This window comes from Pseudomonas sp. NFX15 (genome assembly GCF_049132105.1).
In the GTDB taxonomy this organism is placed as follows: Bacteria; Pseudomonadota; Gammaproteobacteria; order Pseudomonadales; family Pseudomonadaceae; genus Aquipseudomonas.
Window position 1 is genome coordinate 2,501 of sequence record NZ_JAFMPV010000005.1, and the last position, 115,343, is coordinate 117,843.

The 115,343-nt window shown below is 59.5% G+C and carries 108 protein-coding genes and 4 tRNA genes (2 of these 112 running past the window's edge); 49 read left to right on the plus strand and 63 right to left on the minus strand.

Annotated elements, in window-relative coordinates:
• The 9 genes from msrQ to mrcB all read right to left on the minus strand — a co-directional run.
• Positions 1-162, minus strand: partial view of a protein-methionine-sulfoxide reductase heme-binding subunit MsrQ gene (msrQ, locus tag J1D76_RS06970; protein WP_421137646.1) — the 5' portion only. Its footprint begins 459 nt before the window's first position; only the first 162 of its 621 coding nucleotides appear in the window; it begins with the start codon at positions 160-162; its stop codon lies beyond the left edge, outside the window.
• Complete coding sequence (gene msrP, locus J1D76_RS06975; RefSeq protein WP_421137647.1) at positions 162-1,175, minus strand: protein-methionine-sulfoxide reductase catalytic subunit MsrP; 1,014 nt, start codon at positions 1,173-1,175, stop codon at positions 162-164. Before msrP ends, msrQ begins: the two co-directional genes overlap by 1 nt.
• 58 nt (positions 1,176-1,233) lie before the next feature.
• Positions 1,234-2,088, minus strand: coding sequence for a CDP-diacylglycerol--serine O-phosphatidyltransferase (gene pssA / locus J1D76_RS06980; RefSeq protein WP_421137648.1), 855 nt, complete (start codon positions 2,086-2,088; stop codon positions 1,234-1,236).
• A gap of 145 nt (positions 2,089-2,233) precedes the next feature.
• The gene (gene ilvC, locus J1D76_RS06985; RefSeq protein WP_003228216.1) at positions 2,234-3,250 is read right to left on the minus strand and encodes a ketol-acid reductoisomerase; all 1,017 of its coding nucleotides are present in this window, start codon (positions 3,248-3,250) and stop codon (positions 2,234-2,236) included.
• Between the two features lie 45 nt (positions 3,251-3,295).
• Positions 3,296-3,787, minus strand: coding sequence for an acetolactate synthase small subunit (ilvN, locus tag J1D76_RS06990; protein WP_003176102.1), 492 nt, complete (start codon positions 3,785-3,787; stop codon positions 3,296-3,298).
• Between the two features lie 2 nt (positions 3,788-3,789).
• Entirely contained in the window at positions 3,790-5,514 is a 1,725-nt protein-coding gene (locus tag J1D76_RS06995; protein WP_421137649.1) for an acetolactate synthase 3 large subunit, read from the minus strand.
• Positions 5,515-5,997: 483 nt separating this feature from the next.
• A complete protein-coding gene (locus J1D76_RS07000) occupies positions 5,998-6,333 on the minus strand; it encodes a YqcC family protein (RefSeq protein ID WP_421137650.1) in 336 nt (111 codons plus the stop codon).
• On the minus strand, positions 6,333-7,055 hold the full coding sequence (locus tag J1D76_RS07005; protein ID WP_421137651.1) for a tetratricopeptide repeat protein: 723 nt from the start codon (positions 7,053-7,055) through the stop codon (positions 6,333-6,335). Before J1D76_RS07005 ends, J1D76_RS07000 begins: the two co-directional genes overlap by 1 nt.
• Before the next feature lie 16 nt (positions 7,056-7,071).
• On the minus strand, positions 7,072-9,396 hold the full coding sequence (mrcB, locus tag J1D76_RS07010) for a penicillin-binding protein 1B (RefSeq protein WP_421137652.1): 2,325 nt from the start codon (positions 9,394-9,396) through the stop codon (positions 7,072-7,074).
• Positions 9,397-9,511: 115 nt separating this feature from the next.
• Between mrcB and J1D76_RS07015 the strand changes: the two genes are divergently transcribed.
• The 3 genes from J1D76_RS07015 (at position 9,512) to J1D76_RS07025 (ending at position 12,011) form a co-directional block, all read left to right on the plus strand.
• The gene (locus J1D76_RS07015) at positions 9,512-11,068 is read left to right on the plus strand and encodes a bifunctional aminoglycoside phosphotransferase/ATP-binding protein (protein WP_421137653.1); all 1,557 of its coding nucleotides are present in this window, start codon (positions 9,512-9,514) and stop codon (positions 11,066-11,068) included.
• Positions 11,069-11,158: 90 nt separating this feature from the next.
• Positions 11,159-11,503 (plus strand): pentapeptide repeat-containing protein, encoded by a 345-nt coding sequence (locus J1D76_RS07020; protein ID WP_421137654.1) that lies wholly within the window; start codon positions 11,159-11,161, stop codon positions 11,501-11,503.
• 235 nt (positions 11,504-11,738) lie between these two features.
• Positions 11,739-12,011, plus strand: coding sequence for a TfoX/Sxy family protein (locus tag J1D76_RS07025; RefSeq protein ID WP_096515175.1), 273 nt, complete (start codon positions 11,739-11,741; stop codon positions 12,009-12,011).
• A 263-nt stretch (positions 12,012-12,274) separates the two neighbouring features.
• Here J1D76_RS07025 and J1D76_RS07030 read toward each other — a convergent pair whose 3' ends face one another.
• Positions 12,275-13,147 carry a heme/hemin ABC transporter substrate-binding protein gene (locus J1D76_RS07030; protein WP_421137655.1) on the minus strand — a complete coding sequence of 291 codons (873 nt, stop codon included), beginning with the start codon at positions 13,145-13,147 and terminating at the stop codon, positions 12,275-12,277.
• A gap of 165 nt (positions 13,148-13,312) precedes the next feature.
• Between J1D76_RS07030 and J1D76_RS07035 the strand changes: the two genes are divergently transcribed.
• Positions 13,313-13,630 (plus strand): Rieske (2Fe-2S) protein, encoded by a 318-nt coding sequence (locus J1D76_RS07035; RefSeq protein WP_421137656.1) that lies wholly within the window; start codon positions 13,313-13,315, stop codon positions 13,628-13,630.
• On the opposite strand, the gene sfsA is transcribed toward J1D76_RS07035, so the two are convergent.
• Positions 13,627-14,340 (minus strand): DNA/RNA nuclease SfsA, encoded by a 714-nt coding sequence (gene sfsA / locus J1D76_RS07040; RefSeq protein WP_421137657.1) that lies wholly within the window; start codon positions 14,338-14,340, stop codon positions 13,627-13,629. The two genes, J1D76_RS07035 and sfsA, sit on opposite strands and share 4 nt — an antisense overlap.
• Entirely contained in the window at positions 14,340-15,512 is a 1,173-nt protein-coding gene (locus tag J1D76_RS07045) for a pyridoxal phosphate-dependent aminotransferase (protein ID WP_421137658.1), read from the minus strand. The genes sfsA and J1D76_RS07045 overlap by 1 nt, the downstream gene beginning before the upstream one ends.
• 333 nt (positions 15,513-15,845) lie before the next feature.
• Between J1D76_RS07045 and dksA the strand changes: the two genes are divergently transcribed.
• The 15 genes from dksA (at position 15,846) to J1D76_RS07120 (ending at position 36,515) form a co-directional block, all read left to right on the plus strand.
• Positions 15,846-16,286 (plus strand): RNA polymerase-binding protein DksA, encoded by a 441-nt coding sequence (gene dksA, locus J1D76_RS07050; RefSeq protein WP_007995322.1) that lies wholly within the window; start codon positions 15,846-15,848, stop codon positions 16,284-16,286.
• A 198-nt stretch (positions 16,287-16,484) separates the two neighbouring features.
• A complete protein-coding gene (gluQRS, locus tag J1D76_RS07055) occupies positions 16,485-17,378 on the plus strand; it encodes a tRNA glutamyl-Q(34) synthetase GluQRS (RefSeq protein WP_421137659.1) in 894 nt (297 codons plus the stop codon).
• Between the two features lie 77 nt (positions 17,379-17,455).
• Positions 17,456-17,632 carry a hypothetical protein gene (locus tag J1D76_RS07060; RefSeq protein ID WP_003176118.1) on the plus strand — a complete coding sequence of 59 codons (177 nt, stop codon included), beginning with the start codon at positions 17,456-17,458 and terminating at the stop codon, positions 17,630-17,632.
• A complete protein-coding gene (locus J1D76_RS07065) occupies positions 17,616-20,570 on the plus strand; it encodes a sensor histidine kinase (protein ID WP_421137660.1) in 2,955 nt (984 codons plus the stop codon). The genes J1D76_RS07060 and J1D76_RS07065 overlap by 17 nt, the downstream gene beginning before the upstream one ends.
• A 22-nt stretch (positions 20,571-20,592) precedes the next feature.
• On the plus strand, positions 20,593-22,032 hold the full coding sequence (locus tag J1D76_RS07070; RefSeq protein ID WP_421137661.1) for a sigma-54-dependent transcriptional regulator: 1,440 nt from the start codon (positions 20,593-20,595) through the stop codon (positions 22,030-22,032).
• Between the two features lie 804 nt (positions 22,033-22,836).
• Complete coding sequence (locus J1D76_RS07075; RefSeq protein WP_421137662.1) at positions 22,837-24,237, plus strand: polynucleotide adenylyltransferase PcnB; 1,401 nt, start codon at positions 22,837-22,839, stop codon at positions 24,235-24,237.
• Between the two features lie 3 nt (positions 24,238-24,240).
• Complete coding sequence (folK, locus tag J1D76_RS07080; RefSeq protein ID WP_421137663.1) at positions 24,241-24,726, plus strand: 2-amino-4-hydroxy-6-hydroxymethyldihydropteridine diphosphokinase; 486 nt, start codon at positions 24,241-24,243, stop codon at positions 24,724-24,726.
• 365 nt (positions 24,727-25,091) lie between these two features.
• Positions 25,092-25,892 carry a 3-methyl-2-oxobutanoate hydroxymethyltransferase gene (gene panB, locus J1D76_RS07085; protein ID WP_421137664.1) on the plus strand — a complete coding sequence of 267 codons (801 nt, stop codon included), beginning with the start codon at positions 25,092-25,094 and terminating at the stop codon, positions 25,890-25,892.
• Positions 25,889-26,749: a pantoate--beta-alanine ligase gene (panC, locus tag J1D76_RS07090; protein ID WP_421137665.1), complete on the plus strand. Its 861-nt coding sequence runs from the start codon at positions 25,889-25,891 to the stop codon at positions 26,747-26,749. Before panB ends, panC begins: the two co-directional genes overlap by 4 nt.
• Before the next feature lie 163 nt (positions 26,750-26,912).
• Complete coding sequence (gene panD, locus J1D76_RS07095) at positions 26,913-27,293, plus strand: aspartate 1-decarboxylase (RefSeq protein WP_003228271.1); 381 nt, start codon at positions 26,913-26,915, stop codon at positions 27,291-27,293.
• Between the two features lie 229 nt (positions 27,294-27,522).
• The gene (gene pgi / locus J1D76_RS07100) at positions 27,523-29,187 is read left to right on the plus strand and encodes a glucose-6-phosphate isomerase (protein WP_421137666.1); all 1,665 of its coding nucleotides are present in this window, start codon (positions 27,523-27,525) and stop codon (positions 29,185-29,187) included.
• A gap of 207 nt (positions 29,188-29,394) precedes the next feature.
• Positions 29,395-31,332 carry an acetate--CoA ligase gene (gene acs, locus J1D76_RS07105; protein WP_421137667.1) on the plus strand — a complete coding sequence of 646 codons (1,938 nt, stop codon included), beginning with the start codon at positions 29,395-29,397 and terminating at the stop codon, positions 31,330-31,332.
• 125 nt (positions 31,333-31,457) lie between these two features.
• Positions 31,458-32,324 carry an oxygenase MpaB family protein gene (locus J1D76_RS07110; protein WP_421137668.1) on the plus strand — a complete coding sequence of 289 codons (867 nt, stop codon included), beginning with the start codon at positions 31,458-31,460 and terminating at the stop codon, positions 32,322-32,324.
• Positions 32,325-32,447: 123 nt separating this feature from the next.
• Positions 32,448-33,464: a class I SAM-dependent rRNA methyltransferase gene (locus tag J1D76_RS07115; RefSeq protein WP_421137669.1), complete on the plus strand. Its 1,017-nt coding sequence runs from the start codon at positions 32,448-32,450 to the stop codon at positions 33,462-33,464.
• A gap of 93 nt (positions 33,465-33,557) precedes the next feature.
• Complete coding sequence (locus J1D76_RS07120; RefSeq protein WP_421137670.1) at positions 33,558-36,515, plus strand: DUF748 domain-containing protein; 2,958 nt, start codon at positions 33,558-33,560, stop codon at positions 36,513-36,515.
• Positions 36,516-36,773: 258 nt separating this feature from the next.
• On the opposite strand, the gene J1D76_RS07125 is transcribed toward J1D76_RS07120, so the two are convergent.
• Positions 36,774-37,130, minus strand: a complete 357-nt coding sequence (locus J1D76_RS07125; RefSeq protein WP_093230174.1) for a BON domain-containing protein — start codon at positions 37,128-37,130, stop codon at positions 36,774-36,776.
• Between the two features lie 358 nt (positions 37,131-37,488).
• Positions 37,489-37,911 (minus strand): pilin, encoded by a 423-nt coding sequence (locus J1D76_RS07130; protein WP_421137671.1) that lies wholly within the window; start codon positions 37,909-37,911, stop codon positions 37,489-37,491.
• Between the two features lie 228 nt (positions 37,912-38,139).
• On the opposite strand from J1D76_RS07130, the gene J1D76_RS07135 reads away from it, so the two are divergent.
• From J1D76_RS07135 to yacG, 4 genes are read left to right on the plus strand one after another with little or no spacing between them, the layout of a single operon-like run.
• A complete protein-coding gene (locus J1D76_RS07135; protein ID WP_421137672.1) occupies positions 38,140-39,357 on the plus strand; it encodes a type II secretion system F family protein in 1,218 nt (405 codons plus the stop codon).
• A 1-nt stretch (position 39,358) separates the two neighbouring features.
• The gene (locus J1D76_RS07140) at positions 39,359-40,231 is read left to right on the plus strand and encodes a prepilin peptidase (protein ID WP_421137673.1); all 873 of its coding nucleotides are present in this window, start codon (positions 39,359-39,361) and stop codon (positions 40,229-40,231) included.
• Entirely contained in the window at positions 40,228-40,851 is a 624-nt protein-coding gene (coaE, locus tag J1D76_RS07145) for a dephospho-CoA kinase (protein WP_421137674.1), read from the plus strand. The genes J1D76_RS07140 and coaE overlap by 4 nt, the downstream gene beginning before the upstream one ends.
• Complete coding sequence (gene yacG, locus J1D76_RS07150; RefSeq protein ID WP_421137675.1) at positions 40,848-41,048, plus strand: DNA gyrase inhibitor YacG; 201 nt, start codon at positions 40,848-40,850, stop codon at positions 41,046-41,048. Before coaE ends, yacG begins: the two co-directional genes overlap by 4 nt.
• 18 nt (positions 41,049-41,066) lie before the next feature.
• Here the strand turns inward: yacG and J1D76_RS07155 are convergent, their stop codons facing one another.
• Entirely contained in the window at positions 41,067-41,756 is a 690-nt protein-coding gene (locus J1D76_RS07155; RefSeq protein ID WP_421137676.1) for an energy-coupling factor ABC transporter permease, read from the minus strand.
• Between the two features lie 137 nt (positions 41,757-41,893).
• On the opposite strand from J1D76_RS07155, the gene J1D76_RS07160 reads away from it, so the two are divergent.
• From J1D76_RS07160 to J1D76_RS07175, 4 genes are read left to right on the plus strand one after another with little or no spacing between them, the layout of a single operon-like run.
• On the plus strand, positions 41,894-42,520 hold the full coding sequence (locus J1D76_RS07160; RefSeq protein WP_007970534.1) for a DUF1780 domain-containing protein: 627 nt from the start codon (positions 41,894-41,896) through the stop codon (positions 42,518-42,520).
• Positions 42,517-43,044, plus strand: a complete 528-nt coding sequence (locus tag J1D76_RS07165; RefSeq protein WP_421137677.1) for an MOSC domain-containing protein — start codon at positions 42,517-42,519, stop codon at positions 43,042-43,044. The genes J1D76_RS07160 and J1D76_RS07165 overlap by 4 nt, the downstream gene beginning before the upstream one ends.
• 53 nt (positions 43,045-43,097) lie before the next feature.
• Positions 43,098-43,271: a DUF3094 domain-containing protein gene (locus tag J1D76_RS07170; RefSeq protein WP_007938396.1), complete on the plus strand. Its 174-nt coding sequence runs from the start codon at positions 43,098-43,100 to the stop codon at positions 43,269-43,271.
• A 60-nt stretch (positions 43,272-43,331) separates the two neighbouring features.
• A complete protein-coding gene (locus J1D76_RS07175; protein ID WP_421137678.1) occupies positions 43,332-44,630 on the plus strand; it encodes an NAD(P)/FAD-dependent oxidoreductase in 1,299 nt (432 codons plus the stop codon).
• 147 nt (positions 44,631-44,777) lie between these two features.
• On the opposite strand, the gene J1D76_RS07180 is transcribed toward J1D76_RS07175, so the two are convergent.
• The 7 genes from J1D76_RS07180 to rluD all read right to left on the minus strand — a co-directional run bounded on the left by J1D76_RS07180 (position 44,778) and on the right by rluD (position 49,972).
• Positions 44,778-44,854: transfer RNA gene (locus J1D76_RS07180), tRNA-Pro, on the minus strand.
• Between the two features lie 94 nt (positions 44,855-44,948).
• Positions 44,949-45,024, minus strand: a tRNA-Lys gene (locus J1D76_RS07185).
• A gap of 5 nt (positions 45,025-45,029) precedes the next feature.
• Positions 45,030-45,106 (minus strand) — tRNA-Pro (locus J1D76_RS07190).
• A gap of 9 nt (positions 45,107-45,115) precedes the next feature.
• Positions 45,116-45,191, minus strand: a tRNA-Asn gene (locus J1D76_RS07195).
• 401 nt (positions 45,192-45,592) lie between these two features.
• Positions 45,593-48,157 carry an ATP-dependent chaperone ClpB gene (clpB, locus tag J1D76_RS07200; protein WP_421137679.1) on the minus strand — a complete coding sequence of 855 codons (2,565 nt, stop codon included), beginning with the start codon at positions 48,155-48,157 and terminating at the stop codon, positions 45,593-45,595.
• Positions 48,158-48,287: 130 nt separating this feature from the next.
• On the minus strand, positions 48,288-49,013 hold the full coding sequence (pgeF, locus tag J1D76_RS07205; protein ID WP_421137680.1) for a peptidoglycan editing factor PgeF: 726 nt from the start codon (positions 49,011-49,013) through the stop codon (positions 48,288-48,290).
• Entirely contained in the window at positions 49,010-49,972 is a 963-nt protein-coding gene (gene rluD, locus J1D76_RS07210) for a 23S rRNA pseudouridine(1911/1915/1917) synthase RluD (protein ID WP_421137681.1), read from the minus strand. The genes pgeF and rluD overlap by 4 nt, the downstream gene beginning before the upstream one ends.
• 151 nt (positions 49,973-50,123) lie before the next feature.
• On the opposite strand from rluD, the gene J1D76_RS07215 reads away from it, so the two are divergent.
• The 3 genes from J1D76_RS07215 to J1D76_RS07225 all read left to right on the plus strand — a co-directional run bounded on the left by J1D76_RS07215 (position 50,124) and on the right by J1D76_RS07225 (position 53,181).
• A complete protein-coding gene (locus J1D76_RS07215; protein WP_421137682.1) occupies positions 50,124-51,140 on the plus strand; it encodes an outer membrane protein assembly factor BamD in 1,017 nt (338 codons plus the stop codon).
• Positions 51,141-51,265: 125 nt separating this feature from the next.
• Positions 51,266-51,499, plus strand: coding sequence for a PP0621 family protein (locus J1D76_RS07220; protein ID WP_421137683.1), 234 nt, complete (start codon positions 51,266-51,268; stop codon positions 51,497-51,499).
• A gap of 344 nt (positions 51,500-51,843) precedes the next feature.
• Complete coding sequence (locus J1D76_RS07225) at positions 51,844-53,181, plus strand: sigma-54-dependent transcriptional regulator (RefSeq protein ID WP_421137684.1); 1,338 nt, start codon at positions 51,844-51,846, stop codon at positions 53,179-53,181.
• A 111-nt stretch (positions 53,182-53,292) separates the two neighbouring features.
• On the opposite strand, the gene thiO is transcribed toward J1D76_RS07225, so the two are convergent.
• The 7 genes from thiO to J1D76_RS07260 are packed head-to-tail and all read right to left on the minus strand — an operon-like array spanning position 53,293 to position 57,365.
• Positions 53,293-54,393 carry a glycine oxidase ThiO gene (gene thiO / locus J1D76_RS07230; RefSeq protein ID WP_421137685.1) on the minus strand — a complete coding sequence of 367 codons (1,101 nt, stop codon included), beginning with the start codon at positions 54,391-54,393 and terminating at the stop codon, positions 53,293-53,295.
• A 56-nt stretch (positions 54,394-54,449) separates the two neighbouring features.
• Positions 54,450-54,851, minus strand: coding sequence for a type IV pilin protein (locus tag J1D76_RS07235; protein ID WP_421137686.1), 402 nt, complete (start codon positions 54,849-54,851; stop codon positions 54,450-54,452).
• Between the two features lie 14 nt (positions 54,852-54,865).
• A complete protein-coding gene (locus tag J1D76_RS07240) occupies positions 54,866-55,279 on the minus strand; it encodes a hypothetical protein (protein WP_421137687.1) in 414 nt (137 codons plus the stop codon).
• Positions 55,266-55,745, minus strand: coding sequence for a pilus assembly PilX family protein (locus J1D76_RS07245; protein WP_421137688.1), 480 nt, complete (start codon positions 55,743-55,745; stop codon positions 55,266-55,268). Before J1D76_RS07245 ends, J1D76_RS07240 begins: the two co-directional genes overlap by 14 nt.
• A complete protein-coding gene (locus tag J1D76_RS07250; protein WP_421137689.1) occupies positions 55,742-56,449 on the minus strand; it encodes a PilW family protein in 708 nt (235 codons plus the stop codon). The genes J1D76_RS07245 and J1D76_RS07250 overlap by 4 nt, the downstream gene beginning before the upstream one ends.
• A complete protein-coding gene (gene pilV / locus J1D76_RS07255; protein ID WP_421137690.1) occupies positions 56,446-56,895 on the minus strand; it encodes a type IV pilus modification protein PilV in 450 nt (149 codons plus the stop codon). The genes J1D76_RS07250 and pilV overlap by 4 nt, the downstream gene beginning before the upstream one ends.
• Positions 56,892-57,365 carry a GspH/FimT family pseudopilin gene (locus J1D76_RS07260; RefSeq protein WP_421137691.1) on the minus strand — a complete coding sequence of 158 codons (474 nt, stop codon included), beginning with the start codon at positions 57,363-57,365 and terminating at the stop codon, positions 56,892-56,894. The genes pilV and J1D76_RS07260 overlap by 4 nt, the downstream gene beginning before the upstream one ends.
• Before the next feature lie 82 nt (positions 57,366-57,447).
• On the opposite strand from J1D76_RS07260, the gene J1D76_RS07265 reads away from it, so the two are divergent.
• Entirely contained in the window at positions 57,448-58,005 is a 558-nt protein-coding gene (locus J1D76_RS07265) for a GspH/FimT family pseudopilin (RefSeq protein WP_421137692.1), read from the plus strand.
• Here J1D76_RS07265 and ispH read toward each other — a convergent pair.
• The 5 genes from ispH to ribF all read right to left on the minus strand — a co-directional run bounded on the left by ispH (position 57,974) and on the right by ribF (position 63,796).
• Complete coding sequence (gene ispH, locus J1D76_RS07270; RefSeq protein ID WP_421137693.1) at positions 57,974-58,921, minus strand: 4-hydroxy-3-methylbut-2-enyl diphosphate reductase; 948 nt, start codon at positions 58,919-58,921, stop codon at positions 57,974-57,976. The two genes, J1D76_RS07265 and ispH, sit on opposite strands and share 32 nt — an antisense overlap.
• A gap of 141 nt (positions 58,922-59,062) precedes the next feature.
• On the minus strand, positions 59,063-59,500 hold the full coding sequence (fkpB, locus tag J1D76_RS07275) for an FKBP-type peptidyl-prolyl cis-trans isomerase (protein ID WP_205886019.1): 438 nt from the start codon (positions 59,498-59,500) through the stop codon (positions 59,063-59,065).
• Between the two features lie 7 nt (positions 59,501-59,507).
• On the minus strand, positions 59,508-60,020 hold the full coding sequence (lspA, locus tag J1D76_RS07280) for a signal peptidase II (protein WP_421137694.1): 513 nt from the start codon (positions 60,018-60,020) through the stop codon (positions 59,508-59,510).
• Positions 60,013-62,844: an isoleucine--tRNA ligase gene (ileS, locus tag J1D76_RS07285; protein ID WP_421137695.1), complete on the minus strand. Its 2,832-nt coding sequence runs from the start codon at positions 62,842-62,844 to the stop codon at positions 60,013-60,015. The genes lspA and ileS overlap by 8 nt, the downstream gene beginning before the upstream one ends.
• Before the next feature lie 13 nt (positions 62,845-62,857).
• Positions 62,858-63,796 (minus strand): bifunctional riboflavin kinase/FAD synthetase, encoded by a 939-nt coding sequence (ribF, locus tag J1D76_RS07290; protein ID WP_421137696.1) that lies wholly within the window; start codon positions 63,794-63,796, stop codon positions 62,858-62,860.
• Here ribF and J1D76_RS07295 point away from each other — a divergent pair.
• Positions 63,704-63,922 (plus strand): hypothetical protein, encoded by a 219-nt coding sequence (locus tag J1D76_RS07295; protein WP_421137854.1) that lies wholly within the window; start codon positions 63,704-63,706, stop codon positions 63,920-63,922. The genes ribF and J1D76_RS07295 overlap by 93 nt on opposite strands.
• A gap of 3 nt (positions 63,923-63,925) precedes the next feature.
• Here J1D76_RS07295 and murJ read toward each other — a convergent pair whose 3' ends face one another.
• Positions 63,926-65,464 carry a murein biosynthesis integral membrane protein MurJ gene (murJ, locus tag J1D76_RS07300; protein WP_421137697.1) on the minus strand — a complete coding sequence of 513 codons (1,539 nt, stop codon included), beginning with the start codon at positions 65,462-65,464 and terminating at the stop codon, positions 63,926-63,928.
• 252 nt (positions 65,465-65,716) lie between these two features.
• Between murJ and rpsT the strand changes: the two genes are divergently transcribed.
• Positions 65,717-65,995, plus strand: a complete 279-nt coding sequence (rpsT, locus tag J1D76_RS07305; protein ID WP_007970922.1) for a 30S ribosomal protein S20 — start codon at positions 65,717-65,719, stop codon at positions 65,993-65,995.
• 191 nt (positions 65,996-66,186) lie between these two features.
• On the opposite strand, the gene J1D76_RS07310 is transcribed toward rpsT, so the two are convergent.
• The 5 genes from J1D76_RS07310 to rplU form a co-directional block, all read right to left on the minus strand.
• Positions 66,187-66,651, minus strand: a complete 465-nt coding sequence (locus J1D76_RS07310; RefSeq protein ID WP_421137698.1) for a CreA family protein — start codon at positions 66,649-66,651, stop codon at positions 66,187-66,189.
• Between the two features lie 12 nt (positions 66,652-66,663).
• On the minus strand, positions 66,664-67,782 hold the full coding sequence (proB, locus tag J1D76_RS07315) for a glutamate 5-kinase (RefSeq protein WP_421137850.1): 1,119 nt from the start codon (positions 67,780-67,782) through the stop codon (positions 66,664-66,666).
• Between the two features lie 137 nt (positions 67,783-67,919).
• Positions 67,920-69,143 (minus strand): Obg family GTPase CgtA, encoded by a 1,224-nt coding sequence (gene cgtA, locus J1D76_RS07320; protein WP_421137699.1) that lies wholly within the window; start codon positions 69,141-69,143, stop codon positions 67,920-67,922.
• Positions 69,144-69,338: 195 nt separating this feature from the next.
• Positions 69,339-69,596, minus strand: coding sequence for a 50S ribosomal protein L27 (gene rpmA / locus J1D76_RS07325; protein ID WP_003176049.1), 258 nt, complete (start codon positions 69,594-69,596; stop codon positions 69,339-69,341).
• A 35-nt stretch (positions 69,597-69,631) separates the two neighbouring features.
• A complete protein-coding gene (gene rplU, locus J1D76_RS07330) occupies positions 69,632-69,946 on the minus strand; it encodes a 50S ribosomal protein L21 (RefSeq protein ID WP_007950961.1) in 315 nt (104 codons plus the stop codon).
• A gap of 240 nt (positions 69,947-70,186) precedes the next feature.
• Here rplU and J1D76_RS07335 point away from each other — a divergent pair, with 240 nt between their 5' ends.
• From J1D76_RS07335 to J1D76_RS07345, 3 genes are all read left to right on the plus strand, one after another.
• Positions 70,187-71,155, plus strand: a complete 969-nt coding sequence (locus J1D76_RS07335) for a polyprenyl synthetase family protein (RefSeq protein ID WP_421137700.1) — start codon at positions 70,187-70,189, stop codon at positions 71,153-71,155.
• 190 nt (positions 71,156-71,345) lie between these two features.
• A complete protein-coding gene (locus J1D76_RS07340; protein WP_421137701.1) occupies positions 71,346-71,687 on the plus strand; it encodes a zinc ribbon domain-containing protein YjdM in 342 nt (113 codons plus the stop codon).
• A gap of 204 nt (positions 71,688-71,891) precedes the next feature.
• Positions 71,892-72,149 (plus strand): hypothetical protein, encoded by a 258-nt coding sequence (locus J1D76_RS07345; RefSeq protein WP_421137702.1) that lies wholly within the window; start codon positions 71,892-71,894, stop codon positions 72,147-72,149.
• Positions 72,150-72,267: 118 nt separating this feature from the next.
• Here J1D76_RS07345 and J1D76_RS07350 read toward each other — a convergent pair whose 3' ends face one another.
• From J1D76_RS07350 to J1D76_RS07360, 3 genes are all read right to left on the minus strand, one after another.
• Positions 72,268-72,885 (minus strand): FKBP-type peptidyl-prolyl cis-trans isomerase, encoded by a 618-nt coding sequence (locus J1D76_RS07350; RefSeq protein WP_421137703.1) that lies wholly within the window; start codon positions 72,883-72,885, stop codon positions 72,268-72,270.
• Positions 72,886-73,005: 120 nt separating this feature from the next.
• Positions 73,006-73,296 carry a DUF6482 family protein gene (locus tag J1D76_RS07355; RefSeq protein ID WP_421137704.1) on the minus strand — a complete coding sequence of 97 codons (291 nt, stop codon included), beginning with the start codon at positions 73,294-73,296 and terminating at the stop codon, positions 73,006-73,008.
• A 200-nt stretch (positions 73,297-73,496) separates the two neighbouring features.
• The gene (locus tag J1D76_RS07360; protein ID WP_421137705.1) at positions 73,497-73,985 is read right to left on the minus strand and encodes a TIGR00645 family protein; all 489 of its coding nucleotides are present in this window, start codon (positions 73,983-73,985) and stop codon (positions 73,497-73,499) included.
• 158 nt (positions 73,986-74,143) lie between these two features.
• Here J1D76_RS07360 and J1D76_RS07365 point away from each other — a divergent pair, with 158 nt between their 5' ends.
• Entirely contained in the window at positions 74,144-75,973 is a 1,830-nt protein-coding gene (locus J1D76_RS07365) for a hypothetical protein (RefSeq protein WP_421137706.1), read from the plus strand.
• 6 nt (positions 75,974-75,979) lie between these two features.
• On the opposite strand, the gene J1D76_RS07370 is transcribed toward J1D76_RS07365, so the two are convergent.
• The gene (locus J1D76_RS07370) at positions 75,980-76,321 is read right to left on the minus strand and encodes a hypothetical protein (protein ID WP_421137707.1); all 342 of its coding nucleotides are present in this window, start codon (positions 76,319-76,321) and stop codon (positions 75,980-75,982) included.
• 61 nt (positions 76,322-76,382) lie between these two features.
• On the opposite strand from J1D76_RS07370, the gene J1D76_RS07375 reads away from it, so the two are divergent.
• Positions 76,383-76,577 (plus strand): hypothetical protein, encoded by a 195-nt coding sequence (locus tag J1D76_RS07375; protein ID WP_421137708.1) that lies wholly within the window; start codon positions 76,383-76,385, stop codon positions 76,575-76,577.
• Between the two features lie 54 nt (positions 76,578-76,631).
• Here the strand turns inward: J1D76_RS07375 and J1D76_RS07380 are convergent, their stop codons facing one another.
• A complete protein-coding gene (locus J1D76_RS07380) occupies positions 76,632-79,070 on the minus strand; it encodes a Lon protease family protein (protein ID WP_421137709.1) in 2,439 nt (812 codons plus the stop codon).
• Between the two features lie 278 nt (positions 79,071-79,348).
• On the opposite strand from J1D76_RS07380, the gene J1D76_RS07385 reads away from it, so the two are divergent.
• The 3 genes from J1D76_RS07385 to J1D76_RS07395 all read left to right on the plus strand — a co-directional run bounded on the left by J1D76_RS07385 (position 79,349) and on the right by J1D76_RS07395 (position 82,589).
• Complete coding sequence (locus tag J1D76_RS07385; RefSeq protein ID WP_421137710.1) at positions 79,349-79,837, plus strand: DUF3015 domain-containing protein; 489 nt, start codon at positions 79,349-79,351, stop codon at positions 79,835-79,837.
• Positions 79,838-80,061: 224 nt separating this feature from the next.
• Positions 80,062-81,915 (plus strand): DUF4105 domain-containing protein, encoded by a 1,854-nt coding sequence (locus J1D76_RS07390; protein ID WP_421137711.1) that lies wholly within the window; start codon positions 80,062-80,064, stop codon positions 81,913-81,915.
• Between the two features lie 179 nt (positions 81,916-82,094).
• Positions 82,095-82,589 carry a GreA/GreB family elongation factor gene (locus tag J1D76_RS07395; protein WP_421137712.1) on the plus strand — a complete coding sequence of 165 codons (495 nt, stop codon included), beginning with the start codon at positions 82,095-82,097 and terminating at the stop codon, positions 82,587-82,589.
• On the opposite strand, the gene gdhA is transcribed toward J1D76_RS07395, so the two are convergent.
• The 6 genes from gdhA to ettA form a co-directional block, all read right to left on the minus strand.
• Entirely contained in the window at positions 82,586-83,923 is a 1,338-nt protein-coding gene (gdhA, locus tag J1D76_RS07400) for an NADP-specific glutamate dehydrogenase (protein ID WP_421137713.1), read from the minus strand. The genes J1D76_RS07395 and gdhA overlap by 4 nt on opposite strands.
• Before the next feature lie 248 nt (positions 83,924-84,171).
• Positions 84,172-85,455, minus strand: a complete 1,284-nt coding sequence (locus tag J1D76_RS07405) for an aminotransferase class I/II-fold pyridoxal phosphate-dependent enzyme (protein WP_421137714.1) — start codon at positions 85,453-85,455, stop codon at positions 84,172-84,174.
• A gap of 44 nt (positions 85,456-85,499) precedes the next feature.
• The gene (locus J1D76_RS07410) at positions 85,500-85,835 is read right to left on the minus strand and encodes an AzlD domain-containing protein (protein WP_421137715.1); all 336 of its coding nucleotides are present in this window, start codon (positions 85,833-85,835) and stop codon (positions 85,500-85,502) included.
• Positions 85,832-86,542 (minus strand): AzlC family ABC transporter permease, encoded by a 711-nt coding sequence (locus J1D76_RS07415; RefSeq protein ID WP_421137716.1) that lies wholly within the window; start codon positions 86,540-86,542, stop codon positions 85,832-85,834. The genes J1D76_RS07410 and J1D76_RS07415 overlap by 4 nt, the downstream gene beginning before the upstream one ends.
• 89 nt (positions 86,543-86,631) lie before the next feature.
• On the minus strand, positions 86,632-87,504 hold the full coding sequence (locus J1D76_RS07420; protein WP_421137717.1) for a sugar phosphate isomerase/epimerase family protein: 873 nt from the start codon (positions 87,502-87,504) through the stop codon (positions 86,632-86,634).
• Between the two features lie 486 nt (positions 87,505-87,990).
• On the minus strand, positions 87,991-89,655 hold the full coding sequence (ettA, locus tag J1D76_RS07425) for an energy-dependent translational throttle protein EttA (protein WP_150773382.1): 1,665 nt from the start codon (positions 89,653-89,655) through the stop codon (positions 87,991-87,993).
• A gap of 276 nt (positions 89,656-89,931) precedes the next feature.
• Here ettA and J1D76_RS07430 point away from each other — a divergent pair, with 276 nt between their 5' ends.
• Together J1D76_RS07430 and glyA are read left to right on the plus strand one after the other, a co-directional pair.
• Complete coding sequence (locus tag J1D76_RS07430) at positions 89,932-93,780, plus strand: bifunctional diguanylate cyclase/phosphodiesterase (protein WP_421137718.1); 3,849 nt, start codon at positions 89,932-89,934, stop codon at positions 93,778-93,780.
• Between the two features lie 214 nt (positions 93,781-93,994).
• Entirely contained in the window at positions 93,995-95,248 is a 1,254-nt protein-coding gene (glyA, locus tag J1D76_RS07435; RefSeq protein WP_421137719.1) for a serine hydroxymethyltransferase, read from the plus strand.
• A 73-nt stretch (positions 95,249-95,321) separates the two neighbouring features.
• Here the strand turns inward: glyA and lanM are convergent, their stop codons facing one another.
• The 5 genes from lanM to J1D76_RS07460 form a co-directional block, all read right to left on the minus strand.
• Positions 95,322-98,201: a type 2 lanthipeptide synthetase LanM gene (gene lanM, locus J1D76_RS07440; protein WP_421137720.1), complete on the minus strand. Its 2,880-nt coding sequence runs from the start codon at positions 98,199-98,201 to the stop codon at positions 95,322-95,324.
• Positions 98,202-98,459: 258 nt separating this feature from the next.
• Entirely contained in the window at positions 98,460-98,615 is a 156-nt protein-coding gene (locus J1D76_RS07445) for a hypothetical protein (RefSeq protein ID WP_421137721.1), read from the minus strand.
• 372 nt (positions 98,616-98,987) lie between these two features.
• Positions 98,988-99,959: a GTPase gene (gene yjiA / locus J1D76_RS07450; RefSeq protein ID WP_421137722.1), complete on the minus strand. Its 972-nt coding sequence runs from the start codon at positions 99,957-99,959 to the stop codon at positions 98,988-98,990.
• Between the two features lie 123 nt (positions 99,960-100,082).
• A complete protein-coding gene (locus tag J1D76_RS07455) occupies positions 100,083-100,280 on the minus strand; it encodes a YbdD/YjiX family protein (RefSeq protein ID WP_007895266.1) in 198 nt (65 codons plus the stop codon).
• Between the two features lie 15 nt (positions 100,281-100,295).
• Positions 100,296-102,362 carry a carbon starvation CstA family protein gene (locus J1D76_RS07460; RefSeq protein WP_421137723.1) on the minus strand — a complete coding sequence of 689 codons (2,067 nt, stop codon included), beginning with the start codon at positions 102,360-102,362 and terminating at the stop codon, positions 100,296-100,298.
• Between the two features lie 159 nt (positions 102,363-102,521).
• Here J1D76_RS07460 and J1D76_RS07465 point away from each other — a divergent pair, with 159 nt between their 5' ends.
• Positions 102,522-102,890, plus strand: a complete 369-nt coding sequence (locus J1D76_RS07465) for a PilZ domain-containing protein (RefSeq protein WP_421137724.1) — start codon at positions 102,522-102,524, stop codon at positions 102,888-102,890.
• 129 nt (positions 102,891-103,019) lie between these two features.
• Here the strand turns inward: J1D76_RS07465 and radA are convergent, their stop codons facing one another.
• Complete coding sequence (radA, locus tag J1D76_RS07470) at positions 103,020-104,387, minus strand: DNA repair protein RadA (protein ID WP_150773376.1); 1,368 nt, start codon at positions 104,385-104,387, stop codon at positions 103,020-103,022.
• Between the two features lie 605 nt (positions 104,388-104,992).
• Here radA and mscL point away from each other — a divergent pair.
• Positions 104,993-105,406: a large-conductance mechanosensitive channel protein MscL gene (gene mscL, locus J1D76_RS07475; protein WP_421137725.1), complete on the plus strand. Its 414-nt coding sequence runs from the start codon at positions 104,993-104,995 to the stop codon at positions 105,404-105,406.
• 41 nt (positions 105,407-105,447) lie between these two features.
• Here mscL and J1D76_RS07480 read toward each other — a convergent pair whose 3' ends face one another.
• On the minus strand, positions 105,448-106,224 hold the full coding sequence (locus tag J1D76_RS07480) for a ferredoxin--NADP reductase (RefSeq protein WP_421137726.1): 777 nt from the start codon (positions 106,222-106,224) through the stop codon (positions 105,448-105,450).
• 304 nt (positions 106,225-106,528) lie between these two features.
• Between J1D76_RS07480 and J1D76_RS07485 the strand changes: the two genes are divergently transcribed.
• Together J1D76_RS07485 and J1D76_RS07490 are read left to right on the plus strand one after the other, a co-directional pair.
• Positions 106,529-107,242, plus strand: a complete 714-nt coding sequence (locus J1D76_RS07485) for an autoinducer binding domain-containing protein (protein WP_421137727.1) — start codon at positions 106,529-106,531, stop codon at positions 107,240-107,242.
• 175 nt (positions 107,243-107,417) lie between these two features.
• Complete coding sequence (locus tag J1D76_RS07490) at positions 107,418-108,542, plus strand: methyltransferase (RefSeq protein WP_421137728.1); 1,125 nt, start codon at positions 107,418-107,420, stop codon at positions 108,540-108,542.
• A gap of 63 nt (positions 108,543-108,605) precedes the next feature.
• Here J1D76_RS07490 and J1D76_RS07495 read toward each other — a convergent pair whose 3' ends face one another.
• From J1D76_RS07495 to J1D76_RS07505, 3 genes are all read right to left on the minus strand, one after another.
• Complete coding sequence (locus tag J1D76_RS07495) at positions 108,606-108,773, minus strand: DUF2474 domain-containing protein (protein WP_421137729.1); 168 nt, start codon at positions 108,771-108,773, stop codon at positions 108,606-108,608.
• Positions 108,774-108,861: 88 nt separating this feature from the next.
• A complete protein-coding gene (cydB, locus tag J1D76_RS07500) occupies positions 108,862-109,869 on the minus strand; it encodes a cytochrome d ubiquinol oxidase subunit II (RefSeq protein ID WP_421137730.1) in 1,008 nt (335 codons plus the stop codon).
• Between the two features lie 3 nt (positions 109,870-109,872).
• Positions 109,873-111,309: a cytochrome ubiquinol oxidase subunit I gene (locus tag J1D76_RS07505; RefSeq protein WP_421137731.1), complete on the minus strand. Its 1,437-nt coding sequence runs from the start codon at positions 111,307-111,309 to the stop codon at positions 109,873-109,875.
• A 469-nt stretch (positions 111,310-111,778) separates the two neighbouring features.
• On the opposite strand from J1D76_RS07505, the gene J1D76_RS07510 reads away from it, so the two are divergent.
• On the plus strand, positions 111,779-113,029 hold the full coding sequence (locus J1D76_RS07510; RefSeq protein WP_421137732.1) for an MFS transporter: 1,251 nt from the start codon (positions 111,779-111,781) through the stop codon (positions 113,027-113,029).
• 6 nt (positions 113,030-113,035) lie between these two features.
• Here J1D76_RS07510 and J1D76_RS07515 read toward each other — a convergent pair whose 3' ends face one another.
• Positions 113,036-113,587, minus strand: coding sequence for a DJ-1 family glyoxalase III (locus J1D76_RS07515; protein ID WP_421137733.1), 552 nt, complete (start codon positions 113,585-113,587; stop codon positions 113,036-113,038).
• Between the two features lie 70 nt (positions 113,588-113,657).
• On the minus strand, positions 113,658-114,104 hold the full coding sequence (locus J1D76_RS07520; protein WP_421137734.1) for a DUF4879 domain-containing protein: 447 nt from the start codon (positions 114,102-114,104) through the stop codon (positions 113,658-113,660).
• A gap of 222 nt (positions 114,105-114,326) precedes the next feature.
• Here J1D76_RS07520 and J1D76_RS07525 point away from each other — a divergent pair, with 222 nt between their 5' ends.
• A protein-coding gene (locus tag J1D76_RS07525; RefSeq protein WP_421137735.1) for an NCS2 family permease crosses the window boundary here: on the plus strand, positions 114,327-115,343 show its 5' portion. The gene runs 279 nt beyond the window's last position; 1,017 of the gene's 1,296 nt are visible here — the first part of the coding sequence; it begins with the start codon at positions 114,327-114,329; the stop codon falls past the right edge of the window.

Below are 115,343 nucleotides of genomic sequence, written 5' to 3' on the forward strand. Positions count from 1 at the left end.
CAATGTAATGAGCAACAGGACAAGCGTGCCCAGCCCCAGGCGATCAACCAGAACCTTGCCCGGATCCGGCCCAAGCAAATCCGCCCAGGCCAGGTACAACCAAAATAGCGGCCACACCATCGTCGCCACAAAAACACCTATGCGCCAAAGCGGATATCGCATCAGTAATTCTTCCGTAGATCGAGCCCTGTATAGAGCGAGGCGACTTCCTCTGAATAACCGTTGAACATTTGCGTGTCGCGCACATTGGGCTTGAACAGACTGCTCGGCAGGCGCCGCTCACGAGCCTGGGTCCAGCGGGGATGGTCAACCGTAGGATTCACGTTCGCATAAAAGCCGTATTCATCTGAAGCAATGCTCTGCCACGTAGTTTTCGGCTGTTCGCTGACGAGGCTGATACGCACGATGGACTTGACGCTCTTGAAGCCATATTTCCAAGGCACGACCAAACGCAATGGCGCACCGTTTTGATTGGGCAATTCACGTCCGTACATACCCACCGCAAGTATCGCCAATGGGTTCATCGCTTCATCCAGTCGCAGCCCTTCTATATAAGGCCAGTCAATCAAGGCAAAACCAGACCGCTGCCCCGGCATCACCTTGGGGTCTTGCAGGGTTTCGAAGCGGATGAACTTGGCGCTTGAGGTCGGCTGCACTTCCTTGAGCAACGCGGATAGAGGAAAACCGATCCAGGGAATGACCATCGACCAGGCCTCCACGCAGCGCAGTCGGTAGATTCGCTCCTCCAACTGATACGGTTTCATGAAGTCTTCCAGTGCATATCGCCCCGGCTTACCCACCTCCCCGTCCACCACCACAGACCATGGCTTGGTCTTCAACGCGACCGCGTTGGCAGCCGGATCACTTTTGTCAGTGCCGAACTCATAAAAGTTGTTGTAGTGGGTCGCATCCTTGAAAGGCGTGATCGCCTCATCCTTGACGCTGACTGCCCCCCATCGGGTAGCCGGGAGCTTTTCGCTGAACCAGGCAGGCGCCTTGCCGGCCTCGACTTCCGGGTAACGGGCAGCATCTTCAGCGCGAGCCCATTGCGGCAGAGCGCCAACGGCCAAACCGGCCACAGCTGCACCGAGCACATTGCGTCGAGATAGATAGAGAGATTCAGGCGTCACGTCCGACTCATGGCAGTCGGACGCTTTGGAGACTTTGATCAGCATGGTTACTCCGAAGCTTTGGAGGACAGATGCACCCATAGACTGCGGAGTATGAGGGAAATTACGCGCTCTTGTTACGGCGAAGACGTAACAGGTATTGAACCGGACCGGAGGCCGCATAGGCGAGAAACACCAGCAGCAGGATACGCGGCGGATCGCTGAATACCACGGCGAACACCAGCACCACAGCCAGAATTGCCACGAACGGCACGCGCCCCTTCAGGTCGAGCTCCTTGAAGCTGTTGTACTTGATATTGCTGACCATCAGCATGCCGGCCGCCGCCACCATCAACGCAACCAGGAAGGACATCTTCGAGCCCGGAATGTCGTAATCGCTGAACGCCCAGACGATACCCGCCACCACACCGGCCGCCGCAGGGCTGGCCAGACCGATAAAGTAGCGCTTGTCCGCCGTGCCGACCTGGGTGTTAAAGCGCGCAAGACGCAAAGCCGCACCGGCTACATAAATGAAGGCGACCATCCAGCCGACCTTGCCCATGTCGCCCAATGCCCAGCCAAAGGCCAGTAATGCTGGCGCCACGCCGAAGGCGACCATGTCCGACAGCGAGTCGTATTCGGCACCGAAGGCGCTCTGAGTATTGGTCATGCGGGCCACGCGGCCATCCAGGCCATCGAGCACCATGGCGACGAAGATCGCGATGGCCGCAAACGCGAAATACTTGCTCGCATTGGCTGAGTCCCCGGCGCTCAGCGCGGCCTGGGCACTCATCGAGTTGATGATGGAGTAGAACCCTGCGAACAGGTTCGCAGTGGTGAACAGATTAGGCAGAAGATAGATACCACGATGCCGGACTTTACGACCTTCAGCGTCATGGCCCTCTTCGACATGTTCATCGACGGGCAGCAGGCTTTCGGCGTCAGAAGCCTGGTTTGGCTCTTCGGGGCGTTCGCTCATGGACATTACCTTGCAACGGGGTGGAAAGTTTGGACAGGTGTCTGGGACGACGGTTCGGCCGCAAACCGATGCAGCTTTATACCAGAACCGGCCTCTCAAACGAAAAAACGCGGCCTAAGCCGCGTTTTTCGTACAGGAGCGTGACTTAGTTTTTGGCTTTGTCGACGATCTTGTTGGCACCGATCCACGGCATCATGGAGCGCAGTTGCTCGCCGATGATTTCGATACCGTGAGCGGCGTTGTTACGACGCTTGGCGGTCATCGAAGGATAGCCGGTAGCGCCTTCGCTGATGAACATCTTGGCGTATTCGCCGTCCTGAATACGTTTCAGGGCGTTGCGCATGGCCTGACGGGATTCGGCGTTGATGACTTCCGGGCCGGTCACGTACTCGCCGTATTCGGCGTTGTTGGAGATTGAGTAGTTCATGTTGGCGATACCGCCTTCGTACATGAGGTCAACAATCAGTTTCAGTTCGTGCAGGCACTCGAAGTAGGCCATTTCTGGCGCGTAGCCAGCTTCAACCAGGGTTTCGAAACCGGCTTTGACCAGTTCAACGGTACCACCGCACAGAACGGCTTGTTCGCCGAACAGGTCGGTTTCGGTTTCGTCCTTGAAGGTGGTTTCGATGATGCCGGTACGACCACCGCCAACGCCAGCAGCGTAGGACAAAGCGACGTTCTTGGCGTTGCCCGAAGCGTCCTGGTAGATCGCGATCAGGTCAGGAATACCGCCGCCCTTCACGAACTCGGAACGTACGGTGTGGCCTGGAGCCTTCGGCGCGATCATGATCACGTCGAGGTCAGCACGCGGCACAACCTGGTTGTAGTGGATCGCGAAGCCGTGGGAGAAGGCCAGGGTGGCGCCTTTCTTGATGTTCGGCTCGATTTCGTTCTTGTACAGCGAGGACTGGAACTCGTCCGGGGTCAGGATCATGACCAGGTCGGCAGCAGCAACAGCGGAAGCCACGTCGGTCACTTTCAGGCCGTGGGCTTCAGCCTTGGCAACGGTAGCCGAACCTTTACGCAGGCCAACGGTAACGTCAACGCCGGAGTCTTTCAGGTTGCACGCTTGAGCGTGGCCCTGGGAGCCGTAACCGATGATGGCAACTTTCTTGCCCTGGATGATCGACAGGTCGCAGTCTTTATCGTAGAAAACTTTCATGAATTTCCCCTATATCCGGCCGTTCAGGCCATTCGCTAATTTGGTTTAGATGCTGAGTACTTTGTCGCCGCGGGCAATGCCGGTCACGCCACTGCGGACGGTTTCCAGAATCGATGCGGTGCCAATGGACTGAATGAAGCTGTCGAGCTTGTCGCTGGTACCGGTCAGTTGAACGGTATACACGCTGGCGCTGACATCGACGATCTGCCCACGGTAAATATCGGTAGTGCGCTTGATCTCGGCGCGCTGGGCACCGGTGGCCTTGACCTTGACCAGCATCAGTTCGCGCTCGATGTGAGCACTTTCCGACAGGTCGACCAGCTTTACCACTTCGATCAGCTTGTTCAGGTTCTTGGTGATCTGCTCGATGACTTCATCGTGACCGACGGTGGTCAGCGTCAGACGCGACAGGGTCGGGTCTTCAGTCGGGGCCACGGTCAGGCTTTCGATGTTGTAGTTACGCTGCGAGAACAGGCCAACCACGCGAGACAGCGCGCCGGGTTCGTTTTCCAGAAGCAAGGAAATAATGTGCCGCATGATTAAGTACGCTCCGTCTTGCTCAGCCACATATCGCGCATGGAGCCGTCTTTGATTTGCATCGGGTAGACGTGCTCGCTGGTGTCGACCGAAATATCGATCACGACCAGGCGATCTTTCATGGCGAACGCCTCTTCCATCTTCGACTTCAAATCTTTCGATTCGGTGATGCGTATGCCGACGTGACCATAGGCCTCTGCCAGCTTGACGAAGTCAGGCAACGATTCCATGTAGGAGTGCGAGTGACGGCTGCCGTAGCTCATGTCCTGCCACTGGCGAACCATACCCAGCACGCCGTTGTTCAGGATGACGATCTTCACCGGCAAACCGTACTGCAGGCAGGTGGACAGTTCCTGGATGTTCATCTGGATACTGCCTTCGCCCGTTACGCAGGCAACGTCGGCATCCGGAAAGCTCAATGCAATGCCCATGGCCGCCGGCAAACCGAAGCCCATGGTGCCCAGGCCACCGGAGTTGATCCAGCGGTTCGGCTTGTTGAACTTGTAGTACTGCGCCGCGAACATTTGGTGCTGGCCCACGTCGGAGGTCACAAAGGCATCGCCCTTGGTCACTTCGCACAGGGTTTCGACCACGGTCTGAGGCTTGATCTTGCTGCCGTCGCCCTTGTCATAAGGGAACAGGCCGCGATCACCGCGCCACTCATCAACCTGCTTCCACCAACTGGCCACGGACTCCTTGTTCGGGGTCTCGCCGATTTCCTTGAGGATCGCGACCATTTCGGTCAGGACGCTCTCGACCGGACCAACGATTGGCACGTCGGCCTTGATGGTCTTGGAAATCGAAGCCGGGTCGATGTCGATGTGGATGATCTTGGCGTTCGGGCAGAACTTGGACGGGCCGTTGATGACACGGTCGTCGAAGCGTGCACCGACAGCGAGGATCACGTCAGCATGGTGCATCGCCAAGTTGGCGGTGTAGCTGCCGTGCATGCCGAGCATGCCAATGAACTGACGGTCGGTGCCAGGGTAGGCGCCGAGCCCCATCAGGGTATTGGTCACGGGCAGGTTGAGCATTTTCGCAAGTTCAGTCAGTGGTGCGGAACCACCGCCGAGGATCACGCCGCCGCCCGAGTACAGCACAGGGCGCTTGGCCGCCAGGAGCATTTCTGCTGCCTTGCGGATTTGACCGGAGTGACCACGAACAGCCGGGCTGTAGGAACGCAGCTTGGCTTTTTTCGGGAAGACGTATTCGAACTTCTCGGCCGGGTTGGTCATGTCTTTCGGGATATCGACAACGACCGGGCCAGGACGACCGGATTGCGCCAGGTAGAAAGCCTTCTTCATGACTTCCGGGATTTCCGAGGCGTGCTTGATCATGAAGCTGTGCTTCACGATCGGCCGGGAGATACCGATCATGTCGGTTTCCTGGAACGCATCGGTGCCGACCATGGTGCTTGGCACCTGACCGGAAATGATCACCATCGGAATGGAGTCCATGTAGGCAGTGGCGATACCGGTGATGGCGTTTGTTGCGCCAGGACCGGAAGTCACCAGTACCACGCCGGCTTTACCGGTGGCACGGGCATAGCCGTCAGCCATATGGGTCGCCGCTTGCTCGTGACGAACCAGGATGTGGGTCACTTCCGGTTCTTTGAACAGGGCATCGTAGACATGAAGAAGAGCACCACCCGGGTACCCGTAGATATATTTGACGCCTTCGTCGCGCAAAAAGCGGACGAGCATCTCACCGCCAGATAAAAGCTCCACGTTGCTCACCTCTAAACGCCAGAATACCGCCCACAAAAATGGGACGGGTCTTAATAGGTTTACTTCTCAGCAGAGCATGAGCGACGGTGGTCGCCGACTACGTCAGCACTGACTGAGCAAGTATTGGGATCGTCCCAAGTATTGCGGGCCTTTCCCACCCAGCGCGAGGTAACGCGTTGCGGGTGTAACAGGTCGACGCGGATAGGCGCCTCATGATCTGCTGAGAGGGTCTGCTTCTGGCAGTCCCTGTACAGCGGACTTTGGATTCTTCTGTTTCGCCCTTCGCAAGTCAAGTCGTCTGTGCGCTTTATTCTACTAAGCGCATGAGAACGCAAGAAAAAACCCGTAATTCCCCGCCGTGTGAGCTTAAATTGCGCAAGTTTTGGCAAAGAATTGGCACGCGCACGCACTTGCGCAGCATCAGCCAGCAACGTACGGAAAGCGAAGGGGGATTACCGCCAGCAAACGCTGGCAGCATCTGGCTCAGCGAGAGACGGTGATCAGTTGATCAAACTCTTTGAGCAATACTTGCAGTTGACGATCCTTACCCTGAACGTTGCGTCCAGCAAAGACCATTTCGGCCATTTCCTGGATACCCGAGGCATTGGGCAGTGGCAAATCCTGCTCCAGGATTATTTTCATGCGGGGCAGGAAGATCCATTGCAGCCATTGCTCAAAGTCCAGGGTATCGACCGAAAAAGGCTCGACACTGGACAGCGCCTGAGCGGACGGCGGGACTTCATCCCACCACCCCTGCAACCGCAATTCGCGCTCGATCAACAGCAGTTGATCGGCAATTTTCGGGAAACGTGCGTCCATCACAGCGTTACCTTGGCCTTCTGACGCGCCAGTGCTGCGCCCTGGGCGTCGCCCTGTTTTTCACGTGCCTGGGCAATCAGCTCCCAGAGGTTGGCCTGAAGCGCCGGACGCCCGCTGGCGAAGGTCAGCCCGCGTCGGGCGAACTGCTCGGCCTGGGCCGCATCGCCTTGGGCCATGCGCACCTGGGCCAAGCGGTAAAGCACCTGCGGTTCACGCGGCGCCACGCGCTGGGCGCGCTCGAGGCTGGAGGAAGCACCGTTAAGATCGCCGCTCGCCTGTTGCTGTTGCGCGGTGGTCAACAGCGCCAGCACGGGCCCATCCAATTGCTCATCGGCCGACAAGCCACCCGAACTGGCCGACGGAATCCCGCTTGGCGTCGACGGCATGCTGTAGCTGCCCTGATTGATCGGCGCCGACTGCACCGGCGACGTATCGATCGGACCCGGCGTGATCGGTGTGGCGCTGATCGGTGTAGACGTCGTCGCCGCGCCTGGCACCATCACCACCACCCCCGTGTCACCCTGCGGAATCGCCTGGGTCTGGGACTGGCCCTGCACCGGACGCTTGACCGTCGTCTTGCGGAATCCGCCATTGGCCGTGATCCGCTCGCTGTTGGACACGGCGGTGCCGGCGTCCTCTACCGGGATCGAGCCACGTTGTACGGTGGAGCAACCGCTGAGCAAAGCTACGGCGGCAACCGCTGGAATCAACCACTTGTTCACTTAAAACCCTCTTCGCTTAATTCATCCAGCCTTTGACCCAATCCATCACCGATTCTCCCGAGGCCGGGCTTTCGCCAGCGCACGCGGTACCGGGTGGTGGTTCGCTGCCGCGAATATACGGCATCTGCACGGCACCCGGGCAACTCGCCTCGGAGCCTTGCCCGGTGCGGGAATCGACCCAGGCCTGAACAATGTTATCCGGTTGCGGCATGTCCAGCGGCAGCGGATCGGCCTTGCGCATGAAACTGGTCCAGACCTGCAAGGCACCCGTGGCGCCAGTGAATGGCGTCTTACCGTTGTCATCGCGCCCGAGCCAGACCACCGCCAGCAAGTCCTGACTGAACCCGGCGAACCAACTGTCCCGCGAGTCGTTACTGGTACCGGTTTTACCCGCCAGCGTCAGGGTCTTGGGCAACACGTTGTACACCGAGCTGCCCGTACCTTCGCGCATCACGCGCTGCATGGCGCTCTGGATCAGGTAGATCGAGGCCGGATCGAAACGCTGCTGGATCTGGAACGGATAACGCTTGAGCGGCTCGCCTTCAGCGGTCAGCACGCTGCGAATACCGCGCATCGGCGTGTTGAAGCCGCCGTTGGCGAGGGTCTGGTACATGGTCGCCACTTCAATCGGCGTCATGCCGCCTGCGCCGAGCAACATCGACGGGAAGGCCGGGAACTCACGTGTTACCCCCAGGCGACCCAGCGTCTTCAGGACGTTCGGCACACCGACGGCCAGACCCAGACGCGCGGTCGACAGGTTGTAGGAATGCGCCAGGCCCTGATAAAGGAAGACGGTGCCGTGAGAACGACGATCATAGTTCTGCGGTTTCCAGACCTGGCCATCGGCACCCTTGACCGAAAAAGCCTCGTCCGACAGCCAACTGGTCAACGTGTACTGGCTCGGTTTCTCCAGCGCGGTCAGGTAGACCGCCGGCTTGATCAGCGAGCCGACGGGCCGCACCGCGTCCAGCGCCCGGTTGAACCCGGCAAAACTGGCCTGGCGACTGCCGATCATCGCTTGTACTTCGCCGGTTTCCGGGTTGGTCACGACCATGGCCGCTTCGACGTCTTCGGAACCCTTGCGCCCCGCCAGGCGCTTGAAGGTGTCATTGACCGAGGCTTCAGCCTTCATCTGCAGGATCGGATCGAAACTGGTGAAGATGCGCAGCCCTTCTTCGGTCAAGTCTTCGTCGCGATAGTCTTCGCGCAGTTGACGCTTGACCAGGTCGAGGAAGCCGGGGAACGAACTGTCGGCCAGACTGCCGCGCTTTGTCACGCCCAGCGGCATTTTCTTCGCCGCTTCAACCTGCTCGGCCGTCGCGACGCCCTGCTCCTGCAGCACATCGAGTACCAGGTTACGCCGCTCGAGGGCGCGCTCCGGATAACGGCGCGGGTTATAGGAAGAAGGCCCCTTGACCATGCCCACCAGCAGCGCGACTTGATGCAGCTTGAGTTCGGCCAGCGGCTGGCTGAAGAAGAACTGGCTCGCCAGACCAAAACCATGCACCGCACGCTGACCGTCCTGCCCGATAAACACTTCGTTGAGGTAAGCCTCAAGAATCTCGCGTTTGTCGTAATGCAGTTCCAGTAGCAACGCCATCATCGCTTCGGTGAGCTTGCGGCTCAGGCTGCGCTCGTTGGTCAGGTAGAAGTTTTTCACCAACTGTTGAGTCAGGGTACTGCCGCCCTGCCGCATGCGGCCGGACGAACCGTTGACCCAAATGGCCCGGGCGATCGACTTCGGCGAAACTCCGAAGTGATGGTAATAATCACGGTCCTCGACCGCCACCAGCGTTTCCAGCAGGTACGGCGGCACCTGATCGATCTTGATCAGGATCCGGTCTTCGAGGTTTTTCGGGTACAGGCCGCCAATCAGCAGCGGCTCCAGGCGCACCACCGACAGTTTCGAGCCCTTGGCGCCGGACAATTCGGCCACGTAGTCGCCGGAGAATCGCACCCGCACCGGTTGCGCTTGCTCCATGCCTTCATAGAACTGGAAACCCCGGGTGTTCAGATCAACGGTATTGCCGTTGACCGACGCAGCGCCCGGCCCATTGGCCACGCTTTCGCGGCGATAGCCCAAGGCATCGAGCTCGGTCAGGAAATCATCCCGGCTCAGCTTTTGGCCGACGAACAGCTCGAGCGGGCGCGCGTAGACCTTGGCCGGAATGGTCCAGCGCTTGCCGGAGAACTTTTCCTGGACGATGGCATCCAGGTAAACGGCAAATCCGGCCAGCACTACCAGGCCGACGAGACTGAGTTTAATGGCCCAGCCCAACCACGGGCGCAGGCCCTTGGAGGCTGGTTTTTTTGGGGTACGGGGAGTTCGAGTACGAGTCATGGCGGCGGATTATACGCACTTTATTCATACTCAACAGGCGCGCGCCGAGGTTTGCGTCAGGCGGACTTGCAGCCATAATGACGGCCTTGATTTTCCAGACTCTGAAGGATCGCCCGTGAGCCAGACCCTGATCGCTGCCCTGCAAAACCCTGCCCTCTACCCGCACCCGGTGGACGGATTCCAGGTCATCGAAACCCATATTTCCTGGGTCATCCTCACCGGCCCCTTCGCCTATAAAGTGAAGAAGCCAGTCAATTTCGGCTTTCTCGACTTTACCGGCCTCGAGGCTCGCGCACATTTTTGCGCTGAAGAACTGCGCCTGAACCAACGCCTGACGGACGACCTGTACCTCGAAGTGCTGCCCGTCACCGGCAGCGCCGAAGCGCCGCAACTGAGCGGCGAAGGCCCGGCGATCGAGTACATATTGAAGATGCGTCAATTCCCGCAGAACGGTTTACTCAGCACCCTGCAAGCCAACGGCGAGCTGACCACTGCGCACATCGATGAGATGGCCGAGCAAATCGCCCGTTTCCACCTCGAGGCACCGAAAGTCCCGGCCGAGCACGATGCCGGGACCCCGGACAGCGTCATGGCGCCGGTGCGGCAGAACTTCGAACAAATCCGCCCGTTCCTCAGCGACAAGGCCGACCTGCTGCAGCTCGACGCCCTGCAAGCCTGGGCCGAAAGCAGCTTCGACCGCCTCAAGCCACTGTTCGCCGAGCGCAAGGCCGAAGGCTTCATTCGCGAATGCCACGGTGACATCCACCTGGGCAACGCCACCGTGATCGACGGCAAGGTGGTGATCTTCGACTGCATCGAATTCAACGAACCGTTTCGCTTTACCGACGTGTATGCCGATACCGGCTTCCTCGCGATGGACCTGGAAGACCGTGGCTTGAAGTGCCTGGCGCGTCGCTTCATCAGCCAGTACCTGGAGCTGACCGGCGACTATCGCGGCCTCGAACTGCTGAACTTTTATAAAGCCTACCGCGCACTGGTGCGCGCCAAGGTGGCGCTGTTCAGCATGCCGGCCGACGCCACTGCGGTGCAGCGCGCCACCACCCTGCGCCAATACCGCAACTACGCGAACCTGGCGGAAAGCTACAGCACCATCCCTTCGCGCTTCATGGCCATTACCCACGGTGTTTCGGCTGTCGGCAAAAGTCATGTCGCCATGCGCCTGGTCGAAGCCCTGGGCGCCATCCGCCTGCGCTCCGATGTCGAGCGCAAGCGCCTGTTCGGCGAGCAGACCGTCGCCAATGACGTGCAGGCCGGCATATATAGCGCCGACGCCAGCACCGCGACCTACGCCCGCCTGCACGAAGTCGCCGACATCACTCTGCGCGCCGGCTTCCCGGTGGTGGTCGACGCCACTTACCTCAAGCGCGACCAGCGTGACAACGCGGCAAAAGTAGCCGAGGCCAGAGGCGCACCGTTCCTGATCCTCGACTGCAACGCACCCCAGGCTGTGATCGAAAGCTGGCTGGCCACGCGCCAGGCCGACAAGAAAGACCCGTCGGACGCCACCCTGGCCGTGATCGAAGCCCAGCAAGCCAGCCGTGAAGCACTGACGCCAGCGGAAATCCTCTGCAGCAAACGCGTACAGACCAACGAAAGCGGGACCCTGGACACGGTTGTCGCGCAGATTCGCCAGCGCCTGCCTGGCCTGTAAAAACTATTTCAGTCGTGAAGCCCTCGCTGGCTTCACGACTGCCAAATAGTGGCACTATACTGGCGTCATAAAACCAACAGGTGACGCGACATGAGCCAACCGAAACTTCTCGACACACCGCTTTATGCCCTGCTGCACAAAGACGACATCAGAGGCTTCAACAGTGAGCGCCCCAAGGATGGCGCCATCGATATGGTCGGTGGTGATTTCCGCGGCCTGGATTTGCGCGAACTGAATGCCGAGGGTGTGGATTTCGGCGATGCCTATTTCCGTTCAGCCGACTTGCGCGGAATCGATTTTCGCAAAGCCAACCTGGAAGGCGCGAGCCTGTCCCATGCGCAAATCTCTGGCGCCTACTTTCCCGTGGAACTGAGTGCCGACGAAATCCTGATGTCGATGAATTTCGGTACGCGCCTGCGCTATCGCACCCGCTGATCGATCTCGATGACTGAACGGCCCAGCGCCTCACGGTTGCGCTGGGCTGCGACAGCGTTCGCCCCCTGATCCCCCGCCCTTTCCTACCAGGCCCGCGAACTTCTCCCACTTCGAATCCGTGCCGCTTAGAAGCTTTTGCGCCAAAAACGACCAAACAATCACGCTTTTCCTACTGATGGCTACACTCCTCAGAAGCTTGCCCACGCTCTCCATTCGGCCATCGCAAGGAGGCTTGATGAATGATGAACTGCAACACCTGAAGAATCTTGGCAAGACATCAGCGCAGTGGCTGCATGCCGTGGGCATCCATAGCGCGTCGGACTTGCGTCGCCTCGGGGCGGTGGATGCCTATCGGGCCGTGCGCACGCGCGGCTTCCGGGCGTCCAAGGTGTTGTTGTACGCGATTGAAGGCGCCCTGATGGATGTTCACTGGAATGACATTCCCGCCGAACGCAAGGAAGCGCTGAACAAGCAACTGGAAGCGATTTCTTCACGGCACAAGATCTGAAACGGTCAATATTTTTCATGTCATGCAACCTGAAACCCAATGATTACGGAGTCTGCTGGCGCTAATCCGGGAAAACGCAAAGAAATCAAAAAACAGCGGTTGACTTGGTAATGAGAATCGATATGATTATCACAACTGGTCGCGAGACTGGTCGATTTTCTGGAAAGCCCTTGGTTCGGACTCTCAGATTATCTCCTCATCAGGCTAATCACGGTTATTTGACCCGGCTCTTGCCGGGTCTTTTTTTGCCTGTGGAAGTCGAATCATTGATCGACGGCTGCGGGAAAAAATCCATCAGACAGTCGCTTGAGGCTTTGCGGCAATCGCGGTCCCAATCCGCCCACCAAAAGCGTGGGATCAAGCTCAATCACCCGCCCGTCCCTGGCCGCACGGGTCGAGCTCAGAATCGGGTTTTCCTTGAACAACGCCGCGCGTGCGGCATCGCCCGCCAACGCCCGATCGGCAAACACCAGCACATCGGGATCCAGACTGACCAGCGACTCGTTGGAGAAGGGTTTGTAACCACTGTGGGTCGCCAGGTTGTGTCCTCCGGCCTGTTGGAGCATCCAGTCGGCGGCCGTGTCCTTCCCGGCGATCAGCGGTTTACCGCCCGCATGCCCCAGCAGCAACAAGACGCCTGGGGACTTTTGTTTCAGTTGGGCCTTGGTGACGCGAATTTTCTGCGCTTCGAGTTGCTGTTGATAAGTGGTGATCATTTGCGTGGCTCGAGATTCGGCTCCCAACAGCTTGCCCAAATGCTGCAGATTGCCCTGCAACGTCGGCAGATCGGGTTGAGCCGAGAACAGTTCGACCTGCACGCCAGCGTTACGGATTTGTGCAAGCACCGGCGGCGGGCCCATTTCTTCGGTGCCGACCAATATCTGTGGGCGCAAGCTCAAGATTCCCTCTGCCGACAATTGCCGCTGATAGCCAATGCTCGGCAAGGATTTCAGCGAAGTGGGGTGCTGGCTGGTCGTGTCGACGCCCACCAGTTTCGATTCTCCCCCCAGCGCACAGACCCACTCGGATAACGCACCGCCAGCGCTGACCCATCGCTGCGGCAACTCGTCCGCCGAAGCGCAAGCGCTGGTGATAAGTCCTATACAGAACACGACAACGCGGACAGGCAGGCGCATAAACAGCTTCCTTTGAGAGGTTTCCCGGGCGCGAAAGGATCAGGCCAAGTATCCTCGGCCAGATGGCACCTGCCTAGGCAAGCAAGACAGCCATTTGATAATTGTTAGCATTTAACCGTCAAGCTCGGACATATCCGGTCACGAGCGGCGGGACTGAGGATAGACATGAAGTTGCTTTGCGCAGGCGCCGAGCTGGCCAACGACAGCAGCCGCGGTTTCGAGGTCGATGGCCAGAAGTACTTTGCGGTGCGCCGTAACGGGCAGGTTTACGCCTACATCAATCGCTGCCCGCACCGGGGCGTCGCCCTGGAGTGGCATCCCGACCAGTTTCTCGACCCCAGCAACAGCCTGATCCAGTGCGCCACCCATGGCGCACTGTTCCTGATCGAGGACGGAGAATGCGTCGCCGGCCCTTGCGCGGGGCAATTCTTGAGGAGCGTGACCTGCCGCGAGGATGAACAAGGGATCTGGATCGGCCATTAGCCACCCGGCAACACGTCAAGACGCCGGTCGACCACCATCTCTTCGTGGCTCAAACGCACACCGTAAGCCAATACCTCGACCCCACAGGCGATAGCCTCACGCAGCGCCTGTGCATAAACCGCATCGATTTCCTGCGCCGGGCGCACCGCCTCGATATCGCTCAGGCAAACACAGTACAACTGCACCGCACGAATACCGTCCCTCGCCAGGTGAGCCAGCTCACGCAGATGCTTGGCGCCACGCTGGGTGACGGCATCGGGAAACGCCGCCACCGCCGTACCGTCGAAGCCCAGGGTCACGCTTTTGACTTCGACGTAGGCCGGCCCGTCGGGGTAATCCAGGCGAAAATCGATACGACTGCTTTCCTGACCGTACGCCACTTCACGCTTGAGCCCGGTGAAGCCGTTCAGTTCGGCGATGACGCCTGCCCGCAGCGCCTCTTCGATCAAACCATTGGCCCGGGCGGTGTTTACGCAAAACAGCCGCCCTTGTGGGGTTTCACCGACCTCCCAGGTACCCGGCAACTTGCGCTTCGGGTCGTTGGAGCGGCTGAACCAGACCTGCCCGCCTTCCACCTGGCAATTGAGCATCGAACCGGTGTTCGGGCAGTGAATGGTCAGCAATTCGCCGCTAACGGTTTCGATATCGGCGAGAAAACGTTTGTAGCGACGAATGAGGCGACCTTCTTCGAGGGGAGGATGAAAACGCATCAGCCTTGCCAGCTCTTCAACCCACGCCCGATACGCTCGACCGCTTCCTGCAAGCGCTGAAGGTTCTGCGTATAGGCAAACCGCACATGATGCCCGGCCTGATACCGCCCGAAATCCAGCCCGGGTGTAAAGGCCACGTGTTCGGTTTCGAGGAAATGCTTGCAGAACGCGAAGGCATCGCCGCCGAATTTGCTGATATCCGCGTACAGGTAGAACGCCCCTTCCGGCTCCACGGCGATACCGAAACCCAGCTCGCGCAAGGCCGGCAGCAGGAAGTCGCGGCGACGGCCAAACTCCGCACGACGCTCTTCCAGAATGCTGATGGTCGCCGGTTCGAAACAGGCCAATGCCGCATGCTGAGCCATGCTCGGCGCGCTGATGTAGAGATTCTGCGCGAGCTTTTCCAGTTCGCCGACCGCCCCCTCGGGGGCCACCAGCCAGCCCAGGCGCCAGCCGGTCATGCCGAAGTATTTTGAAAAACTGTTGAGCACGAACGCACTGTCGTCGACCTCCAGCACGCTGGCCGCGTCGGTGCCGTAGGTCAGGCCATGATAGATCTCGTCGACGACCAGATGACCGTGACGCTCCTTGATCGCGGCAGACAACTTTGCCAACTCCTCGCGGGTCAGGATCGTGCCGGTCGGATTGGCCGGCGACGCAACCAGTGCGCCGACGCTGTCGTGGTCCCAATGACGTGCGATCAGGCCAGGCGTCAGCTGATAACGCACATCGGGACCGACCGGTACCAGTTGCGCCGCGCCTTCGACCAGTCGCAGGAAATGCCGGTTACACGGGTAACCCGGGTCCGCCAGCAACCAGTGCTTGCCCGGGTCTACCAGCAACGCACTGACCAACAGCAACGCACCGGAACCACCGGGCGTGATGAGAATGCGCCGCGGTTCGATGTTCAAGCCATATCGCTGCTGATAAAAGCCCGAAATGGCCTCACGTAGCTCAGGAATGCCACGGGCGGCGGTGTAGCGGGTCTTGCCGGACGCCAACGCCGCCTGGCCGGCCTGAATGATCGGCTCGGCCGTGGTGAAGTCCGGCTCACCGATTTCGAGGTGGATCACATCGTGGCCAGCCGCCTGCAATTCGTTGGCCCGCGCCAACAGCGCCATGACATGGAACGGTTCGATTGCGCGGCTGCGGGCACTGTATGAGTGAGCCATTGGCCTTCCTTCCACGAGAAAAAAACCGATTCTACCCAAGCGCAGGAACGAGCGAGAACCTAAAGCGGTCACACCCCTTACAAGCCCCGACACAAACGACTCGGACGTTTGCGCAAGGTTTGACTAAAATCATTAATTGAGCAGGGCCCAGGCACCACCAGACAACGCTTTGTCATCATTGGCAAGCACCATGGGCCGCGAGCTCGACATCCGGGAGTAGCGCGGCCCGAGTTGATCTGGTAAGTTCGCCCGCTTGCAGCCGCAGGGCCGGCAGGTGTCGGTGATGGAGCAATCCTGCGCAGATGGATTACAAGAGTAGAGGCGGTCTATTTCATGTCCACCCAAGCAAAGCAGCAAAACCAGACGATCAGCGGCTTCGAGCCCTATGTTCAGAAAGCCGGCGAAGAGTACATGGGCGAGCCCATGCGCAAGCACTTCACCAAGGTTCTGAATCAGTGGAAAAAAGAGCTGATGGAAGGCGTCGACAAGACCGTGGACCACATGAAGGACGAAGCGGCCAACTTCCCTGACCCGGCCGATCGTGCCAGCCAGGAAGAGGAGTTCGCCCTCGAACTGCGTGCCCGCGACCGTGAACGCAAGCTGATCAAGAAGATTGACAAGACCCTTCAACTGATCGAAGACGAAGAGTACGGCTGGTGCGAATCCTGCGGCATCGAGATTGGCGTCAAGCGCCTCGAAGCGCGCCCGACCGCCGACCTGTGCATCGACTGCAAGACCCTGGCGGAAATCAAGGAAAAGCAAGTCGGCAAGTAGTCGCGACTTGAACGAAGAACGGAGCGTGCGAACGCTCCGTTTTTGTTTTCAGGATTCACCTCGGCAACACGATGTGGGAGAGCCTGCTCGCGAAGGGGCCATCACTTCGACATTGATGCTGGCTGACACACCGCTTTCGCGAGCAGGCTCGCTCCCACACGTGCCTGATGCAAGCCCGGAACGAGTGACATTGCATTCATGACCACCGCCTCCCCCACGTACATCGGGCGCTTCGCCCCTACCCCCAGTGGCCACCTGCACTTCGGCTCGCTGGTCGCCGCGCTGGCGTCTTATCTCGATGCACGCTCGGTGGGCGGTCGCTGGCTGATGCGCATGGAAGACCTTGATCCGCCCCGCGAAGAACCCGGCGCCCAAGCGGCGATTCTCAAGGCGCTGGAAAGCTACGGCTTTGAATGGGACGGCGAACTGGTTCGCCAAAGCGAGCGGCACGATGCCTACGTCGAGGTGCTCAATCGCCTGTTCAATCACGGCTTGGCGTACGCGTGTACCTGCTCGCGCAAACAGCTGGAGCCGTATCACGGCATTTACCCGGGGCTGTGTCGCAATGCCGGTCATGGGACCGATGACGCGGCCATACGCCTGCGCGTGCCGGAGCTGGAATATCACTTTGTCGACAGGGTGCAGGGCCAATACCGCCAGCACCTGGGGCGGGAAGTCGGCGATTTCGTGATCCGCCGTCGCGACGGCCTTTACGCCTATCAACTGGCCGTGGTCCTGGACGATGCGTGGCAAGGCATCACCGATATCGTGCGTGGAGCCGACTTGCTTGACTCCACGCCTCGCCAGCTCTACCTGCAAGAATTGCTCGGCCTGCCGCAACCGCGTTATCTGCATATCCCGCTGATTACCCAGCCCGATGGCAATAAACTCGGCAAGTCCTACCGTTCGCCGCCATTGACCGAGGATCAGGCAACGCCGCTGTTGCTGCGAGCGCTGCGCGCACTGGGACAGAACCCGGCCACCGAACTGACGTACGCCACGCCACGGGAAGTGCTGAACTGGGGCATTGCCCACTGGGACGCCTCGCTGATCCCGCGCACACTGAGCCTGCCCGAGGCAGCGCTCTCGTGATCGCACTTGCAGTGGCGCGCCCATCCGTTACCATCGCCGCACGTTTTCGGGCACGCGCATAAAAAAGAGAGGCCGGGATGTACATCTATCGCTTGGTCCTGCTTTTGGTAGTGGGGATTTACCTGTTTTCCCCGGCCATCATGGATTGGTGGATCGACGCCACTGGCGCCTGGTATCGCCCCTATCTGCTCTGGCTGATCCTGATCGTCGTGACCTTCATCCTGCAGAGCCAAAAAGATGCCGATGAGCTTTAGCCTGACCCAGATGATCCTGATCAGCGCCGCCTACCTGGCGGTACTGTTCGGCGTGGCCTGGGTCAGTGAACGGGGCATGATCCCTCGGGCGATCATTCGCCATCCGCTGACCTACACCCTGTCACTGGGCGTCTACGCCAGTGCCTGGGCGTTTTACGGCACCGTGGGCCTGGCCTACCAGTACGGCTATGGGTTTCTGTCCAGTTACCTGGGGGTCTCCGGGGCGTTTCTGCTGGCGCCGGTTTTGCTCTACCCGATCCTGAAGATCACCCGCACCTATCAGCTGTCGTCGTTGGCCGACCTGTTTGCCTTCCGCTTTCGCAGCACCTGGGCCGGTGCACTGACCACAATCTTCATGCTGGTTGGCGTGCTGCCATTGCTGGCCTTGCAGATTCAGGCGGTCGCCGACTCCATCGGCATCCTCACCCGAGAACCGGTCCAGCATCGCGTGGCCCTGAGTTTCTGCGCCCTGATTACGCTGTTCACGATTTTCTTTGGCTCGCGCCACATCGCCACCCGGGAAAAGCACGAAGGCCTGGTGTTCGCGATCGCCTTCGAATCGGTGATCAAGTTGATCGCCCTCGGCGGCGTCGGGCTGTATGCGCTGTACGGCGTGTTCGACGGCCCGCAACAGCTTGAGCTGTGGCTGCTGCAAAACCAGACTGCCCTCGCCGCCCTGCACACGCCGTTGCAGGAAGGCCCGTGGCGCACCCTGCTGCTGGTGTTCTTCGCCTCGGCGATTGTGATGCCGCACATGTATCACATGACGTTCACCGAAAACCTAAACCCGCGTTCGCTGGTCAGTGCGAGCTGGGGCCTGCCGCTGTTCCTGTTGTTGATGAGCCTGGCGGTGCCGCTGATTCTCTGGGCCGGCTTGAAGCTCGGCGCCACCACCAACCCCGAATACTTCACCCTGGGTATCGGTATCGCAGCCAACAACAAGGCGCTGGCCTTGCTGGCGTATGTCGGCGGCTTGTCGGCGGCCAGCGGCCTGATCATCGTCACCACCCTGGCACTGTCGGGCATGGCCTTGAACCACCTGGTGCTGCCGCTGTATCAACCACCGGCCGAAGGCAATATCTACCGCTGGCTGAAGTGGACCCGCCGGGCGCTGATCGTCGCGATCATCATGGCCGGCTACGGTTTCTACCTGCTACTTGGCGCCGAACAGGACCTGGCCAACCTCGGCATCGTCGCTTTCGTTGCCACCTTGCAGTTCCTGCCGGGCGTGCTCTCGGTCCTGTATTGGCCGACCGCCAACCGCCGTGGCTTCATTGCTGGTTTGCTCGCGGGGATCCTCGTGTGGCTGGTGACCATGCTGTTGCCGTTGGTCGGTAATCTGCAGGGTTTCTATATTCCATTGCTCAACATGATCTACGTGCTGGACGACACCAGCTGGCACATGGCGGCCATCGCCTCGCTGGCCGCCAACGTGCTGATGTTTACCCTGATCTCGCTGTTCACCAACGCCAGCACCGAAGAGGCCAGCGCCGCCGAGGCCTGTGCCGTGGACAACGTGCGTCGCCCGCAACGCCGGGAACTGCACGCCGCCTCCCCCCAGGAATTCGCCACGCAACTGGCCAAGCCGCTGGGCGCAAAAGCGGCGCAGAAGGAAGTCGAGCAAGCCCTGCGCGACCTTTATCTGCCCTTCGACGAGCGCCGACCCTATGCCTTGCGCCGCTTGCGTGACCGTATCGAGGCCAACCTCTCCGGCCTGATGGGCCCGAGCGTGGCCCAGGACATGGTCGAGACCTTCCTGCCTTACAAGGCCGGTGGCGAAAACTACGTCACCGAAGACATCCACTTCATTGAAAGCCGCCTCGAGGACTACCACTCGCGTCTGACAGGCCTTGCCGCCGAACTCGATGCCCTGCGCCGTTATCACCGCCAGACCTTGCAAGAACTGCCGATGGGCGTTTGCTCACTGGCCAAGGATCAGGAAATCCTCATGTGGAACAAAGCCATGGAAGAGCTCACCGGAATCGCCGCGCAACGCGTGGTCGGCTCGCGCCTGAGCACCATTGCCGACCCGTGGAAAGAGCTGCTGCAAGGCTTTATCAACCTGCCCGACGAACACCTGCACAAGCAGCACCTGGCCCTCGACGGCCAGACCCGCTGGCTGAACCTGCACAAAGCCGCCATCGACGAGCCGCTTGCGCCAGGTAACAGTGGCCTGGTGTTGCTGGTCGAAGACTTGACCGAAACCCAGATGCTCGAGGACAAACTGGTGCATTCCGAGCGTCTGGCGAGCATTGGCCGACTGGCGGCGGGTGTGGCCCACGAAATCGGCAACCCGATCACCGGCATCGCCTGCCTGGCGCAAAACCTGCGCGAAGAACGCGAAGAAGATGGTGAGTTGAAGGAGATTAGCGGGCAGATCCTTGAGCAGACCAAACGCGTATCGCGCATTGTCCAGTCATTGATGAGCTTTGCCCACGCCGGCAGCCATCAGCACAGTGACGAGCCCGTCTGTCTGGCCGAAGTGGCCCAGGACGCCATCGGCCTGCTGGCCCTGAACCGACGCAATTTCGAAGTGCAGTTCTACAACCTGTGCGACCCCGATCACTGGGTCGAAGGCGACCCGCAGCGGCTGGCCCAGGTGCTGATCAATCTACTCTCGAATGCCCGTGACGCCTCGCCTCCCGGCAGTGCAGTGCGGGTCAAGAGCGAAGCCGGCGAACACACGGTCGACCTGATCGTGGAAGACGAAGGCAGCGGTATTCCGGCGAGCATCATGGACCGATTGTTCGAACCTTTCTTCACCACCAAGGACCCTGGCGAAGGCACCGGTCTGGGCCTTGCACTGGTCTATTCCATCGTTGAAGAGCATTATGGACAAATCACCATCGACAGCCCGGCTGATGTTCAAAGCCAACGCGGCACCCGAATCAGGGTTACCTTGCCGCGTCATGTCGAAGCGACGTCCGCTGTGAACTGAGACCGTCGAGAGTATCGAATCAATGCCGCACATTTTGATCGTCGAAGACGAAACCATTATCCGCTCCGCCTTGCGCCGCCTGCTGGAACGTAACCAGTACCAGGTCAGCGAAGCCGGTTCAGTGCAGGAAGCACAAGAACGCTTCACCATCCCCTCGTTCGACCTGATCATCAGTGACCTGCGCCTGCCGGGCGCACCTGGCACCGAATTGATCAAGCTTGCCCAAGGCACGCCGGTGCTGATCATGACCAGCTATGCCAGCCTGCGCTCGGCGGTCGACTCGATGAAAATGGGCGCGGTGGACTACATCGCCAAGCCTTTTGACCACGACGAAATGCTGCAAGCCGCCGCGCGAATCCTGCGTGACCGTCAAACGGCCCAGGCCGGGGGTGAAGCGGTGCCCGGAAAAGCTGCCAGTGGAGCAGCAAAACCCGGTGCCGACAACAGCAATGGTGAAATCGGCATCATCGGCTCGTGCCCTCCGATGCAGGACCTGTACGTCAAGATCCGCAAAGTCGCGCCAACCGACTCCAACGTGCTGATCCAGGGTGAATCCGGCACCGGTAAAGAACTGGTGGCGCGCGCCCTGCACAACCTGTCCAAACGTGCCAAGGCGCCGATGATTTCGGTGAACTGCGCGGCCATTCCGGAAAGCCTGATCGAGTCCGAACTGTTCGGTCACGAGAAAGGCGCCTTCACCGGCGCCAGCGCCGGGCGTGCCGGTCTGGTGGAAGCGGCGGATGGTGGCACGCTGTTCCTTGACGAAATCGGTGAACTACCGCTGGAAGCCCAGGCTCGCCTGCTGCGCGTGTTGCAGGAAGGTGAAATCCGTCGCGTCGGCTCGGTGCAGTCGCAGAAGGTCGATGTGCGCCTGATCGCCGCGACTCACCGTGACCTCAAGAGCCTGGCGAAGATCGGCCAGTTCCGCGAAGACTTGTACTATCGCCTGCACGTTATCGCACTGAAGCTACCCGCTCTGCGTGAACGCGGTGCGGACGTCAATGAAATCGCCAATGCGTTCCTCGCGCGGCAAAGTGCGCGGATCAACCGCACCGACCTGAAGTTTGCCGCGGATGCCGAGCAGGCCATTCGTCATTACTCCTGGCCAGGTAACGTCCGTGAACTCGAAAATGCTGTTGAGCGTGCCGTCATCCTTTGCGAAAGCCCGGAAATTTCTGCCGAGCTGCTGGGCATCGACATTGAACTGGGCGACCTGGAAGACGACGAGTTCATTGGCCTGCCCCCACAACAGGGCAATGGTAGCGCCAGTAACAACAATCACGAACCGACTGAGGATCTGTCACTGGAAGACTACTTCCAGCATTTCGTCCTCGAACACCAGGACCACATGACCGAAACCGAGTTGGCGCGCAAACTCGGCGTCAGCCGCAAATGCCTGTGGGAGCGCCGTCAGCGCCTGGGCATTCCGCGGCGCAAGTCAGGGGTGGCCAGCGAAAGCTGAATCCCACCTGTCTCATGTGCGGGTAACACGTGACAATGTGAAAAAACTGTTACCCCAGCTTTTTCACGTAACAGAAGCCGGGGCTTACGGTAACGAAGCCCCGGTTTTTTTTGGCCTCAAACAAAGCGGTCTGACGGCCTAACCCCTTGTTTTACAGGGTTTCGCAAAAGTTGGCACGCACCCTGCTATATGTTTGGTACAAGAACAATAACAAGTAATGCACAAGACAATAAAAATAAGACGAATCGACTCACGCACAATAAAAACAAGACGGCGAGAGGCGCAGCTAACTGATTTTTTTGGAGAGGCGTTGTATTTGGGGCTCGCCCCACGACCAGGCCGAGAACAACAAAAACTGTCCTAAGACAGAGCCTGTACTGGTTGGATCGCAAGATCACTGCAATTCAGCGACCAAAGCAATCCGTTTGCTCTTGGCTCCCGATTTGGGAGGGTCATGAAGTAATGCTTCATGGCGAGGGCACTCAACAAAAACAAGAAGCCCGAAACCAAAAATAAAAATAGAGCATGCAACTACTTCTTGGGGAGCTTCGGCTCCCCTTGTAGTTTGTGGCGAGGGTGCTTGCCCCCGTTCCAGTGCGCCAGTACTGGTATGATTTCCGAATCTCTCAAGCGCTTGGGCTGCTTCGCAACCGTCCATCGCGAGCAAGCTAGCGCCTACAGGCCGCGACCTACAGCTCAAATCTGCTGTGTCCTACACCATCCCCCGACTAAATGCTAGAATCCCCGCCCATCATGCGGTCATTCTTATGATATGGCCGAATATTCCTTCAAACAGTGCATCCCATGCTGAAGAAGCTGTTCCAGTCACTCCGGACGCCCAAGCGTCCTACGCAACACATTCGCAGCACGCCTGAAGTGCTCAACAGCGGCCAACACTCGCTGCAAAAGGCGCAATTCAGCCGTTACGCGGTGAATATCGTTGAACGCCTGCAGAGCGCCGGCTATCAGGCTTACCTGGTCGGCGGTTGCGTGCGCGACATGCTGCTGGGTATCACCCCGAAAGACTTCGATGTTGCCACCAGCGCCACACCCGAGCAGGTACGTGCCGAATTCCGTAACGCACGGATCATCGGCCGCCGCTTTAAGCTCGTGCACATCCACTTCGGCCGCGAAATCATCGAGGTCGCAACTTTCCGTGCCAATCACCCGCAAAACGAAGACGAGGAAGACAGCAACCAGTCTTCGCGCAACGAAAGCGGGCGCATCCTGCGCGATAACGTCTATGGCACCCTGGAAGAGGACGCGCAACGCCGCGACTTCACCATTAATGCCCTGTATTACGATCCGGTCAGTGAACGCATCCTCGACTACGCCAACGGCGTACACGACATCCGCAATCACCTGATCCGCCTGATCGGCGACCCAAAGCAACGCTACCAGGAAGACCCGGTACGCATGCTGCGGGCCGTGCGTTTCGCCGCCAAGCTGAACTTCGGCATCGAAAAACACAGCGCCCAGCCGATTCGCGACCTGGCGCCGATGCTGCGTGAGATTCCGTCGGCTCGCCTGTTCGAAGAGGTGCTCAAGCTATTCCTCTCCGGCCACGCCGCCGATACGTTCGAGATGCTGGTCGACCTGCAATTGTTCGATCCACTGTTCCCGGCCAGCGCCGAAGCACTGGAATACAACCCGACCTATACCCACACGCTGATCAGCGAAGCACTGATCAATACCGACCTGCGGATCAAGCAGAACAAACCGGTGACCCCGGCGTTCCTGTTTGCAGCCCTGCTCTGGCCTGCCCTGCCGGCCCGTGTCCTGCGCCTGCAGGAACGTGGCATGCCGCCGATTCCGGCGATGCAGGAAGCGGCGCACGAACTGATTGCCGAACAGTGCCAACGCATCGCGATTCCAAAACGCTTCACCATGCCGATCCGCGAGATCTGGGACATGCAGGAGCGCCTTCCACGCCGCAGCGGCAAACGCGCCGACCTGCTGCTGGACAATCCGCGTTTCCGCGCCGGTTACGACTTCTTGCTGCTGCGCGAAAACGCCGGCGAGCAAACCGACGGCCTGGGCGAATGGTGGACGGACTACCAGGACGCCAATGAAAGCGAACGCCGCGACATGATTCGCGACCTCAGCGGCAAGGAAGAAGGCACCGGCGCCCCGCGCAAGCGACGCCGCAGCGGTGGCTCCAAGCGCAAGCGTGCTGCCGGCGCGTCGAGCACAACGGGCGAGTAATCCATGGATCGCATCTACATCGGCATGGGCAGCAACCTGGCTGACCCCGCCGAACAATTGCGCAGCGCCGTCGAGGCGCTGGCGCAGTTGCCGCAATCGGCACTGGCCGGCGTTTCTGCGTTTTATCAAAGCGACTCGCTGCTGCCTGGCCAACCGCGTTACACCAATGCCGTGGCCGCCCTCGACAGCACGCTGGCACCGCTGGACCTGCTGGATGCCTTGCAAGCCATCGAAACCGGCCAGGGTCGCAAGCGCCTTGAACGCTGGGGCCCACGTACGCTGGACCTCGACATCTTGCTGTTCGGTGATCGGCTGATCGACGAACCGCGCCTCAAGGTGCCGCACTATCACATGCAGGAACGGGCGTTCGTGTTGTACCCGCTGGCCGAGCTGGCCCCAGCGGACCAACGCCTGTCCGACGGCCGCACCCTGGCCGAGCTGCTCAAGGCCTGCCCGTTCGTCGGCCTGGAACGCCTCCCCCCGAACTGACCGAAATCCCCTTGTGGGAGCGGGCTTGCTCGCGAAGACGATTTAACATTCAACATGAAAATTGACTGTCAGGCCGCTTTCGCGAGCAAGCCCGCTCCCACAGTGGTGTTGTGTCGCGCACAAGATCTGCTGCTGAATCGCATCAGTTACTCCGGTAACACCGCACCCGTAACAACGCGGTAACACATGCAATTGACTTCCCTCGTTCTCCTCACGACTATAGGCGTCCCGCTGCCGCCAACACGGCGTTGAAGGGCGCAATCCAGGCCTTAAAAGCACGGCTACAGAACGTGCGCCTGTATTTAACGAAGAATCACGCGCGTTACTCGCAGTAGTTTCCACAGCGCCTGAATGAGGAACTTTTCATGCCAGCCATCACCCTGACCACCCTGCAAGGTCTCAAGCAAAAAGGTGAAAAGATCACCATGCTGACTTGCTACGACGCAACCTTCGCCCACGCCTGCAATCAGGCTGGCGTCGAAGTGCTGCTGGTGGGCGACTCCCTCGGCATGGTTTTGCAGGGCCACGACAGCACCTTGCCGGTCACCACCGCGGAAATGGCTTACCACGTGGCCGCCGTCAAACGCGGTAACGGCGATGCCCTGATCCTCGCCGACCTGCCGTTCATGGCCTACGCCACCACCGAACAAGCCATGACCAACAGCGCCCTGTTGATGCAGGCCGGCGCGCACATGGTCAAGGTCGAAGGCGCGTTGTGGCTGGCCGACTCGATCCGTCTGCTGGCCGAACGCGGCATCCCGGTGTGCGCGCACATGGGGCTGACGCCGCAATCGGTGAACATCCTCGGTGGCTACAAGGTTCAGGGCCGTAATGAAAACCAGGCACGACAGATGCGTGCCGACGCGATTTCCCTGGAGCAGGCTGGCGCGGCCATGCTGCTGCTGGAGTGCGTGCCGAGCGAACTGGCCGAAGAAATCACCCAGGCCGTGAGCATTCCGGTGATCGGCATTGGCGCCGGCCACCGCACCGATGGCCAGGTACTGGTTTTGCACGACATGCTCGGGCTGTCCATTACCGGTCGCGTGCCAAAATTCGTGAAAAACTTCATGACTGGCCAGACCAGCATTGAAGCTGCATTGAGCGCCTACGTGACTGAAGTCAAAGCGGCGACTTTCCCTGGGATTGAGCACGGATTTTCTGCATGAACACCGTAAAAACCGTACGCGAATTGCGGGCCGCCGTGGCCCGTGCCCGCAGCGAAGGCAAGCGCATTGCCTTGGTGCCGACGATGGGCAACCTGCACAGCGGTCACGTGGCGCTGGTGACCAAAGCCTCCCAGCGGGCGGACTTCGTGGTCGCGAGCATTTTCGTCAATCCGCTGCAATTCGGCGCTGGCGAAGACCTCGACAAATACCCGCGCACCCTCGCTGCCGACCAGGAAAAACTGCTCCAGGCCGGTTGCCACTTGTTGTTCGCGCCCAGCGTTGACGAAATCTACCCGGACGGCATGGATGGCCAGACCCGCGTCAGCGTCCCGCAATTGTCCGAAGGCCTGTGCGGCGCCAGCCGTCCCGGGCATTTCGAAGGCGTAGCGACGGTGGTCAGCAAACTGTTCAACATGGTCCAGCCGGACCTGGCGATTTTCGGCGAGAAAGACTTCCAGCAACTGGCGGTGATTCGTGCACTGGTCCACGACCTGAACATGCCGATCCAGATCATCGGCGAGCCGACCGTTCGCGCAGCCGATGGCCTGGCGCTGTCGTCGCGCAACGGCTTCCTCAACGAGGAACAGCGAGCCGTGGCGCCGGTGGTCTACCGCACGCTGACCGCGATCAGCGAGGCGATCAAGCAGGGCGAACGTGATTTCCCGGCTCTGATCGATACGCAGCGCCAACAGCTCGAAGCGGCAGGCCTGCGCCCTGACTACCTGGAAATCCGCCATGCACTGACCTTGCGCCCGGCGACGGCGCAGGATCGTGACCTGGTGATCCTGGTGGCGGCTTTCCTCGGGACGACACGGTTGATCGACAACCTGCACCTGAACCTCGACGCGCCCCTCTAAACACCGCAAGCCCTTGTAGGAGCTGGCTTGCCAGCGAAAGCGTCGTGTCAGTCGACCCAGGTGTCAGCTGAAAGTCTGCTTTCGCGAGCAAGCTCGCTCCTACAGGGAGCGGCTAAACCCATAGACCCTCCGGGCCAACCGCCCGCCGACCTGGGAAACATCCATGCACGCCATCATGCTCAAAGCCAAGCTGCATCGCGCCGAAGTCACCCATGCTGTCCTCGATTACGAAGGTTCCTGCGCCATCGACGGCGAATGGCTGGACCTGTCCGGCATCCGTGAGTACGAACAGATCCAGATCTACAACGTCGACAACGGCGAGCGCTTCACCACTTACGCCATCCGTGGCGAAGAAGGTTCGCGCATGATCTCGGTGAACGGCGCCGCAGCGCACAAGGCGAAGGTCGGCGACCGTGTGATCATCTGTGCCTACGCCCACTACAGCGAAGCCGAACTGCTCAATTTCAAGCCACGCATGCTCTACATGGCTCCAGGCAATGAACTGAGCCACACCAGCAACGCCATTCCGGTTCAGGTCGCCTGATCGAGCCAAAGCGCATTTCCCATCCGTTTGTCGGCCCGTTCCCGGTGCAATGTATAAAAAAGTACCAGGAACGGGTCAGACAAAGTCAAGACAGATCGCAGCGCGAGAGTTACTGTATTCGCCCTGCGCCACAAAATCGTGTCGACGCAGTTGACCGGACGCCCACCCGCAGCGTTCCGGGCTTTTTTGTGTTCAAAAGGCCGTTCAAGTAAAAAGGAAACCCGCAGCGATGGCGTATTACCGCACTCCTCACGACGTTACCGCTCTGCCCGCCTGGCAAGCGCTGAATGACCACCGCCAAGCCATGCAGGATTTCAGCATGCGGGAGGCTTTCAATGCCGATCCGCAACGCTTTACTCAATTCACCCTGAGCAGCTGCGGTCTGTTTCTCGACTATTCGAAGAACCTGATCAACGCCGAGACCCGCAACCTGCTGGTGGGCCTGGCCGACGAAGTCGACCTCAAAGGCGCGATCAAGGCATTGTTCGACGGCGAAATCGTCAACTCTTCCGAAGGTCGTCCGGCCCTGCACACCGCGCTGCGCCGCCCGGTCGGCGACAAGCTGTCGGTCAACGGTGTCAACGTGATGCCCGAAGTGCACAAAGTACTGAACCAGATCACCGATCTCGTGGGCCGCATCCATGACGGCCTGTGGCGCGGCTACAGCGAGAAACCGATCACTGACGTGGTCAACATCGGCATCGGTGGTTCGTTCCTCGGCCCGGAACTGGTCTCTGAAGCCCTGCTGTCCTACGCCCAAAAAGGCGTGCGTTGCCACTACCTGGCGAACATCGACGGCACCGAATTCCACGAGCTGACGCAAAAGCTGCGCGCCGAGACCACGCTGTTCATCGTCTCGTCGAAATCCTTCAACACCCTCGAGACCCTGAAGAACGCCCAGGCTGCCCGTGCCTGGTACCTGGCCCAGGGTGGTTCGGAAGCCGAGCTTCACCGCCACTTCATCGCGGTATCGAGCAACAACGCCGCCGCCGTGGCGTTCGGCATCCGCGAAGAGAACATCTTCCCGATGTGGGACTGGGTCGGCGGTCGTTACTCGCTGTGGTCGGCCATCGGCTTGCCAATCGCACTGGCGATCGGCATGTCCAACTTCAAGGAACTGCTGTCCGGTGCCTACACCATGGACCAGCATTTCCAGACCGCGCCATTCGAACAGAACATGCCGGTGCTGCTGGCCTTGCTCGGCGTGTGGTACGGCAATTTCTGGGGTGCGCAAAGCCACGCGATCCTGCCGTACGACCACTACCTGCGTAACATCACCAAGCACCTGCAACAGTTGGACATGGAGTCCAACGGCAAGAGCGTGCGCCAGGACGGCAAGCCTGTGTCCACCGACACCGGGCCGGTGATCTGGGGCGGCGTGGGTTGCAACGGTCAGCACGCTTATCACCAGTTGCTGCATCAGGGCACCCAGGTGATCCCGGCCGACTTCATCGTGCCGATCGTCAGCTTCAACCCGGTGTCCGACCACCACCAGTGGCTGTACGCCAACTGCCTGTCGCAGAGCCAGGCGCTGATGCTCGGCAAGACCCTGGGCGAGGCCGAAATCGAGTTGCGCGACAAAGGCATGAGTGAAGCCGATGTGCAAAAACTCGCGCCGCACAAGGTGATCCCGGGCAACCGTCCGAGCAACACCCTGGTGGTCGAGCGCATCAGCCCGCGTCGCCTCGGCGCGCTGGTGGCGATGTACGAGCACAAGGTCTTCGTGCAAAGCGTGATCTGGGGCATCAACGCCTTCGACCAGTGGGGCGTGGAGCTGGGCAAGGAGTTGGGCAAGGGTGTCTACAACCGTCTGGTGGGCAGCGAAGAAACCCCGGCCGAGGACGCATCGACCCAAGGCTTGATCAACTACTTCCGTGGTCGTCACCGCGGTTGATTTGACAGCCACTCCTGCAGGGCGATATCCACCTTGTAGGAGCTGGCTTGCCAGCGAAGACGGTGTGTCATTCAGCACATACATCGACTGATCCGCCGCTTTCGCTGGCAAGCCAGCGCCTACGAGAGTCGCTACGCGTCCCTCTTGAACCCATTGATCGGTCGGCGCATCTTAATCTTTGTTGAAAAACAAGAATAAGGAACCGTCATGTTCGATATCAGCACGTTCCCCAAAGCCGATGCCGTCCGCCGGGCCGCACAACTGAGTCAAGACGACTATCAGCGCCTGTACCGCCAATCCATCGAACACCCCAGCACCTTCTGGGCCGAACAGGCCACGCGTTTTCTCGACTGGAGCGCGCCCTGGGAAACCGTCCAGCGCTACAACCTGAAAACCGGTGAAGCCAGCTGGTTTGCCGGCGCGCAGTTGAACGTCAGCTACAACTGCATCGACCGACACCTGGAGAAACGCGGCGACCAAGCCGCGATCATCTGGGAAGGCGACGACCCGAACGACTCCACCTCGATTACCTACAAACAACTGCACGAACACGTCTGCCGCCTGGCCAACGTGCTGAAAAGCCGTGGTGTGAAAAAAGGCGACCGCGTGTGCATCTACATGCCGATGATTCCCGAAGCGGCCTACGCCATGCTTGCCTGCACGCGCATCGGCGCGGTGCACTCGGTGGTGTTCGGCGGCTTTTCCCCCGACTCGGTCCGCGACCGGATTCTTGACGCCGACTGCCAGACGGTCATCACTGCTGACGCAGGCGTGCGCGGCGGGAAAGCCGTGCCGCTCAAGGAAAAGGTCGACAAGGCACTGCAAAGTTGCCCGAATGTCAGCACCGTGATCGTGGTCGACCATACCAAGGTCGAGGTGGACTGGGTCGAAGGCCGGGACATCCACTATCAGCAAGCCTTGAGCGAGGCGAGCGCCAACTGCCTCCCCGAGTCGATGGACGCCGAAGACCCACTGTTCATCCTCTACACCTCCGGCAGCACCGGCAAACCCAAAGGCGTGTTGCACACCACCGGTGGCTACCTGCTGCAAGCGGCGATGACCTTCAAGTACGTGCTGGACTACCGCGATGGCGAGGTCTTCTGGTGCACCGCCGACGTCGGCTGGGTCACCGGCCACAGCTACATCGTCTATGGGCCGCTGGCCAACGGCGCGACCACGCTGATCTTCGAAGGCGTGCCAAGTCACCCGACGACCGCACGCTTCTGGCAAGTGATCGACAAGCACAAGGTGAACATTTTCTACACCGCGCCGACCGCCCTGCGCTCGTTGATGCGCGAAGGTCCCGGGCCGTTGCAGGGCACGTCCCGCGCCAGCCTGCGATTGCTCGGCAGCGTCGGCGAACCGATCAACCCGCAAGCCTGGGAATGGTATTTCCACGTGGTCGGCGAAGAGCGCTGCCCCATCGTCGATACCTGGTGGCAGACCGAGACCGGCGGCATCATGATCAGCCCCTTGGTCAGTGCGCAACGGATCAAGCCCGGTTGTGCGACACAACCGATGTTCGGCGTGCAACTGGCGCTGCTCGATGAGCAAGGCAAGGAAATCAAGGGCGCGGGCAGCGGCGTGCTGGCGATCAAGTCCAGTTGGCCGGCGCAGATCCGCAGCGTCTATCGCGACCCGCAACGCATGGTCGACACCTACTTCAAACCCTACCCCGGCTACTACTTCACCGGTGATGGTGCGCGGCGCGATGAAGATGGCGACTACTGGATCACCGGGCGCATCGACGACGTGATCAACGTGTCTGGCCACCGCATCGGCACCGCCGAAGTGGAAAGCGCCCTGGTGCTGCACGACAGCATCGCCGAGGCCGCCGTGGTCGGTTACCCCCATGACGTCAAGGGCCAGGGCATTTATGCCTTCGTCACGCCCATGAATGGCGTCGACACTAGCGATGAGCTGACGAAAGAACTGCTGGCCTTGGTCAGCCAGGAAATCGGCAGTTTCGCCAAACCGGACTTGATCCAGTGGGCGCCGGCCTTGCCGAAAACCCGCTCAGGCAAGCTCATGCGGCGCATCCTGCGCAAGATTGCCTGCAACGAGCTGGACAGCCTGGGCGATACGTCGACCCTGGCTGACCCGAGCGTGGTGCAGGGGCTGATCGACAATCGCCTGAATCAATGACGGGCCATTGTCGGAGCGAGCCTGCTCGCGATGAACTCAAGCGCGCCGCGTACATTCAGGAGAAACGCGTTACCGTTGAAGTCCATCGCGAGCAAGCTCGCTCCTTCAGAAATTACAGAGTACTCATGGAATTCATCCGCACCCGCATCGAAACCCAGATCATGAGCCTGACCGGTCTATCCCTGGGCAAGCTCGACCTGGAAAACCCCAAGGGCGATCCTGGCCTGTTCGGGCCGGACTCGGTCAGCTGGCAGGTCCATGGCGACTTCAGCAGCATGCTGATCGGCGGCATTAGCGCGCTGATGCTGCAGGCCTTGCATCCGCTGGCATTGGCCGGGGTCTGGGACCACTCGAATTTTCGTGAAGACATGCTCGGGCGTTTGCGTCGTACCGGGCAATTCATCTCTGGCACGACCTTCGGCTCGCGACAAGACGCCGACTGGTTGATCGAGAAAGTGCGCACCATTCACTTGCAGATTACCGGTACGGCACCGGATGGACGGCCCTACGCCGCCAGCGACCCCGACCTGCTGACCTGGGTGCATGTCGCGGAAGTCAGCAACTTCCTGGCTGCGCATTTGCGCTATCGCAATCCGCATCTTTCAGTGGCCGACCAGGATCGCTACTACGCGGAAATCGCCCTGATCGCCGAACGCCTCGGCGCCCGGGACGTACCGCGCTCGCGGCAGGCCATTGCCGATTACCTTGAGCACATCCGCCCACAGCTGCTGTGCGACGACCGCAGCCGCGAAGTGCTGCGCCTGTTGCTGAATGCGCCCTCCCCCAGCCGTTTGGCCAAACCGTTCGGCGGGTTGATGATGCTGGCCGGGATCGACTTGCTACCGGACTGGGCCAGTGACATGCTCGGCGTCAGCCAGAACCCGCTGCAACGCAAGCTGATCCGCGCCAGCGTCAACCGCAGTGCGCCGATGCTGCGATGGGCGGTGCGTAACGGCTCTGTACAACGCGCCAGACGACGGATGGGCCTGTAGGAGCTGGCTTGCCAGCGAAGACGATAGCGCTGACAAACCGCTTTCGCTGGCAAGCCAGCGCCTACAGGTCCTCCTATAGCTGTTAAACTCCCGCGCCCCATTCCCTCCTGCAAGGCGCCCAGCATGTCATCCTTGAATCAGGCGCTGCGCGCCGCCCTCGATCATCGCCAAGACCTGCTCGCCGAACTGCACCAGCAAGGCACCGATTGCTATCGCCTGTTCCACGGCAGCCAGGAAGGCGCCGGTGGCCTGACCGTCGACCGCTACGGCCCACAACTGCTGGTACAAAGTTTCCACCAGCCACTGGAGCGCGAGGCGCTGCTGCAACTGCATGAGGCCATCAACCAGCACCTGGGGTTCGAGAGCCTGCTCGTCTACAACGACCGCTCCCGTGGCAATTCGCGCATCGACCGCGAAGACATCGTCTACCGCGCCGACGACGCCGCCCTGCAAGACCTGGTCGGCCACGAGTGGGGCCTGAACTATCGGGTGCGCGGGCGCCATGCCGGGCAGGACCCGCTGCTGTTCCTCGACTTGCGCAACACCCGCGGCTGGGTCAAGGAGCACAGCGCAGGCAAAAGCGTGCTGAACCTGTTCGCCTACACCTGTGGTGTCGGCCTCAGCGCTGCCGCCGGTGGCGCACGCGAGGTGTGCAACCTGGACTTCGCCGAAGGCAATCTGGCGGTGGGTCGCGAGAACGGTTTGCTCAACCCGCAATTGCCGACCATGGCGTTCATCCAGTCCGACTACTTCCCGGCCATTCGCCAACTGGCCGGCCTGCCGATCAGCCAGCGTCGCGGGCAAAAACTGCCGAGCTACCCGCGCCTGGAACAGCGCCAGTACGATTTGGTCCTGCTCGACCCGCCGGCCTGGGCCAAGAGCGCCTTCGGCACGGTCGACCTGCTGCGCGACTACCAGAGCCTGCTCAAACCCGCCCTACTGACCACCGCCGACAACGGCGTGCTGATCTGCTGCAACAACCTGGCGAAGGTCGGCATGGAGGATTGGCGCGAGCAAGTGCTGCGCTGTGCCGAAAAGGCCGGGCGGCCGGTGCGTGAGTGGAGCGTGATGAAACCTGGGGGTGATTTCCCGTCGTTGGATCAACAACCACCGCTGAAAACCCTGATCCTGCAGCTCTGATCGCTGTGGGATAAATCTGAAACATCCGCAACAGGGCGATCACTTCGGAACCGGAAACGCGTGCCATACTCCAAGGCACTCCGATTCAGACAGATGAAGCCGCACATGTACAAAGGATTGATACGCGCCATCGGCGCCTTGTTGACTGCTCTGGCCCTCTACAGCTTGCTGGGTTTTCTGATTTTACCGGGCGTCGCACTGCGCGTTGCCAACCAGCAACTGGCCCATTTCGCCACCACCCCCGCCACGCTCCAACGGATCGAGTTCAATCCGTTCAGCCTTGAACTGACCCTTTGGGGTTTGAACATCGGCGAGCCCGGCAAGGAGCAGGTCGCCTTCGAACGCCTGTACGCCAACCTGCAACTCGACAGCCTGTGGACCAAGGCAGTACATCTGTCGGACGTCGAACTGGACAAGCCCAAGACCGAAATCCTCTTCAGCAAGGACGGCAAACTCAATCTGCTCGGGCTATTCAAACTGCCCGCCAGCGAACCCACGCCCGCCGACCCGAATGCCAAGCCGTTCCCGCTGCGCATCGAGCGGATCAAACTGGCCGGGGGGGCCGTGCACTTTGAAGATGCGCGGCCCAGCGAACCTATCGAGTTTCTCTACGACACACTCGACTTCGAGCTGAAAAACCTCAGCACCCTGCCCGAAGACAGCGCCGACATGACGTTGATGGCCGTCGGCCCCAACGGTGGGCAGATCGACTGGAGCGGCAACTTCAGCCTGATCCCGCTCGCCTCCGAAGGTAAGCTGAAAATCACCGACGGCAAGATGAAAGCCTTCTGGCCTTATGTGCGCGACGCCGTGCCGCTGGACCTCGAAAGCGGGGTCATGAGCATCAGCACCGACTACAAGCTCAACCTGGCCAAGGAAACCGAGCTGCTGTTGAGCAATGTGGCGATCAACATCGCGCCCTTTGCGATCAAGGCCCCGGATGGCCGGCCACTGGTCAAGCTCGAACGCCTGGACGTCAGCGAGACCACCGTGGACTTGGCCAAGCAGCAAGTGGTGGTCGGCAAGATCCGCAGCAACAAACTGGAAACCTGGGCGGCGCTGGAGTCCGACGGCCAGCTCGACTGGCAGAAACTGTTCGCCAGCCAACCGCCAAAACCCGCCGCCAAAGCCAAGGCGGACGCCGAACCCGTTAGCGCTCCTGCGGCGGCCGACTCACCGAAACCTGAACCGGCCGCGCCCGGCAAACCCTGGCAAGTGCTGCTCAAGGATGTGCAACTGCGCGATTACCAGGTGCATCTGGCCGATCGCAAGGCGCAACCTGCCGTCGCCGTGGACCTGGCGCCGCTGAATCTGGATTTGCAGAACTTCGACAGCCTCAACGGCTCGCCTTTCACCCTCAAGCTCGATACCGGCGTCGGCAAGCAAGGCAAGCTCCTGGCCGATGGCGAGGTCAACCTGGCCCCAATCAGCGCCCGGCTAAAGGTGCAGACCAAGGACATCGACCTGCGCGTCGCGCAGTCCTACATCACCCCGTTCATTCGCCTGGAACTGCGCAGCGGCATGCTCGGCAGCGATCTGGCGGTCAACCTGAAAAGTACCGAGCCTTTGGCGTTCAACGTCACCGGCCGCGCCCAGGTCGATCAGCTGCATACCCTGGACACCCTGAAAACCCGTGACTTCCTCAAGTGGCAACAAGTCGTCGTCGAAGGCCTGAACTATCAGCACGGCGACAGCCTGTCGATCGATAAGGTCAACCTGTTCCAGCCCTATGCGCGGTTCATGATCAACGATGATCGCACCACCAACATCGATGACCTGCTGATTGCGCAGCCGGCGAGCACCGGAGCAAAACCGGCGGCGAGCAAACCGGCCAGCCAGGAAAAGCCGCTGGGCATCCACATCGGCGGCATTTTCATCAATGACGGTTCGGCCAACTTCGCCGATTTCAGCCTGACCCCGAACTTTGCCACCGCCATCCAGCAGCTCAACGGGCAAATCGGCACCATCGACAGCCGTCAGCCAAAACCGGCCAGCGTCGACGTCAAGGGCAAGGTCGACCGTTATGCGCCGGTGACCATCAAGGGCGCGGTCAACCCGTTCGACCCAATGGCCAGCCTCGACATCGCCACCAGCTTCAAACGCGTGGAACTGACAACGCTGACGCCCTACTCCGGTAAGTTCGCCGGCTACCGCATCCGCAAGGGGCGACTCAACCTCGACCTGCATTACCAAATCACTAAAGGCCAGCTCAAGGCCGAAAACAAAGTGGTGGTCGAACAACTGCAACTGGGTGAAAAAGTCGACAGCCCGGATGCCGTGAGCCTGCCGCTGAAACTGGCGATTGCCTTGCTCAAGGACGTCGACGGGAAAATTTCCATCGAGTTGCCGGTCACCGGTGACCTCAACAACCCACAGTTCAGTGTGATGCCGATTGTCTGGCAGACCTTGCGCAACCTGATCGTCAAGGCGGCCGCAGCCCCGTTCAAGCTCATTGGCGGGCTGATCAACGGCGGTGGTTCGGAAGATTTGGGCAACGTCTCGTTCGCCGCCGGCTCCAGCGACCTGAACAAAGAGGCCGAAGGCGCCCTGGACAAACTGTCCAAGGCACTCAAGGAACGCCCGGCCCTGCGCCTGGAAATCGAAGGCACCGCCGCCCAGAGCAGCGATGGCCCGTTGATCGCCGAACAGCGCCTGGAACGTGAATACCAGTACAACTACTACAAGATGCTCCAGCGCCGCGGTGACAAGGTGCCAGCCCAGGCTTCCTTGCTGCAAGTGCCGGACAGTGAAAAAGGCCCATTGCTCGAAGGCATCTACCGCACGCGCCTGAAAACCCAGCCGCCTGCCGAATGGAAGGATCTGGGCAAGGAAGAGCGCACCGCCAAAATGCGCGCCGACGTGATCAAGTTCTGGAGTTCCAGCGACGTGCTGTTGCGCCAACTGGGCCAGGAACGCGCCAGTAGCATCAAGGATTACCTGGTCGACAAGACCCAACTGGAAGATGACCGGGTGTACTTCATCGATGCCAACCTGGGCGAGGCGCAAAGTAATGGCCGCGTCGTGACACCGATGCATCTGGATGCGGAATGACCCCTGTAGGAGCGAGCCTGCTCGCGAAGACTGACCAACATTCGACACACGTGCTGAATGAAAGACCGCTATCGCGAGCAAGCTTGCTCCTACGGTTTGATGGACGCCTACAACAGAACAGGCCCCGGCACTGAGAGTGCGCGGGGCCTGTGGTGGCCACATCCTTGTGGCCGGTCGCATGAACCCTAAGGTTGCGACAGACGTATGTCTCGGCCCGTCTGTCGCGCCTTCTCCCGGTCCAGGCGAGAAGCCTTAGCCTTACTCGGCTTTCAGGCCGTCAGCGGAAACCGCCTTGACGCCTTTGATTTTCTTGGTGATGGCCACAGCGGTGGTTTTCTGCGCCTCGGTCACAGCGACCGTCGACGACAGCGATACCACGCCTTTATTGGTTTCGACTTTGATGTCGGTGCCTGGAATGCCTTTTTCAGTCATCAGGTCACTTTTAACTTTGGTAGTGATCCAGGTATCGGAAGTAGCTTCTGAAGCCTTGGTCATTTCACCCGCCGCCAGGGTCATCGGAGCCTGGGTGGCCTGAGTGGTCTGGGCGAATGCCGCGTTTGCCATGGTCAGGGTCAGCGCGGTAGCAGTAGCGGCAGCGATAGCGAACTTCTTCATACGAGTAACTCCTGTTTTTCTGAAAAGTCTGCCGGTTGTCGTGTCGGCAGGGTTACCAGGGATATTGCGAACGCTGTGCCAACTTTCGAAATAATAAAAAACCCTTAAAAATCAATATATTAAAAAAACAGCAAATTTTCGAAATCTTGCAAATTGCACGACCAGCCAAAAACTCTGCATGCAAGTTGCGGTTTTGTGGAAAGTTCCTAAGTCGATGAATTTTTGGACTTTTATTTCCAGTATTTGCGAAATGGTCGACAAACAAGAGTGCTCCTTTAAACACGGGCATGCGGCGAGGGAGCTTGCTCCCTCGCCACGATAATGACGGTCGCCGGCGGGGCCAATCGAGCTCACCCCATCAAGACGCAGACCCTGCACAGCCCTTGGGCAAGTAATCTGCGGACACGCTGCTCTTGCACGACCAACCCTTGGTTTCATCCCGGGTCAGGGTGACGGTTTTTCCCTGCACCGCACCCGGCGCATTCTGCAAGGTGCACTGGATCGAACCAGTCCCCGTCGGCGTCGGCGCTATCACCGCCAGGGCGCAGTGAGTGGTCGAGGGCGTACCGGCGGGCGCGACGTTGGCGATCGCCGGCGTGTCCCCCTGATTGACCACGTCCTCGAACGGCACTTTCATCGCCGACACCTCGGCGAGGGCCGCGGTAACTTTGGCCCGAGCCTGATATTTGGAATACATCGGCAGACCGAGCGTGGCCAGAATCCCGATGATCGCCACCACGACCAGCAGCTCGATCAGGGTAAAACCTTTTTGATACTTCACAGGCAAGCTCCATGCATGAGGCGGAATCTCATGATCTGCCCCTTGGCAGCACAGCCTGTGCCAAGGCCAATAGTCCCGCTCGGCTAGGTATGTGCCGGCGGCAACGCCCTTTCCTACCCTCAGGATCAGCACTATCTGACGCTTTTTGTCACCTGCACCGTGCTGGTTTGGTTCCACCGTTTGACTAGGCTATAAGAGCCCCTCAAAACGGATTAACCAGGACTGAACATGGCGGCCAAGGCAGCGAAAATCAGCGTCTATGCATGGGAAGGCATCGACCGCAAAGGCACAACAGTCTGCGGAGAACTCAGCGCTCAAAACCCGGCGCTGATCAAGGCGAAGTTGCGCAAGCAAGGCATCAGCCCCGGCAAGGTGCGCAAGAAATCTCCCTCGTTGCTCACCCTGCCCCCGCGCATCAAGGCCCAGGACATTGCCCTGTTCACCCGGCAGATGGCGACGATGATGAAGGCTGGCGTGCCGCTGCTGCAGTCGTTCGACATCATCGGCGAAGGCTTCGACAACCCGGCCATGCGCAAGCTGGTGGACGAACTGAAACAGGACATCGCAGCGGGCAATAGCCTCGCCGCTGCGCTGCGCAAGAAACCGCGCTATTTCGATGAACTGTATTGCAACCTGGTGGATGCCGGCGAGCAGGCCGGGGCCCTCGATACCTTGCTGGAGCGGGTCGCGACCTATAAGGAAAAAAGCGAAAACCTGAAGGCCAGGATCAAGAAAGCCATGACCTACCCACTGGTAGTGGTGTTCGTCGCGGCGATTGTCACCGGGATTCTGCTGGTCAACGTCGTGCCGCAGTTCGAGTCCGTGTTCAAAGGCTTTGGCGCCGAGTTGCCAGCCTTCACCGTGATGGTCATCGGCTTGTCGCAATTCATGCAGGCCTGGTGGTGGGCAATCCTCGGTGCGCTGGCGGCGGTGGGATTCGGGGCGCGCCATGCCGTGCGGACATCCCCGGCCGTACGCGATCGGCTGGACGCCTGGCTGTTGAAACTGCCACTGGTCGGCGCCTTGCTGTACAAGTCTGCCGTGGCTAGGTTCGCGCGCACGCTGTCGACCACGTTCGCGGCCGGCGTACCGCTGGTGCAAGCCCTGGAATCGGTGGCCGGCGCCACGGGCAATATCGTGTTCAAGCGTGCGGTGCTACGCATCCGACAAGACGTGGCGACCGGCATGCAATTGAATTTCGCCATGCGCACCTCCGGGGTCTTTCCGAACATGGCGATACAAATGACCGCCATCGGCGAGGAGTCCGGCACGCTGGACGCTATGCTCGACAAAGTCGCGGGGTTCTACGAAGACGATGTCGACCACAAGGTCGACAACCTCACCAGCCTGATGGAGCCGTTCATCATGGTGGTGCTGGGTGTTATCGTCGGCGGCCTGGTAGTTGCGATGTACCTGCCCATCTTCCAACTCGGCTCAGCGATCTGACATGCCCCTCAATGAAATCCTCACTCAGTATCCGCAGGCATTCGTCCTGCTCGCCGGCGTCATCGGCCTGCTGGTCGGTAGCTTCCTCAATGTGGTGATCTGGCGTCTGCCGAAGATGCTTGAACGCGAATGGCGGGTGCAGGCCCACGACATTCTCGGCCTGCCCGGCGAGACGCCACTGCCGACCTACAACCTGGTGCTGCCCCACTCCCAATGCCCGCACTGCGCTCACCGGATCCGTGCCTGGGAAAACATTCCGCTGCTCAGTTATGTGTGCTTGCGCGGGCGCTGTTCGGCCTGCGCGGCACCGATCAGCCCGCGCTACCCATTGACCGAACTGGCCTGTGGAGCGTTGTCGGCGTTTGTTGCCTGGCACTTTGGTTTCGGTTGGCCGGCCGGCCTGGTACTGGTCTTGAGTTGGGGCTTGCTGGCGATGAGCCTGATCGACGCCGAGCATCAGCTATTGCCGGACGTGCTGGTGTTGCCATTGATGTGGCTGGGGTTGATCGTCAACAGCTTCGGCCTGTTCGTGTCGTTACACGAGGCACTCTGGGGCGCGATAGCTGGCTACGGCGTGCTGTGGTCGGTGTTCTGGCTGTTCAAGCTGATCACCGGCAAGGACGGCATGGGCCACGGTGACTTCAAGCTGTTGGCGATGCTGGGCGCCTGGGGCGGCTGGCAGATTCTGCCGCTGGTCATCCTCCTCTCTTCGCTGGTCGGGGCCATTATCGGGCTGGCGACATTGCGCCTGCGCCAGGCAAAAACCTCGACGCCGATCCCTTTCGGCCCTTATCTGGCCATTGCCGGCTGGATTGCATTGCTCTGGGGTGGTCAAATAACCGACCTCTATTGGCAGCTTGTCGGTTTGAAATGAATAGCCCTGTGGAAAAACCCTGGATTCTCGGCCTGACCGGCGGCATCGGCAGCGGTAAAAGCGCGGCCGCCCAACACTTTATCGACCTGGGTATTCATGTGGTCGACGCCGATCATGCCGCTCGCTGGGTGGTGGAACCGGGCCGTCCGGCCCTGACGCAGATTGCCGAACACTTCGGCCCCGGCGTGCTGCAGGCCGATGGTCAACTGGATCGTGCCGCGCTGCGCAAGTTGATTTTCGAAGTGCCCGAGCAACGCCGCTGGCTGGAATCGCTGCTGCATCCGCTGATCGGCGAGGAAATCGCTCACCACCTGGCGCTGGCAAAATCGCCTTATGCGATTCTGGTTTCGCCGCTGTTGATCGAGTCCGGGCAGTACGCCATGACCCAACGGGTGCTGGTGATCGATGCCCCCGAAACCTTGCAGATCGAACGCACCCTGCAACGCGACCAGACCAGCGAACAGCAAGTGCAGGCGATCCTCAAGGCCCAGTCCAGCCGCCAGGACCGCGTCAGCCATGCCGACGACGTCGTGCTCAATGACCGCGACCTGGCCTGGCTGCACAGCGAGGTGGAACGCCTGCATCACTTTTATCTTACTTTGCCTGGAGGCCAGTCATGAGCCAGCAAACAATCGTCGAATGCCCAACCTGTGGCGCCCCCGTGGAATGGACCGCCGAGAGCAAATTCCGGCCATTCTGTTCCGACCGCTGCAAGCTGATCGACCTGGGGGCCTGGGCCTCCGAAGAGCACAAGATTCCCGTGGCACCCGATGCCGAGGACGAAATGTTCAGCGGCGACTTCGACCCGCGTCACTGATCCACCGCGTCGACGATTTCAGAATTTGGGATCGTCGTCTTTCCACGGGGCCGAAAGATAGCGGGTGCGGTTGAAGGTCTCCAGCCATTCCGGGCAGAACACCACCAGCGCACTGACGACCATGCCATTGATGAAGGCCTCAGGGAAAATGATCAGCCACAGGTAGCCGACAAAATCCTCGAGCCAGTACGGCATCTCGAAACGCTCATCGAACCACAGCAGCCACAACGCCAGCAGCAGGCACAGCAACGCCGACAACGCGGCGGCGAAGAACCCGGAAACGAAGATGTACACGAAGGGGTTTCGCGGCTGTGCACGCTCCACCAGAATCGCGCAACACTCGGTGACCAGCACTGGCAGCACAATAAACAACGCGCCATTGACCCCGACCGCATCCAGGTCCTGGAGCCCCAGCAATACTAGCCCCATTTGCGCCACCAGACTGCCCACCAGTGCCAGCGGCCAGTCCAGCAGCAGGGTCACGGCCGTCATGCCGATGAAGTGATAGGACACGCCCGTGTCGAAATCGCGCCGCACCAGCCACAACAAAAACAACGCGAACACCGTGCCGAACAGCAAGTGCTGGCGCCGACTGTCGGTGAACAGCTCAACCCAAGGCGCACGACAGACCGCCCAGATCAACACCGGAAGGTAAATCAACCAGCCGACGATCAGCGTCTGCAGTGACAGCAGCTCTTCGCCGATCATGTGCTCACCCCTCTGTCCTTCACCGCAGGCTCCCTGGTTGTTGGCGTCCGCTAACTGGCAGTCTACTACGCCCGCAATGTGGCTCCAGTCGATGCAAAGCTTTCTGCTTGTCGCAATTGAACGCTAAGCTTGGGCCTATGGATGACTCAGATTATTTACGCCTGCTGACCATCGCGGCCGAGCAAGCCAACGCGTTCCTGTCCAATGCCCGCAAATGGGAGCGTGAGCGTTGGGTCTGCCAGCGCCTGTTGCAGGGCCTGAACATCCCTTATCGTGCCGACGAATTCGCCCCCGCCGGCGAGCCGCCGGATGTGCTGTTTCGCGATGCCAGTTTCGAGGTGTTCTTTGTGCTCGACGAGGGCCGACGCCTCAATGATGAATGGCGCGACGAACTGCAACGCCGGCGCAGTGCGTTTTCCCTGAGCCAACTGGTGCGTCGCGAGGCCAAGCCCCGGCGTATTCCGGCCAATGAGTTTTTACTCAGGCTGGCACCGACCCTGCGCAAAAAAGCCCATAACTACAAAGAACGCGGCATGGACCTGGGCGAGTTGGACATCATTGCCTTCGCCAGCCTTAAACGCGAAGTGCTGGACCTCAACAGCCATTTCCCGCCGCCGACCGAATACCTGCGCCAGGGCTGGCGCTCGCTGTCCTTGGTCGGGCCGACCTTTGCCCGCGTGCTATTCGCTCACCCAGATGCGCCAGACTTCTTGCGCAGCAACCTGGGGCGCAGCATCGTTTTTGACGTCGGGATCAGTCTGTGAGCCCGTTGCAGGAACTGATTGCCGAGGTGCCACAACAGGGCCGTGTACGCTGGATCGGCGTGCGCCCGCAATCACGTTCGCAGATGCTTGAACTCGATGCCGTGGAAGCGCGCCTCGAGGCTGGCCTGACGGGCGATCACGCCCGACCCGGCGTGCGCAATGCCCGGCAGGTCACGTTGATTCAGTGGGAGCACCTGGCGGTAATCAGTGCGCTGATGGGGCGCGCGCAGAATCATCCAGTCCGACCTGAAGACCTGCGGCGTAATCTCGTGATCAGTGGCATCAATCTGTTCAGCCTCAAGGGCCGCCGCTTCCGGATCGGCCAGGCTATATTCGAAACCACCGGCTGGTGCCAGCCCTGCGCGCGCCTGGAAAGCAACCTGGGCCCCGGCACTTTTCAGGCCGTGCGCGGACATGGCGGAATCACGGCCCGGGTGTTACAAAGTGGAATCATTCGCCTGGACGACACCGTGAGCGTCGAACCCATCCCGGACAGCGGCTATGCTGCGTTCAACCCTGGGTAAAAACACTGTAGCTTCTACACATTCAGCAACGTCTACTCCTGACGAGGCCAGATATGACCAGCCGCCTGAACCCCGACGATCAAAAGCATGTCGAAGAGTACCTGCATTTGTCCCAGCACCAAGTCGAGCGCCGACCTTTCCGGCCGTGGATGCTCCTTGTTGTGGTATTGGCAGTGACCATTGGCCTGGGCTTGTTGAGCCGCCTTATCAGTTACCTGACGCTATGAGCTGCCTTGCGCTCGCGAAGGTGCTGTCACCGATTTCCTTTAGCCTTGCGAGTTATCCCCATGTCCCATCGTATTGTCATTGTCGGCGGCGGCGCCGGCGGTCTGGAGTTGGCTACCCGTCTGGGTAAGACTCTGGGCAAGCGTGGTACGGCCAGCGTCATGCTGGTCGACGCGAACCTGACCCACATCTGGAAACCGTTGCTGCACGAAGTGGCGGCCGGTTCCCTGAACTCTTCCGAAGACGAACTCAACTATGTGGCCCAAGCCAAATGGAACCACTTCGAGTTCCAGCTGGGGCGTATGAGCGGACTTGATCGTGCGCAGAAGAAAATCCAGCTGGCCGCCACCTATGACGAAGCCGGTCTGGAACTGGTGCCGGCGCGCGAAGTGCCTTATGACTCGCTAGTGATTTCCGTCGGCAGCACCACCAACGATTTCGGCACCCAGGGGGCGGCGCAACACTGCCTGTTCCTCGACACCCGCAAACAAGCCGAGCGTTTCCACCAGCAACTGCTCAATCACTATCTGCGCGCGCACGCCGGCCAGACCGACGTTGTCGAGCAAATCAGCGTGGCCATCGTCGGCGCCGGCGCCACCGGGGTCGAGCTGGCCGCCGAGCTGCATAACGCCGCACATGAGCTCGCAGCCTATGGCCTGGACCGGATCAAACCGGAAAACATGCACATCACCCTGATCGAAGCCGGGCCACGTGTGCTGCCGGCGCTGCCAGAGCGGATCGGTGGTCCTGTGCATAAAACCCTGGAGAAACTCGGGGTCAACGTCATGACCAACGCCGCGGTCAGCGAAGTGACGGCCGACAGCCTGATCACCGCTGATGGCAATGAAATCAAGGCCAGCCTGAAAGTCTGGGCGGCCGGGATTCGCGCGCCAGGTTTCCTCAAGGACATCGATGGCCTAGAAACCAACCGCATCAATCAGCTAAACGTGCTGCCGACCCTGCAAACCACTCGAGACGAGAACATTTTCGCTTTCGGTGACTGCGCCGCTTGCCCGCAACCGGGCAGCGACCGCAATGTACCGCCACGCGCACAGGCGGCGCATCAGCAGGCGTCGTTGCTGGCCAAATCGCTGAAACTGCGCATCGAAGGCCAGCCACTGCCGGAATACAAGTACACCGACTACGGCTCGCTGATCTCGCTGTCGCGCTTTTCGGCTGTGGGTAACTTGATGGGCAACCTCACCGGCAGCGTGATGCTCGAAGGCTGGTTGGCGCGGATGTTCTACGTGTCGCTGTACCGCATGCACCAGATGGCACTGTACGGGCCGTTCCGCACGGCGATGCTGATGCTGGGCAGCAAGATCGGTCGCGGCACAGAGCCGCGCCTCAAGCTGCACTAAGCTCCCGGGCCTCTTCGCTGGCAAGCCAGCTCCTACAGGACCGCATCGATCTTGTAGGAGCTGGCTTGCCAGCGAAGCTTTTCAAGGTCGCCACAAAAAACTGGACAAAAAAAATCCCCGTATCTTTCGATACGAGGATTTTTAATATGGTCGGGGTAAGGGGATTCGAACTCCTGACATCCTGCTCCCAAAGCAGGCGCGCTACCGGACTGCGCTATACCCCGGTAAAAAAAAGGCACCCTTGAAGGCGCCTTCTTCGATCAGCGCTTTTGGCCTCTGATCTTAAGATTCGATTCCAGCGCTAACTGGTTTCAAAAATGGTGGGTCGTGTGGGATTCGAACCTACGACCAATTGGTTAAAAGCCAACTGCTCTACCAACTGAGCTAACGACCCAAAAATGGTCGGGGTAAGGGGATTCGAACTCCTGACATCCTGCTCCCAAAGCAGGCGCGCTACCGGACTGCGCTATACCCCGGCTTGAAATTGGCTCCGTGACCAGGACTCGAACCTGGGACCCAATGATTAACAGTCATTTGCTCTACCGACTGAGCTATCACGGAACTACACATTTCAATTTACGACTTTGAAGCTTTACTGCGTTCTCTTCGACCCGTTCGCATCGCTGCGTTCGTGTGTCTGAGGCGCGCTATTCTACAATCTTCAGCACCTCTGTCAACCCCCTAAATTGCTTTCAAGTTAATGATTTGCAACTTATTTTGGATTCCTGCTTGGGGAGCGGAAACCCTCGCGGGTGACTGACTGCGGGGCGCACTTTACAAGCCTTTTCCTTTGAGTTCAACAGCCTAACGAAAAAAAGGCCTCGCAATGCGAGGCCTTCAGTTTGGTTACGCGCTTTTGTAGGCGCCAGCTTGCTAGCGAAGCACTCATGAGCGCTGCGTTTAGCCGGATAACACGCGTTATCGTTAACGGCCATCGCGAGCAGGCTCGCTCCTACAATAAATCAGGTGAAGACGATTTCTTCGTTCTCCACCACGCCGTGGGCGGTATCGCCTGGCATGAACCGACCGGACAGGATCAACTGCGCCAGCGGGTTCTCGATCCAGCGCTGGATCGCTCGCTTGAGCGGTCGTGCGCCATACACCGGGTCGTAACCGACCGCGATCAGCTTGTCCATCGCCTCAGCGCTCAGATCCAGCTTAAGCTCCCGTTCGGTCAAGCGGCTACGCAGACGACCCAGCTGGATCTCGGTGATACCGGCGATCTGATCACGGGCCAACGGCTCGAAGATCACCACTTCGTCGACCCGGTTGATGAATTCCGGCCGGAAGTGGCTGGAAATCGCATCCATCACCGCTGCGCGCTGCGCCTCACGATCACCGACCAACTCCTGGATCTGCACCGACCCCAGGTTGGAGGTCATGACGATCACGGTGTTCTTGAAATCCACCGTGCGGCCATGACTGTCAGTCAGGCGACCGTCTTCGAGCACTTGCAGCAGGATGTTGAACACATCCGGGTGCGCCTTCTCGACCTCGTCCATCAGGATCACCGAATACGGCTTGCGACGAACCGCTTCGGTCAGGTAACCGCCCTCTTCATAACCGACATACCCTGGTGGCGCACCGATCAAACGAGCCACGGAATGTTTCTCCATGAACTCGGACATGTCGATCCGCACCATCGCCTCTTCAGTATCGAAGAGGAATTCGGCCAATGCCTTGCACAGCTCGGTTTTACCGACACCGGTCGGGCCGAGGAACATGAACGAGCCGCTCGGGCGATTCGGGTCGGACAACCCGGCACGGGAACGCCGTACCGCGTTGGAAACCGCCACTACGGCTTCGTCCTGACCAATCACACGCTGGTGCAACAGGCTTTCCATCTTCATCAGCTTGTCGCGCTCGCCTTCGAGCATTTTCGACACCGGGATACCGGTCCACTTCGACACGACTTCGGCGATCTCTTCTTCAGTCACCTTGCTGCGCAGCAACTGGTTTTCGCTTTTGCCATGCTGGTCGACCATTTGCAGGCTGCGTTCCAGGTCCGGGATCACCCCGTACTGCAACTCGGCCATGCGGTTCAGGTCGCCTTTGCGGCGGGCAGCTTCCAGTTCCTGGCGGGACTGCTCGATCTTCTGCTGGATCTGCGCAGAACCCTGGACTTCGGCTTTCTCCGAGTTCCAGATTTCCTCGAGATCCGAGTACTCCCGCTCGTGACGAGCGATTTCTTCCTGCAATTTTTCCAGACGCTTCTTCGCCGCGTCGTCGCTTTCTTTCTTCAGTGCCTGGGATTCCACCTTCAACTGAATCAGGCGACGTTCCAGGCGGTCCAGCACTTCGGGCTTGGAGTCGATTTCCATGCGGATGCGGCTGGCGGCCTCGTCAATCAGGTCGATGGCCTTGTCTGGCAACTGCCGGTCCGTGATGTAGCGATGGCTGAGCTTGGCCGCGGCAATGATCGCGCCGTCGGTGATCGCCACCTTGTGGTGCACCTCATAACGCTCCTTGAGGCCACGCAGGATGGCGATGGTGTCTTCCTCGCTCGGCTCATCCACCAGCACTTTCTGGAAACGACGCTCGAGGGCGGCGTCCTTCTCTATATATTGGCGGTACTCATTGAGCGTGGTCGCGCCAACGCAATGCAGCTCACCGCGGGCCAGGGCCGGCTTGAGCATGTTGCCCGCATCCATCGAGCCTTCGCCCTTACCGGCGCCGACCATGGTGTGCAGTTCGTCGATGAACAGGATGATCTGCCCTTCCTGCTTCGACAGCTCGTTGAGCAGGGATTTCAGGCGCTCTTCGAACTCACCGCGGTACTTGGCACCGGCGATCAACGCCCCCATGTCCAGGGACAACAGGCGCTTGCCCTTGAGACCATCCGGCACTTCGCCATTGATGATGCGTTGGGCCAGGCCTTCGGCAATGGCCGTTTTACCAACGCCAGGTTCACCGATCAGCACCGGGTTGTTCTTGGTGCGACGTTGCAGCACCTGGATCGTGCGGCGAATTTCATCGTCACGGCCGATCACCGGATCGAGCTTGCCGTCTTCGGCGCGCTTGGTCAGGTCGACGGTGTACTTGTCCAGCGCCTGGCGCGACTCTTCGTGGTTCGCGTCGTTGACAGCTTCGCCACCACGCAAGTTATTGATCGCGTTTTCCAAGGCTTTCTTACTCACACCCTGGCCGAGCAACAACTTGCCGAGCTTGCTGTTCTCGTCCATCGCGGCGAGCAACACCAGTTCGCTGGAAATGAATTGGTCGCCCTTTTGCTGAGCCAGACGATCGGCCTGATTGAGCAGGCGCGCCAGATCCTGCGACATGTTCACGTCGCCGGTCGGGTTCTGGATTTTTGGCAGCTGGTCGAGCTCTTTGGTCAGCTCTTTACGCAGGCTGTTGACGTCGAAGCCCACCTGCATCAGCAGGGGCTTGATCGAGCCGCCCTGCTGTTCGAGCAAGGCTTGCATCAAGTGCGCCGGCTCGATGGCCGGATGATCGTGGCCGACAGCCAGGGATTGGGCATCGGACAACGCTAACTGCAATTTGCTGGTTAAACGGTCTATACGCATGGGTCACCTTCCTTTTGAGCAGGCCGGACCTATAAAACATCCTGAATGAAGAAACCTGCCAGATACCGTTATAGATGCGGTCGATTCTGGGAGTTTCAAGCGTCGTGATGTTGATGCAGGTCAGGCAAGTCTAGCGGTCGAGCCAGACAAGAGAGGCAAAGCGACCGGTGCGAGGAGCCCGGCGGTAAGAAAAGAAGCGCGGATCGGAGACGGTGCAGAAACCGCCACCGTACACGGCAGTGACGCCACGCGCTGCCAGGCGCAGGCGAGCAAGCGTATAGATGTCGGCCAAGAATTTGCCGGGGTTTTGACTCGGCACAAAGGCTTCAGCCGCTTGTGGCAACTGTTGCACGAAGGTTTTGCGCACTTCAGGACCGACTTCAAATGCTTGTGGACCGATGGCCGGACCCAGCCATACCAGCACTTCACCCGGCGCAACGTCCAGGCTATCGAGCGTGGCTTCCAGCACACCCGCCGCCAACCCGCGCCAACCCGCATGGGCCGCCGCAACACGAGTGCCGACACGGTCGCAAAACAGTGCAGGCAGACAGTCGGCCGTCATCGCCGCACAGGCGACGCCCGGCGTTGATGTCCAACTGGCATCAGCCGTGTCCACCCGGGCCGGATCGGCATGCGCCACGACAATGCCGTGGACCTGCTGCAACCAGGCCGGTTGAATCGAGAAATGATCGGTCAGACGACGGCGATTCTCGGCAACAGCCTCAGGGCTGTCGTCGACGTGATCGCCAAGGTTTAGGCTGTCGAACGGCGCCACACTGACGCCGCCCGCGCGGGTGGTCACACAGGCTTTGACCCCGGCCGGCGCGGGCCAGTCAGGAATCAGCCAGTCACTCATCCGATGAACGCCTCGCGGTCTTGCTTGAGCAGGGTCAGCAACCAGACGAAATCTTCCGGCAACGGCGATTCCCAGCTCATGCGCTTACCGGTCGTCGGATGATCCAGTTCCAGGAAACGCGCATGCAGCGCCTGACGCGGGAAGTGTTTCAGCGATTCGACCATGGTTGGGTTGGCGGCCGGCGGGATACGGAAACGTCCGCCGTAGGCCGGATCGCCGACCAACGGGAAGTTGATGTGCGCCATGTGCACGCGAATCTGGTGCGTACGACCGGTCTCCAGCTTCACCCGTACGTGGGTGTGGGAGCGGAAACGCTCGAGCACGCGATAATGGCTCACGGCCTGCTTGCCACCTTCCATCACGGCCATGCGCTGGCGTTGCTGGCCGTGGCGACCGATCGGCGCGTTGATCTTGCCGCCAGCGGTCACCACGCCAATCACGATGCACTCGTAGATGCGGCTGACGCTGCGGCTCTGCAACTGTGTTACCAGCTGCGTCTGCGCTTGAATGGTCTTGGCCACCACCATCAGACCGGTGGTGTCCTTGTCCAGGCGATGCACGATACCGGCGCGGGGCACATTGATGATGTCCGGCACGTGGTGCAGCAAGGCGTTGAGCAAGGTGCCGTCGGCGTGACCGGCAGCCGGGTGCACCACCAGGCCTGCAGGCTTGTTGATCACCAGGATGTCGTCGTCTTCGTAGACGATGTCCAGGGCAATGTCTTGAGCGACCCATTCGCCCTGAGCTTCCTGCTCGGCAGTCAACTCAAGGATGGCGCCACCGTGAACGATGTCTCGCGGGCGGATAACCGCCCCATCCACAGTCAGGCGGCCTTCTTTGATCCAGGCGGAAAGGCGCGAGCGCGAGTGCTCAGCGAATAATTGTGCGGCGACTTGATCGAGGCGTTGGCCGCCCAATTCGGACGGCACCTCTGCGCTAAGTTCAATTTTATCGGACATGCTCAGACTAGGCGTCGGCACAGCCTTTGGTTTCGGCTGCGCGCTTGTGGTTAAATACGGCGTCTTTTGCCCCGAGGCTATTCAACGGGGCGCTCATCATAACAGGACGGCCACGCCCAAGACAGCGGCCGTCATAGGGACGCAAGCCGCCATGCAAGTGAAACACCTGCTGCTGATCGCCATCCTCGCATTGACCGCTGCTTGCTCATCGAAGGAAGTCGTAGACGAAAACCTCAGTGAAGTCGAACTGTACCAACAGGCTCAAAAGGACCTGGACAACAGTAGCTACACCAGCGCAATCGCCAAGCTGAAGGCTCTGGAGTCGCGTTATCCGTTCGGTCGTTATGCCGATCAGGCACAACTCGAGCTGATCTACGCCAACTACAAGAACACCGAGCCTGAGGCGGCCAAGTCCGCTGCCGAGCGTTTCATTCGCCTGCATCCCCAGCACCCGAACGTCGATTACGCCTACTACCTCAAGGGCCTGACTTCTTTCGACCAGGACGTTGGCCTGCTGGCGCGCTTCCTGCCACTGGACATGACCAAGCGTGACCCGGGTGCCGCCCGCGACTCCTACAACGAGTTCGCCCAGTTGACCAGCCGCTACCCGAACAGCCGCTACGCGCCAGACGCCAAGCAGCGCATGATCTACCTGCGAAACCTGTTGGCGGCCTATGAAATTCACGTCGCCGACTACTACCTGACCCGTCAGGCCTATGTGGCCGCCGCCAACCGCGGTCGCTACGTCGTGGAAAACTTCCAGGAAACCCCTTCGGTCGGCGACGGCCTGGCGGTGATGACCGAGGCCTACCAGCGCCTGCACCTGGACGATCTGGCGGCGACCAGCCTGGAAACCCTGAAGCTCAACTACCCGAACCACCCGACGCTGGTCGACGGTCAGTTCGTACCGACCATGGCCGAAGCCGACAACCGTTCATGGCTGAGCAAGGCGACCCTGGGCCTGATCGAGTCCCGTCCGCCGCTGCCACCGGGAGAAACCCGCGCCAACCAGGACGTGCAGAAACAGTTCCAGGACGCCAAGGACGCGATCCCTGCCGAACTCAAGCCTAAGGACGGCGACGCAGTCGAAGAACAAAATCACGAAGCGCAAGGCAACAACAGCGACCGCTCGTGGTTCAGCTACATGACCTTCGGCGTGTTCGACTGACACCAACGGCTGTGCAAAAAGGGAGACCTTCGAGTCTCCCTTTTTCATTTCAGCGATTTATTGCACTGTGCGCCTGTCAGGTCCTTGGCTAAACTGCCGCTTCATCAATCAAAAAGCAGCTCACCATGCTTCGTTTATTGTTCTGGATTGCCCTGATCGCTGCAGCAGTATGGTTCTGGCGCAAGTTCAAGGGCCAGGCTTCCGCTCCCCGCTCCCCGGGCGAACGAGAGGCGGCACCGATGGTTCGTTGCGCTCATTGCGGCGTGCATTTGCCCCGTGACCGAGCCCTGAGCCTCGATCAGCAATGGTATTGCAGCCGGGCTCATCTCGAGCAGGACAAAGGCTCCAGTGGCCGTTGAGGCACCCGCTGAAACGTGATCGATTAAGGACTATCGCGAGAACCCGAGGAACTGAAAGGCGTCGATCGACGTCTGACGCAGATTATTCAAGACCACTTTCTGCGAATGAACCGGGTAATCGAAAACGTCCTGTACCTGCACCGCCGCGAGCAACCATCGCCGCAACCGCTCGAACCGACATCACTGGAAATACTCGCTGACCCGGCCCAAGGCCCCTATATCAGGGGCCTTTGGATTTATCTGTCCGCCCTTCCGCGCGAAAGCATGCCGCCGCACCTAGACTTCAAGGCACGCCAGGAACGCGGCTGCTTGCGCATGACCTTTGCTCACGGACGGAACCGACGTTGACCACCAGACCACGACAAAAAGTCCTGATCGTCGATGACGAGCCGGACATTCGCGAACTCCTGGAAATCACCCTGGGCAGGATGAAACTGGAGACGTTCAACGCGCGCAATGTCGGCGAAGCGCAATCGCTGCTCAAGCGCGAAACCTTCGACCTGTGCCTGACCGACATGCGGCTGTCCGATGGCACCGGCCTTGAGCTGGTTCAGCACATCCAGCTACGTCACCCACAGGTCCAGGTGGCCATGATCACCGCCTACGCCAGCCTTGAGACCGTGATCAATGTGCTCAAGGCGGGCGCCTTCGACTTCCTGACCAAACCGGTGGACCTCACGCGCCTGCGCGAACTGGTCACCAGCGCCCTGCTGCATCCGGCCCGAGAAACCGCGATCGATCGGCGATTGCTCGGCGACTCATTGCCCATGCGCAACCTGCGCAAGCACATCGGCAAACTGGCCGGCAGCCAGGCGACGGTGTACATCAGCGGGGAGTCCGGCAGCGGCAAGGAGCTGGTCGCACGGCTGATCCATGATCAAAGCCCCCGTGCCCATCAACCGTACATTGCGATCAACTGCGCCGCGATTCCTTCGGAGCTGTTGGAGAGCGAGTTCTTCGGCCATCGCAAAGGCAGCTTCAGCGGCGCCATCGAGGACAAGCCCGGCCTGTTCCAGACCGCCCATGGCGGCACCCTGCTCCTCGACGAGGTGGCGGACCTGCCGCTGGCCATGCAAGTCAAACTGCTGCGGGCGATTCAGGAGAAAGCCGTGCGCAGCGTTGGCGGGCAGCAGGAGGTGGCGGTCGATGTACGCATCCTCTGCGCCACCCACAAGGACCTTGGCGCAGAAGTCGCCGCCGGGCGTTTTCGCCATGATCTCTACTACCGCTTGAACGTGATCGAGCTGCGAGTGCCGCCCCTGCGCGAGCGTCGCGATGACATCGAAAGGCTCGCCAGCCACATACTCCAGCGCCTCGCCGTCGATAGCGGTCAACCGGCGGCGATGCTTCACTCTCAAGCGCTCGACGCACTGAAAAACTATCGCTTCCCGGGCAATGTACGGGAACTGGAAAACGTGCTCGAACGGGCACACACCCTGTGCGAAAACCAGCAGATCGAAGCCGGCGACCTGCGCCTGCTCGAGGGTAACTGTGGGGTCGAGGGTGGCGTACCGGACCTTACGCAGATCGACAATCTGCAAACCTATCTGGAGAACGTCGAACGCCAATTGCTGCTGCAAGCCCTGGAGGAAACCCGCTGGAACCGCACGGCGGCGGCCCAGCGGTTGAATCTTTCATTCAGGTCGATGCGTTACCGGCTGAAGAAGTTGGGGCTGGACTAGGGCCCCATCGCGAGCAGGCTCGCTCCCCACACTGGATTCGTGATCGACACAAACCCCCTGTAGGAGCTGGCTTGCCAGCGAAAGCGATTTAAAGGCAAGCCGGCAAATCGTTCAGATCCGCCCCGCCGGCGCATACGGCGCCGGATCAATAATCGGCGCCCGCCCCAACATCACATCGGCAAACAACTGGCACGACGCCGGCGCCAGCACCAGCCCGTTTCGGTAATGCCCGCAGTTGAGCCACAGCCCGTCAAACCCCGGCACCGGGCCGATATAAGGAATGCCTTCAGGCGACCCCGGGCGCAACCCGGCCCAGTGCCCCACCACTTCGGCCCCGGCCAGCGCCGGAATCAACTCCACCGCCGACGCCTTGAGGCTTTCCAGGGCTGACCCGGTCGGCGTCTTGTCAAAACCTTCATGCTCCAGCGTACTGCCAATCAGAATGTGCCCGTCGCGCCGGGGAATCGCATAACGGCCCTTGGCCAGGACCATGCTCGGCAGGAAATCCGCCGCGCATTTGTAGAGAATCATCTGCCCTTTCACCGGCTCGACCGGCAGCGCCAGGCCCAGCAGCTTAAGCAAATCACCGCTCCAGGCTCCCGCCGTCAGGACGACTTGATCGCCGTGGACAGTACCGGCGCTGGTTTGCACGCCAATCACCTTGTCACCGTCACGAACAAACCCGCTGACTTCGCACTGCTCATGGATTGTCACGTTCGGCAGCGCCAGCAACGCAGCCTTGAGTGACTTCACCAGGCGCGGATTGCGCACGTTGGCCACGTCGGCCATATAGATCGCCCGGCTAAACCCGCTGCCCAGCACCGGCACGGCATCGTGCGCGGCCGAGATATCCACCGGGCTCAACGGCCGATTTTCCCGCGCGGCCCAGGCCAGTGCTTCGGCCTCGTCATCAAGGTCCAGCCAGTACAAACCGGTGATGTGCACTTCAGGATCGACACCGGTGGCGGCAAACAAGCGCTCGCCCAGCTGTGGATAAAAGTCCTGGGACCAGTGCGCCAGCGCAGTGACCGCCGGGCTATAGCGCCACGGGTAAAGCGGCGACACGATGCCGCCGCCGGCCCAGGACGACTCCTGGCCAACGTTCGCGCGATCCAGCAGCACCACGCTTCGCACTTCGGAGGCGAGATTGAAGGCCGTCAGCAAGCCAATCACTCCACCGCCGACAATCACCACTTGCTGTTGCCTGGTCATGTTCTGATCCAATCGTTAAATAGACAGAAGGTGCAAAAGGCACCTGAAAAGGAAACTCAGCGCCCCCAGCAGTCTTTGCTGGTCAGGCCGGCTTTAGCGTTGACCATGCCCAGGACACCGGTGTTGGTGAGGGTCAGGTCGCCGCACTTGTCCGCGGCCATGCTCGTACCCGCCTTGCGCACGGCGGTCAGCAGGAACGTCTGCTCGGTCAGGGTCGGCGCGATGGTGTAGTAGTCATTACCGGCACTCAGACCCGTGGCGTCGGTGTAGGCATTTTTCTGCGTGTAGAAGCGTTCCAGGATCTGCGCCTGCTCCGAAAGCAGACCGGCCACTTCGGCGCGGCGGCCCTTGTTCAGGTATTCAGTGAAGCTCGGGGCGGCAATGGTCATGACAATCCCGATGATCGCAATCACGATCATGATTTCAATCAGGGTAAAACCGCGGTTGGAACTGCGCATGCCTCATCTCTCACTTACTGTATCTGTCGCCACATGATGCGACGGCTGCCGCCGGATTTTTCCATCCCCGCAGCGTCGTCGCCAGTGGTATCGTTTACGGCACCGCCATTGTCGTCGGCGTCTGGGGTCGAATGTTCGCCGACGAACACCACGCCATCGGAGAGCGTGTCGCTGTTGTCGACGATGCCATCGTCGTTGCTGTCGAGCATCTTAACGCTGATCGCAGCGGGCAGCTTCAGGCAGACGGCAATCAACCCCTCATTACCGTGGTAATGACCGTACCAGTTGCCATTTGCCAGACAGGCTGGCCGGTTCAGCGCCGGTGAATCCGGGGGTGTGGCAGCGTGCGCCGACAGCGCCAGATTCAGCGCGGCGCCGACACCGAGCAGAAGCGACCATCCCCTGGCCTGTCGCTCAATACTTCGCATAGATGCTTTCCACCACACTGCGCGAATGACCCGCGAGGCCCACCGCCGTTACCCGATACAAAGTCGCCTGGGTATTGATCGGCACATTCACCGCATCCCGGCTGACGCCGATGTTTTGCACACCATAAAAGCCGTTGCCCGACGCAATCCAGATCACGCCGGACGTGGTGCTGAAACCGGCGCCAGTAATCGACGCAGACTCGGACGGTGGTGCGCATTGCACGATGCCGCTACAAACCGGTAGCGCGTAACTGTCCCGCTGCACCGCACTTTCGCCCACCCGCAAGGCCGCTTCGGCGTTCTGAAACGACTGATTGCGCAAGGCAACGCTGCCGGCCATTTTTTCCTGCAGGGTGGCGCTTTGCATTGATGAAAGGCCTATCAGCGTCAGTAACAGCAGGAACACCAGGCTGACCAGCAGCGCCATGCCGCGTTGGTTGCGAACTATCATCGCAGTACGACTCATGGCAAGCGGTTGCGCAGAGCGGCAACCACGTTGAAGGTTTGATCGTGCACCCGGTGGCTCGGTTCGCTGAGCGTCAGGCTCAAGCGAACGCTGCGAATTCGCGCAGGATCCGGCGGGTTGCTGTCGTAACTCGATGCGGCCAGATCAGTGGCGGTGCTGGCCACGCCGAAGCTCACCTCGAATGCATTGACGTTGTCGACCAAGACTTGTTCGGGTCCGTCCGCGCTTTTCATTAACAGTTGGTTGCTGGTGAAGCGGTAAGTCAACCGCCGGATCGGAAAGGCCAGTTCGCCTGCCACTGGAGCCTGGTGATTGCTATGGGCCGTCGCCTTGTCTCGACAATTGGAAAGCACGGTCCAGTCCGGTTTTCCACCCTGCCCGCCGACATCTGCCGTGACCAGTGTCAACGCGTGCCTGCCAATGTCCCAACGGATTGGTGTGAGTCGACTGGCCTGGAAATCACCGCTCTCACTCGAATCAGTGATGGTTTCCAGGCATCCGAACATGCCGACCATGCGAATTTCCTGAAGCATTTTGCTCAGCACGAAACGCGCATCCTCCTGCATGTTTGCGGCGGCGTTCTGACTGAGGTAAGTGTTCTTGGACGCGATGAAAATCTGCACCACGCCGAGCACCACGATCAGGCTTAATGCCAAGGCGATCAGCAACTCGATCAGGCCAAAACCGCTGCTGCGTCGACTCATGGTGTACTCACCGGGTCGATCGCCACACGGCTGGTCAGGACAAAGCTACGACGCGAATCCGCAGTGTTGGCAGCCCGCGAGTCGTCCCAGGTAATCGTGATGGTGTACAGATGCTGATCGACGCGGACGCTGCCGGTCGCCGTGGCGCCGAGCGAGTTGACGATGTTGGCGTTGAAGTCGAACAGGTCCTGGTCGCGGGTGACGCCGGGATTGCCCGACACTGGCGAGGCAATGCTGTAGTCGGCAGCCGCGTTGGCGCGAATGCGGTCCATCATGTCATAGGCAATGAAACTGGCCTGGCTGGTCATACGCGCACTGTCGGTATACTTCAGTGCATTGAGCTGAATCGCCGCTGCCCCCAGCAGGCCTACGCCCAGAATCACTAGCGCCACCAGGACTTCGACCAGCGTCATGCCCTGCTGCGTTCCTTGGCTCCCTGCCCTCATCCGCAATGTCCACCCACTACAATTCGTCCGTTCAAACACACCGTCAGCGTCCTGCTTTGGGCTCCCCGCCTATAGTTGATCGCAACCTGCGAAGACGGCGATGACAATCCGCCCGTACTGTTGAAGTCGATCACAGTCACGCCTGAGGTTAGCGCCAGAGTCACGCCGCTGCTCATCGCCGGAACAACCCGCAACACTTTGGCCAAATCGCCAGTACTGTCATAAACCGTCAGCCCCCCATCCCAACCAGCAGCGGCTGAGCTCGGACGAATCCGCGTGATGCTGCCCCGTTCGATGGCCTCGAGCCGCGCAAAACTCAAGGCTCGCTGCAGGTCTGCGATTTCGCTATCGGCGCGGGTTGTTTGTATCGAACGGGTAAACCCGGGGACTGCGAGCGTCGACAGCATCGCAAGAATCGCGAGCGCCACCAGCAACTCGATCAGCGTGAAACCTTTTGTACGATGATCCATCGAGGCCTTCTGTTTCCTTCGGCTATACCTGCTTTAACGCGCAAGGATTGCGCGAGCCATTGCCCGCCATGGAGGGAATGTCATGCCGCAACAAGGCTTCAGCCTGATCGAACTGCTCATGGGACTGGCAATTGCTGGAATTGTTCTGCACCTGGTCATCCCGACATTCGCCACGTTGATCGAGTCGAACCATCGAGAGCAGGCGGCGAAGGCGCTTTTCAGTGGTATTCGCAGCGCCCGGAGCGAGGCCATCGTGCGCAACCAGGCCGTGGTGATTCACGCCATCGATGGCGACTGGAGCCAAGGCTGGCGGATCATTCTGGACATCAGTGGCAAGGGCTATAAGGACCGTGACAATCCACTGTTGGCCGAACGCCGGAGCGGCACACGCGTGCCGATTGTGGGGAACGGCCCGGTGGATCGTTTTGTACGCTTCAGCAGCCAGGGCGAGCCGATGTTTGCCAAAGGCCGTTGGCAAGGGGGGACATTACACGTTTGCTCGGTTCACGAACCGGTGAGCCAATACCAGGTGGTACTGGCACCGAGCGGTCGCGTCAGCCTGCGCAGCGAGAAAGCTGCGCAAGCGTTGTGCGAAGCCAGGAAAAAACTCAGAGCACCGAGCGCACGCGCAGCTCTTTAGGCATCGAGAACGTGATGTTCTCTTCGCGACCAGCCAGTTCATCGGCACCGGTGGCCCCCCAGGCCTGCAACTGCTGGATCACGCCCCGCACCAGCACTTCCGGAGCAGAGGCGCCCGCGGTAATGCCGATACGCTCGACGCCGTCGAACCAGCTCTTTTGCAGGTCTTCGGCGCCGTCGATCAGGTAGGCCGGTGTGGACATGCGTTCTGCCAGTTCGCGCAAGCGATTGGAGTTGGAGCTGTTCGGGCTGCCAACCACCAACACCACGTCGCACTCGTCGGCCAGTTGCTTGACCGCGTCCTGACGGTTTTGCGTGGCGTAGCAGATATCGTCCTTGCGCGGACCACCGATGGCCGGGAAGCGCGCACGCAGGGCGTCGATAACGCGGCTGGTGTCGTCCATCGACAGCGTGGTCTGGGTCACGAAGGCCAGTTTTTCGGGGTTGTTGACCTGCAAGGCCGCGACGTCTTTCTCGTCTTCTACCAGGTAGATCGCGCCGCCATTGCTGCCGTCGTACTGACCCATGGTGCCTTCGACTTCAGGGTGTCCGGCGTGGCCGATGAGGATGCACTCGCGGCCGTCACGGCTGTAGCGCGCCACTTCGATGTGAACCTTGGTCACCAGCGGGCAGGTGGCGTCGAACACTTTCAGGCCACGACCCGCCGCTTCGCTGCGCACAGCCTGGGAAACGCCGTGGGCACTGAAGATCACGATGACGTCGTCCGGCACCTGGTCGAGTTCTTCAACGAAGATTGCGCCACGGGAGCGCAGGTCTTCGACGACGAATTTGTTGTGGACCACTTCGTGGCGCACGTAGATCGGCGGCCCGAAGACTTCCAGGGCGCGGTTGACGATTTCGATCGCCCGGTCCACACCGGCGCAGAAGCCACGGGGGTTGGCGAGTTTGATTTGCATGCTGTGCCTCGTGTCTTGCGCGCAGGAAAATGGATCATTGCAACTGACTGTAGGAGCTGGCTTGCCAGCGAAGACGCCAGCCGATTCACCACAGAACCTGAAGGCCTCTTCGCCGGCAAGCCGGCTCCTACAGAAAAGCGATTACAGCGCTTTGACGGAAATGATTTCCACGTCAAAGGTCAACGTCTTGCCGGCCAGCGGGTGGTTGAAGTCGATGGTCACTTGCGCGTCGTCGAATTCTTTGACCACACCCGGCAATTCAGTATTGGCCGCATCGTTGAAGATCACCAGCAAACCGGGCGACAGTTCCATGTCCTGGAACTGCGAGCGCGGGATCACCTGCACGTTTTGCGGATTAGGCTGGCCAAAGGCGTTTTCCGGCTCGATGCTCAGGGTACGCTTGTCACCGGCCTTGAAACCGAACAGCGCCGCTTCGAAACCTGGCAACAGGTTGCCGTCACCGACCTTGAAGGTCGCCGGGGCTTTGTCGAAAGTGCTGTCCACTGTGTCGCCGTTCTCCAGGCGCAATGCGAAATGCAAGGTGACTTCCGTGTTCTGGCCAATGCGTTGCTCAGCCAATACCTGTTCAGTCATGAACGGCTTCTCCGGTCTTTTTACTTTTGAACATGTCCAGTGCCAGCATGACCGCGCCTACAGTGATTGCACTGTCGGCAAAGTTGAACGCCGGGAAATACCAGCGGTTCTGCCAGTGCACCAGGATGAAATCGATCACATGGCCCAGGGCAATGCGGTCATACAGGTTGCCCAGCGCGCCGCCGAGCACCAGCGCCAGCGCTACCGCCAGCCAGGTATCGTTGCGCCCCAGGCGCTTTAGCCAGACCACCAGCACGGCACTGACCGCAATCGCGATCAATGCGAACAGCCAGCGCTGCCAGCCAGAGCTGTCAGCCAGGAAGCTGAACGCCGCGCCGGTGTTGTAGGCCAGGGTCCAGCTGAAGTAATCGGGGATGATCACAATCTGCTGGTACATCTGGAGCTTGCCTTCGAAGTAGAACTTGCTGGCCTGGTCGATGACCAGGACCAGCAAACTCAACCAGAGCCAGCTCAGCCGTCCGAAACGGCCAACGGCATTAGGCATAGTGACGAACCTCGCCAGCGCCGCTGATGTTGTCCACGCAACGGCCGCAGATTTCCGGATGCTGCGGGTTCACGCCGACGTCTTCACGGCAATGCCAGCAACGGGCGCACTTGGCGAAGGCAGACTTGACGATCTTCAGCTTCAGCCCGCTGACTTCGGTGACCACGGCATCGGCCGGCGCCTGCGCCAATGGCGCAACGCTGGCGGTGGAGGTGATCAGAACAAAGCGCAATTCGTTGCTCAGCTTGGCCAGGTCGGCAGTCAGCGCGTCTTCGGCGAACAGCGTCACCTCGGCTTGCAGGTTGCCACCGACAGCCTTGGCTGCGCGCTGGATTTCCATCTCTTTGTTGACCGCCACCTTCACTTCCATGATGCGATCCCAGTAGGCGCGACCCAGCTCGAAGCCTTCCGGCAGCTCGCTCAGGCCTTCGTACCAGGTGTTGAGCATCACGGATTCGTTACGCTCGCCCGGCAGGTATTGCCACAGCTCATCGGCGGTGAACGCCAGGATCGGGGCGATCCAGCGCACCAGCGCTTCGCTGATGTGGAACAGCGCGCTCTGGCACGAACGGCGAGCCTTGCTGTCGGCGCCAGTGGTGTACTGGCGATCCTTGATGATGTCGAGGTAGAAACCACCCAGCTCCTGCACGCAGAAGTTGTGGATCTTGGAGTACACGTTCCAGAAGCGGTATTCGCCGTAGTGCTCTTGCAGCTCGCGTTGCAGCAGCAGGGTACGGTCCACGGCCCAACGGTCCAGCGCGAGCATTTCTTCGGCCGGCAACAGGTCGGTGGCCGGGTTGAAGCCGGTCAGGTTGGAAAGCAGGAAGCGTGCGGTGTTACGAATGCGACGGTAGGCGTCCGCACTGCGTTGCAGGATCTGCTCGGAAACGGCCATTTCGCCGGAATAGTCGGTCGAAGCCACCCACAGACGCATGATGTCGGCGCCCAGGGTGTCGTTGACTTTCTGCGGCGCGATCACGTTGCCCAGGGACTTGGACATCTTGCGGCCGGACTCGTCGACGGTGAAGCCGTGAGTCAGCAACTCGCGATACGGCGCGTGGTTGTCGATGGCGCAACCGGTCAGCAGCGACGAGTGGAACCAGCCACGGTGTTGGTCCGAACCTTCCAGGTACAGGTCGGCGCGCGGACCGGTTTCGTGGCCCATCGGATGCGAACCGCGCAGGACGTGCCAGTGCGTGGTGCCCGAGTCGAACCAGACGTCCAGGGTGTCGCTGATCTTGTCGTACTGCGGCGCTTCGTCGCCCAGCAGTTCAGCGGCGTCCATCTTGAACCAGGCTTCGATGCCTTCGACTTCAACGCGCTTGGCGACTTCTTCCATCAGCTCCACGGTGCGTGGGTGCAGCTCGCCACTCTCCTTGTTCAGGAAGAACGGGATCGGCACGCCCCAGTTGCGCTGACGGGAGATGCACCAGTCCGGACGGTTGGCAATCATCGAGTGCAGGCGCGCCTGGCCCCAGGCCGGTACGAACTGGGTGTCTTCGATGGCTTTAAGCGAACGCACACGCAGGGTGTCGCCGGTGGTCGGCTGCTTGTCCATGCCGATGAACCACTGCGCGGTGGCGCGATAGATCAGCGGGGTCTTGTGGCGCCAGCAGTGCATATAGCTGTGTTCGATGACGGTGGTGTGCATCAGCGCACCGACTTCGGTCAACTTGTCGACGATGGCCGGGTTGGCCTTCCAGATGAACTGGCCGCCAAAAAATTCCAGCGACGTCGCGTACACGCCGTTGCTCTGCACCGGGTTGAGGATGTCGTCGTTGACCATGCCGTACTTCTTGCAGGTCACGAAGTCGTCCACGCCGTAGGCCGGAGCGGAGTGAACCACACCGGTGCCCGCGCCCAGTTCAACGTAGTCGGCCAGGTAGACCGGCGACAGACGGTCGTAGAACGGGTGACGGAAATTGATCAGCTCCAGCTCTTTACCGGTGGTGGTCGCAATGACCGAACCTTCAACGCCGTAGCGCGCCAGGCACGACTCGACCAGCTCTTCAGCCAGCACCAGCAGTTTGTCGCCGATGTCGACCAGGGCGTAGCTGAATTCCGGGTGGACGTTCAGCGCCTGGTTGGCCGGGATGGTCCACGGGGTGGTGGTCCAGATCACGATCGAAGCCGGTTTGCCCAACGACGGCAGACCGAAAGCGGCCGCCAGCCTGGCTTCATCGGCAATCGGGAACGCCACGTCGATGGTCGAGGACTTCTTGTTCTCGTACTCGACTTCCGCTTCGGCCAGGGCCGAACCGCAGTCGAAGCACCAGTTCACAGGCTTCAGGCCCTTGAACACGAAGCCACCCTTGACGATTTCAGCCAGGGCGCGGATTTCACCGGCCTCGTTCTTGAAATCCATGGTTTTGTACGGGTTGGCGAAGTCGCCCAGCACACCCAGGCGGATGAACTCGGACTTCTGGCCTTCGATCTGCTCGGTGGCGTAGGCACGGCACAGTTCGCGGGTCTTGTCGGCACCGAGGTTCTTGCCGTGGGTCACTTCGACCTTGTGCTCGATCGGCAGGCCGTGGCAGTCCCAGCCCGGAACATAAGGCGCGTCGAAGCCCGACAGGGTCTTCGAGCGGATGATCATGTCCTTGAGAATCTTGTTCAGCGCATGACCGATGTGAATCGTGCCGTTGGCGTACGGAGGGCCGTCGTGCAGTACGAACTTCGGACGATCCTTGCCAATCTCGCGCAACTTTCCGTACAGGCCAATGCTGTCCCAGCGCTGCAGAATCTGCGGTTCGCGCTGGGGCAGGCCGGCCTTCATTGGGAAGGCGGTGTCCGGAAGGTTTAGCGTGGCTTTATAGTCGGTCATTTAAGGCTCTTCATTAGCGATGGGCGCTAGGTGCGGCTAGTGCACGGGCGGCGGCGACATCCGCGTTGATCGCCGTTTTCAGCGCCTCCAGAGAGGCGAAACGCTGCTCTTCACGCAGCTTGTGGTGGAAAACCACCGTTAAACGCCGGTCATACAGATCGCCGGCAAAATCTAAAAGGTGTACTTCGAGGTGGGCTTTGCCATCCCCTTGAACCGTGGGCCGCACGCCAATGTTGGCGACGCCGGGCCAGGTCTTGCCGTCGATCTCCACGTCCACCAGGTAAACCCCGGTGAACGGCACGCGACGACGCTTGAGTTGTATGTTGGCGGTGGGCGTACCCAACTGCCGAGCGAGCTTCTGGCCATGCAATACGCGACCGGCGATCCGGTACGGCCGCCCGAGCAGGCTTTCGGCCAGGGCGAAATCCGCGGCGGCCAGGGCATTGCGGACCTGCGTGCTGCTGACGCGAACACCGTCCAGCTCGACGGTTTGCGCCGCCTCGACGGTAAAGCCCTGAAGGACGCCGGCCTGTTGCAGGAAGTCGAAATCCCCCACGCGGTCGCAGCCAAAACGGAAGTCATCCCCGACTTCCAAGTGCTGCACACCCAGGCCATCGACCAGAATGGTATCGACGAACTCGCTGGCGCTGAGCTTGCTCAGGCGCTGGTTGAACGCCAGGCACAGCACACGATCAACGCCTTCGGCAGCCAGCAATTGCAGCTTGTCTCGCAAGCGGGCCAGACGGGCCGGCGCGGTGTCCGGGGCGAAAAACTCGCGCGGTTGCGGCTCGAAAATCACCACGCAGCTGGGCACGCCCAACTCGAGCGCACGCTCACGCAGCCGCGCCAGGATAGCCTGGTGGCCACGGTGAACACCGTCAAAGTTGCCAATAGTGGCGACACAGCCCCGATGCTGGGGGCGCAGATTGTGGAGGCCTCGAACCAGCTGCATAACGCGCTTCTTGCTCATAAAGTGGTCGATTATAACCACACCCGGCGGCCGACGACAGGCAACACCGTAACCCAAAGTGATCGGGCCGACAAAACCGTCGGCCCGCCCGTGCTTATCGAGGCCTAAACCTCAGCCCAACGCCTTGCGATTGAAGTCGCGCAAACGGAAGCCCATCAACACTAACATGCCGAAATAAGCCACCACACCCGCCGCGACCAACGCCCCCAGACGCAGGAAGCGCTCAAGCATATGCCCCTGGTCCCAGGCCGGCATGAAATGCATCAGCCCCAGCAGTACCGCGGACAGCACGGCAACAGCGACCAGCAACTTGAAAGCGAACTTCGCCCAGCCCGGTTGCGGCTGGTACATCTGCTGCTTGCGCAGTTGATAGAACAACAGCCCCGCATTAATGCTGGCACCGGCACTGATCGCCAACGCCAGGCCCGCATGCGCCAGCGGCCCGATGAGGATCAGGTTGAACAGCTGGGTGACCACCAGGGTGAAAATGGCGATTTTCACTGGGGTACGAATGTTTTGTTGCGCATAAAAGCCCGGCGCCAGCACCTTGATCACAATAATCCCGAGCAAACCGACGGAATAGGCGACCAGCGCACGCTGGGTCATCGAAGCATCAAAGGCATCGAACTGACCGTACTGGAACAACGAAACGGTGAGCGGCTCCGCCAGGATTCCCAGCGCCAGCGAACACGGTAGTACCAGCACAAAGCACAGGCGCAGGCCCCAATCGAGGATCCGCGAATACTCGTGGCGATCCTTGTTGGCATAGGTCTTGGCCAGCGTTGGCAGCAGGATCGTGCCCAGCGCCACGCCCAAGACACCGGACGGCAACTCCATCAGACGGTCGGCGTAATACATCCATGACACTGAACCTGCGACCAGGAACGACGCGAAAATGGTGTTGATGATCAGCGAAATCTGGCTCACCGAGACGCCGAGGATTGCGGGTAGCATTTGTTTCATGACACGCCAGACGCCGGTGTCGCGCAGGTTCAGGCGCGGCAGCACCAGCATGCCGATCTTTTTCAGGTGCGGCAGCTGATAGAGCAACTGCGCCAGGCCACCGGCCAGGACCGCCCAGCCGAGCGCCATCACCGGGGGATTGAAGTACGGTGTCAGGAATAGCGCAAAGATGATCATGCTGACGTTGAGCAGGGTCGGCACGAAGGCCGGCACCGAAAAGCGGTTCCAGGTGTTGAGGATCGCGCCGGCCAGCGACGACAGGGAAATCAGCAGGATGTACGGAAACGTCACCCGCAACAGGCTGGAGGTCAGTTCGAATTTTTCCGGCGTATTGGTAAAACCCGGTGCAGTGATCCAGATAACCCACGGCGCAGCGATCATGCCGAGCACGGTCACCAGCGCCAGCACCAGCGTCAGCAGGCCCGAGACGTAGGCGATGAAGGTTCGCGTCGCCTCTTCGCCCTTCTGGCTTTTATATTCGGCAAGAATCGGCACGAATGCCTGGGAAAACGCCCCTTCGGCAAAGATCCGCCGCAGCAGATTGGGCAATTTGAACGCGATGAAGAAGGCGTCGGTCGCCATTCCCGCGCCGAATGTGCGCGCAATGAGCGTGTCTCGAACAAACCCCAGAATCCGGGAAAGCATCGTGATAGAGCTGACGGCGGCCAACGATTTGAGCAGATTCATGGAAAGAGTTTGTGCCTGTCGATAAACAGCAGGCGAACAATGCGCCTACTTGTGCGATACTCCGCGCCGCAACAGCACAGAGCCAAAGCTCGCGAGTTTACAGGTCAAGCGCCGGAAATAAATATCCCGCCTCTTCATACCTACCACTTAGCGGAACGTTTCAAGCGCCCTTGACAAGACTTCTCTTCATCGGCATGATTCGCGGCCTATTTTGTTTGCTATTTCCTAAAAAGTCTTTCGAGGAGCTCGACGGTGGCCAACTCACCTTCCGCCAAAAAACGTGCAAAACAGGCTGAGAAGCGTCGCAGCCACAACGCCAGCCTGCGTTCCATGGTTCGTACCTACATCAAGAATGTAGTTAAGGCCATCGACGCAAAAGACGCTGCTAAAGCACAAGCTGCATACGTTCTGGCTGTGCCAGTTATCGACCGCATGGCCGATAAAGGCATCATCCACAAGAACAAGGCCGCTCGTCATAAGAGCCGCCTGAATGGCCACGTTAAGGCCCTGAACGTTGCCGCTGCTGCCTAAGCGACGCGTTCATTAAAAAACCGACCTCAGGGTCGGTTTTTTATTGCTTGCGATTTGATGAGCACACAAAAAGCTGTAGGAGCGAGCTTGCTCGCGAAGAACCCAAGGATACCCCGCCTCTACAGGAGACGCGCATTATCGTTGACGACCTTCGCGAGCAAGCTCGCTCCTACAGTTCGATTTACATCAGGCTATTGAGCGTGCGGCCACGGCAAGATCGGAATCGCCGTCACCGCATTCTGCGGACTGCCCTCGATCAACCGATCGCTATACACCAGGTACACCAGCGTATTGCGCTTCTTGTCGAGGAAGCGCACTACCTGCATGGTCTTGAACACCAGCGAGGTGCGCTCCTTGAACACTTCGTCGCCATCCTTGAGCTCACCCTTGAAGCTGATCGGCCCGACCTGCCGGCAGGCGATGGACGCCTCGGCACGATCCTCGGCCAAGCCCAAGCCGCCCTTAACTCCGCCAGTCTTGGCGCGTGACAGGTAGCAGGTCACACCGTCAACCTTGGGATCATCAAACGCTTCGACCACAATGCGGTCGTTCGGCCCAACGAACTTGAACACCGTCGAAACCTGGCCAATCTCTTCGGCCGAAGCCAGCAGCGGCATCGCCAGCAGCAGCCCCAACAATCCTTTTGCCACGCGCATTCAGGTATTCCTTCAGACCAGGATCAGGTTATCGCGGTGAACCAGTTCAGGTTCTGCCATGTAACCCAACAGACTGACAATCGCCTCAGACGACTGACCGATGATTTTTTGCGCTTCCAGCGCGCTGTAATTAGCCAGGCCACGGGCAATCTCACGACCGTCCGGCGCCACGCACACCACCATCTCGCCGCGGCGGAAACTACCCTGCACCAACTTGACCCCGACCGGCAGCAAGCTTTTGTTGCCCTGGGACAACGCATTCACCGCGCCCGCATCCAGCACCAGGGTGCCACGGGTTTGCAGATGACCGGCCAGCCACTGCTTGCGTGCCGCCAGCATGCCCCGCTCTGGCGACAGCAAGGTGCCGATGCGCTCGCCTGCCTTGAGGCGATCCAGCACGCGCTCCAGCCGCCCACCGACGATGATGGTGTGAGCCCCGGAACGGGCCGCCAGACGCGCCGCGCGCAGCTTGGTCTGCATGCCACCTCGACCCAGCGCACCACCCGTGCCACCGGCCACTGCATCGAGCGCCGGATCATCGGCACGCGCTTCGTAGATCAGTTGGGCGTCCGGATTGTTGCGCGGATCGGCGTCGAACATGCCGTCGCGATCCGTGAGGATCACCAGCAAATCCGCTTCGACCAGGTTGGCCACCAACGCCGCCAGGGTATCGTTGTCGCCGAAACGGATTTCGTCGGTGACCACGGTGTCGTTCTCGTTGATGACCGGAATGACTTTCAGCTCGACCAGTGCGCGCAGGGTGCTGCGGGCATTCAGGTAGCGCTTGCGATCGGACAGGTCGTCGTGGGTCAGGAGAATCTGCGCGGTATGCCGGCCATGCTCGGCAAAGCTCGACTCCCAGGCCTGCACCAAGCCCATCTGGCCAATGGCAGCAGCGGCCTGGAGCTCGTGCATCGCACTGGGTCGTGAGGTCCAACCCAAACGGCTCATGCCGGCCGCCACCGCCCCGGAGGACACCAGCACCAGCTCGACACCCGCCTCATGCAAGGCCACCATCTGTTCAACCCAGACACTCATTGCCGCGCGATCCAGGCCCTTGCCGTCCGCCGTCAGCAAAGCGCTGCCGATCTTCACGACCCAACGCCGCGCACCTGTCACCTTGCTCCGCATCATCTTCAACCTTAGCTTGAGGACAGCGCGACCTGGCACTGCCCGTGACGTTATTCGTGGTTATTGGTGATCAACGATCGATTTCCAGATACTAAAACGCCGCTCGATTGAGCGGCGCTTAAGTTTACTGCAACGAATCAGTCACGCACGTAAATGATTTCCGGACCGTCTTCGTCATCCACATCTTCTTCGTCCCAATCATCGTCGCCGATGTCATGGACCGACTTCACGCCACTGCGACGCAGGGCACGCTGATCGTCCAGCGCCTGCAACTGGGCACGGGCTTCGTCTTCGATGCGCTGATCCAGTTCGGCCAGCTCTTCCTTGTAGGCCGGGTCATTGGCCAGGCGATCGGCACGATCCTCCAGGTAACGCATGATGTCGTGGCACAGGCGCTCGGTGTTCTGCTTGGCAATCGCCGAGATCACATAAACCGGACCCGTCCACTCCAGGCGATCGACGATTTCCTTGACGCGAGCATCGTGCTCCTCATCCAGAATCTGATCGCACTTGTTCAGGATCAGCCAGCGATCTCGCTCCGCCAGGGACGGGCTGAACTTGGTCAGTTCGCTGACGATGACTTCTGCGGCGTCCGGCGCGCTGGTTTCATCCAGTGGCGCCATGTCGACGAGATGCAGCAGCAGGCGCGTACGCGACAAGTGCTTGAGGAAGCGAATCCCCAGGCCGGCACCGTCGGAAGCACCTTCGATCAGGCCCGGGATGTCGGCAACCACGAAGCTTTTCCAGCGATCGACACTGACCACGCCCAGGTTCGGCACCAGCGTGGTGAACGGGTAGTCGGCGACTTTCGGCTTGGCGGCCGACACCGAACGGATAAAGGTACTTTTACCGGCGTTCGGCAAGCCCAGCAGACCAACGTCGGCCAGCACTTTCATTTCCAGCTTCAGGTCGCGCTGCTCGCCCGGTTTGCCCGGCGTGGTCTGGCGCGGCGCACGGTTGGTACTGGATTTGAAACGGGTGTTGCCAAGGCCGTGCCAGCCGCCCTGCACTACCATCAATTTCTGACCAGCCTTGGTCAGGTCGCCGATGACTTCCTGAGTGGCGGAGTCGATCACCGTGGTGCCGACCGGCACGCGCAGGATCAGGTCTTCACCCTTCTTGCCGGTGCAGTCGGTGCTGCCGCCGTTGGAGCCACGCTCGGCATCGAAGTGCCGGGTGTAACGGTAGTCGACCAGGGTGTTCAGGTTTTCGTCGGCCATCATGTAGATGGAACCGCCGTCACCACCATCACCGCCGTTAGGACCACCGTTCTCGATAAACTTTTCCCGACGGAAACTCATGGCGCCATTGCCGCCATCGCCGGCCTTTACGCGGATCGATACTTCATCAACAAACTTCATAACAAACGCCTCTCGCCATACGGACGAGCCGAAAAACAATCAAGACATAAGACTCTTGCAAAAATGAGCGCAGCGACCCCAAACCACGACACCTACATCGTACGCCGACAGCCCATACAAACAGCTTTGCAAGAGACTCACCCCACAAACGAAAAAGCCCCGTCGCGAGACAGGGCTTTTCCAGCGATCGCGCAATTAAGCGGCGACAACGCTCACGTAACGGCGGTTGAACGCGCCTTTTACTTCAAACTTGATCACGCCTTCGATTTTAGCGAAGAGGGTGTGATCCTTACCCATGCCAACACCGTAACCGGCGTGGAATTGGGTGCCGCGCTGACGCACGATGATGTTGCCCGGAATGATTTTCTGGCCGCCATACATCTTCACGCCAAGGCGTTTGGCTTCTGAGTCGCGACCGTTACGGGTACTACCACCAGCTTTTTTGTGTGCCATGAGTTCAATTCTCCTAGTGAGGAATTAGGCTGAAATTAAGCCTGAATACCGGTGATTTTGATCTCGGTGTACCACTGGCGGTGGCCCATACGCTTCATGTGGTGCTTACGACGACGGAACTTGATGATGCGGACTTTATCGTGACGACCTTGGGAGATCACTTCAGCCACAACGGTAGCGCCAGCAACAACTGGAGCGCCGATATTCACGTCGTCACCGTTGGCAACCAACAGAACGCGATCAAAGGTAACGGATTCGCCGGTAGCGACTTCCAGTTTTTCGATCTTCAGGTATTCACCTGGGGCGACTTTGTACTGCTTGCCGCCAGTAACGATTACTGCATAAGACATGGTATTTCTCCGATAATCCTGCTCACCCAGCTCTTTATAAGAAGAGGTATTGGCTGGCATGGCTGCATGGGGCTGGAAGGCCCGCTTGCAATTGCGTAAGGCAGGTGCTGCCCAGGAAGTTCAGGGTGCGCGATTGTACGCAAGCCACGCTTGCCTTGCAAGGGGCCGTCCATCGCGCCTTGACACCTGCTGGCGTGGGTCCTAGCATGCCGCGCAACCCTTCTGGAGCAACTGTCGCTGATGCAACCCCAAGCTTTCTACCGCGCGGTGGCGGACGATTTTAGCGCCGTCGACGGCATCATCAAGAAGCAGCTGACTTCCCGAGTGCCGCTGGTATCGAAAATCGGCGATTACATCACCTCGGCCGGCGGTAAACGCCTGCGTCCTTTATTAGTGTTGCTGTGTGGCAAGGCTTTGGGACGAGAAGGCGACGAACTGCGTCTGCTGGCCGCCACCATCGAATTCCTGCACACCGCGACCCTGCTGCATGACGACGTGGTCGACATGTCCGGCATGCGCCGTGGCCGCTCGACCGCCAACGCCATGTGGGGCAACGCGCCCAGCGTACTGGTCGGCGACTTCCTGTATTCGCGTTCTTTCGAAATGATGGTCGAACTGGGCTCCATGCCGGTCATGAAAATCCTTTCGCAAGCCACGCGCATCATCGCCGAAGGCGAGGTGTTGCAGCTGTCGAAGGTGCGCGACGCCAGCACCACCGAAGAAACCTACATGGAAGTGATCCGCGGCAAGACCGCGATGCTCTTCGAAGCCTCGACCCACAGTGCCGCAGCCCTGTGCGAAGCAACGCCGGAACAGGCTGAAGCCCTACGTACGTTCGGCGATCACCTCGGCGTGGCGTTCCAATTGGTCGACGACCTGCTCGATTACAAAGGTGACGCCCAAACCCTGGGCAAGAACGTCGGTGACGATCTCGCCGAAGGCAAGCCGACCCTGCCGCTGATCTACACCATGCGCGAAGGTACGCCGGAACAGGCCGCCCTGGTGCGCAAGGCGATCCAGAAAGGCGGCATCGAAGACCTGGAAAGCATCCGCGAAGCCGTGGAAGCTTCGGGCTCGCTGGAGTACACCGCGCAACTGGCCCGCGATTACGTGGCCCGCGCGATCAAGTGCCTCGAAGCGCTGCCGGCCAGCGAATACCGCGATGCACTGGTTGAACTGAGCGAATTCGCGGTTGCGCGTACCCATTGATACGCCTCTGTAGGAGCTGGCTTGCCAGCGAAGGCGGTGTTTCAGACACCCCGCATCGCCTGGTTCGCCGGCAAGCCGGCTCCTACAGGAAAGCGACACCGCAGCGTTCGACGGCAAGCATCCGCCCCTCTCCCGCCTAAAACCCTATACAATGTGCGCTTTTTAGCGATCCTGAATCCAAGGAGCCTTAGTGAGCACGTTGCCACCCTGCCCGAAATGCAATTGCGAATACACCTACGAAGACGGCGCCCAGTTGATCTGCCCCGAGTGCGCGCACGAATGGTCCGTGAATGGTGAAGCCGAAACGGCCTCCGATGACGCGGTGAAAAAGGATTCGGTCGGCAATGTGCTGCAGGATGGCGACACCATCACCGTGATCAAGGACCTCAAGGTCAAGGGCACGTCTTTGGTGGTCAAGGTCGGCACCAAGGTCAAGAACATCCGCCTGTGCGATGGCGACCATGACATCGATTGCAAGATCGACGGCATCGGCCCGATGAAACTCAAATCCGAGTTCGTCAGAAAAGTCTGAAGCTGTTGTCCGCCATCCCGCGCCCCGGCGTGGGATGGCACCTCCCCGCCCAGCCCCGCCCCGCAAATCCTCCCAATAGCCAAATGCCAGTCGCGTTGACCTGACGCAATCTTTACCCGCAAAAAAGCGCAATCGGCCAATAGGCCCTTGCCATTTCCTGAATAATAATTATTCTCATCAAGCATTCAAATGGAGATGAGAACCATGACGTATCTGATCGATGCCTGGCTGGACCGCCCACACCCCTACCTCAGGATCCTGCACCGGGAAACCGGGGAAGTCTGTGCCGTGCTGGAAGAGGAAGCCTTGAGCGAATTGCAGGACCAGGGTGACCTGGACGTCAGCGGCCTGAGTTCCAGTGAACCGGTGGTGCTCAAGGAGCTGGTGCGAAATCTGTTTCTGTTCTGCTACGCCCGGGCGTTGCGCCCGCACAGTGACCTGCAGCACAAGATCGAAATATGAAAACCACTAAAACTGTAGGAGCTGGCTTGCCGGCGAAAGCGGTGCATCAGGCAACTGTTCAATCGACTGAACAAACGCTTTCGCGAGCAGGCTCGCTCCTACAGGTAATCAACAGGTATTACAGAACGTCGAGCAGTTCGACGTCGAACACCAGTACGCTGTGCGGCGGGATGCTGCCAACGCCTTGAGCGCCGTAAGCCAGTTCGCTCGGCACGTACAGGCGCCACTTGCTGCCGGCGTTCATCAGTTGCAGGGCTTCGGTCCAGCCGGCGATCACGCCGCCAACCGGGAATTCTGCAGGCTCGCCGCGCTCGTAGGAGCTGTCGAACACAGTGCCGTCGATCAGGGTGCCGTGGTAGTGGGTACGCACGGTGTCTTCACGGGATGGCTTGGCGCCTTCGCCAGCGGTCAGCACTTCGAACTGAAGGCCGGACGCCAGGGCGGTGATGCCTTCACGCTTGGCGTTTTCCGCCAGGAAAGCCAGGCCTTCGCCAGCGGCCGCTTCAGCCTTGGCTGCAGCTTCGGCTTGCATGATTTCGCGGATGACCTTGAAGCTGGCGGACATTTCTTCCTGACCCACACGGCTTGGCTTGCCGGCGAACGCATCGGTCAGGCCAGCCAGGATCGCGTCCAGGCTAACGCCCGGTGGCGGGTTGTCGCGCAGTTGGTCGCCCAGCTGACGGCCGATACCGTAGCTGACGCGGGTTTCGTCGGTGGACAGATTTACTTCGGACATGACACTGCTCCGCTGTGCGGACGGCCCGGAACTTGCCGTGCGTGCACAGCGCGTCCCGGAGCGCCCGGAACCAAAAGGGCCAGCAGACTAGCACAGATGTCATGGCATTGATGAGGGACGTCAGGCGATCGGCACCTTCAGGCTTTGCTCCACATCGGCCACCAGCCCGCACATTTCGTCATGCACGACGGTGTGCACCAGGTTGAAATGCAGCTTGGGAAAGGAGCGCAACACATCACGGGCATGCTCGACCGAACGCAGGCTCATCATGTGCCCATGGGCATCACTCAATGGATACGGAGCACCATGCATCCGCGCTTCCAGCAGGTAGATGCCCCCTTCCATCGAGATCAGATTCAGCTCATCGACTTTCCCGGCGATGGCGTAAGCATTCAGCTCTTGCAGGTTCATGGACGCACCTCATGCAGTGGCGAACCAACACCCTACAGGGATATGCCTCGGCGCGTTAAAGCACAAGCCACAAATCGCACCGTCTGTCTGGATACATCCTGTGGGAGCGCGGCTTGCCCGCGAAAACGTCACCGCGATTCATCGACAAACCGAGGCGATGCCATCGCGGGCAAGCCACGCTCCCATAGAGGTTGTAGGGCTCAGTGCTTGGTGAGCTTGTCCAGGTAACCCATGGCGAACGCCGAGACCACGAACGTCATGTGGATGATCACGTACCACTTCAAATGCTCGGGATCGACGTTCTTGGCGTCCATGAAGATGCGCAGCAGGTGAATGGACGAGATCGCCACGATCGACGCGGCGACCTTCATCTTCAGCGACGAGGAGTCCATGGTGCCCAGCCAGTTGAGCTTTTCCTTGGAGTCGTCGATGTCCAGTTGCGAAACGAAGTTCTCATAGCCGGAAATCATCACCATCACCAGCAAACCGCCCACCAGCGCCATGTCGATCAACGACAGCAGCACCAGGATCAAGTCCGATTCGGCCATCGAGAACACGTTGGGGATGACGTGGAAAACTTCCTGGAAGAACTTCAGCGCCAGCGCCAGCAGCCCAAGGGACAGGCCAAAGTAGATCGGCGCCAGCAACCAGCGCGAGGCGTACATTGTATTTTCGATAAAGCGTTCCATTGAATCTCACATGTGGACTGGAAATGGCCGCGAGTATATCAGTCGCCCGTTCTCCCCAGAAACCGTCGAAAAATCCGCCACCTGCGCCTGTGTATCAAGGTTTTTCTGCTAGTGTCCAAATCATTGACTGCTCAGTGATATCGGACAGGAAGACTGGAATGGATGTGCGATTGCCTTTGACCAGTGCCGGGATTTGCCTGGTGCTGCTACTAAGTGGCTGCTCACCCAGCGAAGAAAAGCGCCAGGTCAGCCTCGAAGAAAAAACCGCGCAGTTCGAAAAGTCGCTGGACGCCATCCAGGACCCCAAGCTCAAGGATGCCGTGTCGGAGCTCGGCGGCTCGCTGCTGTTGCTTGAGCGCGCACAACTCAAGCTCGACAGTAAACCGGTGGAAACCGAATACGGCGACGACGCCCTCGCCATGCTCAAGCACTATGCGAGCCCGCAGGCCCTGGTCGAGACCTACATCAACGGTCTGTTCGTCCTGCAAAAGGACTCCAGCTCCGACTACCTGATCGATTTGCAACCGGTGTTCCCATTCACCTTCAGCGTTCCAGCCGCGTTCCTGTTTCCGCATGGCCTGGAATGGCAATCGGTCACCCTGAGCAATAAACGAGTGATCCCGTTCCAGCCGGAATGGTCTGAAACCGACCCGGGCATTCAACTCAGCCCATCGAGCTCCAACCTGACCAACCCCGATGACCTGACCGTGGCCTACCCGTTCATCGAAGGCCTGGATATCGACAGAAAACAACAGCCTCAACCGGTCAGCCTGCAAGGCAAGGTCGAAGTGGTTGCACCACGCCGGCTCTACAGTTTCGACCTGACTAAAAAAGACGTCGGCCAGACGCGTACCAATGACAACCTCAGCGTCACCCTGCTCAAGCTGACCAACAACTACGCGCAAATCGAATACAACAACAGCGCGCCCCTGGCTCCTGAGGTCAGTGACACACCGCTGAACCCGCTGATCGTCCAGGCCCGGGACAGCACCGGTCAATTCATTACCCGCGCCGGATCGATCAACGAATCTGCCGCTCAAATTGCCTTCTATCAACAGCAACTGACCAAGATGCAGCAGCAAAAGACCTGGAGCGCAGACCTGGAAAAACAGCTCGACCAGGAACAACGGACCTTTGAGAAGCAGCAAGCCCGTCGTTATTCGAAGGTGTACTTCAACGGCACAATCGAAACCCTCGAAGTCAGCCTGCTGGATTTTTCCGCCGCGACCGTCACCCGCAAAGACCTCGACTTGCCGGTCCGCCGCTTCGATGCCGAAACAACGAGTAAAACCATCCAGCCCTTGAACCTGCCGGTGGTGGTCTATGACGACCAGGCGCCCAACTGGCTCAAAGGGGCGACGTTAACCGAGGAACAGCTGCAAAAGAACGTCAGCATCACTCAATCGGTCGAAGACCCCAGCGCGGCGCGAATCGAATTCAGCCATCTGCGCAGCTTCAACGATGAACTGCTCGGCACCTCCTTCAGCCCCGGCGAAAGTCCGGTGAGTTTTTTCACCGAAGACACCGCAGGCAAACGCGACGAGCCAATCGAACTGCCACCCGAGGCGTACCAGGTCGATCCCCTGCGCGGCACGATCACTTACGACCTCAATCTGTTTCCGGAAACCCCGGCCTACGCGGTCGGCTCAATGCCACTGTTCCTGTCCACGGTCGACAAGCAAACCGTCGACGCCCGGCAACTGCCCAAGGGCCTCGAGCTCAAAGACAACGCGTTGGTGGTGGACCTGAAGGCCTTTCCCGCCCAGGACTGGCGCTTTTACGCCAAGGACGACAGCGGCAATTACTTGAAGGAGATTCTATCGGTCAGTCATGACGCGAGCGCGCAAGGTCCGCCGCAGTTTGCCGTGCATTATTTCTACGGACAGCCAACGCGCCTGGAAACCTATCAGCGCACTGACCTCGCCACCGTGCAATACGGCTTCGAGGTCAAACTGGACAAGGCCGACATCACACGCCTTGATCAATAGTGCGACTCAGTGCTCGGGCCGAAACTCGAAACCGCCGACGTTGCGACAGCGCCCGCCGTTGATTTCCCGCAGCTGGGCTTGCAGGTGCAGGCACCAGATTTGCGGGTCATCGGCCAACTCGTAGCCGTGCAGGGTCAGGCTTTCAACAATGGTGTCGAGGATCGTTTCAGCCGCGAACGGACCATGAAAAGGTCCTTGGGCCTTGATGGCCGAAGGTTGTTCACCGGCCATTCCGGCGGCGAACAGCAGCGTCCACATGCCGGTGTCGCCCGCCAGTGGGCGAATGGCACATTCGATTCGGGTCACAAGGCCCAGGCATTGACGGGTGAGGCAGAGGTTGCGCGACATGGCGGCGACCCTCGGTAGATCCGGTATTCAGCCCCCATGTGAAGGCTGTTTCGATCCTGTGATGACTGTCGATATCCCTGAGCTGAGAATAGAAGAAAAGTCTGCCCTGAAAGCCAGGCGAGACCAGCAGGCGCCGAGCGGTCATAGTGTGAATATTGACGTCATTTCGACGACGCTTTTCGACGTTCACCCCAAAAACTGTAGGCGCTGGCTTGCCTGCGAAAGCGGCATCCCTGCCAACAAAAATGTCGGCTGAAAGGCCGCAATCGCGAGCAGGCCCGCTCCTACGGTAGAGCAGCGTGAATCAATGTCAGGCCGGTTTGGTTTCGGCCAGCGCCTCTTGTGCCAACTCCTTCTCGGCTTCCTTCAGGTCATCTTCGCTGATCATTTCCGCGATAACCCGCAGGCGTTCCACCACCCGTGCGTTGACGCTGCCTTCAGGGAACTCGCCATTCTCGTCCGGCTCGCCGGCCGGTTCGCCGACCAGCAAGCTCAAGGCTTCGTCAGCCTGGCGGACCGCGTAGACATGGAACTGCCCGGCGCGAACCGCCGCCAGCACTTTCTCGTCGAGCATCAGCGTGGCGACGTTGGCGTGCGGAATGATCGCGCCCTGCTCGCCGGTCAAACCGCGGGCTTCGCACAGGCGGAAGAAGCCCTCGATTTTCTCGTTGACCCCACCCACCGCCTGCACTTCGCCGAACTGGTTGATCGAGCCGGTGATGGCAAAGCACTGCTTGAGCGGAGTTTTCGACAAGGCCGAGATCAGCGTGCAGGCCTCGCCCAAGGACGCGCTGTCGCCATCGACGTAACCGTAAGACTGCTCCAGGGCAATGCTTGCGGAAATCGCCAGCGGGAATTCCTGGGCATAACGGCTGCCCAGGTACCCGGTGAGGATCATTACGCCCTTGGAGTGGATCGGCTGACCGAGGTTGACCTCACGCTCGATGTCGACGATACCGCTGCCGCCCGGGTACACCGTGGCGGAAATCCGCGCCGGCACACCAAAGGCCGAATCGCCGACTTCCAGTACCGTCAGGCCATTGCACTTGCCGACAGCGGCGCCATCGGTGTCGATCAGGATGATCCCGGCCAGCATGTCGTCGAGAATCCGCGCCGATACCCGACCGGTGCGCGTGGCCTTGGCCTTGAGTGCCCGTTCGATGTGCCCGGCGTCGGTCATTTCATCACCGGCCAGGTGGCGGATGAAGTCCGCCTCGCTGACCAGTTGGAACAAATCGCCGATGCGCGCCGACAAGCGCCCCTGGTGCTCAGCCAGGCGCGCACTGTAGGTCGCCAGGCGCGCCACCGCGTCGGCGGTCAGCGGTGCCATGCCTTCTTCGGAAGTCCGGGTCTTGAGCAACTGGGCGAACTGCTCCAGGCTCTCGTCGACCATCGGGATGTCTTCATCGAAATCCACCAGGACGCGGAACATCTCCTGGAAGTCCGGATCGAGGTCTTGCAGCGTGTAATACAGCTGACGGGCACCGATGATGATGACCTTGACCTGCAACGGAATGTGCTGCGGCGTGAGGGTCACGGTGGCCAAGCGACCCAGCTCACCCAGTGGCGACTCCATTTTCAGCTTGCGCGATTGCAGGGCACGCTTGAGCGCGTCCCACACGAACGGCTCGCTGAGCATTTTGTCGGCTTCAAGGATCAGGAAACCGCCATTGGCCCGGTGCAAGGCGCCCGGCCGCAGTTGACGATAGGTGGTGTACAGCGCGCCCTGATCGGTGCTGTATTCAATGCGACCGAACAGGTTTTCGTAGGTCGGGTGCGGCTCGAACACCACCGGCGCACCGCCGCTGGCCGAATGTCCGACCACCAGGCTCGGCGCGTATTGCTCTTCCAGCAACTTGCGGGCGATGGCGTCAGTCTTGCTGTCATCCACCAATTGCTCGACCACGGTCTTGAGCAGATACACCTGCATGGCTTGCAGGTAGCCACACACCGCGGCGTTCTCGGCGTACTTCTCCGACAACGGTGACAGCAGCGGCTGCAAGGCCAGGGTGATGGTTTCTTCGTTGAGGTTGCGCAACTGATTGCTCGACTCGCGCTTCCATTGCGGCAGGCTGGCGAGCTCTTCGTTCAGGCGCTCCTCCAGTGCCGAAATGTCCTCGTGAAAGCGCTCTCGCTCTGCCTCCGGCAACTGGGCGAATTCAGCTTCATCCAGCGCCTTGCCATCACTCATCGGGGTGAAGGCAATGTTGCTGGCGTCACGGTAGAGCGCGACGTCCTTTTCCAGCGCCAGACGCTCGATGATGTCCAGGGCCTTGTCGTAGCGCTGGTTGAAGGCGCGGTCGATGCCGCTTTTCTTTTGCTGGTAGGACGGATGCTCGAAAACGGCCGGAAAGGTCGCCAGCAGGTTGTCGATCAAACCGTTGATGTCACCGATGAAAGCCCCGGCGCTGCCCGATGGCAATTCCAGTGCACGCGGCTCGCGTGGCTCGTCGAAATTGTTGACGTAGACCCAGTCCGCCGGGGTCTGCAGGCGTTTGCCTTCGGCCTTGAGGTAGCGTTTGACGAAGGAGAACCGGCCGGTGCCTGGCTCACCCATGACAAATACGTTGTAACCGGGGCGTGGCATGGCCACACCGAACTGCAAGGCTTCGACCGCACGTTCCTGGCCAAGCACACCGCGAAAGGGCTCCAGATCATTGGTGGTAGAGAAGCTGAACTGTTCAGCGGAAAACGGACGGGTCAGCGCTTCGGGCGCGAGACGCAAGCTGGCAGCAACAGGATCAGGCATCGGGCTTCCTTAACAATCAGGCGGGGCAGATGGCAGCATTCTGGCGCTGCCCATGCCCGACTGGCAAGGAGTGCCGCAGGCCTGAGCGAAGACAATCGGGCAACCCCAGGCGGGGCAGGCTGAAACCTGCGTCGGTGACGATTGTTTTGCAAAAAAACACGGAACCCCGTGATCGTGCCTAAACTCCAAACTGCGCGGCTGGCTAATGCCCGGCCCACTGGCACCTGATGGGCCAGACACCCCTTGTCAATTGGTACGCACATAAAGAGAACACAGCTATGAAACGGATTCTTCTCGGTACTCTCTTCGCCGCTGTATCCATCAATGCCATGGCGCAAGCGCCTGGCGGCCCGGATTGCGGTTGGGGCAACATGCTGTTCGAAGGCCAGCGTGGCACTCCAGCTCACTTCATGGCATCCACCACCAACGGCACCTCCGGCAACGCAACCTTCGGCATGACCTCCGGCACCAACGGTTGCGCGACCAATGCGTCGCTGACCTACGGCGGCAAATCCTGGTTTGCCATGAATGGCATGATGAACGAGCTGTCCGAAGACATGGCCAAGGGTCAGGGCGAAGCGCTGACCACTTACGCCGTGGTACTGGGCGTGGCGCCGGAAGACCGTGCGCACTTCGCCGCCGTCACTCACGAGCACTTCCAGCAGATCTTCAGCAAGGCTGATGTGACTGCCGAAGATGTGCATACCAACACCCTGGCCGTCCTGAAAAACGACCCTCGACTGGCCAAGTACGCCACCCAGGCTTAAGCTCGAACCGCCCCGCTTCTTTCGGGAAGCGGGTTTTGTTTTTTGCACGCGCCCCTCTTTGGAGAATCGCTGACGGTAGGAGCTGGCTTGCCAGCGAAGGTTTCTCAGGCGCCGTGTTCACCCGGTAGACACGCGTTATCGTTAACGACCTTCGCTGGCAAGCCAGCTCCTAAAGGTCAAGGCACTCTGCGGGCTTTGTTTTTTTTCGACTTAAGTTGCCATTTATGCTCAAACGCCTTGCCTGGCTGGCGCTGTGTGCCTGCGCTCCGTTGTCCGCCGCGCCTCAAATCGATCCTCAACGTTTGCAGCAACTGGCCAACGACCCTTTCTGGATCTCCCTGGGCCATTACGAAACTGCCAAGCTCGGCGGCTGGCGCAGCTATGTCAGCGACCGCAAGTTCTTCCTCGCCGCCGATGGCGCCGAGCATCCGGACCATGAACTGGCGGCGACCGTACAAGCCTTGTACGCCCCCGCCAGTGCCGGTGAACAACACGCTCAATGCGTCTACCCGGCCCGCACCCGCTGGTTGAAAGCCCAACTCAACTTCACCGACCTGCCGACGCCGGACTGCGCCGACTTCAAGCAATGGTTCAAGGACGTCTCGCCCGACAGCGCGGTGATGATCTTCCCGGCCGCCTACCTGAACAGCCCTTCCTCGATGTTCGGCCACACGCTGCTGCGCATCGACCAGGCCGACGTGAAAAGCGACAAGACGTCGCTGCTCAGCTACGCGATCAACTTCGGCGCCTACATCGAAGGCTCGGACAACAGCATCCTGTATGCCTGGAAAGGCCTGATGGGCGGCTATCCGGGCCTGTTCGCGCTGGTGCCCTATCAAGAAAAACTCTCCGAATACCGCAGCCTGGAAAACCGTGATTTGTGGGAATACCGGCTGAACCTGACCCAGCAGGAAACCGCACGGATGGTCGAGCATGTCTGGGAGTTGAAGCAGATCAAGTTCGACTACTACTTCTTTGACGAGAACTGTTCGTACCGGCTGCTGGAATTGCTGCAAGTGGCGCGGCCGAGCCTGCGCCTGACCGGGCAATTCCCGATCACCGCCATCCCCACCGACACCGTCAAGGCGGTGAAAGAGGCCGGGCTGGTGGAATCGATCCGGTATCGCCCGTCCCGGGAGCGCGAACTGCTCAGCCGCGCCGCGCCGCTCAACCCCGAAGAGCAGCAATGGGTGTTGAAAGTCAGCGCCGACCAGAAGCAATTGCAAGACCCAGCCTTCAAGGCACAACCCCGCGACCGCCAGGCTTTGATCATCGATGCCGCCTATCGCCTGGAGCGCTACCGCGCCAACGGCCAGGAACGTGACCCGGCGCGTGCCCAGCGCAGTTTCGAACTGCTGCGGGCGATCAACCAGAACCCCGCGCCGGAACTCAACATTGCGCAACCCGGCCTGCCGGAAGACGGTCACGAATCGCGCACCTGGCAACTCGGCCTCGGCACCCGTGGCGACAAGACCTTCGGCGAGTACGGCTTGCGCATGGCGTATCACGACCTCAACGACAACAGCGAAAGCTTTCCCCTCGGCGCGCAGATCGAGATCCTGCAGTTGAAACTGCGTCAGTACGAAGGCAATGACTGGCAAGTGCAGCAACTGGACCTGGCGACCATTCGTTCGCTGACTCCACGCACCGAGTTGTTGCAACCGCTGTCGTGGCAAGTCACCGGGGGCCTTGAGCGGGTGCCGGGCAAACAGGATGATCAAACCCTGGTCAGCCACGTCAATGGCGGTGGCGGTGGTACCTGGCAACTGGGCGATGACGCCCTCGGTTTTGCCTTGGGTACTGTGCGTATCGAGCACAACAACGACTTCGCCGAGTTCATCGCGCCGGCGGCCGGTTTCAACACTGGTGTGTTGTGGAAGAACCCGGTGGGTAACTTGAGCCTCGAAGCCAAGGGTGATTTCTTCACCAATGGTGAAGTGCGTCGTAGCCTGAGCCTGAATCAGCAGTGGGAAATTTCCCGCAATCTCGGTCTGCGCCTGAGTGCCCAGCGCGAGTTCAGTCACCTGGCCACGCCTGAGAACGAAGTACTGCTTGAGGTGAAGTGGTATCACTACTGACCCGACACACCATTCCCCTGTAGGAGCGAGCCTGCTCGCGATAGCGGTAAACCAGTACACATTATGCTGGCTGAGGCACCACTTCAAGCTCGCTCCTACAGGGTTCTGAGTCGTTTTCAGACACTCGACGAAACCAAATGCCTGCAATCATGGCCCAAACCCTATACCGGGAGAATTCCATGAGCCGAGCCTTCGTCAATGAGGATAACGCTGCCGCGCAAGCCGATCAGCCTGTCGAACGGCAGGTCAGCGCGCAGCCCAACTACGTCACGCCGCCGGGCATGAATCAGCTGCAAGACAAAGTCAGCGAACTGCAAACCCTGCACGCCGAACAATCAGCCAGGGGCGAGCAGGCGGACAAGCAGCGCCTGGCCGATCTCGAACGGGATTTGCGTTACTTCAAGCAGCGCCTGGGCAGCGCGCAGGTGGTTCCCGTCGCGACGTCGACCGAGAAAGTGCAGATCGGCAGCTGGGTGACCTACGCCGACGAAGACAACACCGAACACCGGGTGCAACTGGTCGGCGAAGATCAGGCCGATGCCGCCCACGGCCTGATCAACTGGGGTTCACCTCTGGGTCGGGCGCTGCTCGGCGCTCGACTCAACGACGAAGTGCTGTGGCAACGCCCTGCCGGGGATCAATTGATTGAAGTGATCCGTATCGAGCCGGCTTAAACCACGCCTTGGGCCAACATGGCATCGGCAACCTTGACGAAGCCGGCAATGTTCGCGCCCTTGACGTAGTTGACCCGGCCATTCTCCTCGCCGTAATGCACGCAAGCGTGGTGGATTGACTGCATGATCGCGTGCAGCTTGCTGTCCACTTCGCCACCGGTCCACGCCAGGCGCATGGCGTTCTGCGACATCTCCAGCCCGCTCACCGCCACGCCACCAGCATTGGACGCCTTGCCCGGGGCAAACAGAATGTCGGCTTCGATGAACAGGTCCACCGCTTCAAGGGTGGTCGGCATGTTCGCGCCTTCGGCCACACAGATGCAGCCGTTGCGCAGCAAGGTGCGAGCGGCGTCGGCGTCCAGTTCGTTTTGTGTCGCGCACGGCAAGGCGATATCGCAGCTCAGGCTCCACGGCAACTGGTCGGCGCGGAACTCCAGGCCAAAACGGCCGGCCAGTTCACCGATGCGCCCGCGCTGCACGTTCTTCAGTTCCAGCACCGCCAGCCATTGCTCCTCGGTCAAACCGCTTTCGCAATACAACGTGCCTTCAGAGTCGGACAGCGAAATCACCTTGCCGCCCAGGTCCATGACCTTGCGCGCGGCGTACTGCGCAACGTTGCCGGAACCGGAAATTGCTACACGCTTGCCCTCTACCATAAGCCCACGGCGCTTGAGCATTTCTTCAGCGAAGTACACGCAACCGAAACCGGTGGCCTCCGGGCGAATCAGGCTGCCGCCGTAGCTTGGGCCTTTGCCGGTCAGCACGCTGGTGAACTGGTTGCTCAGGCGTTTGTACTGGCCGAACAGGAAACCGATCTCGCGGGCACCGACACCGATATCACCGGCCGGCACGTCAACGTCCGCCCCAATGTGGCGGTACAACTCGCTCATGAAGGACTGGCAGAAACGCATGACTTCCGCGTCACTCTTGCCCTTAGGATCGAAGTCCGAGCCACCCTTGCCGCCGCCCATGGGCAACGACGTCAGGGAGTTCTTGAAGGTCTGTTCGAAGGCGAGGAATTTCAGCACGCCCATGTTCACCGACGGGTGGAAACGCAGGCCACCCTTGTACGGGCCGATGGCGCTGTTCATCTGGATGCGGAACCCGCGATTGACCTGGACCTTGCCCTGATCATCGACCCATGACACACGAAACACCACTGCCCGCTCCGGTTCGCAGATGCGCTCCAGGATGCCCGACGTCAGGTAATGCGCATTGGCTTCAAGAAACGGCCACAGGGTACGCAGGACTTCTTCCACGGCCTGGTGAAATTCAGGCTGGTCCGGGTCGCGTTTTTTCAGGCGCGCAAGGAAGGATTCGACGGATTCGATCATGGGAAAAGTCTCGGCAAATTAATTGTCGTTGGAGGAGATTGAGCCGGACTGTAACAAACGATTCGCGCACAAGAACAGCGCAAAATGTCGCTTTTATGAAATTAAATGGTGCACTGGATATAAATTAATCCAAAAAAATGCGGGTGAACGCACCGAAATGAGGACTGATAGATGAGGCCGTGCACCATACAGAGACCACCCAATGACTAAGGCCCCACTTCTTCAGATGGGGGCTTGATCAAAGTTTGTTACCGGAAGTATTCCTGCTGCGCAATCGAAAGCAGCACGCATAGCACCAATACCTGAGTGGCGACGTCGAGCGTTTCAAGATCAAGACAAGTCGGTGCCAGTCGAATATCGCTGTCACAGGGGTCTAATTCATTCGGGTGGGTAGCACCCGCTTGAGTCAGCGCGACACCCGCCTGTAGTGCAAGCTCCACTGCCCTGCGCGCGCACCCTTCGGGCAAGTCCAGACTGACGAAGTACCCACCTTTCGGCGTGGTCCAGCGCACATGACTGACACCATCGAATCCGCTAGACAATTGAGCCTCAAGCCTTTCGAATTTGGGCGCCAGCAGCGAGCGGTGTTTCCTCATGTGGTCGGACAGACCCTGACTGTCACGGAGAAACAGCAAATGGCGCAACTGGTTAACTTTGTCCGGACCGATAGTCCGGTACTTGCGATGGCTTAACCACCAGGCGAGGTTTGCCGCAGATGACCCGAAAAAAGCCAACCCGGCTCCCGGCAAAACAATCTTCGATGTCGAAGCGAAAACAAAGAACCGATCGCCATGCCCCGCCTCTTCACACAACTGCGCAATAGGCTGGTTGGACACCTCGTCATCAGTCAGATGATGGACCGCATAGGCGTTGTCCCAAAACAGTACGAAATCCTCTGCGGCGGCTCGCATCCTTGCTAGTCTCGCCACCGTTTCACCACAGTAAACCGTGCCTGATGGGTTGCTGTACTTGGGCACACACCACATACCTTTGATCGTTGGGTCCGACGCCACCAAGCGCTCGATCATGTCCATGTCCGGTCCCGTTTCGAGCATGGGGATCGGCACCATTTCGATGTTGTAGTCTTCACACATAGAAAAGTGGCGGTCATAACCTGGTACCGGGCAGAGAAACTTGATCGATGGCTCCTTCCCCCAAGGGCGTGGACTGGCGTAAAGCCCATGGCTGAACGCGTAACCGAGCGCCTCATGCATCAAAGCAAGGCTCGAGTTTTCCCCCACTGCGATCTGATCCGCCGACAACCCCAACAATAGGTCCGCGACTAACTCCCGGATCTCCGGCAGCCCCTGCAAATCACCATAATTCCTCCAGTCGATAGCGTTACCTGAGACAAAGTCTGATTTGCCAGGTAGAGACAGGAAAGAGTTAGCCAGCTCCAGTTGTGCACCTGAGGGCAACCCTCGAGCCATATTGATATCGGGTGGGTTATCCTTGACTCGGAAATAGCAAGTCTCAAGTTGCTGGCGAGTCAGTTCGCCAGGGCGCTTTTCAAAGCCTGCGAATACATTCATCTTCAATACCTTTCAACTATCTTGATGTGGGCAACGCACGCTCTTCAAATTAAATAAAGCGCACTGGCATAAATCGACGCACAAGCAATCAACGACTTAATAACACTTCGAGTGAATGCGGCGATAAAAAATGAAAGCAGGATAACAGCCAGTTTTATTAACTGAGGGCCTTCGAAATGCCCTTGCCAATCCTGAAACAACGTCTCTGCGAAGGCGATGGAGTAGATGATACCGCCCATCACTGCGCAGGCTGAATAACTCAAGAACACATAGACATTGCCATCACCATTGACCTTGTATTTCCGAAAAATCAAAACAGGTAAAAAACGCAACAGATATGACACACCCGCGGCGACCAGTATCACCATCCAGTTACTCATGAAGTCTTACCACTCAGGCGTTCGGCAGAAAGAAATACGGCACCCAGTACCAGAGGAACAACAAATACGTGATACGCCCCCAACCATACCCCCACTATGGGCGTGGCTATAAACCCGATAGCCGTGGCAAGAACAGGCCGCCACTTGGGCCAGGACATTCCAACAAGCGCTGTAAAGTGAATCGGTAATATCATCGCAATCACTGCATATGCCATAACGCCCAAGTCAGCACGTATGAGATACCCCAGGATGGTTGCGAATATCGCAACGGACAAACTTGCAATGCCAGCACCCAGGTAATAACGATAACTATCCAGCGTGCCGCCTTTCGTAGCGTTGGCAAGCGTGAAGGTCGACACAGACAGTAGCTGTACCGACCACATCATTTTCGCCAATGAAACTGATTTGAATTGTTCACAAAGTACTGATGACATAATCATGAAACGAAAATTAACCAACAGCGTAATCATGATCAGTGCCCCTACGCCTATGCCTCCATCAGATTGACCGATGAACACTTGGAGCGGAGCAGCATGTACAGCAAGTGTCATGACTATAGACTGGAGCAGGGAAAAACCCGCTGACGCCAATAGAACGCCAATGGAAAAAAACATGAACAAAAACGCCAGGCAAACCGGGATTGAATCTATACAGCCTTTTGAAAAACCATCACCACTATGGCGAAACCTTTCACGAATAGCTCTCACAGAGGCCACCTTTATTTAACAGAAAGTCAACACAGCTTTTTGAGTATCAGGTCACTTCCAGGCAAGTGACCTGAACGACCCGCCCTGAATCAGGCCACTTTATCGCTGATCCTGTTGCCTATCGCATTGAGGTAAGCAAGGCTATCCGACAGCGTGCTGCCGCGAGTCTCGAACCCTACCAGGCCACGCCATTCATGTTTCAGAATTGCTTTGACAAGCCCGGGGTAGTCCAAGGAGCCCCTGCCCAGTGGAAAGTGTGAGTCGCGCTCTCCTTTATTGTCACTGAAGGACATTCCAACCACATATTGATGCAGTCGCTCGAAAACCTTAACAGGGTCACCATCATTGACATGGGCATGGGCATGGGACACATCAAAAAATAATTTAAGCCCCGGAACACTGCCGAGGACTTCCGCATACTCTTCTTCGTTAACGCAAATATAATAAAACGGGTGAAATTTCGTATAGTTACTCAGATTCTCCAACCAAATTTCAACATTCCGCTCACGTGCGTACTCTACAAGCTCACCCAAATTATCGATAAGTGCGTTCAACCCCAACCGCCGGGCTTCAATAACCAGGCGTGGTTCTACGATTCCACCGCCATGAACGATGACCGGTGCACCGCCCAGTGCGGAACTCAAATCAACTTCGCGTTTTATGTAATCCAGTGCAGCCCCACCCAACTCACGGACGTCACTTCCCAGAGGGGCTTTGAAGTTGCCATGGTAAATAGGCTTGACCCCGAGCCTTGAAATTGTTTCACACAGCGCTTCGATTCGGCTTTCTGTCCAGTCAGAAGGGTGTTCGCCAGGTAAACTTCCATCAATATACCAGTGACTGTACCCTTGCTTGGCGGCTTCCAGTATTCCTGCCTCGGCCGTTAGATAGTTCTGCTGAGCAGTACCACTTATATACTCCGGCCATGCATCATTACGATAACTTCCTGTCATGTTTACCATTTTCAAACCCCAAGATTATTTTTGTTATCACCACCAGTCGACAGCGACAACCTCGACATAAAATACCATCAGCACTTAATACAGATTCCAGCGCACCATAACCCATCAACAAAAATTTGGAATCCTCTAATCATTTCAGAATATAAAACCAACAAAACAGCGCCATTTATCGAAACACTTACTCAACCACAAGACAGATAAAGTTACACTCAACCAAAGCTGGAGCTAACGAACCAAAGATTTTCAAAAATATTGGAACACTAACAAACAGCCACATACGGCCCCGAACGTGTAACTATTTGCCTTCACAACATGTACTTTCTTCGCAGGTAGTAACAAAGTGAGAATGGGTTCCCAACCCGACGAACAGGCAAAAAAAATCCGATACCTGACAAGGCATCGGATTTGGATTTCAAGCAATTAACAGTCAAGGACTACATTCAATGGCCTTCACTTGGGGGCCTCTATTCAGCCACCGACTTTAAATCAGGCCAGTTTCTTGTGGCGTACACGATGCGGCTGGGCAGCCGCTTCGCCGAGACGCTTTTTACGGTCGGCTTCGTACTCGGTGTAGTTGCCTTCGAAGAACACGGCTTGCGAGTCGTCTTCGTACGCCAGGATGTGCGTCGCGACGCGGTCAAGGAACCACCGATCGTGAGAGATCACAATGGCGGCGCCCGGGAAGTCCAGCAGGGCTTCTTCCAGGGAACGCAGGGTTTCGACGTCGAGGTCGTTGGACGGTTCGTCGAGCAGCAGGACGTTACCGCCCTCCTTCAGGGTCAGGGCCAGGTGCAAGCGACCGCGCTCACCACCGGACAGGTCCTTGACGAACTTCTGCTGATCGCCGCCCTTGAAGTTGAAGCGACCGACGTAGGTACGCGACGGGATCTCGTAGTTGCCGATGCGGATCTGGTCGGAACCGTCGGAGATCTGCTGGAACACAGTCTTGCTGCCGTCCAGGTCTTCGCGGCTCTGGTCCACGCAGGCCAGTTGCACGGTTTCACCGACTTCGATGGAACCCGAATCCGGCGTTTCCTTGCCCATCAGCATGCGGAACAGGGTCGACTTACCGGCACCGTTACCGCCGATCACGCCGACGATGGCGCCTTTAGGCATGGAGAACGACAGGTTGTCGATCAGCACGCGGTCGCCGTAGCCCTTGGTGACGTTCTTGAATTCGATGACCTTGTCGCCCAGGCGCGGACCGGCCGGGATGTAGATCTCGTTGGTTTCGCTGCGCTTCTGGAATTCCTGCGATTGCATTTCTTCGAAGCGTTGCAGACGAGCCTTGGATTTCGACTGGCGGGCCTTGGCGCCTTTGCGCACCCACTCCAGTTCTTCCTTCATGGCTTTTTCGTGAGCCGACTGCTGCTTGGATTCGGCAGCCAGACGGTCGGACTTGGCTTCCAGCCAACCCGAATAGTTGCCTTCATAAGGAATGCCCGCGCCGCGGTCGAGTTCCAGGATCCAGCCAGCGACGTTGTCCAGGAAGTAACGGTCGTGCGTGATCGCGACCACGGTGCCCGGGAAGTCGTGCAGGAAGTGCTCAAGCCACGCAACGGAGTCGGCGTCCAGGTGGTTGGTCGGTTCGTCGAGCAGCAGCATGTCCGGTGCGGACAGTAGCAGGCGGCACAGGGCCACACGACGCTTCTCACCACCGGACAGGAATTCGACCTTGGCGTCCCAGGCCGGCAGGCGCAGCGCGTCGGCGGCGACTTCCAGTTGACGTTCAAGGTTGTGACCGTCACCGGCTTGCAGAATGGCTTCGAGCTTGGCCTGTTCGGCGGCCAGCTTGTCGAAGTCGGCATCTTCATCGGCGTAAGCCGCGTAGACCTCGTCCAGGCGAGCCTGGGCGTTCTTGATCACGCTGACCGCTTCCTCGACCACTTCGCGCACGGTTTTGGTCGGGTCCAGGATCGGTTCCTGCGGCAGATAGCCGATGTTCAATTCCGGCATCGGACGGGCTTCGCCCTCGAACTCGGTGTCGACGCCGGCCATGATTTTCAGCAGCGTGGACTTACCCGAACCGTTAAGGCCGAGCACGCCGATCTTGGCGCCGGGGAAGAACGACAGGGAGATGTTTTTCAGGATTTCCCGCTTCGGCGGAACAACTTTTCCCAGCCGATGCATGGTGAATACGTATTGAGCCATGGAGAACCTTGGGTCAGTGACTGATGGATGATTGGAGCGCAGGCATTGCCCGGCCAGACTGCGCGCGTCGTCCGTAGGAGGCGACGCTGAAAAAGTCTGAGTCTAGGAGCTGGAACGCTCCCGCGTAACCGGCAAAGCTACCTGAATGACCGGTGGCAGTCCAGCCGACGGACAGGGGCTGGCACTTCGCCACAACTCAAGGCATGCTAGCCGCCCTTCGGGCGTGGGGCTTATAGTGCACGCCGCGACGGTCCAGCCAAACCGCAGGATTACAGCTTGTCCAACGTCCCTCCGCCTCTGACTTCCAGTGCGCCGCCCATAGCGCCCGGCTCCCCCCTGCGCGGAACCTTGAAGGGTACGTTGGCGACCCTCGTATTATTGCTGCTGGCCCTGCTGTTCTGGCAGTTGTTCGACCAGTTACATGAAACCCAGAAGACCCAGCGCCAGTACACCATCGACTACACCGCCGACCTGGCCGCGCAGGTCAGCCTGAACATGGCGCTTAACGCGCAGATTGCCCTCAACCTGTTGCCGATCGTCGAACAACCGCAAGACACCGAAGAACTGCAAGGGCTGCTGCGCAAGCTGCAACAGTCGCTGCCCGAGCTGCGCAGCCTGGCATTACTCACACCCTCGGGCAAAGTCATCAGTGACAGTGCCCCCGAAAACGATGACAGCGATTACATGCAAGAGCTGGTGCGCCGCAGTCATGCCCAAGCGCACTACTTCAGCAACGCGACCGACGGTTGCGTGGTGCACCTGTTGTTGCATCAGGCCAGCGGCAGTTCCCGGGGCTATTGGGCTTTGCGCCTGACGCCGACCTTTTTTTCCTCCTTGACCAAGCAAAGCGAAGCCGGCGACCGTCCTTTATGGCTGGTGGAAAACCGCATCAACCATCAGATCATCAGCCGCGATGAAGCCCTGCCGTCGGTCAATCCGGGCACGCTGACCGAGGACGATGTCGCCAACAGCGTGCTGACCGTTCCACTGAGCAGCAGCGACTGGCAACTGCGCGGCCTGTTCGACCGCCAGCGCGTGCTGGAAGAACTGCTGCCAGCGTTCATCGGCAAATGCCTGCTGGGCCTGGCGTTCTCCATGTTGCCGTTCATCGCTTTGCTGAACATGCGCCGGCGCCAGCGCCAATTGAATGAAGGGCGTCGGCGTTACCAAGACATTTTCGAAGGCACCGGCGTGGCCTTGTGTGTGCTCGACATGTCCGGGCTCAAGGGCTTTTTCGACAAGGCGCAGATATACGACAGCGGACAACTGCAAGCGTGGCTGACGATCCCGGAACAACGCCGGCCACTGCTTAGGGAGTTGCGTATCACCGAGGTCAACCAGGTTGCGCTGCAACTGCTCAACGTCGATCACGCCGACAAAGCCTGGCAAGTGCTGATCGACGGCCAGCCGCAAGATGGCACCGCCATCGGCAATCAGCTGCTGGAGGCGGTGCTCAACCAGCAGCAACAACTTGAACTGGAAATCAAGCTGGAAGACGCCAGCGGTCGCGACCAGCACCTGTGGCTGGTGCTGCGCCTGCCGCAAACCCGCGACGACTATAAAGCAGTGATCCTGAGCATCACCGACATCACCAGTCGCAAGCTCATCGAACTGTCGCTGCAGGAACGCGAAGGATTCTGGTCGGACGTGGTGCGCACGGTGCCGGATCACCTGTATGTGCAGGATGTGATCAGCCAGCGCATGATCTTCAGTAACCACCACCTGGGCCAGACCCTGGGCTACAACCGCACCGAACTGCAGCAGATGGGCGAGTATTTCTGGGAAATCCTCCTGCACCCCGAAGACGCCGACTATTACCATCGCTCCCGGCAGATTCAGCGCCAGGCCGGTTATCGTCAATTGATGCAGTGCCAGTTGCGCTTCCGTCATCGCGACGGCGAATGGCGACGCTTCGAAATTCGCGAACAGGCATTGGCGCGAGACAAGGATGAGCAAGTCACGCGGATCATCGGCGTGGCCAAGGACATCACCGACCAGATCGAAGCGAGCGAGTCGCTGCGTGACAGCGAACAGCGCTACCGCATGCTCGCCGAAAGCATCAGCGACGTGATCTTCTCGACCGACAGCCGCTTGTCCCTCAATTACGTCAGCCCCTCGGTACAAGCGGTGCTCGGCTACGACGCCGAGTGGATTTTTCAGAACGGCTGGCAATCGATCATCGCCAACCCGCAACAACTGACCGGCATCTATCAACTGATGGACCGGGTCAGCAAAGCGCTGGATCACCCGGAGCAACTGGCATTGCTGCGCAGCCAGGTGCCAACCCAGCTGTTCCTGTTCGATTGCCTGCGGGCCGACGGGCGCAAGATCCCGATCGAGTTGCGCCTGGTGCTGGTCTGGGACGAGCACGGTGCGTTCGAAGGTGTGCTCGGTGTCGGCCGCGACATCAGCCAGCAACGCCGCGCCGAGAAAGACTTGCGCATGGCCGCCACGGTATTCGAACACTCGACGTCGGCGATCCTGATCACCGACCCGGCGGGCTATATCGTCCAGGCCAACGAAGCCTTCAGTCGGGTCAGCGGCTATGCCGTGGAACAGGTCCTCGACCAGTTGCCGAACATGCTGACCGTCGACGACCAGCAGGAAGCCCACCTGCGTTATGTGCTCAAGCAGTTGGGCCAGAACAGCACTTGGGAAGGCGAAGTCTGGCTCAAGCGCCGCAACGGTGAGCACTACCCGGCGTGGGTCGGGATCACGGCGGTGCTCGACGATGAAGGCGACCTGGCCAGCTACGTGTGTTTCTTCAGTGACATCAGCGAGCGCAAGGCCAGTGAACAACGGATTCACCGCCTCGCCTACTACGACGCCCTGACCCACCTGCCCAACCGCACGCTGTTCCAGGATCGCCTGCACACTGCGCTGCAATCGGCCGAACGGCAAAAATCGTGGGTGGTGCTGATGTTCCTCGACCTCGACCGTTTCAAGCCGATCAACGACTCCCTGGGCCACGCCGCTGGCGACCGCATGCTCAAGGAAATGGCCACGCGCCTGCTCGGGTGCGTCGACGATGACGACACCGTAGCGCGCATGGGCGGCGATGAATTCACCTTGCTCCTGCAACCGCGGGCCAACCGTGAAATCGCACTGAACCGGGCCATTCATGTGGCCGAACAGATCCTCGCCAGCCTGGTGAAGCCGTTCGTGCTCGAAGGCCGCGAGTTCTTCGTCACGGCCAGTATCGGCATCGCCCTGAGCCCCCAGGACGGCAACGAACTCAGCCAGCTGATGAAGAACGCCGACACCGCGATGTACCACGCCAAGGAGCGTGGCAAGAACAATTTCCAGTTCTATCAGGCCGACATGAACGCCAGTGCGCTGGAGCGCCTGGAGCTGGAAAGCGACTTGCGCCATGCCCTGGAGCAGAACGAATTCGTGCTGTATTACCAGCCGCAGTTCAGCGGTGACGGCAAGCGCCTGACCGGTGCCGAAGCCCTGCTGCGCTGGCGCCATCCGCGCCGCGGGCTGGTGCCGCCTGGGGATTTCATTCCCGTGCTCGAAGAGCTCGGGCTGGTGGTGGATGTCGGCGACTGGGTGATCAGCGAAGCCTGCCGCCAACTCAAGGCCTGGCATCAGGCCAGGGTGCGGGTGCCGAAGGTGTCGGTGAACATCTCGGCGCGGCAGTTCTCCGACGGCCAGCTCGGCACGCGGATCGCCACCATCCTCAAGGAAACCGGTTTGCCGCCGGCGTGCCTGGAGCTGGAGCTGACCGAAAGCATCCTGATGCGCGAAGTCAGCGAAGCGATGCAGATCCTCGACGGCCTGAAAAACCTCGGCCTGAGCATTGCGGTCGACGACTTCGGCACCGGTTACTCATCGCTCAACTACCTCAAGCAGTTCCCGATCGATGTGCTGAAGATCGACCGCACCTTCGTCGATGGCCTGCCGTCGGGTGAGCAGGATGCACAGATTGCACGGGCAATCATCGCCATGGCCCACAGCCTCAACCTGGCGGTGATCGCCGAGGGTGTGGAAACCCAGGAGCAACTGGGCTTCCTGCGCGAGCACGGTTGCGATGAGGTGCAGGGTTACCTGTTCGGGCGGCCGATGCCCGCGGGGCAGTTTGAAGAGCAGTTATGCAATGATGCGCCGTTCATGTTCGACTGAAACCGTGTGGCGTGGCATTCGGCCCCTTCGCTGGCAAGCCAGCTCCTACAGTTGAAACGCGTCCAGCTGGCTTGCCAGCGAAGAGGCCCTGTCAGACACCGCATATCTGGTCATGAAGCCCACTTGTCTGCGACATGATGCCGTTTCATATGCCATCTAAAACCCGTTGGGTTAGAATGCCCCCCTTTTCCGCCCCCGATCCTTGAGGACCGCCATGTTCAGCCGTGATTTGACTATTGCCAAGTACGACGCCGATCTCTTTGCCGCCATGGAGCAAGAAGCTCAGCGCCAGGAAGAGCACATTGAGCTGATCGCTTCAGAAAACTACACCAGCCCTGCGGTGATGGAAGCTCAAGGCTCGGTACTGACCAACAAGTACGCCGAAGGCTACCCGGGCAAGCGCTACTACGGTGGTTGCGAGTACGTTGACGTCGTCGAGCAACTGGCCATCGACCGTGCCAAAGAACTGTTCGGCGCCGATTACGCCAACGTTCAGCCACACGCCGGTTCGCAAGCCAACAGTGCCGTTTACCTGGCCCTGCTGTCGGCTGGCGACACCATCCTGGGCATGAGCCTGGCCCACGGTGGTCACCTGACCCACGGCGCCAGCGTTTCGTCCTCAGGCAAGCTGTACAACGCCATCCAGTACGGCATCGACGCCAACGGCCTGATCGACTACGACGAAGTCGAGCGCCTGGCGGTTGAGCACAAGCCGAAAATGATCGTGGCCGGTTTCTCTGCCTACTCGCAGATCCTCGACTTCCCGCGCTTTCGCGCCATCGCCGACAAGGTTGGCGCCTACCTGTTCGTCGACATGGCCCACGTGGCCGGTCTGGTCGCCGCTGGCGTCTACCCGAACCCGGTGCCTTTCGCTGACGTCGTGACCACCACCACTCACAAGACCCTGCGCGGTCCACGTGGCGGCCTGATCCTGGCTCGCGCCAACGCCGACATCGAGAAGAAGCTGAACTCCGCGGTATTCCCGGGCGCCCAGGGTGGCCCGCTGGAGCACGTGATTGCCGCTAAAGCGATCTGCTTCAAGGAAGCACTGCAGCCTGAGTTCAAGACCTACCAGCAACAAGTGGTGAAAAACGCCAAGGCCATGGCCGGCGTGTTCATCGAGCGCGGTTTCGACGTGGTTTCCGGCGGTACTGAAAACCATCTGTTCCTGCTATCGCTGATCAAGCAGGACATCTCCGGTAAAGACGCCGACGCCGCTCTGGGCAAAGCGTTCATCACCGTGAACAAGAACTCCGTGCCAAACGACCCACGCTCCCCGTTCGTCACCTCCGGCCTGCGCTTCGGCACCCCGGCTGTGACCACTCGCGGCTTCAAGGAAGCAGAGTGCAAGGAACTGGCCGGCTGGATCTGCGACATCCTGGCTGACCTGAATAACGAAGCGGTGATCGATGCCGTTCGTGAGAAGGTCAAGGCAATCTGCAAGAAGCTGCCGGTGTACGGCGCTTAATCAGCCCGCTGAAGCGCAGGCATGAAAAACCGGCCAGAGATGGCCGGTTTTTTTTGCCTATCTTTTGGCTCGCTCAAAGCCTGTCGGAAGAACTGGCAAACGCCAGCGTCAACACATCGGGCAACCCCGCATCCATCCCCTGCAGCAATGCCTGGCCGACACCCGTGATGCCGAGCATCATGCCCAGGTCAGGGACATTGCGCGGGTCCAGGAAATCTTCATTGAAGAAGTTGTGCGCCACCTGAGACATCGCCTGCCTGACGCGCGCGATCCCTGTGTCATTGTCCGTGTCGCGATACAGCTTGAGCAAGCACAGCAAATTGCCGAAATCGCCATGGCACAAGCCAAAACCGCAACCCAATCCCAGCGCCCAAAGGTGCTGTTCGCAACGCTCCAGATCCTGCTCCAGCACGGTTCTGGTCTCGACGTTCAGCACCGGTCCCATCGACTGCAGCAATCCGAGCCTGCAAAGCAGAACGCCGGCATCGCCATGACACCACTTGATGGGGGGAGTCGATGTCGCGCTCTCCCTTAGGTCCAGCCAGAAGCCGTCGACCACCAGACGGTTTTCCGCGTGCAACCACTGGCTGATCAACTCGACCAACCGGCCTTCCCGGGTCACCTCCCAGACTTTTTGCAAGGCATGAAGCACGCCGGAAATACCGTGGGAGAAGCCCGTCCACAGCGGCTTGCCCGTGGTTTTGAGCAGCAAGGTGCCGTTTTCCAGGATCAGCGCTGACTGGATGGCCAGCGAGAGCGATTCGATCAGGGCGCGCAAGGTTTCGCGTGGCTCACGCTGATAGAGATTCACCAGAACCGTCACCGCACCGCACCAGCCGTGGATGAAATCGAACGCATCACCGTCCTTGGGATACACCGCGAGCTGGAGCAACAGGTCGTCGATGGTTGCCTGGTAGGTTTGACGGCCAGAGATGAACCGATGGTTGAGCAGAACGTACAGATAAGACGTCTGGCCGAAATAGGCACTGACACTTTGCTCGCTTGAGAAATGCCCTTGGGAGCTGGCCATCGAGCACAGAATCCGTTCGGCTTCTTTCAGGTAATGGGGTGCTTTGCTGCAACGAAACAGGCTCAGGTAAAAAATCGCCAGGCCACCCATGCCTTCGTACAACCCGTTGTTCATGGGCGAAATGAAGTGGCGCCGGGTTATAGGGTGAGTGTCCATGAAGGTCCAGCCAACATCCCCCGCCGCGCCATCTATGCGCGTGCGCTCAATCACCCTGGCAATGCGCATGGCGCCTTCCAGGCATTGTGTCTCGCTCAAAGGCGGCACGGCCTTGAAATGATGCGCACGATTGAGGGGCAAGGCTGCATGGGCTACGGGGAACAAGCACATTTGCAGTATGTGTTTCTGCAAGGCTTTGTCGGCGGGCGACAGGCTTTCCAGCTTGTGCCGGCAACTGTCGTAGGGCGTTTCGATTGCCAGGCGGGCAACAGGCTGGCCCTGGGCATTGAGCAGTTGATCGGACAACAGCGCCAGGGTGAAACACGGAATGTTGGCGTCCTTAAGATCTTCGATCTCAAACCCGGGAATATCGTGATCGATCAGTCCCTCGTTGAGGTCCGACCATAACGTCGCCAACAGCAGTTCATGGTGTATGGCACATTGGGTAAACCGCGGATGGACCATCATCGAAACGAAGTCGGCGTAACGCTGGGTGTTTTTGATCAGGACCCGGGTTTTTAACCCGGCGGCGTGTTCGGCGAGCATCGACAGAACGGTCTCCCGTTGGTTCTCGACGTCATCGTAGCCGCGCTCGAAACCGCGAAGAAAGGCGTCTTGGTGGTCAATGACCGAATGCGTCTGGCCGTCGAGTACGGGCAAGTGCCGAATGTCTGGCCGACTGTCGAAATCGATCGACTTCAAGCGGTAATACCCCTGCTCACGAACCAGTTGTTTCTTTTTCGCCGTGAACTGCTGCTGCCGGCTCAAGCCACTACAGTCATTGTCCGAGTCCGGGGAATAAGGCACGAAGCCACTGGAGAATACCGATCCGGAATTGAGCTTGATGGTCTTGAACAACGCACCGCCGAGCGGCAATTGTGTACGCAAATCGATCATGGCCGAGGTGAACAGGCATTCCAGATCGATCATCACCGGGCTGCTGCCGCAGGCAATGATGTTTTCGTAGTGAAAGTCGATGCCGTTCAAGGCATGGATCAACGCCACTTGGGTTCCGAGGCGTTGGAAAAACACCGTCAGCTCGGCCGCCGTTGTACAGGGCCGGTTTTCGAGGTGTTCGACCCAGCAATGGTTGTCTTCAGACACCATGACCGGACTGTAAACGGCAAAACCCGGGTTAGCGGTGCTTGCATACAGCTGTTCAAGCAGTACGCCGTAAAACAGTGCCTCGCGGTTGCTTCGTGGCTTGTACACCAGCGACTGGGCGCCGACCTGTACAGAGCAGACCGTTTCACCATGGCCGTGCGCATCCCCCAAACCCAGGCGTATTGAACCGATCCGCCTGCCGGACAATGCAAACGCTGATTGGAGACGATCAATGTCCCGCGCAAAATGCCCGATTACCTTGTACAGGTAAGCGACCGTGTCTTCGATCAATGTCACCAGCAAGCGAGTGAGAACTGGATAACGGGTCAGAAACGCATGCAGTGCATCGCCTTCAAGCGCTCGATCAAAGGATTGCAGATCCAGCTCAGCGCCTTCTGCTATCTGGCTGTTGAGTTGGTGGACCAGTGACTTTTCCGATAGGTATTTTACCTTGGCCGTTAGATACGGATGGGCACTGAGCAGTACGCTTTCAATATCGGCCCACTGATTGACACAGGCGTATTGCGGATTAACTTCAAAGCAATATTTAAAGTAAGCATGCCAACGACCGGCAAAACCACTGAAGCTTTCCTCTGTATATCCACCGTGTTCAACAGGCAATTGCAGAAATTCGATTACCTGCTGCTCAAGTCGTTCGATCACCGGCGAACCAAGTTTATGTTTTTTAATTGAATGACATTCAAGCCGCTCAAGTAACGTCTTGCGATCAACGCCAAAATAACGCAGAACAGCCCTGTCGTCTTTATGCAGCCACTCTATTGTCTTGCGTAATTGCTCCTGACCAAGTGCTGATGTGGCACTCACTATTACTCGCTCGGCAACACCCAAAACGTTCGTCAACATCGCTCACCGCTCATGCAAACAGGGCGAGCCAAAGGCTCGCCCTGTATTAAAGGAAAATCAGCAACCGCAGCCGAGAACGGTGCACTGCAAAGTCCCGCAGGAGATGTTGGTGCACAGGGCTTCGCCGCCATCGGCATTGGCGTCGCCAGCACTTACATATGCTTCGAATTCGGCTTCGAGTTCACCGGACAGGTCCATGATTTGTTCTTGCATGATGTTGCTCCTGATAACATTTTGTCGCCTTGATTGGCGCCTTTGAAAGTTATCACCCAAAACAAATTCATGCTGCCGAGCAAATCAAACCAAATGTAAACCACCTCTTCACTTAGCCTTCTGCGTAATTCCAATAAGTTGCATCCAGCTCACACACTCCGAAACAGCTACATCGCCCAGACATCATCTTCACCCAACAACAGGCTGGTTTTCAGGCAGACAAAAATTCAACCAGAATAATCAGCACATACATTACGAGGAGGCGGAACGCCTCAAGCAAAGCAACTGTCCACAAAAATTAATATCCACTAACAAGAAAGCGCCCGCATCAAGCGGGCGATCGGTGTTTCAACTTTCATCGGGTGTCGTAGCTCAACTGACGCTAACCCGTTCGAACCCTGCCCGAATCTTTTCCTCGGGCAACTCATCGGCAATGAACACGATCACACTCTCGCGGGTTTCATCATCGGCCCACTGCGTGTCCCAGTCGAAACCGTAGAGCTTCAAAACGCCCTGGAACACCATGCGCCGCGGCTCGCCCTGGATGTTCAGCACGCCTTTGTAGCGCAGCAACTGTTTGCCATGGTCCTCCAGCAATTGGTTCATGAACTCGCTGAGCTTGTCGATATTCAGCGGTTTTTCGGTGCGCAGCACCAGGCTGGAAATGCGGTCGATGGAGGGCGCTTGGCTCACCGGGCGCAAACTCACGCCGCCACCGAGATCAGCGTTGAGGTTGAAGCCGCGCACATCGAGCAGTTCGGCCAAGTCGATCTGGCCATGGTCGACGATACGAATCGGCGCACGTCGGTTGATGCGGGTCAGGCGCTCACTCAACGCGCTAAATGTCGGCTCGTCCACCAAATCGCGCTTACTCACCAACAAGCGATCGGCGAAACCGATTTGCGCCTGGGCGATGGTCTGGGTCAGGTGCAGGTCGGCATGGGCCGCGTCCACCAGGGTAATGATGCCGTCGAGGATGTAGCGCTCGCGCAATTGTTCATCGATGAAAAAGGTCTGCGCAACCGGTGCCGGGTCGGCGAGGCCTGTGCATTCGATCACCAGGCGGTCGAAAGCAATGTCGCCGCTGTCCAGGCGTTCGAGCAGCAGATAAAGCGCTTTGGTCAGGTCGGTGTGAATCGTGCAGCAGACGCAGCCGTTGGACAGCGTCATCACTTGCACCGGTTCGTCGCCCAACAACTGGGTGTCGATACCGGCGTCGCTGAATTCGTTCTCGATCACGGCGATTTTCAGGCCGTGCTCGGCTTTGAGCAGGTGGCGCAACAGGGTGGTCTTGCCGGCGCCGAGAAAGCCGCTGAGGATCGTGACAGGTATGGGGGCTGACAAAATAAGGTCTCCTGGGCGCAGAAAAAACTGTAGGAGCCGGCTTGCCGGCGAGGGCGTCCCGAAGATCGCCTTCGCCGGCAAGCCGGCTCCTACAGGGAGAATGTGCGGCCTAAGTGCTGTGTTTCAACAGCACTTGGGCCCACCCTTGCCACCGTAACGGGCTTCCTGACGCTCCCTAAAGAACATCTCGTAGCTCATCACCGGTTTGTCCGGGTGCTTGGTCTGCATGTGCTCGACGTAGTTGTCGTAGTCGGGCATGCCGACCATCAGGCGTGCGGCCTGACCGAGGTATTTACCGAGGCGACTCAGGTCATTGAACATGATGCAAATCCTCCATCACGCTTCCGGCAATGCCTGGAATGGCGCTTCTTTATCCGTACGCTCTTTTGTACCCCAAGAGGCAATGCCGACCTTGAGTGCGTAGAAAAGGATACTGAAGACCACAAACAGGAACAGCGCCGTCAGTGTTGCGTTGGTGTAGGCGTTGAAGATCACGTGCTGCATCTGCGTGATGTCCTTGGCCGGGGCAAGGAGCTGACCATTGGCCAGCGCGTCGCTGTATTTCTTCGCCAGCGACAGGAAGCCGATCGCCGGGTTGGCGTCGAACAGCTTGATGAAGCCTGCGGTCACGGTGCAGATCAGCAGCCAGACCGCTGGCAGCATGGTGACCCAGATGTAACGCTGGCGCTTCATTTTGATCAGCACAACCGTTGCCAGCATCAGCGCGATACCGGCCAGCATCTGGTTGGAGATACCGAACAGCGGCCACAAGGTATTGATGCCGCCCAGTGGGTCGATCACGCCCTGGTACAACAACCAGCCCCACATGGCCACGCAACCGGCGGTGGCGATCAGGTTGGCGGTCCAGGACTCAGTGCGGCGCAGGGCCGGCACGAACGAACCGAGCAAATCCTGAAGCATGAAACGCCCGGCACGAGTCCCGGCATCCACCGCCGTCAGGATGAACAGCGCTTCAAACAGGATCGCGAAGTGGTACCAGAACGCCATGGTGTTCTCGCCCGGCAACACACTGTGCAGAATCTGCGCGATACCGACCGCGAGCGTCGGCGCACCGCCGGCACGGGCCAGGATGGTGGTTTCACCGATATCGTGGGCCACTGCTTGCAGCGCTTCCGGCGTGATGGCAAAGCCCCAGTTGCTGACTGCGGTCGCCACCGCTACCACGTCGCCGCCGACCACGGCAGCCGGGCTGTTCATGGCAAAGTACACGCCCGGCTCAATCACCGACGCGGCGACCATGGCCATGATCGCCACGAACGACTCCATCAGCATGCCGCCGTAACCGATGTAGCGCGCATTGGTTTCATTATCCAGCAGCTTCGGCGTGGTCCCGGAAGCGATCAGCGCGTGGAAACCGGAGACCGCGCCACAGGCGATGGTGATGAACAGGAACGGGAACAGACCGCCCTTCCACACCGGGCCAGTGCCGTCGATGAACTGGGTCAGCGCCGGCATTTTCAGCTCGGGCATGGTCACCAGAATGCCGATTGCCAGCGCGACGATGGTGCCGATTTTCAGGAACGTGGAGAGGTAGTCACGTGGCGCCAGAATCAGCCACACCGGCAACACCGCCGCGACAAAACCGTAGCCGATCAGCATCCAGGTGATCTGGATACCGGTGAAGCTGAACGCCTTGGCCCATACCGGGTCCGCGGCAATCTGCCCGCCGAGCCAGATCGAACCGAGCAGCAGGATCACGCCGATCACCGAAATTTCGCCAATGCGACCCGGGCGGATGTAGCGCATGTAGATGCCCATGAACATCGCGATCGGGATGGTTGCCATCACCGTGAAAATGCCCCACGGGCTCTCGGCCAGCGCTTTCACTACGATCAGCGCCAGCACCGCGAGGATGATGATCATGATCAGGAAGCAGCCGAACAGCGCGATGGTGCCGGGGATACGGCCCATCTCTTCGCGAACCATGTCGCCCAGGGAACGACCGTTGCGGCGGGTGGACATGAACAGGACCATGAAATCCTGAACGGCACCGGCCAGCACCACGCCGGCAATCAGCCACAGCGTGCCGGGCAAGTAGCCCATCTGCGCGGCCAGCACCGGGCCGACCAGCGGACCTGCACCGGCAATTGCCGCGAAGTGGTGACCAAAAAGAATGTGTTTGTTGGTGGGTACGTAGTCCAGCCCGTCATTGTTGATCACGGCAGGCGTGGCCCGGCGTGCATCGAGTTGCATGACGTTGTTGGCGATGAACAGACTGTAGTAGCGGTAGGCAACCAGATAAATGGCCACGGCAGCGACCACAATCCATAAGGCATTGATTGCCTCGCCCCGGCGCAATGCCACGACACCCAAGGCGCACGCCCCGACGATTGCCAGCACCAGCCAGGGCAGATGGCGTAGCGGGCTATTATTATTTTTCATTTTGATATTCCAGCCAGAGTGGACAAGAAAGACAGCCACCTGAGTTTAGCGCTCCTGACGGCAAAGGCCATACCCCGACATTGGTCTAGACACCTGCACACGGTGGCAGCCTTCGATCAGGCGGGTCTATAGTCAGCGTACATTTTCGAGGATCGCGCCATGAGCGAGCACCCTGCAGACCGTCGTCGCTTCAAACGTATTGCGTTCGATGCCCGCACCGAGCTGAGTCAGGGTGAACACGCCTGGCCGGTGAAGTTGATTGATCTGTCGCTCAAGGGCTTGCTGATCGAGCGCCCCGAGCCGTGGCTGGGTAATCCGCAGGTGGATTTTCTGGTCGTTATCCACCTGAGTGAAGACGCTGAGATCACCCTGGATGTGCAACTGGCTCACGACGACCATGGCCAGCTCGGGTTTGTCTGCCGGCATATCAGCCTGGAATCCATTGAACGGCTGAGGCGCTTGATCGAGCTCAACCTGGCTGATGAGGCCGAGCTTGAACGAGAACTGGGTGCGCTGATCGAAAACTAGCCGCCCCCCAATCCTCCTGTAGGAGCGAGCCTGCTCGCGATTGCAATCTGACAGTCAACATTGTTGCTCGCTGACACACCGAAATCGCGAGCAGGCTCACTCCCACAGGGCTTGTGTTTTGTCCGTCAGTTATTCGAACAACGCATCCAGCGCCTGCTCCAGTCGGGTGACAGCAATGATTTGCAACCCGGCCGGCGCCTCCTTCGGCGCATTGCCCTTGGGCACGATGGCCCGTTTGAAGCCGTGCTTGGCAGCTTCCTTCAAGCGCTCCTGACCACTCGGCACCGGACGTACCTCGCCGGAAAGCCCGACTTCACCGAACACCAGCAAGTCGTGGGGCAACGGCCGGTTGCGCAAACTGGACATCACCGCCGCCATCAACGCCAGGTCGGACGCCGTTTCCAGCACTTTGACCCCGCCGACCACATTGAGAAACACGTCCTGATCGTGGGTTGGAATGCCACCATGACGGTGCAGCACCGCCAGCAGCATCGCCAGGCGGTTTTGATCCAGCCCCAGCGTGACTCGGCGCGGGTTGGCCAGGTGACTGTCGTCCACCAGCGCCTGAACTTCCACCAGCATCGGCCGGGTGCCTTCCCACGTGGCCATCACCACGCTGCCCGGGACTTCTTCCTGGGCACGGGTCAGAAAAATCGCCGAGGGGTTGGAGACTTCTTTCAGGCCCTTGTCGGTCATGCCGAACACGCCCAGTTCGTTGACCGCACCGAAACGGTTTTTTACCGCCCGCAGCAGCCGCAGGCGTCCATCGGACTCACCTTCGAAATACAGCACCGTGTCGACCATATGTTCCAAAACACGCGGGCCCGCCAATGCGCCTTCCTTGGTGACGTGGCCCACCAGGAAAATCGCGGTGCCGCTCTGTTTGGCATAACGCACCAGCAACGCCGCGCTTTCGCGCACCTGAGACACACCGCCAGGCGCCGATTGCAATTGCTCGGTAAAAATCGTCTGGATCGAGTCGATCACCATCACCTTGGGCTTTTCCTGACGTGCCGTGGCGATGATGGTTTCGATGCAGGTTTCGGTCATCACCCGCAGTTGGTCCTGGGGCAGGCCCAAACGCCGTGCACGCATGGCCACTTGCTGCTGGGATTCCTCGCCGGTGACGTATAACGCCGGCATGCTCTTGGCGAGGTTGCACAAGGTTTGCAACAAAATGGTCGACTTGCCGATGCCGGGGTCGCCGCCGATCAGCACCACCGAGCCGTCCACCAGGCCGCCACCCAGAACCCGGTCGAGCTCGCTGGACGCGGTAGAGAAGCGAGGGATCTCTTCGACGCTGACTTCGGCCAGGGTCTTGATCTGCGCCTGCTGGCCGGCCCAGCCGGTGCGCCCGGTCGGCGCTGCTGCGCCGCCGCTTTCCACCATGGTTTCGGTGAGCGTGTTCCAGGCGCCGCACTCACCGCACTGGCCGGCCCATTTGGGAAAGGTTGAGCCGCACTCGGTGCAGCCGTACATGCGCTTGGCCTTGGCCATCGGAACTCCCGGAAAAAAACGCGATGATAGCTCAGCCGAGACGCAAGAGTGTGGGCAGATATTGTGTAATTCTTTCTGGCTTTCAATCCGGCGGGCTAACTTCAGTCTTATTACAACTGGAACACCCGATAAAACTTTGTACAAGTTTTTCTCAGGAGCTTTTCCAATAAACGCTGGAGTTGCGTACTACCAGCATCATAAATCCTGTACAAAATCTGTTATTTATAGTCTTTCTGCACACCTTCACAAAACTTCACACTTCTCAAAAGCACACTCTCCCAACACAACCCCAAACCGGACCTGCAATCCGTTTCCAATCTTACTGATTGATTACCGGCTATCTGGCTAACTCAATCTGCTCCGACACACCTATAAAACCTCACCTTTGATCCACTTATGCAAAGCAAATCTTCTTTTGAACAGCGCCCCCCTATAAGCACCGCTGCCCACAACCTCGTCACACCGCCATCGAGGTGCATCGGTAAATTTTTCACCCCCCCTCGGGTCGATTGCAGGCAGGCTCAGCAGGCCGGTGATTCAAGCAGAATGCGAATTGCTGATTTACACTGCGTTCATCAACCTCATCTGTAACAAGGAAATAACCTATGGGCGTGCTTAATGAGTTCAAGGCCTTCGCGGTCAAAGGCAACGTGGTCGACATGGCTGTCGGCATCATCATCGGTGCGGCTTTCGGCAAGATTGTCACGTCGTTTGTCGGTGACCTGATCATGCCGCCCATCGGGATGCTGATCGGCGGAGTGGACTTCAGCGATCTGGCCATCACGCTAAAGGCCGCGGACGGCGCCACCCCAGCGGTAGTCCTGGCCTATGGAAAATTCATCCAGACCATCATCGACTTCATCATCGTCGCGTTTGCGATCTTCATGGGCGTCAAGGCCATCAACCGCTTGAAGCGCGAGGAATCTGTGGCCCCGAGCCTGCCGCCGGTTCCAACCAAGGAAGAAGAATTGCTGGGCGAAATCCGCGATTTACTCAAGGCGCAGAACAACCGGCCTTGACTGCACCATCACAAAAACGGCGCCTTTGAGGCGCCGTTTTTTTACCAGAAATTTTCCACCGCCACCTGGCCGGGTCGTCGGCTAAGGCTCAGGTGCATGTCACGCTGTTTCAGCAGCTTGCGTGTGTCGTCGATCATCTGCGGATTGCCGCACAGCATGACCCGCGAATGCTCGGCGGTCAGCGCTACGCCCGCAGCGCGCTCCAGTTTGCCGTTTTCAATCAGCGTGGTGATCCGCCCGTTCAACGTGCCCGGATGCTCCTCGCGCGTGACCGTGGCAATGAATTGCAGCTTGTGTCCGTTCTCGGCCAGGTAGTCACGTTGCGCCAGTCCGGCAATCAACTCCTGATACGCCAGTTCCCGGACTTCTCGCACGCTGTAGACCAGAATGATCCGTTCAAAGCGCTCCCAGACTTCGAAGTCCTGGAGTATCGACAGAAACGGTGCCACGCCCGTGCCAGTGGACAATAGCCAGAGATCGCGGCCGTCAACAAAACGGTCCGGCGTCAGGTAACCGAAGGCCTGGCGATCGACCAGCAACGTATCGCCGACGCCCAGGCGGCTCAGTTCACTGGTGAATTCCCCGCCCGGCACGACAATGGAGAAGAACTCGAGGAACTCGTCGAAGGGCGACGAGACCATGGAATACGCGCGCCAGACTGTGCTGCCATCCGCCTTGGTGACACCCAACCGGGCAAATTGCCCCGCTCGAAACCGAAACCCTGCATCGCGCGTCGCACGCAAGGTAAACAGGTTCGGGGTCAACGGTTGAACGTCGAGCAGGGTTTGGCGGGTACATTTTTCTTCACTGACGGACATGGAAGGCTCCCCTCGAATGATGCCCCAGTGTCCCGCAAAGACGACAGCGTAACCACCGACAGTTTGTAGTGATATTCGCTCCGCAAGTTATTGATTATTCGATGCGAGGAATACCAAAGTTTATAAAATGGCGCATGGCATTTAATAGAATGGTATTGCTTAAGAACCTTACCTGCACTTTTTATCAAAGTTAAATATCAAAATCGTCGAACTACAATCCATTGATCTGTCCTACACTTCGTCACGTGCCGGATCTCGGATCCATTAAACGCACCACAAGGACATGCCGCTGGAGTTACTGCGAATGGAAATCTGGAAAGAGTCTCAGCTTCAATTACTGTCTCACACACAAGACATTAATATTGCCTATCGTATATCCCTGAATTTCGTCAGGAATCTTGGCTATAAATTCTGCGCCTTTTCGACCATTTCAAGCAGCAATCGCAATGAATGCAGCCCGGTCAGCCTGAACAACTATCCGCACGACTGGAACACGCAATATGGACAGAGTAAAGCGCGGGAGATAGATCCGGTAATAGCCCATTGCAATCACTCAATGCTTCCCGTGGTCTGGAGCCAGGAACTGTTCTCCAAAACCCCTTGGCTGTGGCAACAACTGGAGCAGCAAGGCCTGGCGCATGGCTGGTCGCAATCGTTCCATGATGAGGAAAGCGGTCTGTACAGCATTCTCAGCCTGGCCAGAAGTCACTGCCCGATTTCTGCCTATGAGCTGTATGAAAACCTGGGGTTCTCGCTGTTCATCAGCCGGCATCTGCATGCGCTGGCGCTCGCGATGCAACCGAAAAAAATACCGCGCCCCCAGCCCCCACCCTTGTCGAGGCGGGAACTTGAAGTGCTGAAACTGTCGGCCGATGGCAAGACAGCGTATGAGATTTCCAGGATCCTCAATTTGAGTGAGCGCACCGTCAATTTTCATGTGCACAAGGCCATCGAGAAACTCGGCGTCAACAACAAGATGTCCGCCGTCATCGCCGCCGCCCGCTCCGGAGCCATCTGAAAGTCCTCGACGCGGGGAAAAGCTGCGGGTAATCCAGGTGAAAAAAACGTACCATTTGCGGTCCTTCTTGAGTGATGGCGTGGAAAAATTCACGACGCAGTACACTCGGACGGCTCCGCCCGCTTTGACGCCTTCGGGCTGCGGGACATACGTTGATTACCCAGAGCCCCGCCCCATGCCTTTGCTCGAAACACCCTTCGCCCACCTCGACCTGATCCGCCAGCCCGAACAGCAGAACGAACCGCTGCAAGCGTTCGATGCGGCCGATGAATACCTGCTCAACCATCTTGCCGAGCAGCAACCGACGGCCGACACGCGGGTATTGGTGCTCAACGACAGTTTCGGTGCATTGGCCGCCAGTCTGGCGGGCAAGGTGCGGGTGGTCAGCAGCGGCGATTCGTTCCTGGCCTTTCAGGGCCTGGAAAAGAATCTGGTGCGCAACGGCCTGGCGTTTGACGCGGTGCCGGGCATTCCCGCCAGCGATACCCCAACCGGGCCGTTCGACTGTGTGCTGATCCGAGTTCCGAAAACCCTGGCCCTGCTGGAAGAACAACTGATCCGCCTGCAAGGCCAGATGGCGCCCGGCGCGCAGGTGATTGCCGCGGCCATGATCAAGCATCTGCCACGGGCAGCAGGGGATCTGCTCGAGCGTTACATCGGCCCGGTGCAGGCTTCGCTTGCGGTGAAAAAGGCGCGGCTATTGATCGCCACGGCTCAGGAAAAAACCCCAGGGGTGTCGCCCTACCCCACGCGTTACACCCTCGACGAGCCCTCCATCGAACTGCTCAACCACGCCAACGTGTTTTGCCGCGAAGGACTGGACATCGGCACGCGAGCGTTTTTGCCGCACCTGCCCAAGCATCTCGGCTCGGCACGGGTCGCCGATCTCGGTTGCGGCAACGGCGTCCTGGCCATCGCCAGCGCTCTGCAAAACCCCGACGCCCACTACACACTGGTGGACGAATCGTTCATGGCAGTGCAATCGGCTGCCGAAAACTGGCGTGCTGCGCTGGGTGAACGGGACGTGATCGTGCGCGCTGGCGACGGCCTGGCCGGCCAGGAACCGCAGTCGCTGGACGTGGTGTTGTGCAACCCGCCGTTTCACCAGCAACAGGTAGTGGGCGACTTCCTGGCCTGGCGAATGTTCCAGCAGGCGCGCGAAGCGCTAGTCGTGGGCGGCGCGTTGTACATCGTCGGTAATCGTCACCTGGGTTATCACAGCAAGCTGGCGCGCTTGTTCCGCGGTGTCGAACAAGTGGCGGCCAATGCGAAATTCGTGATCCTCAAGGCGCGCAAGTAACGGGCAAAAAAACCCTCCGGTTGGAGGGTCATCGATCCGTGCCTTGAGGCTACGGGAGAGATGTCAGTGCGTGGTCAGGCCTGCCGCGTTCATGAACAAACGCATCAGGCTGGCGGCGATGAACAAGGCACCCACACTGCCGACCCAGATCAGGGCCAGCCAGCCGAGCCGTTGCCAGAGTGGCTTTTTTTCGGCTTGTACGATGTCGTGCAAGGAATGTTTGCCAGGCATGGCTCATTACTCCGATTAGGGTGGATGGCGTCTGTGAGGACGCCATCGCGAGCAGGCTCGCGCCCACAAAGGTTGGTGGTGTGCAGGGCTAGTGGTAGCCGTCCTCGTGGGTGACCTTGCCGCGGAACACGTAGTAGCTCCAGAAGGTGTAGCCCAGGATGAACGGGATGATGAACAGCGTGCCCACCAGCATGAAGCCCTGGCTTTGCGGCGGCGCAGCGGCATCCCAGATCGAGACCGACGGCGGGATGATGTTCGGCCACAGGCTGATCCCCAGGCCGCTATAGCCGAGGAAGATCAGCACCAGGGTCAGCAGGAACGGCGTGTAGTGCGCGTTGCGGGCCACGGCGCGGATCAAGCCGTACATCGTCACCAGCACCAGGATCGGCACCGGCATGAACCAGAACAGGTTTGGCATGGTGAACCAGCGCGCGGCGATTTCGGCGTGGGCCAGCGGGGTCCAGATGCTGACAACGCCGATCACCGCCAGCAACACGAAGGCCAAGGGCCGCGCCAAGTCATGCATCTGTTCCTGTAACTTGCCTTCGGTCTTCATGATCAGCCAGGTGCAACCGAGCAACGCATAGGCCACCACCAGCGCCGCCCCGCAGAACATCGTGAACGGTGTGAGCCAGTCCAGTGAGCCACCGGCGAACTGCCGGTTGACCACGGGCAGCCCATCAATGAACGCGCCGAGCGCCACGCCCTGGAAGAACGTCGCTGTGACCGAACCACCGATGAACGCCTTGTCCCACAGGTGGCGTTTGTTGTCCTTGGCCTTGAAACGGAACTCGAAGGCCACGCCGCGGAAAATCAACCCGATCAGCATCAGGATCAGCGGCAGGTACAACGCTGAGAGCACCACCGAGTAGGCCAGCGGAAACGCGCCAAACAACGCCGCACCGCCCAACACCAGCCAGGTTTCATTACCGTCCCACACGGGAGCGACGGTGTTCATCATCACATCGCGATCGGTCTTGCCCGGTATGAACGGGAAGAGAATGCCGATGCCCAGGTCGAAGCCATCCATGACCACGTACATCATGATGCCGAAGATGATGATCACGGCCCAGATCAGCGGAAGATCAATACCCATGATTCAAATCTCCTTGGTCAGGCTGTGGCCGGCATCGGCGTGATCGTCGTCGGCAGCCGACAGCGGACGGGCCGGTGTGCGTTTCTGGCCGGGGCCACCGTCGTTCGTTTCCTTGCCTTCGTCAATCTCCGGTCCCTTGCGCACCAGGCGCATCATGTAGCCCAGACCTGCGCCAAACAGCGCGAAATACACCACGACAAACAGGATCAGGGTGATGCTCATCTGCATGAAGCTGTGGTTGGAGGACGCGTCCGCCGTGCGCATCAAGCCGTAGACCACCCACGGCTGACGGCCGATTTCGGTGGTGAACCAGCCGGCGAGGATCGCGATCAGCCCGGACGGCCCCATCCACAACGCCAGGTAGAGGAACGGCCGCGAGGTGTAGAGGGTGTCGCGCTTGCGCAACCACAAGCTCCACAAACCGGTGAAGATCATCAGGAAGCCCAAGCCGACCATGACCCGGAACGACCAGAACACAATGGTTGAATTCGGCCGGTCTTCGGGCGGGAACTCCTTGAGCGCCGGCACCTGTTTGTCCAGCGAATGCGTGAGGATCAGGCTGCCGAGGTAGGGGATCTCGACGGCAAATTTGGTTTTTTCTTCCTTCATGTCCGGCCAGCCGAACAGGATCAGCGGCGTCGCTTCGTTGCCGACGTTCTCCCAGTGACCTTCGATCGCTGCTATTTTTGCGGGCTGGTGCTCGAGGGTGTTCAAGCCGTGGAAGTCACCGATGACCGCCTGGATCGGCGCGACGATCAAGGCCATCCACATGGCCATCGAGAGCATTTTGCGGATCGCCGGATTGTCCTTGCCGCGTAGCAGATGCCAGGCCGCGGAGGAGCCGACAAAGAAGGCCGTGGCGACGAACGCTGCCGTGGCCATGTGCATCAGGCGATAGGGGAACGACGGGTTGAAGATGATCGCCAGCCAGTCGGTGGGGATGACCTGGCCGTTGATGATTTCGAAGCCTTGCGGGGTTTGCATCCAGCTGTTGGAGGCAAGAATCCAGAAGGTCGAGATCAGCGTACCGATGGCCACCATCACGGTGGCGAAGAAGTGCAGGCCCCGCCCGACCTTGTTCCAGCCAAACAGCATGACGCCGAGAAACCCGGCTTCGAGGAAGAAGGCCGTGAGCACTTCATAGGTCAGCAGTGGTCCCGTCACGGCGCCGGCGAAGTCCGAGAAGCGGCTCCAGTTGGTGCCGAATTGATAGGCCATCACCAGGCCAGAAACCACGCCCATGCCGAAGTTGACGGCAAAGATTTTCGACCAGAAATGGTAGAGGTCACGGTAGGTGTCGTTGTGGGTTTTCAGCCACAGGCCTTCGAGCACAGCCAAGTAGCTCGCCAGGCCGATGGTGATGGCCGGAAACAGGATGTGGAACGAGATGGTGAACGCGAACTGGATTCGGGCGAGATCAAGTGCCTCTAAACCGAACATAAGTCTTCCTCTGTCAGGTAATACGGCTGCTGGCTGGAAGCCTGCACCCACGGCCCCCACGGATATGGAGTGTGGCGAATCCTGTTTGTTCTTTTTTTTGCACGCCTCACAACGCAGGGAGTCTGGCCTTGCGGCCGCCGGACCAATTCCTTTTGTGGGTTTTGATCTGGATCAATCAACGTTGAAAGAGTAGTCCCAATTTCGGGGATAACCCGCGTGGTCTTTTGCCGCGTGACAAGTTGCCTCACGGCCTTGGTCACGACCTGAAATACATTTCCTGTGGGAGCGGGCTTGCTCGCGAAGGCTGAGTGTCAGTCAACATTGATGTTGTTGATAATGCCCCCTTCGCGAGCAAGCCCGCTCCCACAGGAAAATCGATGTCTGGCTAACTAAATTTTTTGTCATGGCAACTTCCCGTTACAGGTTGGTGATAACCTCGCCGTTCCCCTACCCCCAGATTTGCCCGCAGATGCCCAGCCAAGCGCCCTTGCTGTTACGTCACCACCGTCCTTTCCTTGCGTTCTGGCTGGCCCGGGTGTTTACGGCCAGCGGCTTTCAGATGCTCACCGTGGCCATCGGCTGGAACCTTTACCAATTGACCGGCAACGTGCTCGACCTGGGTCTGGTCGGCCTGGTCGAGTTCGCCCCGCGTGTGCTGTTCATGCTGCACACCGGGCATGTCGCCGACCGCTATGATCGGCGCAAGGTCGCGGCGATCTGCCAGTCCTTGCAGGCATTGATCGCCCTGTCCCTGGCCATCGGCAGCGCTACCGACCATGTCACCCGGGAGATGATCTTCATCCTGGCCTTCCTGCTTGGCGCCGCACGCTCGTTTGAGATGCCGACTACCCAGGCCCTGCTGCCCAGCATCGTGCCCAGCGCACTGTTTCCCCGCGCAGTGGCCGCCGCGCAATCGGCCCAGCAATCGGCCACCATCGTCGCCCCGGCCCTTGGCGGCTTGCTCTACGCCTTCGGCAGCGTCTGGGTGTACGGCCCGACCGTGCTGCTGTACGTCATCGCCTGTTCGCTGATGCTCAACCTGCCGGCCCGGCAAACACCGCTGAACAAGGGCAAAGCCACGCTGGATTCGCTACTGGCGGGCATTCGCTTCATCCGTAGTCGTCCGGATATCCTCGGGGCGATCTCCCTTGACCTGTTCGCCGTCCTGCTCGGTGGCGCGACGGCGTTGCTGCCCGTGTTCGCCAAGGACATCCTGCTGACCGGCCCGTGGGGGCTGGGCCTGTTGCGCTCGGCCCCGGCCGTGGGCGCATTGCTGATGTCACTGTTCCTGGCGCGCTTTGCCGTGGAACGCAACGTCGGGCGCGTGATGTTCACGGCCGTAGGCATCTTTGGCGTGGCGACCATCGCCTTCGGCCTGTCCACTTCGTTCTGGTTCTCGCTGGCGGTGTTGGTGGTGTTGGGCGCGGCGGACATGATCAGCATGGTGATCCGCGCTTCATTCGTACAACTGGAAACCCCAGACGAAATGCGCGGCCGGGTCAGCGCTGTCAACGGTCTGTTCATCGGCGCTTCGAACCAGTTGGGCGAATTCGAATCAGGTCTGACCGCCCATTGGTTTGGCACCGTGCCGGCCGTGGTCATGGGCGGGATCGGCACGCTGGTGGTGACCGGGGCGTGGATCAAACTGTTCCCGACCCTCGCCAGCCGTGACCGGATGCACGTGGCCAAAGATGAAGAGAAGGACGGAGTGAAAGCCTGAGGCAGGCTACACCAACAACTCCCCCGCTACCGTGGAACGGGCGGCCTTACCGCAAAGCTGCTCCACCAGGGCCAGGGCAAATGCCAATGCGGCGCCAGAGCCTTGGGCCGTGATGCAATTGCCATCGACGACCACCGGTTGGTCGACAAAGGTGCAGCCCGACAATTGATGACTGGCCGATGGCAAGCAGGTCATGCGCCGTTGCCGCAAAACACCAAAGGCCTGTAGCGCTACGGCGGGTGCTTCGGCGATGCCAGCGAACAGGCGACCGGCGGCGGCTTGATCCTTGATCAGTTGTTGCAAGGGTTGATGTGTGGCCAGGTGCTGCGAGCCCACGGCGCCCCCGGCCAGGGCGATCAGGTCGAACGGTTGCGCGAGCAAGTCCACCAGCATCGCATCGGACGTCAGGCGCGTGCCGCGGGCGCAGGTAAGCATGCGCCGACCTTCGATACTGGCCACCACCACTTCTACCTGGGCGCGGCGCAGTACGTCGATCAGGGTCACGGTTTGCAGGTCATCAGTGCCCTCGGCAAGGGCAATCAAGGCTCTAAAGGTCATCAGGAGCGTTCCGCAGAATGATCCTTAAAGCGTAGTCAGCTTTCCTGCCCCTCGTTCGAGGGGTGTGTGGTTACTTGATGTAAAGCTGCGTCGACATCGTGTTGCCCGGCGCATTGATCGAGGTGTTGCTGAAGGTCAGCGTGCCTTGTTGCTTGCCCGCCAGGTCGAGGGCATACAAATAGCCGACGGTTTTCTCCCCCGGGGTGCAACTGGTCAAATTGCCGTTCTTGAAGGCGCAGACCGGGGTGCGGGTGCCATTTATTTCAAAACCGTCGAGAGCGACATGGGCCTCACGCCCGTAACCCACTTCCAGCACGTACACCGTGATGTTCGGGCCATTGTGATCGCAACGCGTCTGGGTTTGCCCTTCGTCGATATTCTCGACGCCACAGGACGGCGACGCGACCTTGAGCACTTTCAATTGCGTCAGCGGCGGTGCCGAGGCCGCCATGGCCACTTGAGGCCCGAGAAACAACACCATCCACACGCCAAATACGCTAAGCAGACGCCTTTTCATGCGTAACCCTTTCCCCAAAAAACCGAGCGCGCAGTATGGCGCACTTGTCTTTGTCGCAAAACATCGACGACGATCACCGCCATAAGCAGCCATATTCCCACGCGGCTGGTATGATGCGCGGCTTTTTCCGGCCCACGTTAATTTACAGGCGCGTTCTGCTGCCTGTGCTTTGCTGTTGAGGTCGATACATTCACGGCGCCCGGCGCGCCACGGGGAGCAGACATGCTGGAAAGGCTGTTTCAACTCAAGGCACATAACACCAACGTGCGGACCGAGATTCTGGCGGGCGTCACGACCTTTTTGGCCATGGCCTACATTTTGTTCGTCAACCCGAGCATCCTCGGCGAGACCGGCATGGACAAAGGCGCAGTGTTCGTCGCCACCTGCCTGGCCGCGGCCATCGGCTCCACGATCATGGGCCTGATCGCCAACTACCCGATTGCCCTCGCACCGGGCATGGGCCTCAATGCCTTCTTCACCTACACCGTAGTCCTGCACATGGGCCATACCTGGCAGGTGGCGCTGGGCGCGGTGTTCATCTCGGCGGTGTGCTTCTTCATGCTGTCGATTTTCCGCATCCGTGAATGGATCATCAACAGCATCCCGCTGCCGCTGCGTTCGGCGATTGCGGCCGGTATCGGCCTGTTCCTGGCGCTGATCGCCTTGCACAACGCCGGTATCGTGGTCAGCAACCCGGCGACCATGGTTGGCCTTGGTGACCTGAAGCAACCGGCGCCGATCCTCGCCACCCTCGGTTTTGCCCTGATCGTTGCCCTCGAAGCCCTCGCCGTGCGCGGTGCGGTGCTGATCGGCATCCTGGTGGTGACCATCGTTTCCATCGTCATGGGCTTCACCCCATTCGGCGGTGTGATGTCGATGCCGCCGTCCCTGGCCCCGACCTTCCTGCAACTGGACATCAAGGGCGCACTGGACATCGGTCTGGTCAGCGTGATTTTTGCGTTCCTGTTCGTCGACCTGTTCGACAACTCCGGCACCTTGATCGGCGTCGCCAAGCGCGCCGGCCTGATGCGCAAGGACGGTCACATGCCGAAAATGGGCCGCGCCCTGATTGCCGACAGCACCGCGGCCATGGCCGGTTCGCTGCTGGGCACCTCGACCACCACCAGCTACATCGAATCCGCCGCTGGCGTGAGCGCCGGTGGCCGTACCGGCCTGACCGCCGTCGTCGTGGCGATCCTGTTCCTGTTGGCGCTGTTCTTCTCGCCACTGGCTTCCAGC

Coding starts and splice junctions, on each gene's coding strand:
- J1D76_RS07160 (WP_007970534.1), top strand. CDS start 41,894: ATGGATGACTCAGATTATTTACGCCTGCTGACCATCGCGGCCGAGCAA.
- pssA (WP_421137648.1), bottom strand. CDS start 2,088: ATGAGCGAACGCCCCGAAGAGCCAAACCAGGCTTCTGACGCCGAAAGC.
- J1D76_RS07410 (WP_421137715.1), bottom strand. CDS start 85,835: ATGAGTAACTGGATGGTGATACTGGTCGCCGCGGGTGTGTCATATCTG.
- J1D76_RS07310 (WP_421137698.1), bottom strand. CDS start 66,651: ATGCGCGTGGCAAAAGGATTGTTGGGGCTGCTGCTGGCGATGCCGCTG.
- J1D76_RS07215 (WP_421137682.1), top strand. CDS start 50,124: ATGCAAGTGAAACACCTGCTGCTGATCGCCATCCTCGCATTGACCGCT.
- J1D76_RS07455 (WP_007895266.1), bottom strand. CDS start 100,280: ATGTTCAATGACCTGAGTCGCCTCGGTAAATACCTCGGTCAGGCCGCA.
- J1D76_RS07115 (WP_421137669.1), top strand. CDS start 32,448: ATGTCATCCTTGAATCAGGCGCTGCGCGCCGCCCTCGATCATCGCCAA.
- J1D76_RS07495 (WP_421137729.1), bottom strand. CDS start 108,773: ATGCCTGGCAAACATTCCTTGCACGACATCGTACAAGCCGAAAAAAAG.
- J1D76_RS07480 (WP_421137726.1), bottom strand. CDS start 106,224: ATGTCCGTCAGTGAAGAAAAATGTACCCGCCAAACCCTGCTCGACGTT.
- lspA (WP_421137694.1), bottom strand. CDS start 60,020: ATGCCTAATGCCGTTGGCCGTTTCGGACGGCTGAGCTGGCTCTGGTTG.
- J1D76_RS07265 (WP_421137692.1), top strand. CDS start 57,448: ATGCCGCAACAAGGCTTCAGCCTGATCGAACTGCTCATGGGACTGGCA.
- folK (WP_421137663.1), top strand. CDS start 24,241: ATGGATCGCATCTACATCGGCATGGGCAGCAACCTGGCTGACCCCGCC.
- J1D76_RS07075 (WP_421137662.1), top strand. CDS start 22,837: ATGCTGAAGAAGCTGTTCCAGTCACTCCGGACGCCCAAGCGTCCTACG.
- dksA (WP_007995322.1), top strand. CDS start 15,846: ATGTCCACCCAAGCAAAGCAGCAAAACCAGACGATCAGCGGCTTCGAG.
- J1D76_RS07460 (WP_421137723.1), bottom strand. CDS start 102,362: ATGAAAAATAATAATAGCCCGCTACGCCATCTGCCCTGGCTGGTGCTG.
- pgeF (WP_421137680.1), bottom strand. CDS start 49,013: ATGAGTGACTGGCTGATTCCTGACTGGCCCGCGCCGGCCGGGGTCAAA.
- J1D76_RS07380 (WP_421137709.1), bottom strand. CDS start 79,070: ATGCCTGATCCTGTTGCTGCCAGCTTGCGTCTCGCGCCCGAAGCGCTG.
- mrcB (WP_421137652.1), bottom strand. CDS start 9,396: ATGACTCGTACTCGAACTCCCCGTACCCCAAAAAAACCAGCCTCCAAG.
- J1D76_RS07175 (WP_421137678.1), top strand. CDS start 43,332: ATGTCCCATCGTATTGTCATTGTCGGCGGCGGCGCCGGCGGTCTGGAG.
- J1D76_RS07375 (WP_421137708.1), top strand. CDS start 76,383: ATGACTGTCGATATCCCTGAGCTGAGAATAGAAGAAAAGTCTGCCCTG.
- ilvN (WP_003176102.1), bottom strand. CDS start 3,787: ATGCGGCACATTATTTCCTTGCTTCTGGAAAACGAACCCGGCGCGCTG.
- J1D76_RS07360 (WP_421137705.1), bottom strand. CDS start 73,985: ATGGAACGCTTTATCGAAAATACAATGTACGCCTCGCGCTGGTTGCTG.
- pilV (WP_421137690.1), bottom strand. CDS start 56,895: ATGAGGGCAGGGAGCCAAGGAACGCAGCAGGGCATGACGCTGGTCGAA.
- J1D76_RS07260 (WP_421137691.1), bottom strand. CDS start 57,365: ATGGATCATCGTACAAAAGGTTTCACGCTGATCGAGTTGCTGGTGGCG.
- panD (WP_003228271.1), top strand. CDS start 26,913: ATGCACGCCATCATGCTCAAAGCCAAGCTGCATCGCGCCGAAGTCACC.
- J1D76_RS07240 (WP_421137687.1), bottom strand. CDS start 55,279: ATGCGAAGTATTGAGCGACAGGCCAGGGGATGGTCGCTTCTGCTCGGT.
- cgtA (WP_421137699.1), bottom strand. CDS start 69,143: ATGAAGTTTGTTGATGAAGTATCGATCCGCGTAAAGGCCGGCGATGGC.
- J1D76_RS07405 (WP_421137714.1), bottom strand. CDS start 85,455: ATGAATGTATTCGCAGGCTTTGAAAAGCGCCCTGGCGAACTGACTCGC.
- J1D76_RS07155 (WP_421137676.1), bottom strand. CDS start 41,756: ATGATCGGCGAAGAGCTGCTGTCACTGCAGACGCTGATCGTCGGCTGG.
- J1D76_RS07390 (WP_421137711.1), top strand. CDS start 80,062: ATGCTCAAACGCCTTGCCTGGCTGGCGCTGTGTGCCTGCGCTCCGTTG.
- J1D76_RS07025 (WP_096515175.1), top strand. CDS start 11,739: ATGAATGATGAACTGCAACACCTGAAGAATCTTGGCAAGACATCAGCG.
- sfsA (WP_421137657.1), bottom strand. CDS start 14,340: ATGCGTTTTCATCCTCCCCTCGAAGAAGGTCGCCTCATTCGTCGCTAC.
- J1D76_RS07245 (WP_421137688.1), bottom strand. CDS start 55,745: ATGAGTCGTACTGCGATGATAGTTCGCAACCAACGCGGCATGGCGCTG.
- J1D76_RS07335 (WP_421137700.1), top strand. CDS start 70,187: ATGCAACCCCAAGCTTTCTACCGCGCGGTGGCGGACGATTTTAGCGCC.
- J1D76_RS07395 (WP_421137712.1), top strand. CDS start 82,095: ATGAGCCGAGCCTTCGTCAATGAGGATAACGCTGCCGCGCAAGCCGAT.
- J1D76_RS07035 (WP_421137656.1), top strand. CDS start 13,313: ATGAAGTTGCTTTGCGCAGGCGCCGAGCTGGCCAACGACAGCAGCCGC.
- J1D76_RS07515 (WP_421137733.1), bottom strand. CDS start 113,587: ATGACCTTTAGAGCCTTGATTGCCCTTGCCGAGGGCACTGATGACCTG.
- J1D76_RS07125 (WP_093230174.1), bottom strand. CDS start 37,130: ATGAAGAAGTTCGCTATCGCTGCCGCTACTGCTACCGCGCTGACCCTG.
- J1D76_RS07345 (WP_421137702.1), top strand. CDS start 71,892: ATGACGTATCTGATCGATGCCTGGCTGGACCGCCCACACCCCTACCTC.
- cydB (WP_421137730.1), bottom strand. CDS start 109,869: ATGGGTATTGATCTTCCGCTGATCTGGGCCGTGATCATCATCTTCGGC.
- J1D76_RS07045 (WP_421137658.1), bottom strand. CDS start 15,512: ATGGCTCACTCATACAGTGCCCGCAGCCGCGCAATCGAACCGTTCCAT.
- J1D76_RS07355 (WP_421137704.1), bottom strand. CDS start 73,296: ATGAACCTGCAAGAGCTGAATGCTTACGCCATCGCCGGGAAAGTCGAT.
- J1D76_RS07385 (WP_421137710.1), top strand. CDS start 79,349: ATGAAACGGATTCTTCTCGGTACTCTCTTCGCCGCTGTATCCATCAAT.
- ribF (WP_421137696.1), bottom strand. CDS start 63,796: ATGCAGCTGGTTCGAGGCCTCCACAATCTGCGCCCCCAGCATCGGGGC.
- J1D76_RS07220 (WP_421137683.1), top strand. CDS start 51,266: ATGCTTCGTTTATTGTTCTGGATTGCCCTGATCGCTGCAGCAGTATGG.
- clpB (WP_421137679.1), bottom strand. CDS start 48,157: ATGCGTATAGACCGTTTAACCAGCAAATTGCAGTTAGCGTTGTCCGAT.
- J1D76_RS07110 (WP_421137668.1), top strand. CDS start 31,458: ATGGAATTCATCCGCACCCGCATCGAAACCCAGATCATGAGCCTGACC.
- J1D76_RS07030 (WP_421137655.1), bottom strand. CDS start 13,147: ATGCGCCTGCCTGTCCGCGTTGTCGTGTTCTGTATAGGACTTATCACC.
- J1D76_RS07020 (WP_421137654.1), top strand. CDS start 11,159: ATGAGCCAACCGAAACTTCTCGACACACCGCTTTATGCCCTGCTGCAC.
- J1D76_RS07465 (WP_421137724.1), top strand. CDS start 102,522: ATGAGCGAGCACCCTGCAGACCGTCGTCGCTTCAAACGTATTGCGTTC.
- thiO (WP_421137685.1), bottom strand. CDS start 54,393: ATGACCAGGCAACAGCAAGTGGTGATTGTCGGCGGTGGAGTGATTGGC.
- ilvC (WP_003228216.1), bottom strand. CDS start 3,250: ATGAAAGTTTTCTACGATAAAGACTGCGACCTGTCGATCATCCAGGGC.
- J1D76_RS07365 (WP_421137706.1), top strand. CDS start 74,144: ATGGATGTGCGATTGCCTTTGACCAGTGCCGGGATTTGCCTGGTGCTG.
- mscL (WP_421137725.1), top strand. CDS start 104,993: ATGGGCGTGCTTAATGAGTTCAAGGCCTTCGCGGTCAAAGGCAACGTG.
- rluD (WP_421137681.1), bottom strand. CDS start 49,972: ATGTCCGATAAAATTGAACTTAGCGCAGAGGTGCCGTCCGAATTGGGC.
- proB (WP_421137850.1), bottom strand. CDS start 67,782: ATGCGGAGCAAGGTGACAGGTGCGCGGCGTTGGGTCGTGAAGATCGGC.
- murJ (WP_421137697.1), bottom strand. CDS start 65,464: ATGAATCTGCTCAAATCGTTGGCCGCCGTCAGCTCTATCACGATGCTT.
- J1D76_RS07520 (WP_421137734.1), bottom strand. CDS start 114,104: ATGAAAAGGCGTCTGCTTAGCGTATTTGGCGTGTGGATGGTGTTGTTT.
- J1D76_RS07120 (WP_421137670.1), top strand. CDS start 33,558: ATGAAGCCGCACATGTACAAAGGATTGATACGCGCCATCGGCGCCTTG.
- J1D76_RS07060 (WP_003176118.1), top strand. CDS start 17,456: ATGTACATCTATCGCTTGGTCCTGCTTTTGGTAGTGGGGATTTACCTG.
- J1D76_RS07250 (WP_421137689.1), bottom strand. CDS start 56,449: ATGAGTCGACGCAGCAGCGGTTTTGGCCTGATCGAGTTGCTGATCGCC.
- coaE (WP_421137674.1), top strand. CDS start 40,228: ATGAATAGCCCTGTGGAAAAACCCTGGATTCTCGGCCTGACCGGCGGC.
- J1D76_RS07370 (WP_421137707.1), bottom strand. CDS start 76,321: ATGTCGCGCAACCTCTGCCTCACCCGTCAATGCCTGGGCCTTGTGACC.
- msrP (WP_421137647.1), bottom strand. CDS start 1,175: ATGCTGATCAAAGTCTCCAAAGCGTCCGACTGCCATGAGTCGGACGTG.
- J1D76_RS07510 (WP_421137732.1), top strand. CDS start 111,779: ATGCCCAGCCAAGCGCCCTTGCTGTTACGTCACCACCGTCCTTTCCTT.
- J1D76_RS07490 (WP_421137728.1), top strand. CDS start 107,418: ATGCCTTTGCTCGAAACACCCTTCGCCCACCTCGACCTGATCCGCCAG.
- J1D76_RS07170 (WP_007938396.1), top strand. CDS start 43,098: ATGACCAGCCGCCTGAACCCCGACGATCAAAAGCATGTCGAAGAGTAC.
- glyA (WP_421137719.1), top strand. CDS start 93,995: ATGTTCAGCCGTGATTTGACTATTGCCAAGTACGACGCCGATCTCTTT.
- gluQRS (WP_421137659.1), top strand. CDS start 16,485: ATGACCACCGCCTCCCCCACGTACATCGGGCGCTTCGCCCCTACCCCC.
- J1D76_RS07000 (WP_421137650.1), bottom strand. CDS start 6,333: ATGGACGCACGTTTCCCGAAAATTGCCGATCAACTGCTGTTGATCGAG.
- panB (WP_421137664.1), top strand. CDS start 25,092: ATGCCAGCCATCACCCTGACCACCCTGCAAGGTCTCAAGCAAAAAGGT.
- gdhA (WP_421137713.1), bottom strand. CDS start 83,923: ATGATCGAATCCGTCGAATCCTTCCTTGCGCGCCTGAAAAAACGCGAC.
- J1D76_RS07065 (WP_421137660.1), top strand. CDS start 17,616: ATGCCGATGAGCTTTAGCCTGACCCAGATGATCCTGATCAGCGCCGCC.
- radA (WP_150773376.1), bottom strand. CDS start 104,387: ATGGCCAAGGCCAAGCGCATGTACGGCTGCACCGAGTGCGGCTCAACC.
- pgi (WP_421137666.1), top strand. CDS start 27,523: ATGGCGTATTACCGCACTCCTCACGACGTTACCGCTCTGCCCGCCTGG.
- rplU (WP_007950961.1), bottom strand. CDS start 69,946: ATGTCTTATGCAGTAATCGTTACTGGCGGCAAGCAGTACAAAGTCGCC.
- J1D76_RS07445 (WP_421137721.1), bottom strand. CDS start 98,615: ATGCAAGAACAAATCATGGACCTGTCCGGTGAACTCGAAGCCGAATTC.
- J1D76_RS07420 (WP_421137717.1), bottom strand. CDS start 87,504: ATGGTAAACATGACAGGAAGTTATCGTAATGATGCATGGCCGGAGTAT.
- panC (WP_421137665.1), top strand. CDS start 25,889: ATGAACACCGTAAAAACCGTACGCGAATTGCGGGCCGCCGTGGCCCGT.
- acs (WP_421137667.1), top strand. CDS start 29,395: ATGTTCGATATCAGCACGTTCCCCAAAGCCGATGCCGTCCGCCGGGCC.
- ispH (WP_421137693.1), bottom strand. CDS start 58,921: ATGCAAATCAAACTCGCCAACCCCCGTGGCTTCTGCGCCGGTGTGGAC.
- J1D76_RS07485 (WP_421137727.1), top strand. CDS start 106,529: ATGGAAATCTGGAAAGAGTCTCAGCTTCAATTACTGTCTCACACACAA.
- J1D76_RS07350 (WP_421137703.1), bottom strand. CDS start 72,885: ATGTCCGAAGTAAATCTGTCCACCGACGAAACCCGCGTCAGCTACGGT.
- yacG (WP_421137675.1), top strand. CDS start 40,848: ATGAGCCAGCAAACAATCGTCGAATGCCCAACCTGTGGCGCCCCCGTG.
- rpmA (WP_003176049.1), bottom strand. CDS start 69,596: ATGGCACACAAAAAAGCTGGTGGTAGTACCCGTAACGGTCGCGACTCA.
- J1D76_RS07140 (WP_421137673.1), top strand. CDS start 39,359: ATGCCCCTCAATGAAATCCTCACTCAGTATCCGCAGGCATTCGTCCTG.
- J1D76_RS07135 (WP_421137672.1), top strand. CDS start 38,140: ATGGCGGCCAAGGCAGCGAAAATCAGCGTCTATGCATGGGAAGGCATC.
- J1D76_RS07505 (WP_421137731.1), bottom strand. CDS start 111,309: ATGTTCGGTTTAGAGGCACTTGATCTCGCCCGAATCCAGTTCGCGTTC.
- J1D76_RS07070 (WP_421137661.1), top strand. CDS start 20,593: ATGCCGCACATTTTGATCGTCGAAGACGAAACCATTATCCGCTCCGCC.
- ileS (WP_421137695.1), bottom strand. CDS start 62,844: ATGACCGACTATAAAGCCACGCTAAACCTTCCGGACACCGCCTTCCCA.
- J1D76_RS07235 (WP_421137686.1), bottom strand. CDS start 54,851: ATGCGCAGTTCCAACCGCGGTTTTACCCTGATTGAAATCATGATCGTG.
- ettA (WP_150773382.1), bottom strand. CDS start 89,655: ATGGCTCAATACGTATTCACCATGCATCGGCTGGGAAAAGTTGTTCCG.